Consider the following 115343-nt stretch of genomic DNA (forward strand, 5'->3'; position numbering starts at 1 on the left):
CACACCGTGGGCTTCCTGCGGCTCCATGAGGACGTTCCGTTCTGCCACACCGCCGTATGGCTGCCGCCCGATGTCGCCCGCGTGGTGCAGTCCGTGCCCGAACTCACCGACGAGGGAAGCGTCAGCACCGTGACTGTCATCGGGCTGCTGGACGAGCGGCTGCCCGCGCCCATCACGGACGCCGAACAGAGCATCACGGTGGCGGCCGCGCCGGAACCGGTGGCGGCGGAGCTGCGCTGCGAGCCGCACCATCCCGTACTGCGGATCGACCGGCTGTACGCAACGACCACCGGCGAGCGCGTCGAGCTGGCGGTGAGTCACTTCCTGCCGGAGCAGTACTCCTACAGGGTGCGGCTGCGGCGCGGACGACTCTGACACACGCGCGAACGACGGCCGACGGCCGACGGCCGACTGCCGGGAGCTGGGAGCCGGGGGCTCAGGGCGTGGGCACGCCTGCCGGCCGCGCCGGGCGCGAGAACCGCACGGGCACGCCCGGTGAATACAGCACGCTCAACGGGTCGCCGACGGGCGCCGGCAGACCGGCCGTCGTGACCAAGTCCTCGTCGCACTCGATCAGTTCGGCGCGGTGCAGCGTCCAGCGGGGATGGTCGTTGGGCAGGTACACGGCCCTGTCGAAGAAGGTGTGGTGCATGCCCCAGCGGGCCGTCAGAAAGTGCTCGAGCTCCGTGGGCTCCTCGACCGGCTCACCGGTCCTTATGGTCATCCGGCAGCGCGCGCCCCGCGGCCCGGGCCAGCGGCGCCTGCTGGTGTAGGTGATGTTCCTGCCCCGCTGCCGCACCGACATCCGCGCCCACCGGTAGGGCATGCGGAACGCGGTCAGCGCGACCGTCACGGATATCAGACGCGAGGCGTCGAGGGAGCGGAAGACCACGCCGCGCCGCCCGTGTCCGTCCACCGAGTACAGGCGGACGTTCGTCTCGGGGAAGCTGCCCAGATACGGGATGCCCGGCAGCCGGAACCAGCCCACGCGGTGCATGCGGAAGGCGACGAGGCCGACATAGGTCCTGCCGTGCAGCACGTCGGGGACGGTGCCCGGCGGCAACAGCGGCGCCACGTCCGAGGGGTCCGCCGCCCAGTGCACGAAGGCCAGGTCGAGCCAGGACTGCGTGAGCAGCGGCCGCGACGTGGAGCCTGGCGGCTCGGGCGTGACGGGCTGAGGTTCCCGCGCTGCGTGCGGCACCGGGCCAGCATCGCAGACCACCTGCGGCGCGGCGCCGGTGGACGAAGAAGCGCGAGGGATGCGGCCGGGGAGCGCGACCCGGCCGCATCCCTCGCGTCAGGGCCCCTGCGTCAGGACAGCAGCCTTTTCCAGTCGGACTCTGTGAGCTTCCCGTCGGACGGGAGCTCGATGCGGCGCCTGCTGCTGCGCATGAGCGTGGTGACGGCGTCGTCTGCCTCGCGTCCACCCGCCGAGCGGGACGGCGGGGTGATCAGCGGCCAGATGTCGGAGCCGAGGTAGCCGGTCTCGTCGGTCTCGCAGTGGTATGTGGCCGAGCACGTGTGGCGCTTGACGCCGTTCCGGTCGGCCAGTTCGGCCACGGCACGCTTGGTGTCCTTGCCGAAGACGCCGTCGGCGGGCACCTTGAACCCCTTGCTCCGCAGAAGATGCTGCGCGGCCCGTACGTCACTGCCGGCGGCTCCGGGCTTCAGGAGCGGCCAGGCAAGCACGTCGTCGGAGGAGGGGCGGGAGACGCCGAGCACGCTGCCGACCGCGTCGCGCAGTTCCTGGAGGCGGCCATAGAGGACGTCGCCGGGGCACTCGGTCGAGTTGAAGTCCCGGTGGCCCTGGATGTTCTTCAGGTCCGTGCCGTACTGGGACGCGATCCACGCGACGAGCTGCACCAGGGAGTCCCACAGAGCCGCGGGTACGTCCACGTCCGTGTAAAGACCCTCGTTCTCGATCCCGATGACCTCGCTGTTGTGACCGCCGACGTTGGCGCCCTGCACGTGCTGCGTGCCGCCGCGGACGACGGACAGGCTCTTGTGACGGCCCTCCAGGCGGAATCCCCCGCGGGAGTTGGTGAACTGCTGGCCGGTGTCGGCCCAGCCGTTGCCGTCCATGTGGTGGTTCTGGATGTCCCTGCAGATCTTCTTCGCGTGCTCCAGCGAGTAGTCCTCGCTGTTGCCGGGCTCGGCGGTGTGGTGGACGACGATGAAGGTCGGCTTGTGGTCCTGGACGACGATCTCGCTGGAGGCGGGTCGCGCGCCCCACTCCTCGGTGCTGTAGATGCGCGGTTCGGCTGCGGCCTTGGCGCGGGCCTTCTTCTTGGCGCGTGGCGATGCTGCGGCGTGCGCGGTCCCGGTGGTGGTCAGGCCGATCGCGCCGACGGCCGTGGCCGCCACCCCGCCGCGCAGCAGGGCACGTCGGTCGAAGCCTGGCTGTGCTGCCATCTCGGTCTCCTTCGGGAGTGGGAAGGAAGGGGGGACTCCCGCGCTCGGAGTTCGGTCACCGATGCGTGGAAGCGACCCGTGCGGGAAGGCAGAACGCTCCTCCCCGCACGGGCTGAAATCGGATTCCGCGCTTCGCCAGTAAAGGCATTGCGCCATGAACGCGACAACCCCATGGGGGCAACGCGTTGCGACTTTCTCGGAGTTCTGAAAGAAACGCGGGCCACGAATCACCTGTAGCAGAGCGAACCGGGCCCCGCCTCCTGTGGTTCGCCCACTGAAGACGACTGGTTGCCGGGCCGTCAGCTGACGCCTCGGCAGATCCCTTGCAAGCCAAGCGGTTCGGTCCGCGCTCGCTCCCCACTTCATGGGGCAGCGCCGGGACGGCCGGTCCGTGTCCGGGAGTGGACGGTGCGTCAGCCGAAGCGCGTCCGCCCTCACTGCGCCATCTGTGTCTCCCGCGACCGCTGTTGGCCGCCGCTCGTCCCTCCGGCCACGGCGCCGGGAGGCCTGCCACCGTGCCGGCTGCCGGACCCTCGGTGCGCGGTTTGCGCATCTTGCATGAAACACGCATGCGCTGTACCTTCCGCGGGATGCCGGGCCGGTCAGGCCGGTCCGGAACGTGGTGGACGGAGGGCGGACCGCACATGTCGATACCGATCAAGGCGAGCCTCGAACGAGTTCCCGGCGGCATGATGCTGGTGCCGCTCCTGGTGGGCGCGGTGATCAACACCGCTCATGGGGGGACCGGCGAGTTCTTCGGCTCGTTCACAGGAGCGCTGTTCTCCGGCGCGCTGACGATCCTCGCCGTCTTCTACGTCTGCATGGGCGCGACGATCGAGCTCAGGACGACGCCGTACATCCTGAAGAAGGGCGGCGCCCTGCTCGTCACCAAGGCGGGCGTCGCCGTGATCGTGGGAATGGTGATGGGGCGATTCCTGGACGAGGCGCCAGTCGACGGCGGTGTGTTCGCCGGGCTCTCGACCCTCGCCGTCGTGGCCGCACTGAACGACACCAACGGCGGCCTCTACATGGCGCTGATGAGCCAGTTCGGACGGGGACGCGATGCCGCGGCCTACTCCCTGATGAGCCTCGAGTCCGGGCCGTTCCTCACCATGCTGACGCTGGGCGTCGCGGGTCTGTCGGCCTTTCCCTGGCAGACGATGCTCGGGGCGATCCTGCCGCTCATCATCGGCATGGTCATCGGCAATCTCGACCCGCAGATGCGCACGTTCCTCGGCGCGGCCGTGCCCGTGTGCATCCCGTTCTTCGGCTTCGCGCTCGGTTCGGGCATCGACCTGGCCGCGGTGTGGACCGCGGGACTGCTCGGGATCGGCCTCGGCCTGTTCGTGCTGGTCCTCAGCGGCGTGACCCTGTTCTTCACCGACCGCCTGGTGGGCGGAAGCGGGCTGGCCGGCCTGGCGGCGGCCACCACCGCCGGCAACGCGACGGCCGTCCCCGCAGTCGTGGCCGCCGCGAACCCGGCGTACAAGGAGGCCGCCGACAAGGCGACGATCCTGGTCGCCGCGTCGGTCGTCGTGACCTCGATCCTGGTGCCCGTCATCACCCTCGCCTACCAACGCAGGCTGGAACGCCGCGGAGTGACGGAGGGGCAGGACGCCCCGAAGCGGCAGAGGGACGAGGATGCCGATGCAGTCGCCGGCAGCGAGCCCGGCCCGGACCGGGAGCCGGACACCGGGACAGGGGCCAGTACGGACAAGGGTGCAGGGGCCGGAGCCGCGAGCCCGGGGAGTCCGGAGGAAGCGGCCACGGAGTCCCGATGAGCACCGCGCCCGCCGTCATGATCGTCGCCGATGATCTGTCAGGTGCCGCCGACAGCGCCGCCGCGCTCGCGCCGCATGCCTCCACGGCAGTGGCGCTGCGCGCGGAGGCGGACTGGCCGCACGCGGAGGCCGTCGCCGTCGACACGGACAGCCGCTATCTGCCCCCGTCCGACGCCGCGGCCGCGTGCGCCGCCGTCGCTCGGAGAGCGGCGGCGCACACCCTCGTGTACAAGAAGATCGACTCCACGCTGCGCGGAAACATCGGCCCGGAGACCGCCGCGATCCTGTCCGTTCTCGCCGCACGCGGGGACCGGGGGCCGGGGTCGCAGCCGGGGCGCTTCCTCGCGGTGCTCGCACCCGCCTTCCCCGCCACGGGCCGTACCGTCCTCAACGGTCAGGTCCACATCGACGGCGAGGCGTTGGACAACCGTCATCCCCAACGGCGGCCGGTGACCGCCCAGTTGCGTTCCGCGGGTCTCGATGTGGCCCGACTCTCGCTGCGTGAGCTGCGGGGAGACTGTCCCCGGACCTCGCTGCGGGCGATGGCAGGAAACGTGGACGCCGTCGTCGTCGACGCCCTGACCGACGACGACCTCGCCCGAACTGTGCACGCCTGCGACGGACTTCGCGTGCTGCTGGCCGGTTCCGGCGGACTGGCACACCATCTGCCGCTCCCTGCGACGGCAGCCTCGGTGACGGCGGACGAGGCGGAACCGAACCGGGACCCGGCACCCGCCCTCTTCTGCATCGGCAGCCGCAGCGACACCGCGCACGCCCAGCGCCGGGCGCTGCTCGACGGCACGGCTGCCCTGGCCGTGCCCGTCCTGCCGGACGCACGTGCGGTCGAAACGGCTGCCCGCCACGTGAGCACGGCGCTCCGGGACGGCAGAGACGTGGCCGTCTTCCCCGACCCGGACGCCCCGGTGCAACCGCACCGTGCGGGCGAGATCGCCGCGGCCCTCGCGTCGGTGGCGGGCGCGGGACTCGCAGCGGCGGGCACGCTCGTCGCCACCGGCGGTGAGACCGCGCGTGCTGTGCTGCGCGACGCCGGCGTGGACACCCTGGACGTCCTGGGGGAGCCGGAGCCCGGAGTGCTGCGGATGAGCGGGGCCGGAGGGCCGCGGGTGATCACGAAGGCCGGTTCGTTCGGGGACGACGGGACGCTGCTGCGCATCGCGCGCTCCCTGCGCACGGAGGGCGCCGTCACGTCAGGGGGCCCGCCCTGACCCCGGTCGGTTTCGCGTCAACTCCTCATCTGCGGAAGGCTGTCACCATGACCACCCCACCTGTCATCGCGATCACGATGGGCGACGCCGCGGGCGTCGGTCCCGAGGTCGTCGTCAAGGCACTCGCCGGTGCCTCCGGTGCCTCCGGTGCCGGCGCGCCGGGCGGCGCCGCGGCCACCGCGTTCCGGCCGCTTGTGGTGGGCGACGCCGCACGGCTGCGCCGAGCGGCCCGGCTGACAGGTGCGGAAGTCGAGATCGAGACGGTCTCCTCCCCGGAGGAGGCCTCCTGGGTGCCGGGTGTCGTCGACTGCATCGACCTGGCGAACATCCCGGAGGACCTGCCCTTCGGGGAGCTGTCGCCGGTGGCGGGCGAGGCCGCCTACAGATACATCGAGACGGCCACGCGACTGGCCACCGAGCACCGTGTCGACGCGATCTGCACCGCACCGCTCAACAAGGAGGCGCTGCACGCCGCCGGGCACCGCTACCCGGGCCACACGGAGCTGCTGGCTCACCTCACCGGTACGGACGAGGTGTCGATGCTGCTGTCCGCGCCGTCCCTCCGCGTCATCCACGTCACCACGCACATCGGCCTCGTCGACGCCGTGGCGAAGATCGAACCCGGGCTGGTCGAGCGCACCGTCCGGCGAGGCCATGCCACGCTGCTGGCTTCGGGCGTGGCGGAGCCGCGCATCGCCGTGTGCGGCATCAATCCGCACGCCGGTGAGAACGGGCTCTTCGGGCACGGCGAGGAGGAGGCCAAGGTGGTCCCCGCGGTCGAGGTCCTTCGCCGGGACGGAATCGACGCCCAAGGGCCGCTGCCCGCCGACACCGTCTTCTTCCGCGCGGTACGCGGCGACTTCGACCTGGTGGTGGCCATGTACCACGACCAGGGGCATGGGCCGGTCAAGGTGCTGGGTCTGGACGCCGGGGTCAACGTCACCGTGGGGCTTCCGGTGATCCGCACCAGCGTCGACCACGGCACCGCCTTCGACATCGCGGGCACGGGCACGGCCGACGAGGCGTCGATGCTCGAAGCGCTGCGCCAGGCCGTCGAGCTGGCGCCGCAGCGCGCGGACGCCGCCGCATGAACGGCTCGGACAGACGCGGCGAGATCCGCGACCTGCTGCGCGTGCGACCCATCGCGGTGGCCGAACTCGCCGAGCGCTACGGCGTATCGGAGTCGACCATCAGGCGTGATCTGACGCGGCTGTCGGAGTCGGGCCAGGTCGTACGCACCTACGGCGGCGCCCTCTCCCACGGCCCCGGCGAGGAGCAGACCCTCCACGAGCGCGAGACGCTGGCGGTTTCGCAGAAGGCCGCCATCGCACGTGCGGCCGAGGCCCATGTGGCGGGCTGCGGCATGGTGTTGCTGGACGCCGGTACGACGGTGGGTGCGCTCGCGGAGCGGCTGGCCGCCCGCGGCGGGCTCACCGTGGCGACGCCCGGGCTGACCTCGATCAACATCCTCGCCGGTGTGCCGGGCATCGATCTGGTCGTACTGGGCGGCAACGTACGGCAGTTGAGCCTCGGCATGGTCGGACCGCTGGCCGAGGCCGCCGTCTCCAGGCTCACCGCGGACGCCGTCTTCCTCGGAGCGGACGGAGTCGTCGCCGGGCGCGGCATCTGCGAGGCGTCGCCGGAGCAGAGCGCGCTGAAGCAGCTGATGATCGACCGCTCCCGTGACGTCCATGTCCTGGCCGACGCGGGGAAGTTGGGACGTGCCGATTCGCACTGGTGGTCGGTCTTCGAGCGGCCCTGGACCCTCATCACCGACGCGGGCGCGAGCCAGGAGCAGCTGGCGCAGTTCCGGGAGGACCCGCTGTGCACGGTCCAGGTGGCTCCAGGGACGGGCTGACCCCGGCACCACCTTCCCGGGTTGCGGACGGGCGGCTGCCCCCGGGGCCCCGACAGCCGCCGCCCCGCCGCTCAGGCGGCCCCGCCGTTCCCCGCGAACGCGTCGAGACCGGTCAGTTCGGCCGAGAGCGCCCACAGCCGGGACGCCTCCTTGGGGTCCGTCGCGTATTCCCGGACGCCCGAGGCCGACCCCGGGGCCGTGACCGACGTCTGGTCGGATGGGGCGTACGGGGCGATGTCGCAGTCCTCGCAGTAGACGCCGCCCATCCCCTCCAGCTGGGCGGACGTGGCTGCCCACACCTGCGTTGCCGCGCCCTGCTCGGGGCTCTTGAACGACGTCAGCAGCGGGTTGCCGTCCTCGTCGATCCACCCGTTGGCCACCATCTCCTCGGTGGGCAGGTGCCGTTGGAGCGGCGTGAGGATGCCGCCGGGGTGCAGCGAGAAGGCGCGGACGCCCGAATCTCGGCCCAGCCTGTCGAGTTCGACCGCGAACAGGGCGTTCGCCGTCTTCGCCTGCCCGTACGCCTGCCACTTGTCGTAGCCGTGCTCGAAGTGGACGTCGTCCCAGCGGATCGCGGAGCGGTGGTGCCCCCTGGAGGAGACGGAGACCACCCGCGCGCCACCGTCCCGAGTGAGGGCGGGCCAGAGCCGGTTCACCAGTGCGTAGTGGCCGAGGTGGTTGGTCGCGAACTGTGCCTCCCGGCCCGGGCCCACGCGGGTCTCCGGACAGGCCATCACAGCCGCGCTGTTGATCAGGATGTCGATGCCGCGGCCGGTGGCCAGGAAGCCCTCGGCGAACGACCGCACGCTGTCGAGATCGGCGAGGTCCAGCGTGCCGATCTCGGTGCCGGAGACGCCTTCGAGCGCATCCCGGGCCGCCTCGCGCCGCCGCGCAGGCACGACGACATGGGCGCCCGCCGCGGCGAGAGCGCGCGTCGTCTCCAGGCCGAGACCCGAGTAGCCGCCGGTGACGACGGCGAGCTTCCCGGACAGGTCGATGCCGCGCAGGGCTTCGGACGCGGTGGTACCGGCTCCGAAGCCGGTGCCGATTCGCTGCTGAGGTGTGGGTGTGCTCATGGAGTGCACGCTACGAATTCGAGTGCGCTCCAGCGCAAGGCACCGGGCTGCGGGAACTTCTCCTCCCGCAGCCCGGCTACCACCTCTGTGTGAGCCTCCGGTCTCATCCCTGAGGGGCGCCGCTCAACGCGTCCAGTCATGCGGTGAGGAAGTCGGCCGCTCCGGCCTTGGCTCCCTCGATGAAGGCGGTGATCTCCTCAGGGGTGTAGAGCAGGACGGGCCCCTCGGGATCGGTCGACTGGCGAAGCGCCACCCGGCCGTCCGGGAGCTTCTTCGCCTCCACGCAGGCGCCGCCGTTCTGCCCGCTCCAGGGCTTGTGCCAGCCTTCGGTTCCCAGTTCACGTGCGGGCATCCCGTTGCGGAGGCTGCCGGCGGGGCCGGTTGCAGCAGCAGGGTTCATGGTCCGAACTCCTTACGCAGGTGGATCCGGTACGTGCGCGGTCGGAGCACGTACCTGTGGTGCGGCCGGCAACGAGACACATGTGAGCGCTTCCAGACGAACAGACATACCGGGCCGCCGATCCGGACAGACCGCACTAAGCAGCTGTGTGAGCGTCAGCACAAGCGTTTTCCTTGCGACTTGTTTGAAATTATCAGAACGATGCTTGCGGCTTGAAGCCCACAACGACATAGTGTCAACGTGATGCTGAACACCGGGTGCCCGGAGTTCAGCCCCTCAACCTGCCGGGGCAGGGCCGAGCTTGGGGGGTGCGATGTCGTTCTGCGGGGGAGCGCGATGTCGTCCAAGCGCAATCCGGCCCGCGAAGGGCGCCGCTCCCGGAACTGTTTCGCTGCGGCCTGCGAAGCAGTCCGGGGGCGGCAGCCCGTCGTCCACCCGGGGCATGACCGCACGGCCTTGCCCGTTCCTCGGCCGACAACCCGCGGTGCGCCGACCTCTTCACCGCCGGACCTCAAAGGAGGTCGGGGCGAAGGGCGGGGTCCTCATCGTGTGGCGGGGTCGACGCGGGCGGCCCGACGGGCCGCCCCTCAACCCGGCTTCCGGGGGCCCGGTGACCGGCCCTCGGCTCAACTTGTTCCTCCGGCGCCGCTCCGGCTCCGGTCTCTCACTTCCCGGGTGCGAGCCTCTTTGCCTCCGCACTCGTGAGTGCCTTGGGGAACGCCCGTACGTCCTTGATGGTCCCGTCGAAGCCGCGGATGAACTGGTCGCCCAGCCGGGCCCGGCCGACGGCGAAGTCCCCCTCCGCGCTCCGGTCGCCCTCCCTGTCGACGGAGTCCTGGAGCTTCCCGTCGACGTACAGGCGGATCACGCCTTCAGTCGCGTCATAGACACCGGCGAGAGAGGTCCAACGGCCGGCACGCGGGGCGGCATCGGATTCCGCCTCGTCCGCTCGCGAGGTCTGCGTGTCCTCCCGGTGCATCCGCATCTCGAAGCGGTCCTCCACCGGGTCGAACTGGAGCTGGAAGGAGCTGACTTCGGCTCCGTCCTGGCTGGCGACGGTCTGGTAGCCGTCCAGGCTCCGGAGCTTCACCCGGGCCGATACCGAGAAGCTGCGGTCGGTATCGAACACCGGGCCCTTTGAACTGACGGACTGCTGCCCGGAGAACGCCAACCCGCCGTCCTTGACCGGTTCCGGTGGCAAATCGCCGACGAGCGTCCCGTCGCGGTCATTGTCCGTACCGTCCTTGGTCACGCGGTCTTCGACGTCGTCGAAGAGCCACTCCAAGGCCGCGCCTTTCACCGCTGGGCCAGAGTTGCGCCCTTCGCCGTTGCCGGGAGGCTGCCGGGGGGATCTGTCCGCCGGTCCGGTCGGTGACGGGGAGTCGGTGGCCGATGCCGAAGGACCGGGTGCACCGGACTGAGACTGCCCCGGATCGGTCGGAACCTTCTTGGCCGGTGGCGCACCACTGCTCACGGGCAGCGACGGGCCGAGTCCCGGCACGTAGACGGACGCCGCCACCAGGGAACAAGCGCCCAGGACCCCGATGGCCAGCCCGAGCCGTCCGGCACGGACCCTGAATCCGCCGTTCTTCCGCTCGGCGAGCCCCGTCCTCCCCAGCACATCCCAGGTGGCCCTGCCGAGCGCACCCCGGTGGTCATCGGCAGGCGCGGAAGCCTCCGCTGCGGCAGCCTCCCAGACAGGAGCCATGCCGCCTTCCGCGGCGACGGCGACGGTCGGGGAGGTGCGTTCCGCCTGCCGGGAAGCGGCATAGGCAGCTCCTCCCCAGGGCAGCACCGCTTCCACCAGGAGCCCGCCGAGGTTCGTGTACATGCGCTGAAGGTCGGCGACCGCGCGGGAGCAGTAGTGACACTGCTGAAGGTGTGGGACCACATCCGCCGTGTTGCCGCCCCTGTGGTCGGCATAGGCCATGACCATCCGGTGGAAACGGCGGCAGTCGTCCGTCAGGCCGTCATGGTGAAGTTGCTCATAGGCGTAGTAGAAGTCCCTGTACGCGCGCCTGAGCAGTGACGAAATCTCCTGGGAATCAGGGGAATCCGAGCCGACGAGCCGTCCGATCGAGCTGCCGTCGGCGTACTCCACCAAGTGATGCCACAACACCGTCTGCAGATTGGCCGGGAGAGTGCTGAACGCCCCCGTGATCGTCGATCCACCGTGGAGCGATGTGACGTCACGCACCCAGGAGCCCTGGTCCGGATGGCTCATGGGAATACCCAGCCACGCGGCCAAGTCAACGTCGATTGCGGCGTGTTGAGCTGTGCCTGCGAACTCGGCCGCCGCCCGCAGCACCGACGCCAGCGCGTGGGGGCGCAGTGCACCGGGCCCGCCTGGGCTGTGCTGCCACAGGGTCAGCTGCCAGGCGCGCTCCGCCAGCTGATCGGCTGCCGCTTCGTCTCTCACGCACAACGCGGCAAACGTGCGGACAGCACCGAAATGGCGGCCTGCCAGTTCGATCAGGGCCCCATACGCCGACTCCCCGCCGACACATGCGAGTTCGACCAGCTCGATGTCGGACAGCCGCTCGGGTTCCATCCGTCCAACCCCCCATCGGTCAAGGCGTGGCATCAAGAGCGGACGCCCACGGACAGGCCGACGAATGGTCAGTAGCGGCGGCCACTGCGGTCGGCCCCGCACGACGCCCAGGGGTGCGAGGGCCGCTTTCCGCAATTCAGCTAGTCGTCTCTGATGAGGTGGTACCCCGCCTGGACTGCGGTTGGCATGTCCTCACGCTCTCTCTCACCGTATCCAGAGCCGCGGAGGGTATGACTCCAGGCAGCGAATTTGGCACAGATCGACAAGCCTTCCGTGGCGGTCCTCCCGGTGAACGAGGATCCGAAGGCTGCGGCCCGTGCGGGTTCACTTCCCTCCACGGCAGCGCGGCGGGCCCACCGTTCTTGCGTCGTCGGGCGGCTCGTCACCTGCGGGCCCGCGCGCGTACGCGACGGGACGGCGCGAAGGGCGCCGCCGTTGCCGGGTCCGCGTCCCCCGTGAGCAGGCCGCTGACCAGACGGCCCGTCGCCGGACCGAGCATCAGTCCCAGCATGTTGTGCCCAGTGGCGAGCAACACCCGTGGACGGCCCGGGAGTTGTCCGATGAGAGGCAGCCCGTCGGGCGTCATGGGCCGCGCGCCGACCCACTCCTCCGTACGGTCCTCCCAGTCGGCGTGCCGCAGATACGGGCGCGCGGCGGTCACGATCGCGTCGAGGCGGCGCGGCCGGAAGCGGTCCGTGTCGCGGTCGAACTCCATGGTCCCGGCCACGCGTACCCGCTTGCCCATGGGTGTGAGTACGACCTTCGCCGAGCCCAGATGCACCAGACGTGAGGGCAGCGGGTCCGCGGCGACGGAGAAGCTGTAGCCCTTGCCTGCCACGAGGTCGAAGTCGGCGCCGATTCCCCGGCACAGATCACGCGAGCGGATTCCTGCCGCAACGACCACCGCGTCGGCGGTGTATGCGCCCGCGGACGTGCGGACTTCGCCGCGAGCACCCGTGTCGCGGACGTCCGTGACGCGTGCGCCCTCGACCAGCTCGACCCCGCGGCGGCGCAGCAGATCCACGAGCCGGTCCACGAACAGTGAGGGATCCAGGGACCATTGGCCCGGGACGAGGAAGCCGGAACGCGCCCCGTCCGTCAGCGCCGGCTCCGTCTCGGCCACCTCCTCGGCCGTGAGCACGTCACCGTCCGTCGGCGCCCCCATGGCGCGGAACGCCGCAAGTGCCTTCCGCGCGGGCTCCGGCCCCGGGTAGGCGAAGAGATAGCCGTCCTTGTTGGCCCCGCCGTCGACACCCAGGGCCTCGAGTTCCTCGAAGAGCCCGAAGCTGCCCTCCGCCAGGCGCCTGAGCGCGGCGGCTCCCCTCGCGTGCCTGCGCGACGTGGCACGCACGCCGAACCGGAGCAGGAACGACAGGATCTGGAGGCTGGGCGCCGGATGCACCGCGAGTGGACTGTCCCGCCGGTGCAGTCCGCGGAGCGCGGCGGCGACCACGCCGGGCGAGGCGAGCGGCTCCACGAGATCGGGGCAGACCTCGCCCGCGTTGCCGCGTGAGGCCCCGCTGCCGAGCCGGTCCCGCTCCAGCACGGTCACCCGGACGCCTGCCGCGCTCAGATAGTGGGCGCAGCACAGCCCGATCAGGCCGCCGCCGACGATCGCCACGGACCCGGGACGCAGGGCCCGCGTCATGAAAGCTCCTTCACAGCCGCGCCCGAACTCCCGCTGCCGTTCCCGGAGTCCGGTCCGCGGCGACGGCGGTACCGGGTGCGGTCCCCGTCGGCGGAGCTGGCCTCGGCGAGCGTGAGATGGCTGGTCTCCGGAGCCAGCACGTACGAGGCGAGCCAGCCCAGCAGGCAGATGACTGCGGCGATCAGCATGGCGAGGCGCGTGCTGTAGCCGAGCACGACGGGCGCTCCCCAGGTGCCGATGGCCGCGCCGATGCGGCTGGCGCCGGTGGCGAAGCCGTTGGCGGTCGCCCGTACACCGGTCGGGAACAGCTCCGAGGGATAGACGGCCTGAAGGCACTGGCTGGAGAACGACGCCACTCCGAAGAAGGCGAACAGGACGATGACCGCCGTCGGCGACGGGTCGGCGAACGCGGCGAGTGCCAGCAGCGGCAGGCTCGCGAGGGCGAAGCTCCACAGCAGCAGGGTCCGGCGTCCCTTGTTGACGACGAAGATCCCGGAGAGCGAGCCGAGGACGAAGAACAACTGCACGACCACGGCTCCGAGATACGAACTCTTCCCCTGGGCGAGCCCGAACGAGGCGAGGATGGTCGGCTCGTACGTCGTGATCGCGTAGATCGGCAGCAGCTGACAGGCCCAGAAGAGGCTGACGAAGACGGTGCGCCGCAGATACTCGCCGCGGAAGATGTCGGTGTAGCGGGTGCGCGAGTCGGCCTCGCCCTCCAGGTCGGTCAGATCTGCGTCAGGGCCCACCATCTGCTTCAGAACCGCACGTGCCTCGTCGGTCCTTCCCTTGCTCAGCAGCCACCGCGGGGACTCGGGTGTGCCGATGCGCAGGAGCAGGATGAGCGCCGCCGGGACGGCGCTGCTCGCGAGCATCCAGCGCCAGATCTCGCTGCCCGAGGAGAGCATCAGCCAGCCGACGACGTAGGCCGCGGCGGCGCCGAGCGACCACATGGTGACCATGACGACGAGGAGCGGTCCGCGCGACGTGCGTGGTGCGAACTCGGAGGCGATCGTCCCGGCGATGGCGAAGTCGGCGCCGATGGCTATGCCCATCAGGAAGCGCAGGGTGGTGAGCTGCCACGGCTCCGTGACGAAGAACTGGGCCGCCGAGAGCAGGATGAACGCGGCGATGTCGGCGAGATAGACCTTCTGACGGCCGACCTTGTCGGTGACGTAGCCGAAGATCAGACCGCCCGCGAACATGCCGATCAAGGACGCGGAGCCGATCAGCCCGGCGTCGAAGGAGCTGAGGTCGAAGGAGAGCGTGACGAGCGGTAGTGCGACGCCGATGATGCTGAGGATGTAACCGTCGCAGAACTCGCCTCCGCCGGCGTAGAGCGTGATGAGCCAGTGGGTGCGGTTGGGGCGTGTTTTCTCGAGCGAGGTTGTGGAGCTCATTGGAGTGCTCCCGGGGAGAGGGACGTGGCCGAGCGGCCGTGCTGTCGGTGCCACGGGGCTCGTTGCCTTGGCTGGCTCGAAGCTAGGCATGGGCGCCCGCCCGGTCATCGTTCGGATCGTATGTAAGGGGTCCTCTCGCGGGAAGGTTCTCTGTACGATCCGCCCATGGACGTGCTCGGCGGCTTTCCCGTCCTCACGACGGAACTGGCCCAGGAGATCGCCCGCGACATCGGAAGGATCACCGGCTTCAACGTGCTGATCACCGACCGGGACGCCGTCGTGATCGGGTGCGGTGACAGCGAACGCGTCGGCACTGTCCACGAGGCGTCCTTCGAGGTGCTGCGCAGCCGCAGACCTGCCACGCACGCCGCACGCCAGGCGGGCCGCATGAAGGGCGTGAAGCCGGGGATGAGCCTGCCGATCATCGTCGGCGAGGAGGCCATCGGCACCGTCTGCCTCACCGGGGACCCGGAAGAGGTGCACCGCTTCGGGCTCGTCGTCCAGCGGCAGACGGAGATCCTCCTGGAAGAAGCCGCGCTGCTGCGGTCACGGATGCTCCACGAGCGCGTCGTCGACGACTTCGTACGGGACATCGTGTTCTACGATCCGGAAGCCGTCGACGCACGGGCCGTCGACGCCCGCGCGGCCGGGCTCGGCCTGTCCGCAGCGGTGCCCAGAACGGCGGTCCTGCTCCAGACCCGGCCCCCGGCGGAGAAGCCGGGGAACTCGGCGGCGCAATCCGCACTTCAGGAGGAAGCCGCTGTCCCGGTGCCGAGGTTTCCCGTACTGCGCACGATCCGGGAGGTCTTCCGCGGCAGCCAGGACGTGGCTGGGGAGACCGGCACGGGACGGTTCACCGTGCTCACCGCCGGCCCCGCCGAACGGTCGGCACTGCTGGCACGGTGCGAGAACCTGCTCGACCTGCTGCACGAGAGGCACGGCCTGGAGATGCAACTCGCCCTCGGCGAGCCCGGTTCGGGCACATCGGGCATGCACAACTCCTGCTGTGACGCGGCGACGGCCATGTACACGGGGCCGTCCGTCGCCCCCGGCCGAAGGATCTTCGCGATCACGGACCTGCGTGTACCGCAGCTGGTGGCGTCCGCCGTCGGCGGCTCCCGCAGCCGCTACGCCCGCTCCGTACTCGGCGAGCTGCTCGATCAACCGGACTGGCCCACGCTGCGCGCCACGCTCATCGGTTGGGCCGAAGGCGGCTTCAGCCTGGTGCGAGCGGCAGAACAACTGCCCGTGCACCGCAACACCCTGATATACCGGCTCGAGAAGATCAGCAGGCTGTCCGGTGCCGATGTACGGGACCCGAAGCGGGCGTTGGCGATGTACCTCGCGTGTGTGACCGATCTGGTGGACCTTCCCGAGTGAGGTGTGACCGGCTGCCGCTTCCCGGATGCGGAGGGCGGGCAGCGGGTACCGTTCACCCGGGCGGTACGGTCGGCACGGCCATCAGCGGTGCCGGAGCGTCCCGTGCGTGATGACGACTCGTTGACGGGCCGCGGCAGCCGGCGCACCGACCAGCGAATGAGGGCTTCGAAGATGCGGATCCTGATCATCGGTGGCGGCATCGCCGGGACCGCCGCGGCGCTGGCCCTGGACAAGGCCGGCCTCGAGGTCACCGTCCATGAGGCGCACCCGGACAGCGGTGCGGACATCGGTGCTTTCCTCACGCTCGCGAGCAACGGGATGCTCGCGCTGGCGCAGTTCGGCGCCGCGCGGGCGGTGGCGAGCGCGGGCTTCGAACTGACCACGATGCGCCTGACCGGCGACACCGGGTCCGTGGTCTCCACCGTTCCGCTGGGCGAGACCGACGATCCGCTCACACGCTTCAGGTGCCTGCGCCGCGCCGAACTCTGCGCCGTACTGCGGGAGGAGGCCGTGCGGCGGGGGATCTCCGTCCGGCACGGCGAGCGCTTCGTGACGGCCACCGAGGACGAGGCCGGTGTCACCGCCGAGTTCGCCGACGGCAGCACCGCGCGCGGCGATCTGCTGCTCGGCGCCGACGGAATCCGCTCCGTCGTGAGGCCGTTCACCGATCCCGAGGCCGCCGGGCCCCGCTACGCGGGCCAGCGGGTCTTCTACGGATACACGACCGAGGCGGCACCGCCGAGCGAACCCGGGCGCATCGACATGCTGCGAGGCAGCGGCGCCGCCATGGGCTATACGGTCTCCCCGAGCGGGGAGACCTTCTGGTTCGCACGGGTGTCGGCGAAGGAGCTGAGCGACACCGAGATCGCGGAGACCACGCCCGCACAGTGGCGCGACCACCTCCTGCCGCTGCTGAGTCCCGACGTGACACCCGCCGCCGACATCGTCGCGGCGACCGGCAGCAAGCTCATGGTGACCAACGCCCATGACCTGTCGACCGTCACCCGGTGGCGCACCCCCCGCATGCTCCTCATCGGTGACGCCGCGCATGCGGCCTCACCCGCGACGGGGCAGGGGGCTTCGATGGCGCTGGAGGACGCGGTGGTGCTCGCGAAGTCACTGCGGGACGCCCCTGACACGCGCACCGCGCTGGAGGGTTACGAGAGGCTGCGCAGGCCGCGCGTCGAACGCAACATCGTCAACAGTGCCCGGCTGACGGCCCGCCGCCCCGCCCCGGGACGGCTGCAGAAAAGGCTCAACGATTACCGGGCGAAGTGGAAGAGCCGCACCGGCGACTCCGCCTCCTCGTCCGCCTCGGCCGCGGACGAGGAACTGGCGCGGCACCTGGACTGGGACACGCCCCTGCCTCTCGACTCGCCCGCCGTGCAGAGCAGTTGACGCCGCGAGTCGTAGCCGGGCCCGTCCGGGCTCAGGCGGGGGCCGCTGCCGGGGTCTGCGCCGGTGTGCGCCGCGTGAGGTGCAGCCTGAGCGCGCGCGGCATGAGAGTGAGCCGCTCGTCGACCCGCAGCCGGTAGTCCGGATTCGACCGGAAGTCGTAGCGGCGGATCAGCAGCCCGAGAACCAGCGTCGCCTCGTGCAGCGCGAACTGCCGCCCGATGCAGGCGCGGGCGCCCGTGCCGAACGGCTTGAAGACATGCGCGGGCCGTGCGCGCACCGCCTTCGGCTCGAAGCGGTCCGGGTCGAAGACCTCCGCGTTCTCGCCCCAGGCCGCCGGATCGCGGTGCAGCAGCATGATCAGCACCAGGGCCCACGCGCCATGGCGCAGCGGATGCACGCCGCCGAGCGTCGTGTCGTGGAGCGCCTCGCGGGAGAAGGCGGGGGCTGTCGGCCACAGCCGCAGCGACTCGTCCAGCACGCGGCGCAGGTACCGCAGCCTCGCCACCTGCTCGTATGCCGGTTCCTCGGTCCCGTCCCAGACCTCGTCCACCTCGGCCTGCGCCCGTGCCAGCACGTCCGGGTTGCGGGAGAGGTAGTGGAGGGCGAACGAGAGTGCCCCGGAGGTGGTTTCGTGCCCAGCGACGAGGAAGGTGACGACCTGCCGGCGGATGTTCTCCGGCGACAGCCGCTCGCCCGTCTCGGGGTGTGCGGTCTCCAGCATGCGGTCCAGCAGATCGCCGCGGGCGCCGCTGCCGTCCGAGCCGCGGCGGGCCTCGACGACCTGGTCGACCGTGGAGTTGAGGTATTCGCGGTCGACGACGTTGCGCTTCGCGGCGCCGCGCTGCAGCAGCGGGCCGACGAGCGGAGGGGCGGCGTTGCGGCGCTGCGCGTACGAGAGGGCCCCGACCATGGCGTCCACGAACGGGTGCGGACGGGAGCGTTCGAAGGAGCCGAAGTCGTGTCCGAACCCCGTGCGCGCGATGGTCTCCAGGGTCAGCTTGGTCATGTCGCCCGGCACGTCGACGGCGTCGCCCGCGCCGCTGAGCTCGTCCCAGCGCGCGGTGAGCTGCCGGGCGACGTCGAGCATCAGCGGGTGGTAGCCCTCCATGGCCGCACGGCTGAATCCGGGCGCGAGTATGTCGTGCGCGAGCTGCCAGTTGGGCTCGTGGTTGTAGGCGGTGAAGAGGCCGTCGCCGGCGAGGGGGCGGAGGTTGGCCACGCCGAGGCCGACGTGCTTGGCGAAGCGGGACTCGTCGGCGAGTTCGGCCGCGAGATCCGCACCCCAGACAAAGACGATCTCTCTGTTGAACGCCTTGCGCCGGAAGATCGGGCCGAGTTCGCGCCCGATGCGCATCGAGTCCTGCACGGGAGACTGCACACTGGCGCCGAGCACGTCACCCAGCAGGGGCACACGGCGAGGCGGATGCGGAATGCGGTGCAGTTCGGGCCAGTCGAGCCGGGCACTGCGGAATCCCTTGCGCCTGGCACCGCGCTCCGACGCCTGTGCCTGAGCCATCCGCCTCAACTCCCCGTGCTGTACGCCCGTCCGGCTTGTTGTACATCGGTTCAATAGGGCTTCCAGTCTGAGCACGCCCTCGTGTGGGCGTCAAGTAAAGTGACGGGCCATGGGCGAGAAGCACGGGGAGCGTACGCGCCGCCGGCTGAGCACCGAGGAGCGTCGCGAGGAGCTTCTGGCCGTGGGAGCACGGCTGTTCGCCGCCAGCCCCCACGAGGACGTGTCGATCGAGCTGGTCGCCGAGATCGCGGGTGTCTCGCGCGGGCTCCTCTACCACTACTTCCCGACCAAGAACGAGTTCTTCGCCGCCGTCGTGGAGCGGGAAAGCCGCCGGATGCTGCAGCTGACGGCCGCGGTTCCCGGCGTGCCCGTCCGGGAGCAGCTGACCACCGGTCTGGAGTCCTTTCTCGAATACGTGGAGAACCACGCGCAGGGCTTCCGCGCCTTCCACCGGGCCGAGGCGGCGGGCGACCCTGTCGTGCGCAGGGTCTACAGGGAGGGTCTGGCAGCGCAGGAGCGGCAGATCCTCGACGCGCTCGCCGCCGACCCCGAGGCCGCCAGCATGGCCGCCGACCTGCCCACGCTCCGCATCGCCGTGCGCGGCTGGCTCTCCTTCATGGTGACGGTGTGCCTCGAGTGGCTGGAGGAGGAGCCCCGGATGCCGCGCGACCAGGTACGGGACCTGTGCGCACGCGCGCTGCTCGGCGCGATCACGCCCCCGTGAGGCAATCCGGCCCAGCGGTTGCAGCGGAGGACCACCAGAGACGCCGACGGCCTGAACGGCCAGAGCGGCCGGACATCAGAGACGGAGACTTCCCGTGCCCGAGCTGAAGGCGCTCGTACGTCCGCCCGCCTCGCGACTCACCGAGGGTCTGGTCACCCATGTGGAGAGGGTGCCCGTGGACCGCGACCTCGCCCTGCGCCAATGGGAGGGCTACCTACGGGCGTTGCGGGACAACGGCTGGCGGACCCTGGAGGTGCCGGCCGAAGAGGCGTGCCCCGACAGCGTGTTCGTGGAGGACGCCGTGGTCGTCCTGCGCGGCACCGCGCTGCTCTGCCGCTCCGGAGCGCTCTCGCGGCGCTCCGAGACCGCCGCGGTCGAGGAGTCGGTGCGGGGGCTGGGCTACACGGTCCGCCGCGTCGAGGCCCCGGGGACGATCGACGGCGGCGACGTGCTCAAGAGCGGCGAGACCGTGTACGTGGGCGTCGGGGGACGCACCAACAAGGAAGGCGTGCGCCAACTGCGCGCCGCCTTCCAGCCGTTGGGCGCACGCGTCGTGCCGGTACCCGTCACGAGGGTGCTGCACCTGAAGTCCGCGGTCACCGCACTGCCCGACGGTACGGTCATCGGCCACCCGCCCCTCGTCGACGACCCGTCGCACTTCCCGTCCTTCCGCGCCGTACCGGAGGAGGCCGGCGCCCATGTCGTACTGCTCGGCGGGAACCGGCTGCTCATGGCCGCCAGCGCGCCGCGGAGCGCTGAACTGCTGTCGGGCCTGGGCTACGAGCCCGTCCTCGTGGACATCGGCGAGTTCGAGAAGCTGGAAGGTTGCGTGACCTGCCTGTCCGTACGGCTGCGCGACCTGCCCGAGCCCGCGTAGCCGCAGGGATCGCCCGGATCGCCACGACGGGGCCTGTCTGCAGGCTCTGCAGGCCTTCTTCCGGTGAACGGAAACGCCTCTGGTCCGCCTCCGCCGGCGGGCGCACGGTGGTGCCTCCCATACCTCCCCTACGGCCTGTGACGGGCAGGAGGCACCATGACATCTTTTGTCCGTAACCAATGGTATGTAGCGGCCTACGGCAGTGAGATCGGTCGCACGCTGTTCTCCCGTACGGTCTGCGCCGAGCCGCTGCTGCTCTGGCGCACCGAGGCCGGTGCGGTGACGGCCATGGCGGACCGCTGCGTGCACCGCCGGTTCCCGCTGTCGCAGCAGCCCAGCCGGCTGGACGGCGACCGCGTGGTCTGCGGATACCACGGGTTCACCTACGGCGCGGACGGAGCGTGCGTCTCGGTACCGGGTCAGCAGCGGATCCCGCGCACGGCGCGTCTGGCGACGTACCCGGTCGTCGAGCAGGATTCCTTCGTCTGGGTCTGGATCGGCGAGCCGGAGGGGGCCGATGCCGAGCTGATTCCGCGGGCACCCTGGCTGGACCGTCCGGGCTGGAGCGTCGTGAGCGGGATGGAGCCGCTGGCGGCCCGCCACGGCCTGCTCGTGGACAACCTGCTCGACCTCTCCCACGAGACCTACCTGCACGGCGGTTACATCGGCACTCCCGAGGTCGCGGAGACCCCCATCACCACAGAGGTCGACGAGGCCGCCGGGATCGTGCGGGTCAGCCGGCGCATGGAGGACGCGGCCTGCCCGCCCTTCTACGCCGAGTCGACCGGCATCGAAGGCCGCATCACGCGCTGGCAGGACATCGAATACCACGCCCCCTGCCTGTACTTGCTGCACAGCCGCATCGCTCCCGTGGGCACTCCACCGCCCCGCTCCGACGGCAGCGACCCCGACGCATTCCACGTGGAGGTCGTCTACGCCATCACCCCGGAGACCGAGGGCAGCACCCACGACTTCTGGGCCGTCGCACGGGACTTCGCACTCGAGGACGAGAAGGTCACCGATTTCCTGCGGGAGAACAACCGCACGGTGGTTCTGCAGGACGTCGTCGCCCTCGAGGTCCTGGAGAAGGCAGTGGCTTCGGAGCCACCCGGCCGGCAGGAGCTCAGCATCAACATCGACACGGGCGGTCTCGCCGCCCGGCGCATCCTCGGCCGCCTGCGCGAGGAGGGCGAGCGCCGCCCCGAGCCGGCCGCGCGGTGAACGGGATGGGCCCGCACCCCACGCCCGTGCTCCCCGGCGCGGAAGTCCGGCGCATCCGCTGGCTCCCCGGCTCCGATCTGCTTCTGGCGCGCTGCTTCTGCGGCCGTGAGCGGGAGTTCGACGATCCGGTGCAGATGTGGGACTGGCTTCTCGGCCACCCGGAAGAAGACGGACCTTCCGCGCACGACCCCCTCGTGCCGCGGCGGAGTGAGAGAGAGCACCCGTGAACAGCAACGCTGCGGACACCTCCGTCCCGAGTGTCAGGGCACCGGACGGAGCGACGGCGGCCGGCGAGCAGGTCCTGACCCTCACCGTGACGCGCAGGGAGACCCTCGCCGACGCCGTCGTGCGCCTGACTCTCGCCCTGCCCGACGGGCGGCCGTTGCCCGCCTGGACGCCCGGCGCCCACCTCGACCTGCTCCTCGGGGCCGGGCTGGAGCGGCAGTACTCGCTGTGCGGCGACCCGTGGGAGACCTCCGCGTACCAGGTGGCCGTCCTGCGGACGGACGGCGGCCGCGGCGGGTCGCGGTATGTGCACGACGAACTCGTCGAAGGCACGACGGTCCGCGTCCGCGGCCCCCGCAACAACTTCGAACTGGCCGACGCCCCCGCCTATTTCTTCATCGCCGGCGGAATCGGCATCACCCCGATCGTTCCCATGCTCGCCGAGGCCGACCGCCGCGGCGCCGACTGGAAGCTCGTCTACGGCGGACGCACACTCTCCTCCATGGCGTTCGCCGGCCGACTGGCGGAACGCTGGCCCACGCGCGTCCAGTTGTGCCCGCAGGACCGGCGCGGACTGCTCGACCTCGACAAGCTGCTCGCGTCTCTGAGCCCGCGCGCCGCCGTCTACTGCTGCGGTCCCGCTCCGCTCCTCGACGCCGTCGAGCGGCGGAGCGCCGATTGGCCGCTGGGCGCGCTGCACACCGAACGATTTACCCCGCGCGTGCGGGACGTCGAAGAACCGGACGGCTCCTTCGTGATCGAACTCGCCCGGTCCAGGCGGAAGTTGACCGTACCGGCGGGCCGTACGGTACTCGAGACGGTCGAGGAAGCCGGGATCGAGGTGCTCTCGTCGTGCCGGGAAGGCACCTGCGGCACGTGCGAGACGGGTGTGCTGGACGGTGTGCCCGAGCACAGGGATTCGCTGCTCACACCGGACGAACGCGCCGCCGGAGACGTGATGTTCGTCTGCGTGTCACGGTGTCGCGGCGATCGGCTCGTGCTGGACCTGTGAGCCCTGGATCCGGCCCCCGGCCCCGCATACGGGAGCCGCGGCAGTGACGTTCCGCGGCCCGGGACCTCTCCGAGGCGCGCCCGTCCGCCACCGCCTCAGCGTCGCGCGGAGCCGCGGACCGCACCGAGCGGCAGCGGTGCGGGGGAGCCGGGCGGTGTCGCGCCCAGGGCACGCGAGATGCCGGATGCGGCCACCTGCACCAGGGGCACCAGGCTGTGGCCCTGCACGGAGTCGATGTGCGCCACGACCGACACGGCCGCGACGACCTCGTTCCCGTCCCCGTGCACGGGTGCGGCCACCGACACGCTGTCCATCGTCACCTGCCGCTCGCACACGGCGACTCCCGTGTGCCGCACCTCGGCCAGGGCCTGACGCAGCCGTACGGGATCGCACTCGGTGCGTTCGGTGTAGCGGACGGGACGCTGGGCCAGGGCGACTTCCTGAACGTCCGGTGGTGCGTAGGCCAGCAGGACGCGTCCCACGCTGGTCGGTGTCAGCGCGAACCGGCCACCGACCCGTGTGAGCACCGGCACCGAACGGCGCCCCGCGAGCCGTTCCACGTACACGACCGACATCTCCTCGCGCACGGCCAGCTGCACGTTCTCGCCCGTGACGCGGGCGAGGTCGGACAGGTGGGGGAGGGCGATCTCACGCAGTCCGAGTCCGCGCGGGGCGAGGGCCGCGATCTCCCACAGCCGCAGGCCGATGCGGTAGCCACCGCCCGGGTCCCGCTCCAGCGCACCCCAGTCGGCCAGTTCGTTCACGAGGCGGTGGGCGGTGGTGAGCGGAAGGGCGGTACGCCGGGAGATCTCGGTGAGGGTGAGCACCGGCGCCGAGGGCGAGAACGCCTCGAGCACCCGCAGCGCCCTGCCGGTGACCGACCCGGTGCTCCTCGCCTGATTCCCTGCGCGCATGCTGCTCTCCCTCGGACGGAGAGGACCGGCCGTCCTGGCGAAAGCTAGACAGACTCATCTCGTCCGTCAACGTGTCCGCCCGGAACCGCGGTGTCCGGGAGAGACCGCGGCGGGTCCGGAATGGAGTGTCTTCTTCCGCTTTCCTTCGCCGGGGCCTTGCCGCCCGGAGGCGCCACCGCGCAGGCTGCCCGCATGGCCACCCCGCCCGAGCGCACGCCCGCACACCTCGCGAATCTCGACCTGAATCTCCTGGTCACGCTGCGCGAGCTGTTCCGGGAGCGCAACGTGACGCGGGCCGCCCGGCGGCTCGGGGTCTCCCAGCCCGCCGTCAGCGCCTCGCTCTCCCGGCTGCGCCGGCACTTCGGGGACGAGCTGCTGCTGCGTTCCGGCGGCGTGTACGTCCTCACACCGCTGGCCACGCAGCTGACCGACCAGGTGGAGACGGTGTGCGCGGCCACCGAACGGCTCTTCGCCACCGGCAGCGCCTTCGAGCCCGCCGGCTCCCGGCGCGAGTTCACGCTGCTGATGTCCGACTATCCGGCGACCGTCCTCGGCGACCGGCTCTCGCGGCTGCTGGCGCGCGAGGCGCCGCGTGCGGCCCTGCACATGCGGCTCGTACGGGAGACGATCGGCGGCGACATCGTCGAGACCATCAGGCTCGTCGACGGCATGGTCTCCCCGCGTCTGGGTCACTTCCGTACGCCGGTCAGCTCGCAGCCGCTGTTCAAGGACCGCTGGATGTGCCTGCTCTCCGCGGACCATCCGCTGTGCGAGGCGGACTCCTTCGGGCTGGAGGACCTCACGCCGCTGCCCTGGGTGGTGCCGTACCACCGCGACGCCGGCTATCCCTCCGCCTCCCCAGCGACCCGGCAGCTGACGGCGCTGGGCATACGCCCGCGGATCGCCGTACGCGTGGAGAGCTACCGGGCCGTCCCGGACTTCATCGCCGGCACCCACCGGGTCGCCCTCTACCCGGCCAGACTCGCGGCGCGGCTGCCCGCCGAGCGGGGAGTGCGGGCCCTGGAGTGGCCGGTCCCGATCGACGAGATCGACGAACTGCTGTGGTGGGACACCGTCTACGACAAGGACCCCGCGAACGTCTGGCTCCGCGGCCTGGTGGCCCGGGCGGCTGCCGACGCGGACCTCTGACCGGTGGTGCACCCGTACGTCGTGGTAGTCGGTGCCGGACTCGACATGCTCGGGCAGGTTCGTACGGTCGCTGCCCGAGAAGGACTCGTGGCCGGGCGTGCCGTGGAAACGGATCTCGGTCGCGGGCTCGCGGCCGAAGCGGAGCCGGTCCGCCGTGAGGCTCTGACCTGCTGCTGAGCGGCCCGCATAAACCCCGTTGATGGCAACCAGCCGAAGACCCTATTGAACCGGACGTTCCATTTCCGGATGTCGCTTCCCTAACCTGCCCGCGACGCCGTGTTCCGCCGGATTCACCCCAAGCCCCACTGCCGCAACTCACCAGGGAGGCCGCATGCCCCACGCGCTGACCGAACTCACGCTGCACACCGTCACCAAGGCGCCGGACCCCGTGGCTCACGCCCTGGACGCGGACGTGTGCATCGTGGGGGCCGGCGTCTCCGGGCTGTCCGCCGCGATCGAGTCGGCGCAGTTGGGACGGGACGTCGTCGTGGTCGACAGCCTGCCCGTGCTGGGCGGGCAGATGGTCAACTCCCTCATCGGCCTCTTCTGCGGTGTCTTCGGCAACGCGCCGGACTACCGGCAGCTCACCCACGGCATCTTCGACGACATCTTCGCCGGTCTCGGCGCGAGCGACGACATCCACTTCAACAAGGGACACACCATCACCGTCAGTTATGACGAGGTGGCCCTCGGCCGGTGGGTGGAGCGCAGGATCCGCGAACTGGGCATCCGAGTCGTCCTGGGCGCCTCGATCACGGGCGTCGAGCGTGACGGCCGCCGGATCGGGGCCGTCACCTTCGCGACGCGCTTCGGCGACGTACGGGTCCAGGCCCGCGGCTTCGTCGACGCCAGCGGTGACGCGGCCCTCGCCTGGGAGGCGGGCCTGCCGTGCCGTGTCCCCGAGCGGACCATCTACGGCTCGCAGCAGATCGTGCTGGAGCACCTGGACGAGACCCATCAGCCCGGGCGCGAGGAACTCGCCGAGCACGTCGCCCGCAAGGCCGAGGAGTACGGGCTGCTGCGCCGCGACGGGCTTGCGTTCTTCTTCCCCGGCAGGAACACGGCCGTGATGAACATGACCCACATCGAGGCGCCGCTCGATCCCGTCCGGGCCGCGAGTGCCCAGCTCGAAGGGCGCGAACAGGCCGACCTGGTCGTGGAGTTCCTGCGCGCCGAATACCCCAAGGCGTTCGGACGGGCACGGGTGCGCTCCTACGGACTGCCGGGCCGCCGCCAGACCCGCTGGATCAAGGGAGTTCACGCGCTCAGCCTCGACGAAGTGCGCGAAGGCACCCGCTTCCACGACGCCGTGGCGCGCACGGCGTGGCCGATCGAACTCCACGACCGCGCCGAGGGCTACGTGTGGGAGATGTTCGACGCCGACCACGCGCACTACGTGCCGCTGCGCTCGATGCTCTCGCCGCAGGCGGACAACCTCGTGGCGGCGGGCCGCTGCGCCGACGGAGACGCCGCCGCCCTCTCCAGCGTCCGCGTCATGGGCCCCTGCGCCGCGATGGGCGCGGGCGCCGCACACGCCCTCGACCTTGCGGGAGGTGACGGCAGCGTGCACGACATCGACATCCCCGTACTCCGCGAACGGCTCGCGGCCAACCTCGACGACTGACGCGATGCGGGAGCGCGCAGTCCGGCGGTCCGGACGGCCGACCGCGAGGGACGAGAGAAGCCGACACGAGCGACCGCAGCGGACCGCGATCAGGAAGAGGAGGAGACCATGACGGAACTGCGCAGCAACTACCGGCCCGGCACATCCCCCTGGGCCGTGCGCCGCGCACAGTGGCGCGCCCTCGGCCTCACTGATGAGGACATGGCCAAGCCGAAGATCGCGATCGTCAACTCCTCGTCCTCACTTGCCACTTGTTACAGCCACCTGGACGGCATCGCGCAGGCAGCCAGGGAGGCGGTCGCGGAGGCGGGCGGTCTCGGCTTCGAGATCCGCACCGTCGCACCCAGCGACTTCATCCACAGCGCGGGAGGCCGCGGCGGCTACATCCTCTCCGCCCGCGACCTGATCAGCCACGACATCGAGGCAGCCGTGGAGGGGGCGCAGCTCGACGGGATGGTCTGCCTGGCCTCGTGCGACAAGACCGCCCCCGGCCAGCTGATGGCCGCCGCCCGCATCAACCTGCCCACGGTCATGGTGGGTTGCGGCTACCAGGCGTGCGGCACCTTCCAGGGCAAGCACTGCGACATCGAGGACGTCTTTCTCGGCGCCGGCCACCACGCCCAGGGGCGGCTCTCCCTGGAGGAGCTGACGGGCATGAGCGAGAACGCGGTGGCGGGCCCCGGCGTGTGCGCGGGCATGGGCACCGCCAACTCGATGCACATGGCGTGCGAAGCCCTCGGCATGACCCTGCCCGGATCCACGCCCGTCCTCGCCGACAGTCCGAAGATGTGGGACGACGTGCGGGCCGCCGCACGCCGTGCCGTCTCGCTCGTCCACGAGGACCTGCGCCCCCGAGATCTGCTCACACCGGACGCGTTCGAGAACGCCGTGACGCTGATGCTCACGCTCAGCGCCTCGATCAACTCGGTGAAGCATCTCCAGGCGATAGCCGAGGAGGCCGAGTCCGGAGTCGACGTGTACGGGCTGTACGAGCAACTCGCCGACGAGGTACCGCTGCTGGCGGCCGTACGCCCCAACGGACCCGACTCCATCGAGGAGTTCGACGCAGCGGGCGGGGCCGCCACAGTGATGCGCAGCCTCGGCGGGCTGCTGCACACCGATGCCACAACGGTCACCGGCCGCACCGTCGGCGAGAACCTGGAGGCGGCGGCTCCGGCCGACGGACGGGTCATACGCCCTGCAGACAGGCCGCTCGGGCGGCATCCCACCATCGTCCTCGTGCGCGGCAGCCTCGCCCCGGCGACCGGCATCGTCAAACTCTCCGTCGACGAGCAGCGCCAGACGGCGTTCACCGGTCCCGCCAAGGTCTACGAGGACCCGTACTCGGCCCTCGACGGCCTGCGCGACGGCGAGGTCGTGGCAGGGGACGTGCTCGTACTGCGCGGACTCGGCCCCAAGGGCACGCCCGGCATGGGCATGGCCTCCCGGCCAGTCTTCGCCCTCGACGGCGCGGGACTGACCGGTCAGGTTGCCATGGTCACCGACGGGCAGCTGTCCGGCCTCGTCAACAAGGGAGTCGTCGTCGGCGAGGTCTCGCCGGAGGCCGCCGACGGCGGGCCGCTGGCGCTCGTACAGGACGGCGACACCATCGCGATCGACCTCAGCTCGCGCCGCGCCGACCTCCTCGTACCGGACGCTGAACTCGACCGGCGCAGGCAGGAGTTGGCCGAATCACCGGAACCGGGGGCGTCCGGGACCCCCGACGGTCCCGCGTCGCGGGGCTGGCTCTCGGTGTACCGGCGCACCGTCCGTCCGCTTCAGGAGGGGGCCGTCCTCTCACCCCGCGCGCAAGGAGACCGCCGCTGATGCTGCTCACCGACTCCGACAAGGCGATGCTCGACGGCGCCGAGGGCCCGGCCACAGCGGCGGCCATGGACCTCCTCGTCCGCTACGGCCGCGCGCTCGACGCCGAGAGGCTGTGCGACGTGCGCAACGTCGCCGGGACGATGACCCAGCCCTCGCCCGTCAAGGCGCAGTTGGTGCGCGAGGGGGGCTGGGACAAGGCCTACTCCGTGATCAACCTGGACAGCGACGAGGATCTGGAGATCCCGGCGATGCGCGTCCCGACCTGTCAGCTCCAGCAGTCCTTCGGCCCGGACTCCGAGGGCATCGCCCCGTACCCGAAGGAAATGATCGAGCTGCAGAGCGACGCCGAGTCCTTCTACGGCCGCAAGGGCGTCAACATCCTCGCCACGTGCACGCCTTACCAGGTCGGCAACATTCCTGTCCGCGGAGAACACGTCGCGTGGATGGAGTCCTCCGCCGTGGTGTACGCCAACTCCGTGCTGGGCGCCCGTACGAACTGCGAGGGCACGGCTTCCACGGGAGCGGCGTCGCTGACCGGCCGGATCCCCTGCTGGGGCAACCACCACGAGGCCAACCGCGGCGGCACCCACCTCATCGAGGCACGCACACCGGTTCACGGACCGCTGGAGTGGGGCATGCTCGGCTACTTCGCGGGCGGCCTCGTCCAGGACGAACGCCCCGTCGTCACGGGTGAGTTGAAGCAGCCCGACCTGCTCGACCTGAAGCACTTCGGCGCGGCCGCGGCCTCGTCCGGGGGAGTGGAGATCTACCACCTGCCCGGCATCACGCCCGAAGCACCCACCGTGCAGGCCGCGTTCGGCGCGGACCCGCCCGAGGCGGTGCCGTACGGGGAGCGCGAACGCCGCGGTGTCTATGAGGACCTCAACTCCCAAGGCGACCGCACCGACGTCGACTTCGTCCTGCTCGGCTGCCCGCACGCCTCCTTGGACCAGGTGCGCGAGACGGCGCATCTCCTCGAAGGGCGCCGTCTGCACTCCGGGACGCAGCTGTGGCTGATGGTGCCCCGGGCGCTGCGCACCACCGCGGACCGCAACGGATGGACGCAGACCATCGAACGGGCCGGCGGACGCGTCCTCACCGACTCCTGCCCCGCCATGTCCCGTTCGGCACCGCCGGGCACCAGGGTCTTCGCCACCGACTCGGCCAAGCAGGCGCACTACCTGCCCGCGATCCTCGGCATCGAGGCCTGGTTCGGCACGCTCCAGGACTGCATCTCGGCCGCGGTCACCGGCCGTTGGAAGGGAGAACTGCGATGAACCCCCGTCATGCCTCCGCCCTCTCGGCGTCCCTGGCGGCCTTCAGCCCGGATCCGGATGAGCACGGGACCGGGACCGTCACGGCGAACGCGACGGCGGGCGGCGAGAACGTCCCGCTGGAGCTGCGCGGCAGGACGGTCGTCCCCGGCACGGCGGAGGGAGAGGCGCTGGTCTCGCTGGAGACGATCTCCGGCTGGGGCGGCATCGACCCCGCCCGTGGCGTGATCACCGAACGTCGCCACCCCCTGCACGGGCAGTCCTTCGCGGGCAAGGTGCTCGTCTTCCCAGGTGCCAAGGGCTCCTCCGGCTGGGCCGGGTTCTTCCAGTCCACGCGGCTGCTCGGCACCGCGCCGCTCGCGATGATCTACGTCACCACCACAACCAAGGCCGCCCTCGGGGCGGTTGTCACCCGGGTCCCCACCGTCACCGGGCTGGACCAGGACCCGCTCACCGTGATCCGCACCGGTGACCGCGTCCGGGTCGACGCCGACAACGGCTTGATCTGCGTGTATCCCGCGCCCCCTCAATGACGAGGAGCTTCCCATGTCATCCGCACAGTCGTCCCCGGACGGGACAGCGTCACCGCCCGTCGTCGAACTCGCCCCGCTCATCGAGAAACAGCAGGGCCGAAGGGCCTGGTACCGGGTCTTCGCCGTCTGCTGTCTGATCACCTTCCTCGACGGCTTCGACTTCCAGATCCTCTCCTTCACCGCCACGTACCTGAAGGGCGACTTCGGGCTCACCGACACCCAGCTGGGCACGCTCGGCACGGTCGGTCTCTTCGGAACGCTCGTGGGCGGCCTGTGCATGGGCTACCTGGGCGACCGCTTCGGTCGCAAGCCCTCGATCGTGGTGTGCGTCGCGGGCTTCGGCGTCTTCATGATGGCCTTCGCCCTCGCGGAGACGTACGAGCACCTGTTCCTGCTGCGCTTCGTCTCGGGCTTCTTCCTCGGCGGAGTGCTGCCGCTGTCCTGGGCGCTGACGGCGGAGTACGCGCCGAAGAGGTTCCGCGTCACAGCCATCTCCGTGATCATGGTCGGCTACACGCTGGGTGGCGCGGCCGGCGGGCCCATCTCGAACCTGCTGGTGCCCGACTACGGCTGGACCTCGGTCTTCGTCGCGGGCGGTGTCTGCTCGCTGCTCGCCCTCGCGCCGGTGATGATCTTCCTCCCCGAGTCCGTGAAGTTCCTTGCCCAGCGCGGGCGTCCGGGAGCGGACCGGCGGATCGCATCGATCCTCACCCGGCTGTGGCCCGGCCACGCCCTCGCACCCGGGACGCACTTCGTGGCCGGCGATCCCCAACCGCCCGCCGCCGACAAGAAGTTCACCCCCGTGACGCTCTTCAAGGGCTCGCTCGCCCGCATCACGCCGCTGCTGTGGATCGTGTACATGTGCTCGTCGGCGCTGATCTACTTCATGGTCTTCTGGACGCCGATGATCAACGAGCGGATGGGCTTCAGCGTCAGCTCCGCGGCCCTCATCGCCGCCGCGGCGAGCGTCGCCGGTGCCTGCGCACAGCTCGCGATCAGCCGGTTCGTGGACAAGAAGGGCGTCGGCAGCATCCTGTGGATGCCGCTGATGGCGACCGCCGCGATGCTGATGCTGGGGCTCGGGGCACCGGGTCCTGTGCTGTACATCTGCGTGATCATCTCCGCGAAGATGTTCATCAACGGCGGCCACGGCGGCATCACCAGCATCGCCGGCACCTTCTATCCCACGGCGATCCGCGCCAACGGCGCCGCCTGGGCGTCCTCCGTCGCCAAGGTCGGGGCCATGGTCGGCCCCTGGCTCGGCGGGGTGCTGCTCGACGCGGGCCTGGGCACGTCCGGCGCGTTCACCACGTTCGCGCTGTGCCCCGCCATCATGATCGTCGTGCTCTTCGCCATGGGGCGCGCCCAGAAGTCGCTCTCCCCGGACACCGAGGGAGCGCTGGCATCTGCCCCTGATGACGTCGTGGACGTGGCAGACCCTGCCGCGCACCGCCCTGACACCGAGGTGGCCGCAACCGTTCTGACGGGCGGCCAGGGGCAGGTGGTCCCCGGAGCGCAGAAGCGGGAGCCCCAGCCCTGACAGAGTCCTGACAGTCCCTCATCCGCCGTGTCCGCCCGGAGGCGTGGGCCCGCCCCCTGTCACACGTGGGCCTGCCCGGGCGGGCGCGACGGAGGCTCGAGTCCCGGTGTCTGCGGAGGCAGGGAGCGCCGCTCCACCTCGCGGATCCTCGCGTCGAGGGCGGCGGCCGGATCGTCGGAGAAGCGGTGCAGCGCGACCGCCGCGGTCAGGATGACGTCGCACAGCTCGGTGGCCACGTCCTCGGAGGTGTGCGTCCGTCCCTTGCGCGGGTTCTGGCCCGTCGAGCCGATGTACGCCTGCATCACCTCACCGGACTCCTCGGCGAGCTTCATCAGCCGCATCGCGGTCTCCTGCTCGCCTTCGCCGTTGGCGGAGTCGAGCCACTCCACGAGCCGCCGGATCGTGGCCCACTGATCGGGCGTCATCGGTCCCTCCCTCCCTCCGTGCGCGGCGCGCCCGTGCAGCCCGGACATGTGCGGCGTCCGCCCCGGCAGCGTACGGGTGCGGTGCGGGCGGCCCCTGCCGCACGCCGCACCCGCAGAGCCCGCTCTCACTGTCTGCCCGCGTCCTCCAGCGCCTGCACATCGAGCTTCCTCATCCCGAACATGGCCTTCATGACCCGGGCCGACGTGGCCGGATCGGGGTCTCTCAGCAGCTCGGTCAGTACCCGCGGAACGATCTGCCACGACAGGCCGTACTTGTCCTTCAGCCAGCCGCACGGGCCTTCCTCGCCGCCCTCGCCGAGCTTCTCCCAGTACATGTCGACTTCGGCCTGGTCGGCGCAGTCCACGTAGAGCGACATGGCCTCGTTGAAGGTGAACTCGGGGCCGCCGTTGAGAGCGGTGAAGCGCTGGCCGGCGAGCTCGAAGGCGATCGTCATGACGGTCCCCGGCTCGCCCGGCCCCGCCTCCCCGTACCGCTGTACGTCGATCACCCGGGAGTCGGGGAAGACCGAGGTGTAGTGGTCCACGGCCTCTTCGGCCTTGTCGTCGAACCAGAGGAAAGTGGTGATCTTCTGCATGACTGTTCCGTCCTCCTCGGCCACAGTGGGCCCGATTGCCGTTGCGTGGACCGACCGTCCGCGGAATCCGGAGTCATCGCATCGGGGTCGGTCACGTTTTTTGACGGTGTGTGATGCGGGAAGGGGCGCGGCGGCTGTGCCTCAGGGCAGTGCGGTGCGGCGCGGAGCAGTTCAGCCCCACGTTTCGGGACCGCCTCCGCGCCACTCGATGAGGTTCGGGTCGTCGAGCTGGATCTCGTCCTCGCTCAGGCCCGCGTGACGCAGGAACTCGCTGACGTCCTCCTGGCGGAAGGCGACACCCAGCTGTTCCGCGTGCGCGGTGACCCGGCGGCCCCCTCCGGTGGCGGGCGGATGAACGACGATCGGCGGCGTCATACGGTCTTCTCCAGCCAGTCGAAGACGACTTCGCAGTAGCGCTGCGGAGCCATCGGGGAGCAGTGCAGTTGTGCGCCGTCCGCCCGGGACATCTTGACGTAGTCCTTGGGCGAGCGCAGCAGGTCGTACATCCGGCGCGGCTGCCCCGGGACGAACTGCTCGTCGTCGAAGTCGACGACGAGCGAGGGGGTGGTGATGCGCGGCACGACCTCGGTGACGTCCATCCCGGCGAGCGTTCGGGCCGGGGTCCAGAAGTCGGTGAACGTCTTCCCTATGCGCGCGGCGCGCATCACGGCCGCGTCGTACGGCTCGAGGCGCTTGGAGAGAGCGAAACGTTCGCCTGCGGTCAGGTCCGGGACGATGTCGTCGTTCCAGGTCTTGTTGGTGCCGGCCTTGGTGGCCGTGAGGACCGCGCGCGTCGCGGCGGGCAGCGACAGCCAGGGGGAGAGGACACCCGGGCCGGCGACGAGGGCGGCGAGGCGCCGCTCGAAGGCGGCGGCCCGCGCGGCGAGCACCCCTCCCAGGCCGACCCCGGCGAGTGCGATCCGCCGCGGGTCGACGTCCCTGCGCAGCATCAGACGGTCGACGAGCGGCGCGACCACCCGCTCCCAGCGCGTGGTGAGGGGCACCTGGCTCACGAAGAGCATCTGCCCCTGGCCGGGACCGTCGTAGACCAGAGCGTTCCAGCCGCGCTCGAGCGCGGCCGCCACTCCGTACGTCCACATCGTCGCGTCCTGGGTGTCGCCGCCGTTGGTGAGGATCACGGTGGGGCGACGCCGCTGCGAGGTGTCCGGACGGAAGAACCAGATCGGCATCCGGGCCTTGCCGTACAGCACGCCGCCGAACTCCGCGGCGGGCGTGCACAGTCGGGCGAAGGTGTCCCACTGGCGGCGGCACGCCCGGTAGACGCTCTCCTCGTCCTCCGGCTTGTCGCCACCCAGGACGTGGAACAGGGCCTGCTCGTAGTACGTGGAGGAGCGCAGCGCCCGGAAGCGCCGGGTCTCCTTGCGTCCCGCGCGACCGGCCTCGGCGGCCTGGGCCTCCAGCCGTTCGCCCCAGGACCGGAACGTGGCGCTGTACGTCTGGTAGCCGACCCCCGCGCTGTTGACGGCGTTGACGGCCGTGAGGACCTCACCGGTCTCCGCGGCCGACCGCTGCGCTGCGCCGAGCGCGGAGAGCGCCCGGTAGTTGAACGAAGAATCCGCGAAGAGCTGCATCGCACCTGGTGCCGGGTCGTCGGCCCGCGGCCCGGTGCGGCCGGGGGGCGTGGGCGGGGACGGTGCGGCGACGGCCTTCCCTGAGCATCCCGATGTCGCCGAAGCGGCCAGCACGCCGGCGCCCGCCGCGAGGCCGGTCACCGCCTTGCGTCTGGGAAGCAGGCCGGGCTCCGGCGTTCGCCGGGGATCAGTCATCTGCGGCTCCGATCCGTGGACTGGGCGCGGCCGTTCCGGCCCTCCACGACGAACGGTAGGAACGCGCCGACCCGGCCGGGCCGCGCCACTCGCCCCCTTCGACCGAATGCACCGCAGGTGCGCACCACCGGCCCCGCCCCTGCCCTGTTGACCAGCAGCGCGGGCCCCGACAAGACTGCCCGGCATGATGATCACAGGACGTTCCACCCGGCACGGAATCCGAAGAGCGGTGTCACAGGCGGCCGCGCGAGCCACCCGACCCGACGGGAACGGCCGCGGCGCGCTCGTCGCCTTCGGGGCACTGGCGGCCGCGGACCTGGCCGCCGTCGCCGGTGACCGCACGCGGGGGCTGAGCCGTGCGGCCAAGCCGCTGCTGATGCCCGCCCTGGCCTCGTACGTCCTGCGCCGCCGCCCCGACGCGAGTACGCCCGCCCCCGCCCCCCTGGTCACCGGTCTCGCCTTCGCCACCGCCGGGGACACCGCGCTCCTCTTCGACGAACACGAGCCGGCCTTCCTCCTGGGCATGGCCGCTTTCCTCGGCACCCAGGTCAGCTACACCACGGGCTACGCACGCATGGGCGCCCTGCGTTCGCTGCGGAGCAGGCCCTGGCGGACAGCGGGCTGCCTCGCGGGCTGGGCCGCCGTGAACGCCGTCCTCGCGCCCTCGCTGGAGAAGCATCTGCGGCTGCCTGTCGCGGGCTACAGCCTCGCGCTGACGCTGATGGGCGTCGCCGGGCTCGGAGTCAGTGGCCGGGTGGGCGCCGGTGCCGCGGCGTTCGTCGGATCGGACCTGCTGATCGGGCTGCAGGCGGCAGGCCGGAAGGTCCCTTCGCAGGAGCTGCTGATCATGGCCGGCTACATCCTCGGGCAGTACCTCATCACCACCGGATGGCTCGACCACCTGGACTCGGACGAGGCGCCCGGACGGACCACGCTGCCCGCATGAGTGCCGGTCCGACCGATTCCGTATGTGCTTGCCCTTCAACGGCCGACTGGTCTCCTGATATTTTCAACTCGACGGCATCGAGGTGAAGTTCACAAGGTCAACATGAACGCGCCGTCCAACTGAGGTGTATCCGCACATAGTTCTCACCCAGTCGGGAGGTCCGGCGTGAGCAGCCCGCTGCCAAGCGGTCAGAGTGCGCCGACGGTGCTGCGCATCGTCCTGGGGCGGCGGCTGCGCGAACTGCGCGAGGAACGCGGGCTCGGCCTGTCCGACGCGGCACGTGCGCTGGACGTCAATCAACTGACGGTCCGCCGCCTGGAGAGCGGCCAGGTGGGCTTCAAACTGCCGTACGTCAGAACGCTGCTGGACTTGTACGAGGTCTCGTCCGCCGAGGCGGACGAGTTCGCGGTGATGACCGAGCAGGCCAACCGCCCCGGATGGTGGCACTCCTTCCGGGAGGCCCTGCCTGACTGGTTCCGCGCCTACGTCAGCCTGGAGACCTCCGCGCAGGTGCTGCGTGTGTACGAACCGCACTACGTCACCGGGCTGTTGCAGACCCGCGACTACGCGCGCGCCGTCATACGCGCCGGCTTCCCCGACGCACAGGAGGAGGCCCTCGAACAGCGCGTCGACCTCAGGCTTCGGCGGCAGGCCCTTCTCGATTCCCCGGACGTTCCGGCGTTGTGGGTCGTGATGGAGGAGATGGCGCTGCGCCGGCTGGTCGGCGGCCCCGTGGTGATGAGGGCGCAGATCGGCAGGCTCCTCGAGGCCCTGGACCACCCCCGGATCACCCTGCGGATCCTGCCGCTCGCCGCCGGTGCGCACTCCGGAGCCGGCAGTCACTTCACGTACTTCCGCTTCCAGGAACGCGAGTTGCAGGACATCGTCTACACAGAGGTGGGACTGACCAGCGCGCTCTACTACGACCAGCGGCGGGACGTCGTGCCCCACATGGAGACGCACACCCGCATCTCCCAGCTGGCCGCGAAGTACATCCCCGACCCCCGCACCTACCTGACCGGCCTCCGCGAGGAGTACAGCAGGTGACGTCCTGCGCCAACTCCCGTACATGGAAGGCCCGATGACCTCAGAAGGCAGCATGGAGATCGACACCGGCAAGCCGAACTCGGCCCGGATGTAGGACTGTTACCTGGGCAGCCAGGACTGGTATCCCGTCGACCAGAAGGCGAGACCATCGACCTGGACGAGCCCGTCGCGCTCTCCCTCGACGCGCTGCTGCATCTCGTCCCCGACGCGTTCGAGCCGTACCGGCCGGTGCGCTCGATGGTGGACCGCCTCGCACCCGGCAGCTTCCTGGTGCTGAGCGGGCGTCAGCGGTCGACCAGGGCGGTGACATCGGCCGGTGCCAGGGAGGGGACGGTCACCCGGGCGCTTCCGTGACCGGCTTCAACCGCTCGTAGTAGGCCGTCTCGAGATGGTTCCGCATGGCCTCCTCGGCGGCCTCGGGGTCCCCCGCCAGGACGGCGCCGGTGATCGACCGGTGTTCCTCCAGCGTCCGCTGCCCTATCCCGCGGTCGTAGTAGAGCCGGAAAATGTGCAGATGACAGTGCGTGCGCTCGAACGCCAGCCGCACTTGTGCGCTTCCGGCGAGCTCCGCGACGAGCACGTGGAAGCGGGTGTCGTGTGCCGTCAGCGCCTTGTACGCGTCGTACGTCGCCTCGCTCGGGGCGTCGCACGCGGCCATCTCGGTCCTCAGCCTTTCGCGGCCCCGCTCGTCCGCGTTCTCGGCCGCCTGTGCCGCCGCCCACGGCTCGATGAGCAGCCGGAACCGGTAGAGATCGGCCAGCTGTTCCCGGTCGAGCAGGGGCGTGGTCCGGTAACCGCGCAGCGGTTCCTTGACCACGAGTTCCGCCGTCTCCAGGCGGGCAAGTGCCTCCCGCACCGGAGTCGGAGAGACACCGAGCTGGCGAGCCAGGCCGTCGATGGAGACTCGTGCACCCGGAGAGATGGCGTGATCCATGATCAGGCCCTTGATCGCTTCATGGACGTCGTCCGTGAGCATCTGCCGGCGCGGCAGCGGTGCCGCCGAGGCTGCTCCAGGCGCCGTTCTCGCAGGTGGCCGATCCATCGTGTCCCCCTGGATTTCCTCAGGCGGGTCCTGCCGCGGAGGCGGAAACGAGAGCGGTCCACTCCCTTGACGCCACACTCGCCCGCTCGAATAATCGTCCGGACTTCGAACGTATCCTATAGGATATACGAGCCGATCGTCTGGACTGACATGGCCACAGAAGAAATCGGTCGCAACGCAGACTCAGCACTGCGTCTGCCGGAACCGCCGACGGAGCTGCGACGGGGACGCTTCAGCGTCGCCACGGTCCTCAAGTTCTTCGGCCCGGGCGCGATCATCGCCTCGCTCACCATCGGAACCGGCGAATCCATCCTCGCTTCACGCGAGGGCGCGGTCTTCGGCTACACCGTCCTATGGGCGGTGCTCATCGGGACGGTCGCCAAGGGCGCGCTCGTCTACGCCTCCAACCGGCACATCACGCTCACCGGCGAACACCCCATGATGCGCTTCGCCAAGGTGCTGCCCGGGCCGCGCGGCTGGTTCCCGGTGCTGCTCGCGCTGATCTGTCTGGCGTCGTTCCCGGGCTGGGCGAGTGGTGTCGCGGTCGCGCTGGGCGATTTCCTCGCATCCCAGGGGGCGGGCAACTCCACCGCCTACGCCGTCGGGATCCTGATCTTCGCGGGCGTCCTGTCGTGGGTCGGCGGGTACGCACTTCTGGAGCGGGTGCAGGTCGTCATCGCGGGTCTGATGGTCGTTCTCGTCCTGGTCGCCGTGTTCGTCGCCCAGCCGGAGTGGCTCGGCGTGCTGCGCGGCCTGATACCCGGCAGCTTCGACTACGCGCCCTTCGTGGCCGACAAGTACCCCGACATCACCACCACTTCGGTGTGGGTCGAACTCGTGGTCTTCATGGGCGGCCTCGGCGGCGGCATGTACGACTACATCGGCTACACAGGCATGCTCCGCGAGAAGAAGTGGGGAATGCTCGGCCATGAGGAGGTCGACGCGATCGGCCGGAGGCTGGCCGCCGCGAAGGCGCGTGATCCGATCCCCCTGGCGACCGGTCCCGACGACGTCGCGAAGGCCCGTGCGTGGAGCCGCGCTCCGCTCTTCGACATGATCGCGGCATTCCTTGCGCTGACCGTCATCGCCGTGGCGTTCATGATCAACGGCGCTGCGATACTCGGGGAGAAGCAGCTGGTGCCCGAGGGTAACGACGTGCTGACGTACCAGTCGCAGTTCCTCGCCTCGATCGCCCAGATGTTCGAGTACTTCTACATCGTCGCCATCGTGATGGTGCTCTTCGGCACCGCCTACGCCCTGTGGGAGGCGTACTCGTGGACGACGTACGAGAGCCTGTCGGCCGTCTCCGAGAAGGTGCGCCTGAGGGGTCAGCGGGGCATCAGGCCCTTCGTCTACGCCTGGACCGGTATCGGCGCCCTGCTGATGATCGCCACCGGGGCGAGCTTCCTGGCGCTGATCACCCCCGCGTCGATCGTGGGCGGTGTCTTCGCATGCGGCATCTACGGTGCGGGACTCCTCTACGTCGACAAGATCAACCTGCCGAAGGAGTACCGGATGAGCCCGCTGGTGCGCACGCTGGTCGCCCTCGGCTCGGCGTTCCTCACGGTGTGCGGCGTCGTCGCGATGCTCTCGTACGCGGAGGTGATCTGATGAACCGCTCGCTGAAATGGCGCTACATGGTGATCGGTCTCGGCTTCCTCGGGCTCGCGGGGGTCAGGGCGTCGCAGGACGCCGCGGTATGGGCCGCGGTGTTCGCGGTGGCAGCTGCCGTGAATTTCTGGCTGGGCGTGCACGAAGGGGCGCAGTCCGGCTCCGCGGGCGTCTCTTCCCGCCAGGCGGGTCCGCCGACCGGACGTGACCCCGACCGGGCCGAGGTGGAGCGTTCGCTGGAGGGGTACCGCACTTCTTCGCGACAGTGGCAGACCCTCGGCGCCGTCGGTGTCGTCGTCGGCGGCGGACTGCTGATGGTCGAGCCCGCGCTCGCCCTGTTCGCCGGCGTCGCCGCACTCTTCTCGCTCCATCGGGCCCACCGTGCGGGACGTGCGGCCTCGACGCTGCTGACGGCGGGCCTCGCACAGCGCTGATCCCGCGCGCACAGCGGGGTGGTACTGCGGTTCCCGGGTCTTCGAGGCCCGGGAACCGGAGGCGCTGGCTCTCCAAGCCCGTTCACACATCCGGCCGCGCCCCAGGTGAATGCCGCGGGCTGTCCGCAGGACCCACGGGGTAGTTCAAGGGCGGTACTGCCTCCGGCGGGAAGGGCCACGGATGCGCATCGTGATCGTCGGCGCGGGAATCATCGGCGCAGCCGTCGCTGCCCGTCTGGGTGGGGGAGCCGCGCACATCTCCCTCGTGGACGCCGGTCCGCCCGGTGCCGGAACCTCGAAGTCGTCGATGGCGTGGATCAACGCCCACAACAAGAAGCCGCGCTCCTACTTCGACTTCGCCCGGGCCGGAATGCGCGCGCACGCCGCGTTCGCCGAGCGGGCCGGAGGCTCGTGGTACCGGCCCGCCCGCACCCTCCAGTGGGCGGAGGACGATGCGGGAGGCCGCGATCTTCAGGAGACCGTCGACCGGCTCGCGGAGTGGGGCTGCCCGACGGAGTGGATCAGCGCCTCGGCGGCGGCAGGGGAGCAGCCCTCGCTGAGGCTGCCCGCACACGTCGAGAGCGTGGCCTGCTTCCCGGACGAGGCGCTCGTCGACCCCCAGCCGCTTGTGGGTGCGCTGATCGACCGCGCCGAGGCGTCGGGAGTCCGTGTGCTCACCGGTCCGCATGCCCAGGTCATCGAACTCACCACGACCGGTACGCGGATCAGCGGCGTCGCGCTGGCGGGCGGAGACCACCTGCCCGCGGACGTGGTGATCTGCTGTGCGGGTTGGCGAACGCCACAGGTCGCGGCCACGGCCGGAACCCGCGTCGTGCTGGTCCCGGGCGACGCGCCGGGTTCGGAGGCACCCACTCTGCTCGCCCACGTCCAACAGGGCCCGCACGACGGGCCGTTGGACCGTCTGATCCTGGCACCCGGCCTGCATGCCCGCCCGCTTCCGGGACGGCGGCTCTACCTGGAAGCCCTCGACCTCAACGACCTGGTGGACGCCCACACACCCCGCCACCGGATCGACGAACTCTCCCGCGAACTCCTCCACCGTGCCCGGGAGATCCTTCCCGGGGCGGCCGGCGGTGCCGTTCTCACCGAGGGGCGCGTGTGCATCCGTCCCCTCCCTCCGGACGATCACCCTGTGGTCGGCTGGCAGGACGAAGTCGGCGGTCTCTACACGGCGGTCACGCACAGCGGCATCACCCTCAGCCTCCATCTGGCCGGACTGATCGCAGAAGAGGTGCTGCACGGCCGGCAGGCCGAAGCGCTCGCCGGGTACCGCCCGGGCCGCTTCGCCTGAGCCCTGGGTCCCGGGCTGGGCCTCCAACTCCCGGTCCCGGGGCTACTCCTGGACGCGGACGAGCCCCCGTCGGTGCCGTCCGGGCTCAGTCGTCGGGGTGCAAGAGGCCACGCGCGTACGCCTTGGCGAGCCGCTGCGGCACGAGACGGGTGGAACCGTCGACGGTGACCGGAACGAGCTGCGGCGTGGAGGCCTTCCACTGGGCGCGCCGGTGGCGGGTGTTGCTGCGGGACATCTTCCGCTTGGGGACAGCCATGGGGTCCTCCTCGGGTGGGTGAGCGGGGTTGCACGAAAGTTGAGCTCATCGACGGTGGGGGCACGGGCGGCCCGTCGCCGGTCCGGCCGACATGTGACCGGCCAAGGGACCCGTAGCGGGCCGCCCCACCCAAGTCCGGGATCACCAGGAGGACTTGGTCACTCCCGGCAGGTATCCCTGGTGCGCGAGCTGGCGCATACGCACGCGTGACAGCCCGAACCTCCGCAGATGCCCGCGCGGGCGCCCGTCGACCGCGTCGCGGTTGCGCACCCGCGTGGCACTGGCGTCGCGGGGCTGACGCCGCAACTCACGCAGTGCGGCCACTCTTTCCGCCTCCGTCGAGGACGGCCGGCGAAGGACGTCCTTCAGTTCGGCCCGTCGGGACGCGTACCGCGCCACCACGGCCTTCCGCTCGTCGTTCTTGGCGATCTTGCTCTTCTTCGCCATCAGACAGTCCCTCCTCGGGCCCGGATTCTGGCAACGGCTGCCTCGATGCCGACTGTGTCGACCGTCTTGATCCCCTTCGCGCTGAGGGTGAGCCGCACATGTCGGCCTTCACTCGGCAGCCAGTAGCGCCTGCGCTGGATGTTGGGGTCGAAGCGCCGGCGGGAGCGGCGGTGCGAGTGGGAGACGGTATTGCCGAAGCCGGGCTCGGCACCGGTCAGTTGGCAGCGGGCGGACACGAGTGACCTGCCTCTCGAAGAGCGGGGAACGTTTTGTTAATGGGAACCATTTTCATATAGTACCAGTCATGGCTCGCAACGACCTCCGCCCGATCGTCAAGCTCCGGTCCACGGCCGGCACCGGCTACACCTACGTGACCCGCAAGAACCGCCGGAACGACCCCGACCGCCTGACCCTGCGCAAGTACGACCCCGTCGCCCGCCGCCACGTCGACTTCCGCGAAACCCGCTGACCCCTCAACGCAAAGGACACCGCCATGCAGCCGGGCATGCACCCCGCCTACGGTCCCGTCGTCTTCCGCGACAAGGCCGCGGGATTCGCCTTCCTCACCCGCTCGACCGCGACCAGCGACGCGACGATCGACTGGGAGGACGGCAAGAGCTACCCCGTCATCGATGTCGAGATCTCCTCCAAGAGCCACCCCTTCTACACCGGCACGGCCCGCGTCCTGGACACGGCCGGCCGGGTGGAGCGCTTCGAGCGCCGCTACGGCCGCCGGGAGGCCCGCTGATGCAGAGCCGGCCGAAGCTTCCCGTCGTCATCGTGGGCGGACTGCACTCCGAGGCCCGCACCGACGTCGTCCAGCGACTGTTGGGCGCGGTGCCCGGCAGCGTCGCACTGCACCACGACCACTCGACGGCCTCACAAGGAACGGTGCGGCGGACCATACGCAGCGCCTCCGGTGAACTGCACGCAGGGGAAGCGCCGTTGGTGAACGACTGCGCATGCTGTGCCCTGCGCGAGGACCTGATTCCCGAGCTGGAGAGACTGGCCACGGACGGCCTGACCCGGCTCGCCGTCGTGGAGCTGTGGGACTCGGTGGAGCCCAGGGCGATGGCGGAAGTCGTGGCCGCACATGGCGAATACGTGGTCCTCACCGGTGTGTTGACGGCCGTCGACCCGGCGCTGCTCCTGCCCTGCCTCGGCAACGGCGACGACCTGGCCGACGCGGGACTCGCGGCGGCTCCGGGTGACCAAAGGACCGTCGCCGACACCTTCTCCCGGCAGTTGGAGTACGCCTCCGTACTCGCCCTCGTCGACAGTCAGCATGCGGACGAGGAGGACGCCGCGTTGCTGAACCAACTGCACCCCACGGCACGCCATGTGCACGCGGCATCCGGCGAGCTGGCAGCCGCCGCCTTCGCCGGATTCGACGTACGGGCTGCCGCCGCGGCCCAGGATCCCGGCTGCGCGTTGCTGCCGCAGGAGGCGGACGAAAACGGAGTTGGCACCTACGTCTGGCACCGCGACCGCCCCTTCCACCCGGAACGGCTCTACCAGGCGCTGGAGGACCTGACGTGCGCCGCTGCCCGCAGCCGGGGGCGCTTCTGGCTCGCCGACCGCCCCGACACCCTGCTGGCGTGGGACGCCGCCGGCGGCGCCCTCAGCGTCGAGAGCGCGGGTCCCTGGCTGGACGCACTCCCGGATGCCGCCTGGGAGATGGTGATGCCGGAGCGCAGAGCCGCCGCCGCGGTCGACTGGCACCCCGAACACGGCGACCGCTGCCAGCACTTGGTCTTCACCTCACCGGCCCTCGACCGGGAGGGCCTCGCGGAAGTCCTGGAGTCCTGCCTGCTGACAGACGCCGAGTACGCCGAAGGTCCCGATGCATGGCGGCAGTTGTCCTCCGCCTTCGCTCCGCTTCTCGATCACGTGAGCTGACACCCCCGCAACCGCCCGCCACCCGCACCGCACCCCATGGAGTTTCCGTGCCCCGTCACATCGCTTCCCGCAAGCCCCTCAAGCCCCGCCGCAACCCCCTGGATCAGGCCGGCATCACCTACGTCGACTACAAAGACACCGACCTTCTGCGGAAGTTCATCTCCGACAGGGGCAAGATCCGCAGCCGCCGCGTCACGCGGGTGTCCGCCCAGCAACAGCGGCAACTGGCACGGGCGATCAAGAGCGCGCGCGAGATGGCCCTGCTGCCCTACAGCACGCGTTGAACGCACCTCCGCCATGCTGGCCGAGGACGTCGCGCCCGACTTGATCGTCGTCGATGGCTCGGAAGGGGGCACGTGGGCCGCACCGCTGGAGTTCGCGGACCACCTCGGCCACCCGCTGACCGAGGGCCTGCTGACGGTGCACAACGCGCTGGTCGGCACTGGGCTGCGGGAGCGGATCCGGCTCGGCGCGAGCCGCAAGGTCGCCACCGGCGCCGACATCGTCAAACGCATGATCCAGGGCGCCGACCACACCAACTCCGCCCGGGCCATGATGTTCGCCGTCGGGTGCATACAGGCGCAGCGCTGCCACACCAACACCTGCACCGGCCGCCGACCCCGATCACTTCACCCCCTGAGGCTCGGCGAACGGCGGGCGAACCACGCCTGCGCCATGCCCCTGCGCACGGGAGACCAGGGGCGGACTCACGGTGGTGAACGCGCAACAACACCCTGTGCCCGGCCCACGAAAACGGGCCCCGGGGCCAGTGATCACGTCACTGGCCCCGGGGCCCGTTCCGCCGATGTCTCACAGCGGATTCTGTGTCGGGAGGGGGACTTGAACCCCCACGCCCTGTAAAGGGCACTAGCACCTCAAGCTAGCGCGTCTGCCATTCCGCCACCCCGACAAGGTGCGCCGCCCGCCATCGGCGTGCGGCCAGAGCCAACTTTAACACTGGATCCGGAGGCTCCGATCACCACGCCTCCCGCTCCCCGCCCTTGGGGAGGCGCACCGTAAGCGGGAGTATGGGGACGGACCCCGCGGCGATACGAGGAGGCAGCGTGAACCAGTCGACCCCTGCACCGGCCGGTGGCGGAGCGAGCGCCGAGAGTGAGGTCGTCGACCTCTGCCGTGACCTCATCAGGATCGACACCAGCAATTACGGCGGCAACGAGGGCCCGGGGGAGCGGGCGGCCGCCGAGTACGTCGCGGAGAAGCTCGCGGAGGTGGGTCTGGAACCGGAGATCTTCGAGTCCCGGCCCGGACGCGCCTCCACGGTCGCCCGTATCGCCGGTGAGGACTCCTCCCGGCCCGCTCTGCTCATCCACGGACACACCGATGTCGTGCCCGCCAATGCGGAGGACTGGACGCACGACCCCTTCTCCGGTGAGATCGCCGACGGCTGCGTGTGGGGGCGCGGCGCCGTCGACATGAAGGACATGGACGCCATGACCCTCGCCGTCGTGCGGGAGCGGCTGCGCAGCGGGCGCAGGCCACCGCGCGACGTGGTGCTGGCCTTCCTCGCGGACGAGGAGGCCGGCGGCATCTACGGGGCGCGGCACCTCGTCGACAACCACCGCGACCTGTTCGACGGCGTGACCGAGGCGATCGGCGAGGTCGGCGGCTTCTCCTTCACCGTGAACGAGAACCTGCGCCTGTATCTGGTGGAGACGGCCCAGAAGGGCATGCACTGGATGCGCCTCACGGTCGACGGCACCGCCGGGCACGGCTCGATGACGAACAACGACAACGCCATCACCGAACTGTGCGAAGCCGTGGGCCGGTTGGGACGGCACAAGTTCCCCGTGCGCGTGACCAAGACCGTGCGTTCCTTCCTGGACGAACTCTCCGACGCCCTCGGCACCGAACTCGACCCCGAGGACATGGAGGAGACGCTCGCCAAGCTCGGCGGCATCGCGAAGATCATCGGTGCCACCCTCCAGAACACGGCGGCACCCACCCAGCTCGGCGCGGGCTACAAGGTCAACGTCATCCCGGGACAGGCCACCGCACATGTGGACGGCCGCTTCCTGCCCGGACACGAGGAGGAGTTCCTCGCCGACCTGGACGCGGTCCTCGGGCCGCGCGTGCAGCGCGAGGACGTCCACTCCGACAAGGCACTTGAGACCAGCTTCGACGGCGCGCTGGTGGACGCGATGCAGGCTTCCCTCAAGGCCGAGGACCCGGCTGCGAGGGCTGTGCCGTACATGCTCTCCGGTGGCACGGACGCCAAGTCCTTCGACGACCTGGGAATCCGCTGCTTCGGCTTCGCACCGCTGAAGCTTCCGCCGGAGCTCGACTTCGCGGGGATGTTCCACGGCGTCGACGAGCGGGTGCCGGTGGAGGGACTGAAGTTCGGAGTGCGCGTGCTCGACCGCTTCCTCGACCAGTGCTGACCCGACCGGTGCTGGTCCATTGCTGAGCTGAACCGTCGTTGCGGGCGGGGGAACACGCAGCCCTCGGGAGCTGCGTGCTCTCTCCCGCCCGCCCCTGCCGCACATTTGAATTCGGCCTCTTGTGCGGGCGCGCCCGGAAAGGGTGAATGCCCGCGTCGGCTCGTACCTCGATTCCCCCATCTTCGTTACAGGTGGTGCGGTTCGTGGTTTGAACTGCATGCCAACGAGGAGGAATTCATGATCAAGAAGGTTGCCGCCGTCGCGGCTGCCGCAGGCGGTCTCGTGCTCGCGGGTGCGGGCATCGCCGCTGCTGACCAGGACTTGCAGGGGGCCGCCGGGAATTCACCCGGTCTGGTCTCCGGGAACAACATCCAGCTCCCGGTCGATGTCTCCGCGAACGCCTGCGGCAACACGGTATCCGTGATCGGGTTCATGAACCCGGCCGGCGGCACCACCTGCACCGACTGAGGTCATCCCTCAACAGCATGAGGAAGTGAAGTCCGGACGGGGAGGCGCGTCGTATACGAAGCCTGCGTCCCGTTCGGCCTTTCCGGGGGGCGGATGCGCGAGATCAACGAATCCACTCCCCCTTTGTGTGCCCTTGAACACCACTGGCAGATAGCAAGGCAGGGGAATCAGAACCATGCGACAGGTCACAAGAAAAGGCCTGATCACCGTGGCCGCGGCGGGCGGCGTGCTCGCCACGTTCTCGGGAGGTACGGCGTTCGCGGACTCGGCGGTTCAAGGAAACGCCGGGAACTCGCCCGGAGCGGTTTCGGGCAACAACATCCAGGCGCCCATCAGCGTGCCGGTCAACGTCTGCGGCAACACCGTGAACGTCGTCGGGGCGCTCAACCCGGCGTCCGGCACCAGCTGCGGCGACAGCGGGACGACACGGGTCAGCGGCAGCAGCGGGCGTTCGGCGGGCATCGGCTCCGGGAACAACATCCAGGCCCCGGTCGACGTCCCGGTCAACGTGTGCGGCAACGGCATCAGCGCGATCAGCGCGCTCAGCTACGCATCGGCTGACTGCGGTGGTGCGTCCGACACGACGCCGCCCGGCACCGACGAGCCGGACAACCCGGGTGACGACGGGCCGGACAACCCGGGTGACGACGGCCCTGGCAACCCGGGTGACGACGGTCCCGGAAACCCCGGTGACGACGGGGGCTCTGACGACGTCGATCAGACCTCCGACGTGCGGACCCAGTCCGAGCCGGGCGAGCTGGCGCACACCGGCGCCGGCGAGATGGTCGGCATCGGCCTGCCGCTCAGTGCGGGTCTGCTGGTCGGCGGTTTCGTCCTCTACCGTCGTGCCGCGCGGCTTGCGCAGCGCTGAGTAGAGACAGCCTGAAAGGCGGCGGAGCGGGCACCACACGGGTGGGGCCCGCTCCGCCGCCCAGTCCCGTCGCCTCCTCCGGCCAGGAGGCTCACCAGGTCGCGTGCAGCTGGCGGATGATCCGGCGGCGCAGCCGCACTCTGCGGCTGCCGTCGGGATAGAGCCGTGTACGGGCCAACTCCCAGTGCCCGTACTCGGCATGGTCGGTCAGAAGTCGGGTCGCGGCCTTGCGGGACACCCCGCGAGGTACGTACACATCGCGAAATTCGTATTCCGGCATCTCATCTATTGTGCGGGCAGAGGACCGATCCGGATAGCGTCTGCACTATGTCTGATGCTGAGCAGCCCACCGCTGCCGACGTACGCGCCGCCGCCGAAGCAGTGAAAGACGCGCTGGACCGGCACCTCGAAGCGGTCGAGCGAAGGGCGGAGGGCGCCGGGAAGGACGCCGGGAACGGCGCCGCCGACAGCGCCGTCTACGCCGCGTTCGACGAACTGGCCGCGGCGGGCGAGGCCTACGACGAGCTGCTCTACGAAACCTACGACGAGGTCACTCCATTCGAGATCCCCGGGGGCGACTCGATGCCCGCCTACACGGGTCCCGAGATCCCCAGCGCGCTGACCGTGCTGATCCGGCGCGACTACACCGTCCTGGAACCGCAGCGGCTGCTCGCTCAGGCCCAGCGCGTCACCGACCTCGACCCGGACTCGGCGGACGAGGTCAGTCCTGCGGCAGCATCGGCGGGCAGCAGCGTTCCCGCGGCGCTCGGCGTCCTCTTCGGGGAGTACGAGGCCGATGAGATCGCCACCCGGCACAAGGAGTTCGGTCTCGAGGAGGGCGACTCGACGCTGTGGGTGGCGGCGGCCGACGAGCCGGCTGAGCCGGGGGAGTGGCTGACCGCGCCGTTCGAGCAGGCCGACCCCGAACGGGTGATCTGCCGCTTCGACGTCAGCTCCGTCTTCGACGAGGCCGACATCGAGCTGGACGACGAAGAGTGACCGTACGGGCGGCGCCGCGGTGAACGGCCCCCGCGAGAGTTGCCGCTACCGCTGCGTCCGCTCGTGCTGTGGCGGCCAGTTCTAGGCCGGGCCGTCCTGCGCCTGATCCTCCTGGCCGCCGGCCACGGCCGGCTCCGCCGCGGCGGCCCGAGCGGCTTCCGCCGCGCGGGCGGACTGCGTCAGCAGAGCCCGCAGCCGCGTGGTCCGTGCCGGAGCCGTCACCGAGGCGACGGCCTTCGGGAGCGCGTCCTCCACGCCGTGGACGACGGACAGATGCCGCTCGCCCCGCCCGAAGGCGGTGTAGACCCACTCCCGGGTGAGGTCCGAGGCCGCGTCGCCCGGCAGTACTGCCACTACGGCGGGCCAGCTCATGCCCACCGCCTGATGGGCCGTGACCGCCCAGCCGTGCCGGACCTCCTCCGTGACGCGCTCACGCGCGACGACGACGCTCTCTCCCGTGGCGATGTGCTCCAGCCGCAGCCCGTCCTCCTCACCGGAGACGACCACTGCGGGCGTCGCCCGGCCGCGTGAGGGGGTGTGGACGACGCGGTCGCCGGGGTCGAAGCCGTCGAAGCGCCCGGGGCCGGGATGGAGCCGCTCCTTGAGGGCGGCGTTCAGCGCCCGGGTGCCCGCGGAGCCGCCGTGCCCGGTGGTGATCACCTGGGTGTCGCCGGAGGGGACGCCGATCGCCCTGGGCACCGAGTCGGCGACCAGCTGGACGGTGCGGTGCACGGCCTCACCCGCGTCCCGCACCGGAACGATGACGACTTCCTTGCCGGGGGCGTCGACCTGGTTCAGCTCACCGATGCCGATGCCGGAGACGAGTTCGCCGACGGGGCCCGGGTCGGGCGTGCGCGAGGCGATGCGTGGACAGGCACCGGAGGAGAGGACGTCGGCGAAGATCTGGCCAGGCCCCGCGGAGCCAAGAACGTTCGGATCCCCGCTCAGCACCAGCCGTGCCCTGTCCGGCAGGGACTCCACCAGAGCGGCGGCCGTCTCCGCGTCGAGTTGCGGGGCGTCACAGACGATCAGGAGATCGAGCGCCCAGGCTCCCTCCTCGTCCCGGCCGGGCCCTTCGCGGCCGTCGAGCAGCCCGGGGACGGTGACGACGGGCGGGCGTGCCTGTTCGCTCCCGCTCCCGTCCGTGTCGCCGGACCCCGGCAGCAGGCGCTCGAGCCGGTCCCGCCCGCTCGTGCTGTGCGCCGCGGCGCAGGCGCGGAGCCCCAACTGCCCTGCGGCGGCGAGCAGAGCGGCCGGTTCGGCGCGGGCGGCCTCGCCGCCGGTGTGTGCGACCAGGCCGTGTCCGGCCACCGCGCGGATCAGCTCCGCGGCGGACGGCGAGGGGGCAGCGGCCGCGACGGCCTCCCACTCCTCGGGGCCCGCAGGGGACTCCTCGTCCGGGGCGCTCTGGGCGGCGGCACTGATCACCCGCCCCAGTCCGTCCGCGAGGCTCTCCTCCGCCAGCGCATAGCGGTCCAGGCCCAGCAGAAGCCGCACGGGCCGTTCCTCCGGCTCGTCCTGGCCGGCGGCCGGAACCCCGCCCTGGGGCATGGCATCCAGCGCGTCCTCGAAGACGAGGACGGCGCCCGCGTCGACAGCCGATCGCACCGCCTCGTCGGGCTCCGGAACCGCGTACCCGGAGAGGCCCTTGGAGAGGGCAGCGGGCTCCAGGGCCGTGTGCCCCGCAAGCGCCGCGCGCTCCAGCAGCCACAACACCAGTGCCTGGGTGCGCCGTTCGTCCCCGGGGCCGCCCGCCTCGCCCAGCAGGGTGCGGGCGAATCCGTCAGCCTGTTCGGGCCGCACGCCCGGAACGGCCAGCAACTGCCACGGGTCGGAGCGCAGCAGTTCGGCGGCCTGTTCGCCGAGAACCTCGGCGACGCGGCGGGCCAGCGCATCCGGTGCGCCGCCCTCTGCCAGCACCTCGGGCAGCGTGTCGGGGACGGTGACAGGGCCGCGCCGGGCGGCGGCGCCCGGTGGAGCCGGCCGGGGAGCGGTGGGTGCTGCGGGGCGGGGTGCGGCCTGCGGCTGAGCGGACTCGGTGAAGAAGGACGCGGCGGAGCGCTCGCCGCTCTCCACCGCCCTTACCGCCGCGAGGAGTTCGGCTGCCTTGTCGTCCGTCACAGCTCGCTCCAGTCCTGGTCGGGGTAGCGGTGCACCGGCGCCGAGACATCGTCCAGCGCGCGGCAGATCTCATCAGGAAGAGTAAGGGCCTCCACTGACAGTGCCTGGGTGAGCTGTGCGGCCGTGCGCGCACCGATGATCGGCGCCGTGACTCCCGGCCGGTCCCGTACCCAGGCCAGCGCGACGTGCAGCGGTGAGACGGCCAGGCCGTCGGCCGCGGTGGAGACGGCGTCGACGATCAGTCCGGCGGTCTCGTCGAGGTACGGGGCGACGAACGGCGACAGGTGCTCGGAGGCTCCGCGCGAGTCCTCCGGGGGTTCGGTGCGGCGGTACTTGCCGGTGAGAACGCCCCGTCCCAGCGGTGAGGAGGGCAGTAGCCCGAGGCCCAAGTCGAGGGCGGCGGGCAGCAGTTCACGCTCCACGCCGCGCTGGAGCAGCGAGTATTCCATCTGGGTGCTCGCCAGCCGGGCGCGCACACCGGGGGCGGCGAGCTGCCAGGTCGCGGCCTTGGCGAGCTGCCAGCCGCTGAAGTTGGAGACACCGACGTAGCGGGCACGGCCGGTGCTGACCGCGATGTCCAGGGCCTGGAGCGTCTCGTCCAGCGGTGTCGCCGGGTCGAAGGCGTGCACCTGCCACAGGTCGACGTAGTCGGTGCGCAGCCTCTCCAGGGAGGCGTCGAGCGCGGCGAGGAGGTGCCCGCGCGAGCCGTCGAAGCGGCGGTCGGGGTCGGGAACGCTTCCCGCCTTGGTGGCGATCACCATGTCCCGCCTCGGCACGAGCCCTTCCAGCAGCCTGCCCAGGAGGTATTCGGCGCCGCCGTCCCCGTACACGTCGGCCGTGTCGACCAGCGTGCCGCCGGCTTCCCAGAACGTCTTGAGCTGATCTGCCGCGTCCCTCTCGCCGGTGTCCCGGGCCCATGTGAGGGTGCCGAGACCGATTCGGGATACGCGCAGGCCGGTACGGCCGAGGTGCCTTGCCTCCATGGGCGTTGAGGTTACTTGCGGGCGCGCGCTAGAGTCCCCGGGACAGCGACGTTACTGATCAGTAAGGGGGCCCGTATGCGGCTCGGTATCAACCTCGGCTACTGGGGTGCGGGGATGGACGCGGACAACCTCGCCGTCGCCCAGGAAGCGGACCGTCTCGGCTACTCGGTCTGCTGGGCGGCCGAGGCCTACGGCTCCGACGCCCCCACCGTCCTGTCCTGGGTCGCCGCGCAGACCGAGCGCATCGACGTCGGGTCCGGCATCTTCCAGATCCCCGCCCGTACTCCAGCGATGACCGCCATGACGGCGGCGACCCTCGACTCGCTCTCCGGCGGGCGCTTCCGGCTGGGCCTCGGCGTCTCCGGTCCGCAGGTCTCGGAGGGCTGGTACGGCGTGAAGTTCGACAAGCCGCTCTCCCGCACCCGCGAGTACGCCGAGATCATCCGCAAGGCCATGTCCCGCGAGCGCCTCAGTCACCAGGGCGAGCACTGGACCCTGCCGCTGCCCGACGGTCCGGGCAAGCCCATCAAGCTCACCGTGCACCCGGTGCGCGAGGAGATCCCGCTCTACATAGCCGCGATCGGCCCCAAGAACCTCGAGCAGACGGGCGAGATCGCCGACGGCGCGCTGCTGATCTTCTTCTCGCCCGAGCACGCCGAGGACACCACGCTGCGGCATCTGCGTGCCGGACGTGAGAAGGCCGGCAAGGGCACCGCCGAGGGCGGAGGGCTCGCGGGCTTCGATGTCTGCCCGACGGTCCCGATGGCGGTGGGGGAGGACATCCACGCGCTGGCCGACACGTTCCGCCCGTACACGGCGCTGTACGTCGGCGGTATGGGCAGCCGCAAGCAGAACTTCTACAACCGGCTGGCGCAGCGGATGGGTTACGAGCAGGAGGCTGCCGAGATCCAGGACAAGTACCTGGCGGGCGAGAAGGACGCGGCGGCTGCGGCGGTGCCGCACGAACTCATCGACTCCACCACGCTCCTCGGCCCCGTCGGCCGCATCGCCGACCGGATGCGCGCCTACGCCGAGGCCGGCGTGACCACCCTCTCCCTCGCCCCCGCGGGCTTCTCTCTCGACGAGCGCATCGCGGGTCTGCGGGCGGGAGTCGAAGCACTGGAGAAGGCCGGAGTGGCCTCGTAGCAAAGGCCCTCGCGGGCATGCCGACGGCCGTGGAGGGGGCTCGGGGGTCTTCCCCGCCACGGCCGCTACGCATTCAACGCGCCACGTGCGCAAGGGTTACGCACCAGTGCGCCGGCCGTCGCGGACGCGCCGTCACAGCCAGCCGCGGCGCTTGAAGACGCGGAAGAGCAGCAGACAGGCCGTCACGATGACGGCCAGCACGGCCGGATAGGCCCACACCCAGTGCAGCTCCGGCATGTGCTCGAAGTTCATCCCGTAGATCCCGGCGATGGCCGTCGGGATCGCGAACATGGCCGCCCACGCCGAGATCTTCCGCATGTTGTCGTTCTGCCGGACGCTCATCTGCGCCAGGTTCGCGTTGAGGATGTCCGACAGCAGCCGGTCGAGCCCGTCCACCTGCTCGTTGGCGCGGGTCAGGTGGTCGCTCACGTCGCGGAAGAAGGGCCGCGCCTCGTCGTGGACGAAGGGGAGCCCCGGGCGCATCAGCCGCTCCAGCGGTTCGGTGAGCGGGCCCGTCGCCCTGCGGAAGCCCAGGACCTGCCGCTTGAAGTTGTAGATACGGCCGGCGGTGTCCCGTGCGGCCTGGGCCTCGGGTGAGAAGACGTCTTCCTCCAGCCCGTCGAGGCTGACGTGGAGATCGGCGGCCACTTCCATGTACTGGTCCACGATGGCGTCGCTGATCGCGTACATGACGGCAGTGGGACCGTGCTTCAGGACCTCCGGTTCGAGCTCCAGCCGCTCGCGCACCGCACCGAGCGGATTGGCCTCGCCGTGGCGCACCGTTACGACGAAGGAGTCACCGACGAACAGCATCAGCTCACCGGCGGAGAGGGTGGCGTTGTCCTGGTCGTAGGAGACGGGCTTCAGAACAAGGAACAGCGAGTCCGCGTAGACCTCGAGCTTGGGGCGCTGGTGCGCGTGGAGAGCGTCCTCGACGGCGAGCGGGTGCAGCCCGAACTCGCTGGTCACAAGATTGAATTCGGCCTCGGTCGGCTCGTGCAGGCCGATCCAGAGAAAGGCGTCCCCCGTCGCCCTGGCCTCGTCGAGGGCGTCGGAGTAGTCGGACGGCCGCTCCGTGCGGCGTCCGTCCCGGTAGATGGCGCAGTCCACGATCACGACTGGTCATTGTGCCCCGATGCCGCACTCGCAACCACCGGCCGGGGCCGGGGGAACCCTCGCCTACGCTGGCAGACATGCCCACGCTCATCCTCGTACGGCACGGCCGTTCCACCGCCAACACCTCGGGACTGCTCGCGGGCCGCACGCCGGGAGTGGCTCTGGACGAGCACGGCCGCACCCAGGCCGGAGCCCTGCCCGGGCGGCTGGATGCCCTGCCGCTGGCGGCCGTCGTCAGCAGTCCCCTGCTCAGGTGCCAGGAGACCGTCGAACCCCTTGCCGAGGCCCGACCCGGCCTCACCTTGCACACCGAGGAGCGCATCTCCGAGTGCGACTACGGCGACTGGAGCGGCCGCAAACTGGCCGAGCTCTCGGAGGAGCCGCTGATGACGACCGTGCAGCAGCATCCCTCGGCGGCGGCCTTTCCCGGCGGGGAGTCGATGCGGGGCATGCAGGCGCGGGCCGTTGAGGCCGTGCGCGACTGGAACGTGCGCATCGAGGCCGAGCACGGGGTGGACGCGCTGTACGCGATGTGCTCGCACGGGGACATCATCAAGTCGGTCGTCGCGGACGCCCTCGGCATGCATCTCGACCTCTTCCAGCGCATCGCCGTCGGTCCGTGTTCGCTCACGGTCATCCGCTACACGCCGCTGCGGCCGTTTCTGCTGCGGCTGGGCGAGACCGGCGAACTCGGCTCTCTCGTACCGCCGGAGCCGTCGGCGGGCGAGGCCGGTGACGAGGATTCACGGGACGGTGGTGCAGGTACGCAGGACACGGGGCCGGGCCACAGCAGCGACGCCACCGTCGGGGGTGGAGCCTGAGCAGGAAGATCGGCGCGGGCAGTAGGGTGCCTTAGACCGAACAGACGTCGACGACAACGGAGCAGGACGTGTCCCGTCAGGTGTTCCTCTACGACCCGCCGGACCGATTCATCGCCGGTACCGTCGGGCTGCCAGGACGGCGCACCTTCTACCTCCAGGCTTCGGCCTCGGGTCGCACCACCAGTGTCGCTCTGGAGAAGGCACAGGTGGAGGCGCTGGCCGAACGGATCGACGAACTGCTGGACGAGGTGGTGCGGCGCTCCGGCGGCAACGCACCCGTCCCTGCCGTCGCGCCTGCCGAACTCGACGACACGGAGCCCCTGGAGACGCCCGTCGAGGAGGAGTTCCGCGTCGGCACCATGGCGCTCGCGTGGGACGGCGACGGTGAACGGATGGTCGTCGAGGCACAGGCCGTCGTCGAACTGGAGGCCGACTCCGACGAGGATCTCGCCGACGCCGAGGAACGGCTGCTCCAGGACGACGAGAACGGGCCGCCGATGCTGCGCGTACGGCTGGAGGGCACCATGGCCCGGTCGTTCGCCAAGCGCGCGCTCGAGGTCGTCAACGCCGGCCGCCCGCCGTGCCCGCTGTGCAGCCTCCCGCTCGACCCGGAAGGCCATGTGTGCCCGCGTCAGAACGGATACCGGCGCGGCGAATGAACCAGGCAGCCGATCCCGGTCATCAGCCGCCTCCGGAGGTACCGGCCGTCGCGCCGGCGGCCGAAGAGACACACACTCTCCTCGAACTCGGCACGCTGTCCGTACTCGGACAGATCCGGCAGGCGTCCAACGCCGTCCTCTTCGGTGAGGTCGAACACGAGGGCCACCGAGTGCCGTGCGTCTACAAGCCGGTGGCCGGTGAACGCCCCCTGTGGGACTTCCCCGACGGCACACTCGCGCAGCGCGAGGTCGCCGCGTACGAGATCTCCCGCGCCACAGGCTGGGACCTGATCCCGGCGACGGTGCTGCGGGACGGACCGTACGGCGAGGGCATGTGCCAGGCGTGGGTCGGGCCGCTGCCGGGGACGGAACCCGCCGACGAGGACGAGGACGACGGGGAGAACGGTGAGGACGCCGGAGCCGGCGCGGGCGCCGCGGAAGCCAGTGGCACGGGGGAGCCGTACGGGAGCGGCCCGGCCGACGACCCCGACGACCCCGACGAGTCCGGCGACCACGGCGGCGAGGAACTGCTCGCCATCGTGGAGGGCGACGAGCCGGGCGAGGGCTGGAAGCCCGTCGGCCACGTGGACACGGGAAGCGCGCGGCCCGCGCTCCTGGTGCACGCCGACGACGACCGGCTGCGGCGACTGGCCGTCATCGACGCGGTCATCAACAACGGCGACCGCAAGGGCGGTCATCTGCTGACCCTCCCCGACGGTGCGCTGTACGCCATCGACCACGGGGTCTCCTTCCACGTCGACGACAAGCTGCGCACTCTGCTGTGGGGCTGGGCCGGCGAGGAGCTGACGGCGGAGGCGGCGGTCACGCTGCGCGGCCTCGCCACGGCGCTGGCGGAGGGCGCACCTCTCGCCGTCCGCCTGGCGGAACTGATCACCGCGTCGGAACTCGAGGCTCTGCGCAAGCGGGTCGACGGACTGATCAGCTCCGGCCGCCACCCGCTGCCCAGCGGCGACTGGCCGGCGATCCCGTGGCCTCCCGTGTGACAGGAAAGCGTGCGGCCGTGGCCGGTCAACAGGGCGTATCCGGCCGTTTCCGCAGGCCGGGGACGGCGGGTGCCCGTCCCGTCCGAATGACGGATTCCCGTCCGGGTTAGGCTCAAGGAATGCATGCCTGGCCCGCTTCCGAGGTCCCCGCCCTGCCTGGTCAGGGTCGCGACCTCGAGATCCACGACACCGCGACGGGCGGCCGCACCAAGCTGGCCCCCGGTCCCGTCGCCCGCATATACGTCTGCGGGATCACCCCGTACGACGCCACCCATCTTGGGCACGCGGCCACCTACAACGCCTTCGACCTGGTACAGCGTGTGTGGCTCGACACCAAGCGGCAGGTTCACTACATCCAGAACGTCACCGACATCGACGACCCGCTTCTGGAGCGGGCCGAGGCCACCGGCGAGGAGTGGGCGGCGCTGGCGGAGCGTGAGACCGCGCTCTTCCGCGAGGACATGACGGCTCTGCGGATTCTGCCCCCGCGTCAGTTCATCGGTGCCGTCGAATCGATTCCGCGCGTCGTCCCGCTGGTCGAGCGGCTGCGGGAGCAGGGTGCCGCGTACGAACTGGAGGGGGACATCTACTTCTCCGTCGACGCTGACACCCACTTCGGCGAGGTCTCCCGCCTCGACGCGCAGACCATGCGGATCCTCTCCGCCGAACGCGGCGGGGACCCGGAGCGCCCCGGCAAGAAAAGCCCACTCGACCCGATGCTGTGGCGCGCAGCCCGCGACGGTGAGCCGCAGTGGGACGGCGCGTCGCTCGGCCCTGGCCGCCCCGGCTGGCACATCGAGTGTGTGGCCATCGCTCTCGAGTACCTGGGCATGGGCTTCGACGTGCAGGGCGGCGGCTCCGATCTCGCCTTCCCCCACCACGAGATGGGCGCCTCGCACGCGCAGGCGCTGACCGGCGAATACCCCTTCGCGCAGACGTACGCGCACGCGGGGATGGTCGGCCTGGACGGCGAGAAGATGTCGAAGTCCAAGGGGAATCTCGTCTTCGTCTCACAGCTGCGCCGTGAGGAAGTGGACCCGGCCGCGATCCGGCTGACGCTGCTCGCCCACCACTACCGGTCGGACTGGGAGTACACGACGGCCACGCTGGACGAGGCCCGTGCGAGGCTCACGCGCTGGCGTGCCGCCGTCTCACGCCCGGACGGTCCGCCCGCCGACACCGTCCTCGAGGAGATCCGCGCCGCGCTCGCGGACGATCTCGACTCACCGGCCGCGCTCGCCGCAGTCGACCGCTGGGCCTCGGCGCAGGAAGCCGGAGGCGGCACGGACGAGGGCGCGCCCGGCATGGTCTCGCGTGCGGTGGACGCCCTGCTGGGGGTCGCGCTGTAGGACGCGGTGAGCGCCGGGCGCGGCGAATGAGCGCTCGTCGGGCGAGGCCGTCGCATCTGCCTCGCCCTTCACGCGGAAGGGCCGCCCTGCCGGATGTGCGGGGAGGCCCTTCCGGTACGTCCGGCTCTCACTCCTCGTCGGCGTCCTTGCTGTTGCGCTTGCCGTCGCTCTTGCCGTCCTTGCTGTCCTTGCTTCCGTCGCCGCTCTCGTCCTGGTCCTTGTCGGAGGACGGCTTCGCCTCCCCGTTCTTCGCGTTCCCGCCCTGATCCTCGCCCTTGCCGTCGTCCTCGGCCGGTTTGCGGGTGCGGCTGCCCCGGCCGGTGCTCCGGGTGCCCTTTGTGCCGCTGCTGCTGCCGCCGCTCCTGCGGGTTCCGCCGGTGCTGCCGGTGCGGGCGCCTGTGCTACGGGTGCGCCTGGCGGGCTTGGCCGGCTTGTCGGACTCGGCGGCGGCGCCGTCCTCTGCGTCCTTGCCGGTTTCCGCGTCCTTGCCGGTTTCCGCGGCGCGGTCTTCACCCTGCTTTTCAGGCCCCGGCTCGTCCTGCTTGCCGTGCGTGCCCTGCTCGCCGCCCGAGCCGACCTCCTCGGCCTCGGCCTCGGCCTCGGCGTGGTCCTTCCGGCCGTCAGTGGCACCGTCCTTGGCCGACGGCTTCGAGGGACGGGAGCGTCCGCCGCCCGGCCCGCGCTTCGGGGTGTCGCCTCCGAATGCGGGGGAGGAACTCGTCCCGGATTCGCGGGCGTTGCCGCCCAACCCGGTTCCCGGGCCGCCGTCGCGCCGCCGTAGATACCGCTCGAACTCCTTGGCGATGGCCTCTCCCGAAGCCTCCGGCAGCTCGGCCGTGTCCCGGGCCTCCTCCAGCGACTGCACGTACTCGGCCACCTCGCTGTCCTCGGAGGCCAGCTGGTCCACGCCCAGCTGCCAGGCACGCGCGTCCTCCTGGAGTTCGCCCAGGGGCACGTTCAGTCCGAGCAGGTCCTCGAGCCGGTTGATCAAGGCCAGCGTGGCCTTCGGGTTCGGCGGCTGGGAGACGTAGTGCGGCACCGACGCCCACAGGCTCACCGCCGGGACGCCCGCGTGGGTGCACGCCTCCTGGAGGATGCCGACGATGCCCGTCGGCCCCTCGTACCGCGACTCCTCGAGATTCATGGTGCGGGCCAGGTCAGGATCGGACGTCACACCCGTCACCGGGACCGGCCTGGTGTGCGGGGTGTCGCCGAGCAGCGCTCCCAGCACCACCACCATCTCGACGCCCAACTCGTGTGCGAAGCCCAGGATCTCGTTGCAGAAGGAGCGCCAGCGCATGCTCGGCTCGATGCCGCGCACCAGCACCAGGTCGCGTGGCCTTCCCTTGCCGCCCGCGTTGTCGAGGCGTACGACGGAAAGCCGGGTCGTGGGCCATGTGATCTTGCGTGAGCCGCCGTCCAGCCATACCTGCGGCCGGTTGACCTGGAAGTCGTAGTAGTCCTCCGCGTCCAGCGCCGCGAAGACCTCGCCCTTCCACTCCCGCTCCATGTGCCCGACCGCGGTGGAGGCGGCGTCGCCGGCGTCGTTCCAGCCTTCGAACGCGGCCACCATGACCGGGTCGACCAGCTCGGGAACTCCCTCGAGCTCGATCACCCAGCGCCTCCTTCCGGCCGGGTGGTGTGCGATGACGCGCACCCGGCTGCCGTTCGGTTCCGTGCGGCAACCAGCCTACGGCGTGAGCCCGCGCACGCCGCAGCCATGGCCGCACCCGTACGCGCGGGTCAGCAACGCCCGCCGCAATGCCGGCCGTCTCCTTGACCTGCACGGTATTCCTCATGAGGCTCGGATGCGGCAGCCTGTTCGGGCGGACGGCGGCGGTGTACGTACAGTGCCCGTCGGCATCGCCCGTGTCCGTACGGACGAGCGGGCCGCCGACTGCGCCACTTCGTGAGAGGACACCGTGACAGCCCGCATGCCCCAGCAGCCCATGGAAACAACCGAAGACTGGTGGCGTGAGGCCGTCGTCTACCAGGTCTACGTGCCCAGCTTCGCCGACTCCGACGGTGACGGCATGGGCGACCTGTCCGGTGTCTCCGACCGTCTCGGACACCTCGCGGCGCTCGGCGTCGACGCGATCTGGCTGACGCCCTTCTATCCCTCGCCGTGGGCGGACGGAGGCTACGACGTCTCCGACTACCGCGGTGTCGACCCGCGCCACGGAACCCTCGACGACTTCCGCGACCTGCTCTCACGCGCCCACGGCCACGGCCTGAAGATCATCATCGACATCGTCCCGAACCACTGCTCCGACCAGCACCCCTGGTTCATCGAGGCGCTCGCGTCCCCGGCCGGTTCGCCGGCCCGTGACCGATTCCACTTCCTCGACGGCGACGAGCCACCCGCGGACTGGCAGTCCAAGTTCGGCGGTGCCGCCTGGACCAGGACCCCTGACGGGCAGTGGTACATGCACATATTCGCCGCCGAGCAGCCGGACCTGAACTGGGAGAACCCCGAGGTCGCCGCGGAGTTCGAGCGCACCCTGCGCTTCTGGCTGGACCTTGGCGTCGACGGCTTCCGCGTCGACGTGGCGCACGGTCTGCGCAAGGACCTCGTACCGCCCCTGCGCAACACTCGCGGGAACGACGCCGCGCCGCTCAACTCACCGCCACAGGGCGACGATCACCCCTTCTGGGACCGCGACGAGGTCCACGAGGTCTACCGCTCCTGGCGGAAGATCCTCGACTCCTACGAGCCGCCGCGCATCGCCGTCGCTGAGGCGGGTGTGAGCGCCGCCCGGCTGCCGCTCTACACCCGGCCCGACGAACTCCACCAGGCCTTCAACTTCTTTCATCTGCGGTGCCCCTGGGACGCGGAGTCCTTCCGCGGCGTCATCGACGAGTCCCTCCGGGGCGCACGGTCCGTCGGCACCCTGCCGACCTGGGTCCTCTCCAACCACGACGTGGTGCGGCACGCGACGCGCTACGGCCTCCCCGAGGGCACGGACCTTGCCGAGTGGCTGGTCCGTGACGGTCGCGAGCCCGCTCCCGACCACGAACTCGGCCGGCGCCGCGCCCGCGCGGCCGCGCTGCTCACTCTGGCGCTGCCCGGCACCGCATACCTCTACCAGGGCGAGGAGCTGGGACTGCCCGAGGTCGCCGACCTGCCCGCCGACGCGCTGCGCGACCCGATGTGGGAACGCACCGGCCACACGCAGAAGGGCCGGGACGGCTGCCGCGTGCCGCTGCCGTGGCGGCACAAGGGGCCCTCGTTCGGCTTCGGCCCCGGCGGAAGCTGGCTCCCGCAGCCCGAGGATTGGGGCGCCCACTCCGCGGAGGCGCAGAGCGGCGTGGAGGACTCCTTCCTCGAGCTGTACCGCACCGCGCTGGAACTGCGCCGCGGCTTCCGCGGCAGGCCGGGCGGCGACAGTCTGGAGTGGCTGGACGCGGTGGAGGGCGAACTCGCCTTCCGCAGGGGCGGATTCCTCGAGTGCAGGGTCAACCTCTCCGGCCGGCCCGTGCCGCTGCCGGACGGCGCCGTCCCGCTGCTCGCCAGCGACGGCTCCACGGTCGCCCCCGGCGGTACGCACTCGGGCGTACTCGGACCCGACACCGCGGTGTGGCTCGAACCGGGCGGCGGCAAGGGCTGATCTCCCGCGTTCACGGCGGAGCAGCGGCGGCAGCTGGCAAGGCGCAGCGCGGAATTCGGCCCGGAGGCCCTCAAGGCGGTCAAGGAGGAATGGCGGGGCCCGGTGGAGGAGCTGCTGGAGTCCCTCGCCCGGCAGAGCCTCGCCGACGGTCCGCCGGTACGCGAACTGACGGACCGCTGGGACGTGTTGGCGTGCCGCTTCTCCGCGGACGGCCCGGCGGGGGAGCGGACCAAGGTGCGGCGCAGAGGGCACGGGACGAGCGCAGCGGGGAGACCGGCCGGACCCTGCCGCGGCCGGCCCCACGGCGGCCGGCGGGAAGACGGCGGGCGGGCCCGCCCTCGGCTCGGCCCGCCCGCCCGCGTACCCCGTGCGGTCCCGTCACGGCCGCACGAGGACGCGTTCCCCGCCCCCCTGTCCCCGGCGGTTCAGCTGCTGCGCTCCGCGAGCACCTTCGCCACGCGCTCACGCACCTCTTCGGTGTCCAGACCGCGGATGGTGAGCGTGGTGCGCCGCCGCAGCACGTCGTCGACGGTCTCCGCCCATTCGCGGTCCCGCGCGTGGACGACCTGGGCCCAGATCTCCGGCCCGTCCGGATGGATGCGCTCGCCCAGCGACGGGTCCTCGTTGACCCGCCGTGCGATGTCGAAGGAGAGCGAGCCGTAGTGGGTCGCCAGATGGCGCGCCGTCAACGCGTCCATGCGCGGGCCCGGTTCGCGCTCGCGGTCGACGAGCAGCCGGTGGGCGACCGCGTTCGGGTTGGAGATGCCGGGAAGGGGCGTGCGGCGCACCAGTTCCCCCACCGGCTCCATGTCCTGCCCGATCGAACCGCCGGGCAGCTTCGCCAGTTTGTCCATGACGGCACGGCCGATGTGACGGTACGTCGTCCACTTGCCGCCCGCGACCGAGAGCATCCCTCCGATGCCCTCGCTGACCACCGTCTCCCGCTTCGCGGCCGTCACGCCGCCGGGGCCGCCCGGCAGCACGCGCAGACCGGCGAAGGCGTAGCTGATCAGGTCGCGTGAGAGATGCTCGTCGCGTACGGAGAAGGCCGCCTCGTCGAGGATCTGCTGGATATCGGCCTCGGTCGCGCGGACGTCCCCCGGGTCGCCCTCGTACGCCTCGTCGGTGGTGCCCAGCAGCAGCTGGTCCTCCCACGGGAGGGCGAAGGTGATGCGGTACTTGTCGATCGGCGTCGCCATCGCCGCCCGCCAGGGCGACTTGCGGCGCAGCACCAGGTGCGCGCCCTTGGAGAGCCGGACGCTGGGAGCGGCGCCCTTGTCCTCGAGCCTGCGCAGGTGGTCCACCCACGGCCCGGTCGCGTTGAGGACGAGCCGGGCGTCGACGCCGAACTCGCTGCCGTCGACGCGGTCACGCAGCTCGGCGCCGGTCACACGGCCGCAGGTGCGGCGCAGACCCGTCACCTCCGCGTGGTTGAGCACCACGGCACCCGAGTCGACGGCTGCCCGCACGGTCATGACGGCCATACGCGAGTCGTTCATCTGGTGGTCGCCGTAGACCGCGACCGCCCTCAGATTGTCCGTGCGCAGACCGGGGTTGTCGGCCGCCGCACGTGACGGCGAGACCAGCCGCCCGACGCCGTCGCCGAACGCGGAGAGCGCGCTGTAGGCGAAGACGCCGGCGCCCAGCTTCGCCGCGCCGTGCGGGCCGCCCTTGTACACGGGCAGATAGAACTTGAGCGGGTTGACCAGGTGCGGCGCCACGTCCTTGGCGAGCACCCGCCGCTCGTGGTGGTTCTCCGCAACCAGCTTCACCGCGCCGGTCTGCAGATAGCGCAGCCCGCCGTGCACCAGCTTGGAGGAGGCGGAGGAGGTGGCGCCGGCGAAGTCGCCGGCGTCCACCATCGCCACCCGCAGTCCCGACTGCGCGGCGTGCCAGGCCACCGAGGTTCCGAGGATGCCGCCGCCGATCACGAGCAGGTCGTACGTCGCTCCCGCGAGCAGCTCCCTGGTCTCGGCACGGCTCGGATTGCCGCCGGCAGCCGGATGCGTCCCGAGAGTCGGAACGCTCTGCAGGGTGTTCATCTCGTTCAGTTCTCCTCTTCGATCCAGCCCATGGTCCGCTGGACGGCCTTGAGCCAGTTCTTGTACCCGCGGTCGCGATCGGCCGCGTCCATGTCGGGCGTCCACTCCGCCGCCCGCTTCCAGTTGGCGCGCAGCTCGTCTACGTCGGACCAGAACCCGACGGCGAGCCCTGCCGCGTAAGCCGCGCCGAGGCAGGTGGTCTCCGCGACCATCGGCCGTACGACCGGTGCGTCGAGGAAGTCCGACATCGTCTGCATCAGCAGGTTGTTGGAGGTCATGCCGCCGTCGACCTTCAGCGCCGTCAGCTCGACGCCGGAGTCCTTCTGCATGGCGTCGACGATCTCGCGGGTCTGCCAGGCCGTCGCCTCCAGGACCGCACGCGCCAGGTGCGCCTTGGTCACGTACCGGGTGAGGCCGGCTATGACGCCACGCGCGTCGTCGCGCCAGTACGGTGCGAACAGGCCCGAGAAAGCAGGTACGAAGTAGGCGCCGCCGTTGTCCTCGACGGAGCTGGCGAGGGTCTCGATCTCGGCCGCGGTGCTGATGAGACCCATCTGGTCGCGCATCCACTGCACCAGCGAACCGGTGACGGCGATGGCGCCTTCCAGGGCGTAGACGGGACGCTCGTCACCGATGCGGTAACCGACCGTCGTCAGCAGGCCGTTGTACGAATTGACCGCCTCGTGGCCGGTGTTGAGCAGGAGGAACGTTCCGGTGCCGTAGGTGGACTTCGCCTCGCCCTCGGAGAAGCAGGTCTGGCCGAACAGCGCCGCCTGCTGGTCGCCCAGGGCCGAGGCCACCGGCACACCGGCGAGCGCGCCCGTCGCCTCCCCGTACACCTCGGCGGAGGAACGGATTTCGGGCAGCAACGACATGGGGACACCCATGGACTGGCAGATCTTCTCGTCCCAGCTCATCGAGTGCAGGTTCATGAGCATGGTGCGGGAGGCGTTGGTCACGTCGGTGACGTGGCGTCCGCCGTCGGGACCGCCGGTGAGGTTCCAGATGACCCAGGAATCCATGGTGCCGAAGAGGAGTTCGCCGCGTTCGGCGCGCTCACGCAGGCCGTCGACGTTGTCGAGCAGCCAGCGGATCTTCGGACCTGAGAAGTAGGAGGCGAGCGGCAGGCCGGTCTCGCGGCGGAAGCGGTCCTGGCCGACGTTGCGGCCCAGTTCGCGGCAGAGCGTGTCGGTGCGGGTGTCCTGCCAGACCAGCGCGTTGTGCACGGGCTCGCCGGTGGCCTTGTCCCACAGCAGCGTCGTCTCACGCTGGTTGGTGATGCCGAGGGCCTTCACATCGGCCTTGGTGATGCCGGCCTGGTCGAGGGCCCCCGCCACCACCTGCTGGACGTTGGTCCAGATCTCGGCGGCGTCGTGCTCGACCCAGCCCGGCTTCGGGAAGATCTGCTCGTGTTCCTTCTGGTCGACGGCGACGATGCGGCCGTCCTTGTCGAAGACGATGCAGCGGCTGGAGGTCGTGCCCTGGTCGATGGCGGCGATGAAGGGGCCCTCGCCGTGCGTGGAAGCGCCCGCGGACTGGTTCTCGGTCTCGCTCATGTCCTGCTCCAAGGGGTTCTGGGTGGGATAGGGCTCTCGGCCGCCGGGGGTGGCCCGGGCGCGTCCCGGGCGGTGCCCGCAGGCTGCCGGGCCTGGCGGCCCGGCAGCAACGGGCTCAGGCGAATGCGACCTGGTGCAGTCCGGCGGCCAGCGCTGCGCCGAGCAGCGGGGCCACGACCGGGATCCATGAGTAGGCCCAGCCGGAGCCGCCCTTGTTGGGCAGCGGCAGCAGGGCGTGCACGATACGGGGACCGAGGTCACGTGCGGGGTTGATGGCGTATCCCGTCGGGCCACCGAGCGAGAGGCCGATGCCCACGACGACCAGCGCGACGATCAGTACGCCGGTGCCGCTGACCCCGACACCCTTGGTCAGCCCGAGGTTCAGGATCGCGATGACGAGGGCGAACGTGGCGATGGTCTCGGTGACGACGTTCTGCCAGGTGTTGCGGATCTCGGGGGAGGTGAAGAAGACGCCGTGCACCGGGCCGGGGTTCTCGCCCCTGCGCTCGGCCATCTCCGGGTCCTTGAGGTCCGCGTGGAACTGGCCGTAGTACACGAGCCACACGAGCACCGCGCCGATCATCGCGCCGAGCATTTCGCTGACCCAGTAGATCGGTACGTCGCCCCACGGGGTCGTGCCCTCGATCGCGAGGGCCAGCGTGACCGCCGGGTTGAGGTGCGCGCCGGATATCTGGGCCACGTAGCCGCCGGTCAGGACGCCGAAGCCCCAGCCGAAGGCGATGGCGACCCAGCCGGCGTTGAACGCCTTGGAGCGCTTGAAGGTCACGGCGGCGCAGACGCCGCCGCCGAGCAGGATCAGCAGAGCGGTACCTATCACTTCGCTGAAGAAGATGTCGGAGCTGGACACCCGCGACTCCTTTGTCTTGTCCAGATGGGGAGGGCGGGTCGGTTCCGTCCATCGTTCGACAATGCCGACCGCCGACTGGGCAGTTTTGTCCCTGGTCGTCGTCCCGTCAAGGGGTGTGACTCAGGACTCCCGCAGTCCGTGTACGCAGGGGAGATCATCTCCGGGCAGAGGGCATCGACGGTGCCGCACAGGGGCTTCCCGTGACACCGGACAGGGCCGTGCGCCGTTGCACGGGAACGACCGTTCTCAGAAGCGGCGGGCGCCCAGATCCCTCGAGACGGCGCGAGCGCAGTCCCGTACGGCGGCGACGAGCATCGGCCTCAGCTCCGGCTCGCCGGCGGTCCCGTCGGCTCCGTTGGCGCCGACCGGCGCAGCGGTCGCGCCCACGCCGACCGTCCCGGCCGTGACCTCCTCGCAGACCCGCTCCACCGCGCCCGTGACTCCGACCGCGCCCACCGGCATGCGGCGGCGGTCGAGGATCGGCGCCGCGATCGAGGCCAGCCCCTCCCACGTCTCCTCGACGTCGGCGGCCCAGCCGCGTGCCCGCGTCACCTCCAGCACGTCCTCGAACTCCTCGTAGGAGGTGACAGTGCGCTCCGTGAAGCGCCGGCGCTCGCCGTCGATCGCCTCGCTGTGTGCCACGGGGTCGAAGGCGGAGAGCACCTTGCCCAGCGCCGTGCTGTGCAGAGGTTGCATCGCGCCGACCTCCAGCACCTGGCGGCTGTTGTCCGGCCGGAAGACGTGATGCACGATCAGCACGCCCTGCAGATGCAGAACGCCGAGGTAGACGCTCTCCCCGCTGGACCGCGCCAGGTCGTCCGCCCAGACCAGGGCGCGTGAACGCAGTTCGTGCACATCCAGGTAGCTGGTGCCGAGCCGCAGGAGCTCGGCGCCCAGCTGGTACTTGCCCGTTGCCTCGTCCTGCTCGACGAAGCCCTCCTGCTGGAGGGTGCGCAGCAGACCGTGCGCGGTGCCCTTGGGAAGATCCATGGACGAGGCTATGTCGGACAGGCCGAGCCTGCGTTCACCGCCCGCCAGGAGGCGCAGCACGGCTGCAGCGCGCTCGAGGGACTGGATGGACCGGGCCACCGGGCACCTCCCTGACCTGCTTGCAACGGGCAGCTCTGAATCGAGTTCGACAATGCCGAACGGTATCGCTTGATGTCGACGGACGGTAGCCCGGTCCCACGCCCGGGTGAGCGCACCGGCCCGTCCTCACGCCCCTGCGAGGCAGCTCAGGGCCAGGTGACAGGGGAGCAATCCCGCACCTCCGCACACCTCCGTCGTGTCCGCTGCGTGGGATGCCCGGCTGCGCTCTTGTGCTCGCCCGATACCCTGATCAGGTGCGCCGTCCTCAGCGGAGTGATGGGACCGCGCATAGCCGACAGCCGTCGCACTTTAGGGAGAACCCTTCATGGCCTCGCCGAGCAGTACGCCCGATTCCGCCTTCCCGCGGGGAGCAGCTCTCCGCAAGGCGCTCACGGAACGCGTGATCGTCGCAGACGGCGCGATGGGCACGATGATTCAGGCGCAGGACCCGTCCCTCGACGACTTCGAGCAGCTCGAAGGCTGCAACGAGATCCTCAACGTGACCCGTCCCGACATCGTGCGGTCGGTCCACACCGAGTACTTCGAAGCCGGCGTGGACTGTGTCGAGACCAACACCTTCGGCGCCAACCACGCCGCCCTGGGCGAGTACGACATCACAGACCGCGTCTTCGAGCTCTCCGAGAAGGGCACCCGCATCGCCCGCGACGTGGCGGACGAGTTCGAGGCCGACGGACGTCCGCGCTGGGTGCTGGGCTCCATGGGCCCGGGCACCAAGCTGCCGACACTGGGGCACGCCCCGTACACCACGCTGCGCGACGCCTACCAGCAGAACGCCGAAGGCATGATCGCCGGCGGTGCCGACGCACTGCTCGTGGAGACCACGCAGGACCTGCTGCAGACCAAGGCGGCCGTCATCGGCGCCCGCCGCGCCATGGACGCCACCGGCGCGCACGCCCTGCCGCTGATCTGCTCCGTGACCGTCGAGACGACCGGCACGATGCTGCTGGGCTCCGAGATCGGTGCGGCCCTCACGGCCCTGGAGCCGCTGGGCATCGACATGATCGGCCTCAACTGCGCCACCGGCCCCGCCGAGATGAGCGAGCACCTGCGCTACCTCGCCCAGCACTCGCAGGTGCCGATCTCCTGCATGCCCAACGCGGGTCTGCCCGTGCTGGGCAAGGACGGCGCCCACTACCCGCTCACGCCCGAGGAGTTGTGCGACGCCCACGAGAACTTCGTCCGCGACTACGGGCTCTCCCTCGTCGGAGGCTGCTGCGGTACGACGCCGGAGCACCTGCGTCAGCTGGTCGAGCGCGTGCGCGGCCAGGAACCGGCCGCGCGCACGCCCCAGCCCGAGGCAGGCGCGGCGTCGCTGTACCAGATGATCCCCTTCCGCCAGGACACCTCGTACCTGGCGATCGGCGAGCGTACGAACGCCAACGGTTCGAAGAAGTTCCGCGAGGCGATGCTCGACGGCCGCTGGGACGACTGCGTGGAGATGGCCAGGGACCAGATCCGCGAGGGCGCGCACATGCTCGACCTGTGCGTCGACTACGTGGGCCGCGACGGCGTCGCCGACATGCAGGAACTCGCCGGGCGCTTCGCTACCTCCTCCACCTTGCCGCTCGTGCTCGACTCCACCGAAGTCCCGGTGATCCAGGCCGGGTTGGAGAAGCTCGGCGGCCGCGCCGTCATCAACTCCGTCAATTACGAGGACGGGGACGGCCCCGAGTCCCGCTTCGCCCGCGTCGCCACCCTCGCCCGTGAGCACGGCGCCGCCCTGATGGCGCTGACCATCGACGAGGAGGGCCAAGCCCGGACCGCCGAGAACAAGGTCGCCATCGCCGAGCGCATCATCGACGACCTGACCACCAACTACGGCATCGCCGAGTCGAGCATCCTCATCGACTGCCTGACGTTCACCATCTGCACCGGCCAGGAAGAGTCCCGCAAGGACGGCATCAACACCATCGAGGCGATCCGGCAGCTGAAGGAGCGCCGCCCGGACGTGCAGACCACTCTCGGCCTCTCCAACATCTCCTTCGGGCTCAACCCGGCCGCGCGCATCGTCCTCAACTCCGTCTTCCTCGACGAGTGCGTCAAGGCGGGCCTGGATTCGGCGATCGTGCACGCCAGCAAGATCCTCCCGATCGCCCGCCTGGAGGAGGAGCAGGTCACCACCGCCCTCGACCTGATCTACGACAGGCGCAGGGAGGGCTACGACCCGCTGCAGCACCTGCTGGAGCTCTTCGAGGGTGTCGACACCAAGGCGATGAAGGCCGGCAAGGCCGAGGAGCTGGCCGCGCTTCCGCTGGAGGAGCGCCTCCAGCGGCGCATCATCGACGGCGAACGCAACGGTCTGGAAGCCGACTTGGAGGCCGCGCTCGAGGAGCGCCCCGCGCTCGACATCGTCAACGAGACGCTGCTCGCGGGAATGAAGGTCGTCGGTGAACTCTTCGGCTCGGGGCAGATGCAGCTGCCGTTCGTGCTCCAGTCGGCAGAGGTGATGAAGACCGCGGTGGCCTATCTGGAACCGCACATGGAGAAGTCCGACAACGAGGGCAAGGGCACCATCGTCCTGGCCACGGTCCGCGGCGACGTGCACGACATCGGCAAGAACCTCGTCGACATCATCCTGTCCAACAACGGCTACAACGTGGTCAATCTGGGCATCAAGCAGCCCGTCGGCGCCATCCTGGACGCGGCCGAGGAGAACAAGGCCGACGTCATCGGCATGTCCGGCCTGCTGGTGAAGTCCACGGTGATCATGAAGGAGAACCTGGAGGAGCTCAACCAGCGTCAGATGGCCGCGGACTTCCCGGTCATCCTCGGCGGCGCCGCGCTCACGCGCGCATACGTCGAGCAGGACCTCCACGAGATCTACGAGGGCGAGGTCCGCTACGCCCGCGACGCCTTCGAGGGCCTGCGCCTCATGGACGCGCTCATCGGCGTCAAGCGCGGCGTCCCCGGCGTGGAGCTGCCGCCGCTCAAGCAGCGCCGCGTGCCCAAGCGCCCCTCATCCGCCGCCGGCGAGGTGCCGGAGGAGGAGATCAACGACGGGTCGGTGCGCTCCGACGTCGCCATCGACAACCCCGTGCCGACGCCGCCCTTCTGGGGCAGCCGCGTGGTCAAGGGCATCGGCCTGAAGGACTACGCGTCATGGATCGACGAGGGCGCGCTTTTCAAGGGCCAGTGGGGCCTGAAGGAGGCCCGCACGGGCGAGGGCCCCGGCTACGACGAACTGGTGGAGACCGACGGACGTCCCCGGCTGCGCGGCCTGCTGGACCGGTTGCACACGGACAACATGCTGGAAGCGGCCGTCGTCTACGGCTACTACCCGTGCGTGTCCAAGGGCGACGACCTGATCCTGCTCAACGAGGACGGCAGCGAGCGCACGCGCTTCACCTTCCCGCGGCAGCGCCGGGGTCGGCGGCTGTGCCTCGCGGACTTCTTCCGCCCGGAGGATTCCGGCGAGCAGGACGTCGTCGGGCTGCAGGTCGTCACCGTCGGTTCGAAGATCGGTGAGGCCACGGCCGAGCTCTTCGCGAAGGACGCCTACCGGGACTACCTGGAGCTGCACGGCCTGTCCGTCCAGCTCGCGGAGGCCCTTGCCGAGTACTGGCACGCCCGGGTCCGTGCCGAACTGGACATCTCCGCGGAGGACCCCGCCGCGATGGCGGACATGTTCGCCCTGAAGTACCGCGGAGCCCGCTTCAGCCTCGGCTACGGCGCCTGCCCCAACCTGGAGGACCGGGCGAAGATCGCGGATCTGCTGCAGCCGGAGCGCATCGGAGTGGAGCTTTCGGAGGAGTTCCAGCTGCACCCCGAGCAGTCCACGGACGCCATCGTGATCCACCATCCGGAGGCCAAGTACTTCAACGCCCGATAACGGGTCCGACCGGACCGTCGTAGAATGGTCGATCCGGTACAGGCCGGTCGTTCGCTCCTGTGGAGCGGGTGGCCGGCCTTGTTGTCCCTCACGGAGGTGTACGCGGATGACCAGCTCCATCCCCGCGCTCGGCACTCTGACGGCCGAAGGCTCGTCGCTGCAGGCGGTGCTCCTCGACATGGACGGCACCCTGGTCGACACGGAAGGCTTCTGGTGGGACGCCGAGAGTGAGGCATTCGCGGAGCTCGGTCACGTACTGAAGGACGAATGGCGCGAGGTCGTCGTGGGCGGCCCGATGACCCGCAGCGCAGGCTTCCTGATCGAGGCGACGCAGGCGGACGTCACGGTCGAGGAGCTGACCGTCCTGCTGAACAAGAAGTTCATCGAGCGGCTGCGGCGAGGCGTGCAGATGGTCCCGGGCGCCCGGCGGCTGCTGGCCGAGCTGTCACTGCACGGTGTGCCCACCGCGCTGGTCTCCGCGTCGCACCGCGAGGTGGTGGACGAGATGCTCGTCTCCCTCGGCCGGGAGCACTTCGACCTGACCGTCGCCGGGGACGAGCTGACCCGGACCAAGCCGCACCCCGACCCCTATCTGACGGCTGCGGCCCGCCTGGGCGCGAACCCGGCGCGCTGCGCCGTCATCGAGGACACGGTGACCGGAGTGGCCTCGGCGGAGGCGGCCGGCTGCCGGGTGGTGGCGGTGCCCTCCGTCGCCCCGATCGAGGCCGCCGCGGGGCGCACCGTTGTGGAATCGCTCGAAGAAGTGAATCTCGCCTTCCTGCGTTCCATGGTCCTCATGGCCCACCAGAGCGTCTCCTGACGCTTCGCCGCCGCTTCCCGGCCCCGAGGGACACCAGACTCCTCCGCGGCGCTCAGCGGGGCTTCTGCCGCCGCGGCAAGGGATGTTGCGGCGGGGTCAGTTGGTGAATACGTGGCTCCGGCCTCTTGACGCGGCGTTACCGGCGCTGTGACATTCACGACGCACTTCGCGTCGGTGCCGGTCCATCGGCCTCTGCGTTACGCGGCGGGGCTCCGCCGGTGTGGCGTGGCTGCCGCTGTCTCCGCGTCCCTTGGCTATCCGGGCCCGGGTACTCGGCGCCGCGCGGTCCGTACGGCGAAACACCGGAGGTGATCCTCATCGGGCTCCGAGTCCGTTGTGAGGAGGGCACGTTCAGGAACGGCCGGCTGCGTCCGTTAACGGTCCGTCAGGCCCTCCGTAGCGTGACGGATCCGGGTGGACGAGAGGACCGTGCCCGATGAAGTGCAAACCCCAGGCGATGACTGCTGTTGCCGGGCTGCTGGCGTCCATGCTCACCGCGTGCGGACAAGTGACGGGGGACGACGCCCCGGCCGTCGTCGTCGGCACCACGGACACCTTCGCCGTCTCGAAGGCCTCGCCCGCACCGTTCGACCCTGCCGCCGCGTACGACGTCAGCTCCTGGAACGTCATGCGCAACGCTTTCCAGACGCTGCTTCGGATGCCCCGCTCGGGCACTCGCCCCGTCAGGGACGCGGCGGAGAGCTGCGGCTTCACCGACGCGCAGAACGAGCAGTACCGCTGCACCCTGCGCAAGGGCCTGACCTTCTCCAACGGCCACAAGCTCGACGCGCGGGACGTGGAGTACTCCATATCCCGGATCCTGGGTATCCGCTTCGCCAACGGGCCCGCGTCGCTGCTCAGCGGGATATCCAAGGTCAAGGCCACCAGCGACCGCGAGATCGTCTTCCAGCTGCGCAAGCCGGACGCCACCTTCCCGTACAAGATCGCCACTCCGGCCGCCTCGATCGTCGACCAGGAGAGCTATCCCAAGGACGGCTTCCTGAAGGGCTTCAAGACGGTGGGCTCCGGCCCGTACACGCTCGAAGTCGACGCCGACGCCGGCAAGACCGTCTTCACCCGCAACGCCGACTACAAGGGCGGACTCAGGATCCGCAGCGAGAAGGTCGAACTGCGCTCCTTCCGCGACTCCGCCGCGATGGAGAAGGCGCTGCGCGCCGGAGACATCGACCTGATGAACCGCACGATCTCCCCGAAGCAGATCGAGAGGCTGGAGTCCGCACCCGAGGACAACATCGACCTCGTTCAGCAGCCGGGCCAGGAGATCCGCTACCTCGTCTTCAACACCGACGACGCGACGGCTGGCCGCCTTGCTGTGCGGCAGGCCATGGCCAAGGTCATCGACCGCGAGTCCCTCGTACGCGACGTCTACGAACGCACCGCCGATCCGCTGTACTCGCTGGTGCCCTCGGGCGTGCCCGGGCACCGCAACTCCTTCTTCAACAAGTACGGCGAGTCCGGCACCGAGTCCGCCCGGCGCACCCTGCGCACCGCGGGCCTGATCCCCCCGGTGGAGGTCGAACTCGCCTATACGACCGACCACTACGGCAGCGTCACCTCCAAGGAATTCAAGCAGCTGAAGAAGCAGCTGGAGGACAGCGGCCTGTTCGCCGTCGAGATGAAGGGCCTGCCGTGGGACACCTACCGGACCGACGCCCTCAAGGGGAAGTACCAGGTCTACGGCTACGGCTGGTTCCCCGACTTCCCGGACGCGGACAACTACATCGCGCCCTTCTTCGAGAAGAACAACTTCCTCAACACCCCGTACATCAGCTCGGAGATACGGAATCAGGTGATCCCGCAGACCCGGCAGAAAACCGACCGGATCCGCACCGAGTCCGGCTTCGCCCGCGCGCAGGACATCGTGGCCGACGAGGTGCCGGTTCTGCCGCTGTGGCAGGGCAAGCAGTTCATCGCGGCGCGTGACGACATCACGGGCGCGGAGTGGGCGCTGAACTCCTCGTCGGTGCTGCAACTGTGGGAGCTTGGCCGCAGCACCGAGAGCTGAGGACCGAGGGGACCGCGGGCAGATGAGGGCCGAGCGGAAGGCGGGCGTGGCGCGCTCGTGAGGTGCCTTGCCGGGGCCTCACGTGCCGGGCCGCACCAGTCCGCTCTCGTACGCGTAGACCGCGGCCTGCACGCGGTCGCGCAGCCCCAGCTTGGTCAGCACGTGCCCGACGTGCGTCTTGACCGTCGTCTCACTGACGAAGAGGTCCGCGGCGATCTCCGAGTTCGACAGGCCGCGCGCCACCAGCTTCAGAACCTCCACCTCACGCTCCGTCAGCTGGTGAAGGGTGTCCGGTACGGGCTCCTCGCCCGAGGGGAGCTTCCCGGCGTACTTGTCGAGCAGGCGGCGCGTGATGCTCGGAGCCAGCATGGCCTCGCCGGCGGCGACCACGCGGATCGCCTGCACGAGCTCCGCTGCCGGCGCGTCCTTGAGCAGGAAGCCGCTGGCGCCCGCGCGCAGCGCCTCCACCACGTACTCGTCGAGGTCGAACGTGGTCAGCACGAGCACCTTCGCGGGCCCGTCCTTGGTCGGCCCGGTGATGCGGCGCGTGGCCTCCACCCCGTCCATCCGCGGCATGCGGATGTCCATCAGCACCACATCGGGCTGCAATGCCCGCACCTGGTCCAGCGCCTGGAGCCCGTCACCCGCCTCGCCGACGACGGCCAGGTCCTGCTCCGCCTCCAGAATCATGCGGAAGCCGGTGCGCAGCAGCGGCTGGTCATCGACCAACAGGACGCGGATAGCCACGGGATCTCCTCGGGCGGGCGGGCGGGACGGGGCACCATTCTTGCCTAAGCGTCGACCGGTGATTCCTGTGCCCCGTCGTCGCGCGGCCCGGGCAGCCGCGGCTGCACCGTCAGCGGATACGGCGGGGGAGAGCCGCCGAACTCCGGGCAGTGCGCCTGGTGGTCGCACCAGTCGCAGAGCCTGCCGGGGCTCGGCCGCCAGTCACCCGTCTCCGTCGCCCGTTTGATGGCCTCCCACAGCGCCAGCAGCTTGCGCTCGACGCGGCGCAGATCCTCCTCGTCCGGGTCGTACGTCAGCACATCTCCGCTGCCCAGGAAGACGAGTTGGAGACGGCGGGGCACGACCCCGCGCAGCTGCCACACGACCAGCGCGTAAAACTTCATCTGGAAGAGCGGACCGTCGGAGAACTGCGGAGGCGGGGCCTTGCCCGTCTTGTAGTCGACGATCCGCACCTCGCCGGTCGGGGCGACGTCGACGCGGTCGATGATGCCGCGCAGCCGCAGCCCGGAATCCAGCTTGGCCTCGACCAGCAACTCCCGCTCCGCGGGCTCCAGCCGGGTCGGGTCCTCCAGCGAGAACCACCGCTCGACGAGGGACTCCGCCTCCGCGAGCCACGACGCGAGGCGGCCGGCGTCCACCGCCTCCTGCCCGTCCTCCCCGAACAGCTCCTTGAGCTCCGGCCTCTTGGCGAGCAGACGCTCCCACTCACGGGTGACGAGAGATCGGGCACGCGGCAGACTGCGTTGCTCCGCGGGGGAGTCGAAGAGCCTCTCAAGGACGGCGTGCACGACCGTTCCACGTGTGGCAGCCGCCGAAGGTTTCTCCGGCAGTTTGTCGATCACCCGGAAGCGGTAGAGCAGCGGGCACTGCATGAAGTCGCTGGCGCGGGACGGCGAGAGGGAGTTCGGCGGCGAGGCGACGCGGGTGGTCATGACGTACGACCCTAGGGCCCCGCACTGACAACGGACGCATACCATCGAGGACGGCGCACCCGCCCTGCACACCCGAAGGGGAAACGGCAGCACAGCGGAGTGCGAGGAAGCGGCAGAGGGGAACCCGTGGCGGAGACGGAAAACGGCGGCAGGCCGCGTTCGGGCGGCTCCGGCGGCTCCGGTGATTCCGGAACGGCGGGGGAGGGCACTGCGTCACTCCCGGACCGTCCGGACGCCACGCTCTACCCGGACGGTCCGCCGGCAGCCGCCGCGGCACCGGAGGAAACGGAAGAAAAGACGGGGAACAGGGCAGAGGGCAGGACGGACATCGCACCGGAACGGGAGCCCGCCACACCGGCCGCGCCGGACCCCCGGCCCGCAACCGGTCCTGACGCGGCACCCGCTGACCCTTCGGGACCTGGCGCCGGGAACGACGCGAAGGCGGAGCCGGAGCCGAGTCCCGCACCTGCCTCCGGCACGGCCTCCGGCGGCGGCCCGGCCTCCGACGCGGACACCGGTCAGGGCCGCACGCGCCCCGGCACCACTGGCCCCGGGCCGCGTGCGCTGGGCCCCGACAAGCCCCGGCGCGCCCGTCCCTTCGGGGGCGGCATCCTGATGGGCCGCCCCTTCGGCGTGCCCGTCTACGTGGCACCCAGCTGGTTCCTCGTCGCCGCCCTCATCACCTGGGTCTTCGGCGGTCAGCTCGACCGCGTCCTGCCTCATCTCGGCGCCGTGCGCTACCTGATCGCGCTCTTCTTCGCCGTGGCCTTCTACGCCTCGGTCCTCGTGCACGAACTCGCCCACACGGTCGCCGCGCTGCGCTTCAAGCTGCCGGTGCGCCGCATCCAGCTCCAGTTCTTCGGCGGCGTCTCCGAGATCGAGAAGGAAGCCGAGACCCCCGGCCGCGAGTTCATCCTCGCCTTCGTCGGACCGCTGCTCTCCCTCGTGCTCGCCGGCGTCTTCTACGCTGGGATGCAGGCCGTGCGGCCCGACACCGTTCCGGGCGTGCTGCTGGCCGGCCTGATGGTCTCCAACCTGATCGTGGCCGCGTTCAACCTTCTCCCGGGACTGCCCCTGGACGGCGGCCGGATGCTGCGTGCCCTCGTGTGGAAGCTGAGCGGCCGTCCGATGACCGGCACGGTCTTCGCGGCCTGGATCGGCCGGTTCCTGGCGCTCGCTGTGCTGATCGGGCTACCGCTCGCCACGCACGCGGGCGGGTTCACGCAGAAGACCATCGGCGGCGTCGACTCGATCATGGACGCGCTCCTTGCCGCCATCCTGGCCGCCATCATCTGGACCGGCGCCGGGAACAGCCTCCGCATGGCCCGGCTGCGCGAACATCTCCCGGAACTGCGGGCGCGCAACCTCACCAGGCGTGCCGTCCCCGTACCCACCGACACCCCGCTCTCCGAAGCGCTCCGCCGTGCCAACGACGCCGGAGCCCGCGCCCTGGTCGTGGTCGACGGCGCCGGCGGCCCCGTCTCGCTCGTGCGCGAGGCGGCCATCGCCGGAGTCCCCTCGCACCGCCGCCCCTGGGTCGCGGTCTCCAGCCTCGCCCAGGAGCTGAAGGACGGCATGCGCGTCCCGGCGGAGCTGGCCGGCGAGGAGCTGCTGGAGCATCTGCGTGCGACCCCGGCGACCGAGTACCTGGTGGTCGAGGAGACGGGCGAGATCTACGGAGTGCTGTCCACGGGCGACGTCGAGCGCGCCTTCGTCGCGGCCATGGCCAAGCCCTCGGCGTGAGGCCCTGACCAGACCCGTTAGTCTGTGCGCATGTCCGAACCGACCGGTGCCGCCCGCCGTCGCGGGCCCTTCAAGGTCGGGGACCAGGTCCAGCTCACCGATCCCAAGGGACGCCACTACACGTTCACGCTCGAAGAGGGAAAGAGCTTCCACACCCACAAGGGAGCCTTCCCCCACGACGAGCTGATCGGTGCTCCCGAGGGCAGTGTCGTCCGTACCACGGGAAACGTCGCCTACCTCGCGCTGCGCCCCCTGCTCCCCGACTACGTCCTGTCCATGCCGCGCGGCGCGGCCGTCGTCTATCCAAAGGACGCGGGCCAAGTCCTCGCCATGGCCGACATCTTCCCGGGTGCGCGCATCGTGGAGGCCGGCGTCGGATCCGGCTCGCTGAGCACGTTCCTGCTGCGCGCCATCGGCGACATGGGCATGCTGCACAGCTACGAGCGGCGCGCGGACTTCGCGGACATCGCCCGGCAGAACGTCGAGCGCTACTTCGGCGAACCGCACCCCGCCTGGACGCTCACTGTCGGAGACCTCCAGGACCAGCTCTCGGACAGCGACATCGACCGGGTCATCCTCGACATGCTCGCCCCCTGGGAGTGTCTCGAGGCCGTTTCCAAGGCGCTCGTGCCCGGCGGCATCCTGTGCAGCTACGTGGCCACCACGACGCAACTGGCCCGCATGGTCGAGTCGATCCGCGAGCACGGCACGTTCAACGAGCCGCAGGCATGGGAGACCATGGTGCGCAACTGGCATGTGGAGGGCCTGGCTGTACGCCCCGACCACCGCATGATCGGGCACACGGGCTTCCTGCTCACCGCGCGCCGTCTCGCCGACGGTGTCGAACCGCCGCTGCGCCGGCGCCGTCCCGCCAAGGGCGCCTACGGGGAGGACTACACGGGCCCCGGCAGCACCTCGGGCCGTTCCTGAACTGCCCGTTGGGACGGGGTCCGTCGGGACGCGGGCCGGTGCGCGGTCTCCCGCCCATAGACCGCGCATCGCGGCGCCGCCCCGTCACACCGCCCCAACTCGATGACGTAACACGCCTGTTGAGGCGCCTGCGCTGACGGTGCGTCAGCAGCCGTACGCAGAACCGTGGTCCCGCCCGTTCCGGTGCGGTGTGACCTGTGGCACGATGCTGTGCACCCCCAAGCACACCTCTCACAGGAGTCACCCGGCGTGACGGAACCGGAACTCGAACTGGAACTGCCGCACACCCGTACCCGCATGGTGCACTGGCTGAGCACCGCTGTGGCCCTCGCCGCAGTCGTCGGGGCCACAGCCTTCATCCAGCCCGCGGACGCCAGCGCGCAGCCCACGCTCACCACCGCTTCCTCGGGCCCCGCACCGGACCCGAAGAAGGCCGACTTTCCCGTCGATTGCGGAAGCCCGTCCGTCCCGATAGACGTCGTCGACAAGGGCTCCGCGGACTTCGACGGCGACGGACGCAAGGAAACCGTCGCGTCCGTGCGCTGCCACTCCGGTACGGGATCGCCGCCCAACGCGCTCTTCGTTCTGGCCGCCGCGGCCCGCCCAGGCCAGCCGCCCCGCGTGGTCGCGACCATGCTGCGTACCAAGGAGCGGATGACCGTCCAGGATCTCCGCGTCAGCGGCCGTACGGTCTCGGCCAAGCTGCTGGGCTATTCCTCACCTTCGGTGCCGAGCTGCTGCCCGGACAAGCAGCGGAAGGTGAAGTGGGAGTGGAAGGACGGGAAGTTCGCGCTCGAGGCCGCCCCGACCGCGGGCAGCCCGAAGAGCATCTGAGCCGTAACAGGCCGTGTCACGCCCGGCTTTTCGGGCACTCACCGTGAGCGTCCGTCACTCCACGCGCTAATCGGCGTCGGGGCCGTAGACTTCAACACTGTCCGAAACACGGCGGACATGGATGCAGTCGCCTGGGCATTCCTTGGCGGAGTCCACGACGTCGTCGAGTAGTGGAAGCGGTACGGGGGTCGTCGCGCCCTTGTCCTGGAGGAGCTCGTCATCGCCGCTCTTCACATAGGCCAAGCCGTCGATGTCCAGCTCGAACACCTCGGGTGCGTACTGCGCGCAGATGCCGTCGCCGGTGCACAGATCCTGGTCGATCCAGACCTCGAGTGCCTCGTCCCCGGTGCTCATCCTGTCGCCTGCCGTTCCTGCGTTCGTGATGGAAAGCTGCTGTCCATGTGGGGTGTTGACGGTTCCGACCCTACAACCGGCCGCTTCCGGATGGTCGTGGGTGGGTATTCCCCTGGCGTGAGGGAGCGCGCAAGGGTGAAGATCAGACACTCCGTGTCCGTCTTTGTGATCTAGGGTTTCAACCTGTACCCGCCCAGGTAGGGTCAGGAAGCGTCCAGCTCCCCCTGGAGGAGGTGAGGACCGTGGCAGCCCACGACGACGACATCAACCGCGGCATCCGGCCCGGTCGGGGTTCCGAAGACCCGTCCGGTCAGGTGGCGTATCTGGAGCAGGAGATCGCCGTCCTGCGCCGCAAGCTCGCCGACTCTCCGCGGCACACTCGGATTCTTGAGGAGCGGATCGTCGAGCTTCAGACGAATCTGGCCGGGGTCTCAGCACAGAACGAAAGGCTCTCCAATACTCTCCGTGAGGCGCGCGATCAGATCGTGGCCCTCAAGGAAGAGGTCGACCGCCTCGCGCAGCCGCCTGCCGGCTTCGGAGTCTTCCTGAAGTCGAACGAAGACGGCACAGCCGACATCTTCACCGGCGGACGCAAGCTCCGTGTGAACGTCAGCCCCAGCGTCGAACTCGAGGAGCTCCGGCGCGGCCAGGAGCTGATGCTCAACGAAGCGCTCAACGTGGTCGAGGCCATGGCGTACGAGACCGCCGGCGACATCGTCACGCTCAAGGAGGTCCTCGAGGACGGTGAGCGCGCCCTGGTCGTCGGTCACACCGACGAGGAGCGGGTCGTGCGCCTCGCGGAACCCTTGCTGGAGGGCACGCTCCGTGCGGGCGACGCCCTGCTGCTGGAGCCGCGCTCCGGTTACGTCTTCGAAGTCGTGCCCAAGAGCGAGGTCGAGGAGCTCGTCCTCGAAGAGGTGCCCGACATCGACTACCAGAAGATCGGTGGCCTGCGCGGTCAGATCGAGCAGATCCGCGACGCGGTGGAACTGCCGTACCTGCACCCGGACCTCTTCAAGGAGCACGAACTGCGGCCGCCGAAGGGCGTGCTGCTCTACGGGCCCCCCGGCTGTGGCAAGACCCTGATCGCCAAGGCCGTGGCCAACTCGTTGGCCAAGAAGGTGGCGGAAGTCACGGGCAAGCCCCAGGGCAAGAGCTATTTCCTCAACATCAAGGGCCCGGAGCTTCTCAACAAGTACGTGGGCGAGACCGAGCGGCACATCCGCCTCGTCTTCCAGCGGGCCAGAGAGAAGGCGAGCGAGGGTACGCCCGTCATCGTCTTCTTCGACGAGATGGACTCCCTCTTCCGCACCCGCGGCTCGGGTGTCAGCTCGGACGTGGAGAACACCATCGTTCCGCAGCTGCTCTCCGAGATCGACGGTGTGGAGGGCCTGGAGAACGTCATCGTCATCGGTGCCTCCAACCGCGAGGACATGATCGACCCGGCGATCCTCCGCCCCGGCCGTCTCGACGTGAAGATCAAGATCGAGCGTCCGGACGCCGAGGCCGCCAAGGACATCTTCTCGAAGTACCTCACCGCGAACCTCCCGCTGCACACGGACGACGTCTCCGAGCACGGCGGCAACAGCAACGCCGCGGTCGACGCCATGATCCAGTCCGTGGTGGAACAGATGTACGCGGAGTCGGAGGAGAACCGCTTCCTGGAGGTCACCTACGCCAACGGTGACAAGGAAGTGCTCTACTTCAAGGACTTCAACTCCGGCGCCATGATCGAGAACATCGTGGGCCGGGCGAAGAAGATGGCGATCAAGGCCTACCTGGACCAGAACCAGAAGGGTCTGCGCGTCTCCCACCTGCTCGCCGCCTGCGTGGACGAGTTCAAGGAGAACGAGGACCTGCCGAACACGACCAATCCCGACGACTGGGCCCGCATCTCCGGCAAGAAGGGCGAGCGGATCGTCTACATCCGCACGCTGGTCACCGGAAAGCAGGGTGCGGACACGGGCCGTTCCATCGACACCGTGGCCAACACCGGTCAGTACCTGTAAGCAGACAGCGATCCGGCTGCGGACGCCCCTGGTGGACCCCCGCCGAAGGCAGGGGAGGGGGCGTTCCGTGGCCGGATCCTTTTTGAGTAGTCCTAGGAAGTCCGCTGAGTGATCTCCCGACTTCAGGCCGTGCGTTCTAGGCTCGTCCGTAGTGCCGCTACGCGCAGTGCTGAGGGAAGGACCGCAGACGGGGCGGATGCGCAGCGGGACTTGAGTGGCGGCCCACAGCCGGGGCGCCACCGGGCAAGGAGGGCCGCATGACCGTACGGCGAGTGATGGGCATCGAGACGGAGTACGGGATCTCCGTACCCGGTCACCCCAACGCCAATGCGATGCTCACCTCATCCCAGATCGTCAACGCCTACGCCGCGGCGATGCACAGGGCACGCCGTGCCCGCTGGGACTTCGAGGAGGAGAACCCGCTGCGGGACGCCCGCGGCTTCGACCTGGCACGGGAGTCGGCCGACGCGAGCCAGCTCACCGACGAGGACATCGGCCTGGCCAACGTCATCCTCACCAACGGCGCCCGTCTCTACGTCGACCACGCCCACCCCGAGTACAGCGCGCCCGAGGTGACCAACCCCATGGACGCCGTCCTGTGGGACAAGGCGGGTGAGCGGATCATGGCGGAGGCCGCCGAGCGCGCCGCCGAGGTCCCGGGTACGCAGGCGATCCACCTCTACAAGAACAACACCGACAACAAGGGCGCCTCCTACGGCACGCACGAGAACTACCTGATGAAGCGGGAGACGCCGTTCTCGGACATCGTGCGGCACCTGACGCCCTTCTTCGTCTCCCGTCAGGTCGTCTGCGGCGCCGGCCGCGTCGGACTGGGCCAGGACGGCAGCGAGCACGGATTCCAGCTCTCCCAGAGAGCCGACTACTTCGAGGTCGAGGTCGGCCTCGAGACGACGCTGAAGCGGCCGATCATCAACACCCGGGACGAGCCGCACGCCGACGCCGAGAAGTACCGCCGTCTGCACGTGATCATCGGCGACGCGAACCTCTCGGAGATCTCCACCTACCTCAAGCTCGGCACCACGGCTCTCGTGCTGTCGATGATCGAGGACAACTTCATCGCGGTGGACCTCGCCGTGGACCAGCCCGTCCGTACGCTGCACCAGGTCTCGCACGACCCGACGCTGGGCCGGCTGATCACGCTGCGCAGCGGCCGCACGCTCACGGGTGTGCAGCTCCAGATGGAGTACTGCGAGCTCGCGCGCAAGTACGTCGAGGAGCGCTGGGGTGCCGACGCGGACAAGCAGACCCAGGACGTGCTCACCCGATGGGAGGACGTACTGACGAGGCTGGAGCAGGACCCGATGAACCTCTCCGGGGAGCTGGACTGGGTCGCCAAGCGCGAGCTCATGGAGGGCTACCGCCGCCGTGACAAGCTCGGCTGGGACGCGGCACGACTGCACCTGGTGGACCTCCAGTACGCGGACGTACGTCCCGACAAGGGCCTCTACAACCGCCTGGCCAACCGGGGCAACATCCAGCGGCTGCTCGAGGAGGAGGACATCCAGCGGGCCGTCGGCAAGCCGCCGGAGGACACCCGCGCCTACTTCCGCGGCCGCTGCCTGGAGCAGTACGCGGACGACGTGGCCGCCGCGTCCTGGGACTCCGTCATCTTCGACCTGCCCGGACGTGACTCTCTGCAACGAGTGCCCACGCTGGAGCCACTGCGCGGCACACGGGACCACGTCAAGGAACTTCTGGACCGCTGCCGCACCGCGGAGGACCTGGTGAGGGTGCTTTCGGGAGGCTGAATACGGCTATTCCGTGCCGCATGCGGGAATCACCGGGGTGGTACTCCGACGTTGGAGAAGTGAAGGGCCGATGTCAGTCCCTGCTTGTAGGGTCTGATCTTGTACGTCACGCGTACACCGAACCGAGCGGGGTGAGGATATGGCGACCAAGGACACCGGCGGCGGGCAGCAGAAGGCCACGCGCCAGACCGAGGAAACCGAGGAACAGACTGACGAGACGCAGGTCTCCGAGGACCTCAAGGAGCGCCAGGAAGCACTCTCGGACGATGTGGACTCCGTCCTGGACGAGATCGATGACGTCCTTGAGGAGAACGCCGAGGACTTCGTGCGGTCCTTCGTTCAGAAGGGCGGAGAGTAATCGCGTGATCACCGTCCTGCGTCCCCGGCAGCGGGGGCGCAGGACGGGTGACTTCCGGGCCTGCGGGTATGGTCCGTGCAGCAATTCCAAGATCTCTTCTGAACCGACTTCCGATCTGTGGAAGGAAACGTGTGGAAGCCAACACTCGTGACACAGGGCGTCTGCCGGCTGCCTTCCTGACGCCCGGCTCGTCCTCGTTCATGGACTTCCTGTCCGAGCACGCTCCTGCGGTGCTGCCCGGTAGCCGGCCCCTGCCTGCTGTCGAGGGCGCCGTGCAGGCTCCGCACGGGACGACCATCGTCGCGGCGACGTACACGGGCGGCGTGGTGCTCGCGGGCGACCGCCGCGCCACGATGGGCAATGTCATCGCCCAGCGGGACATCGAGAAGGTCTTCCCGGCCGACGAGTACTCGGCCGTCGGCATCGCTGGCACGGCAGGGCTCGCGGTGGAGATGGTGAAGCTGTTCCAGTTGGAGCTGGAGCACTTCGAGAAGGTCGAGGGCTCGACGCTGTCGCTGGAGGGCAAGGCCAACCGCCTGTCCACCATGATCCGCAGCAACCTCGGCATGGCCTTGCAGGGCCTCGCCGTCGTCCCGGTCTTCGCGGGCTACGACGTGCAGCGCGAAAAGGGGCGCATCTTCTCCTACGACGTGACGGGCGGCCGCTCCGAGGAGGTCGGCTTCACCGCCGTGGGTTCCGGATCGGTCTTCGCGCGGGGCTCCTTGAAGAAGCTGCACCGGAGCGACCTGACGGAGGAGCAGGTCTGCACGGTGTCGCTGCAGGCGCTCTACGACGCGGCCGACGACGACTCGGCGACGGGCGGCCCCGACATGACACGCAAGATCTACCCCACGCTCACGGTCATCTCCGACGAGGGCTGCCGGAAGCTGTCCGAGGAGGAAGTCTCCGCGCTCGTACGCACCATGCACGAGGGCCGGCTCCAGAATCCCAACGGGCCGCAGGCCCCGCTCACCTGACGAAGGCCACGGGGCCTTCAGCGCCCTCTGACAGGAGAAGGAAGGGACGGATAGCCGGTGTCGACGCCGTTCTACGTCTCACCACAGCAGGCCATGGCGGACCGCGCCGAGTACGCCCGCAAGGGCATCGCTCGGGGCCGCAGCGTGGTCGTGCTGCAGTACACCGATGGCATCGTGTTCGTCGCGGAGAACCCCTCGCGGTCGCTCCACAAGATCAGCGAGATCTATGACCGCATCGCCTTCGCGGCAGTGGGCAAGTACAACGAGTTCGAGAATCTGCGCATCGGCGGCGTCCGTTACGCGGATCTTCGTGGATTCACCTACGACCGCGCCGATGTGACGGGCCGTGGCCTCGCGAACGTCTACGCCCAGACGCTGGGGACGATCTTCTCCAGCGCCGCCGAGAAGCCGTACGAGGTGGAGCTGATCGTCGCCGAGGTCGGCGCTGCCCCTGAGGACGACCAGATCTACCGGCTGCCGCACGACGGTTCCATCGTGGACGAGCACGGCTCGCTCGCGGTCGGCGGCAACTCGGACCAGATCAACAGCTATCTCGAAGAGCGCCACCGTGACGACATGACGCTGGCGGAGGCGGTCAAGCTCGGCAAGGAGTCCCTGGCGCGCGACAACAACGGCGGCGAGCGCGAAGTGACCGCTGATCAGCTGGAGGTCGCGCTCCTCGACCGCACCCGGGTCCAGCAGCGAAAGTTCCAGCGAGTACTGGGCACCCAGCTGCAGCGCCTGCTGGGAGAGGACGAGAGCTCCGGCGGCTCGAGCTCCTCGTCCTCGTCGGGCGGCGACGCGGAGGAGTCCTCCGAGGGCGGCTCGGAAGAGTAGCGCCTCACCGTCGGTTCATTCGCGTGCCCCGCAGGGCCAACACCCTGCGGGGCACGCGGTGTTGAGCGCCAGTAGAGACCTTCGGCCGGGTGCCGGCTCCCGCTGAACGGTCCACACCGTCGCGTCAGGAGTCCGAGGAGGGCTCCGCCGTGGAACCGCGGCGGACCAGCTGGACGGGAAGCACGGGTGCATCGGCCTCCCGGCCCGCCAGAACGTCCAGCAGCGCCAGCATGCCGGCCGCACCGACCTCCTCCGCGGGGAGCCGCACAGTCGTCAACTCCGGCTCCAGCGCGGTCGCCAGGCTCAGATCGTCGAAGCCCGTCACGGACACGTCCTCCGGCACACGCAACCCCAGCCGCCGCGCCGCCTTGCACGCTCCGGCCGCCAGCAGATCGTCGTCACAGATCACGGCCGTGGGCCGCGGGTCGGCCGTCAGGGCACGGGTGGCGCCGCGCAGCGCATCCTCGACGCTGAGGTCGCTGGGCTCCGTGCGAAGCTCCGCTCCCGGCGCCTGGGCCACTGCCTGCGCCAGCGAGCGAGCCCGTACGCCGAAGGTCCAGGTGTCCACTGCCGCCGCGAGATGCGCCAGGCGCCGGTGACCGAGGACGAGCACATGGTCGGCCACCTGCCGCATGCCGTCGGCGATGTCGAGATTGACGGTTGCCACTGCTCGGTCGGCCTCGGGGTCGGTGTCCAGCATCACCAGTGGCAGTCCGCCCTCGCGCAGTGCCGCCAGAGCGTCCGGAGCCATCGAGGAGGCGATCACGCCGTCCAGCGCGGCGCGAGCGGAACCGAACGGGTCGACGGCCGGTCCGGTGCCCTCGGGAGAGGGATAGAGGACCACGCCGAAGTCGTGCTCGGCCGCGATCCGTGAGGCACCGGCGTGGACCCGCGCGAAGTAGTCGTGGGTAAGGGCGGGCACGACGAGGAGCGCCGTGCGGGTGCGTCCCAGTCGAAGGCTCCGGGCGGACAGGTTGGGGCGGTAGCCGAGCGCCTGTGCGGCGGCCCTCACGGTTTCCGCCGTGCGGGGAGAGACCCGTCCCTCCCACTTGCCGCCCAGCACAAGGGAGACCGTCGCCTGCGAGACGCTCGCCCGCCGGGCGACGTCACGGCTGGTGGGACGTCCGCTGGACGCCCCCGTGCGCGGCTGCTCCGCAGTGCCGGGCCGCCGGTTGCTCGCCATCCGTTCCGCTCCTTCGCCGCCCGCGGCCAGTTCCTGGGGTGGACCGTGGGGTCAGCGACATGGTACGTATGACGACGTTAGTTATACGTACAACGTGCTTGCCTGGAACGCTGGGCGCCGGAAGGAGAGTGGGAGCCGTGGCGATGGGCTACGCCGAACTGCTGCGTGCCAGGCACGCGATGCGGCTGCTCGCGGGCACGCTGACAGGCAGGCTTCCCAACGCCACAGGGCCATTGGCCATCGTGCTCTTCACCCGTGCCGAGGGAGGGAGTTACACGCTCGCCGGTGTTCTCTCGGCCGTGTACGGGCTCGCGACCGCCGTCGGCCAGCCGATGCTGGGACGTCTCGTCGACCTTCACGGACAGCCACGCGTGATGTTCCCCGCAGCCGTGCTCTCGGCGCTGGGCATGCTGCTGCTGACAGCGGTCGGCACCGACCCGGTGTGGGCCGCCACCATAGGGGTGTTCATTGCCGGGGTGTGCACCCCGCCGCTCGAGGGCGGCCTGCGCGCTCTGTGGCCCAGTGTGCTCAAGGGTCCGGGGAAGGTACACCGGGCGTACGCGCTGGACGCCGTCGCCCAAGAGGTGATGTTCGCCGTCGGACCGCTGCTGGTGACGGTGTTCGTGGCCCTCTGGAACGAGGCCGCGGCACTGCTGGTCATCAACACGATGGGTGTCCTCGGCGCGCTGTCGGTCGTCGTCTCGCCGCCTTCGCGAGCGTGGCGTTCCGAGCCGCGGGAGCCGCACTGGCTGGGCGCGCTCCGCTCCGCGGGGCTGCTGGCCCTGCTCGCCACCTTCTTCTTCGTCGGGCTCGCGCTGGGTGCCGTCGCCGTCGCCTCCGTGAGCTACGCCGACGAGCACGGCGAGGCCCTGATCTCCAGTTATCTCCTCTCGGCGCTGGGCTTCGGTGCGCTCGCGGGCGGAGTCGTCTACGGGGCGCGGCACTGGGCGGGCGTCCCGGAACGCAGGCTGGTGTGGCTTGTTCTCGCCCTTGCCGTGGGCTACATGCCGCTGGTCCTCGTCCCCGGAGTGATCGCGATGACGGCCCTGGCCGGCTTGTCAGGCGTCTTCCTGGCCCCGGCGCTCGCCTGCGCGTTCGTGGTCGTGGACCGTCACGCACCCTCGGGGACGGTGACCGAGGCCTTCTCCTGGCTGGTCACGACGTTCGGCGTCGGAGCGGCAGCCGGCACGGGGGTCGTGGGCCCCGTCATCGAGTGGGGCGGCGCCGCGGCGGGCTTCGCCGTCGTGGGCGGGGGAGGACTGGCGGCGTTCCTCGTGCTGCTGCTGACGGGCCGGGCCTTTTCGGTCGCCTCCGTGACTTCCCGCAGCACTTCTGTCGCGGGCCCGGCATCGGGCCAGGGACATGCGTCGCCCCCGGTCACGGAGGCGGAAAATGATCGCAATGGTGCCCCCGAACCCGGTTTCAGAACAGGCCGTCAGGCGTAATGTTCAGTCATGGACCGCCGAATCTTCGGGCTTGAGAACGAGTACGGCGTCACGTGTACGTTCCGGGGTCAGCGCCGTCTGTCCCCCGACGAAGTGGCGCGGTATCTCTTCCGCCGTGTCGTGTCATGGGGCCGCAGCAGCAACGTCTTTCTGCGCAACGGCGCCCGCCTCTATCTGGACGTTGGCTCCCACCCCGAATACGCGACTCCCGAGTGCGACAACGTGACCGAGCTGGTCACCCACGACAAGTCCGGCGAGCGCATCCTCGAGGGTCTCCTCGTCGATGCCGAACGGCGCCTGCACGAGGAAGGAATCGCAGGCGACGTCTTTCTCTTCAAGAACAACACCGACTCGGCGGGCAACTCCTACGGCTGCCACGAGAATTATCTCGTCGCGCGGCACGGGGAGTTCTCGCGTCTTGCCGACGTGCTCATCCCGTTCCTCGTCACGCGTCAGCTCGTGTGCGGCGCCGGCAAGGTGCTGCAGACGCCCCGTGGGGCCGTCTACTGCGTCAGCCAGCGTGCCGAGCACATCTGGGAGGGCGTCAGCTCCGCGACCACCCGGTCCCGGCCGATCATCAACACCCGTGACGAGCCGCATGCGGACGCGGAGCGCTACCGTCGTCTCCACGTCATCGTGGGCGACTCCAACATGTCCGAGACGACCATGCTGCTCAAGGTCGGGGCCACCGACCTCGTGCTGCGCATGATCGAGGCGGGCACGGTGATGCGCGACCTGACCCTGGAGAACCCGATCCGGGCCATCCGGGAGGTCAGCCACGACATCACAGGGCAGCGCAAGGTGCGCCTGGCCAGCGGCCGTGAGGCCTCGGCGCTGGAGGTGCAGCAGGAGTACTTCGAGAAGGCGCTGGACTTCTGCGACCGGCGCGGCATCCGCACGGGCCGCGTGGAGCGCGTACTGGAGCTTTGGGGCCGGGCCCTCGAGGCCATCCGCGCCCAGGAGCTGGACAAGATCAACACTGAGATCGACTGGGTCATGAAGTACCAGCTGATCGAGCGGTACCGGGCCAAGAACAACATCACGATGTCGCACCCGCGCGTCGCGCAGATAGACCTCGCGTACCACGACATCCACCGTCGCCGTGGCCTCTACTACCTGCTGGAGCGCAACAACCAGGCCGCCCGTATCTGCAACGATCTGAAGATCTTCGAGGGCAAGTCGGTGCCGCCGCAGACGACCCGTGCGCGGCTCCGCGGCGACTTCATCAGGCGGGCCCAGGAGCAGCGGCGGGACTTCACCGTCGACTGGGTCCACCTCAAGCTCAACGACCAGGCGCAGCGAACCGTCCTGTGCAAGGACCCCTTCCGGTCGGTCGACGAGCGTGTGGAGAAGCTCATCGCCGGAATGTGAGAAGTGTCGACCGGGGACGGGATGTCCGGGCGGGGCCGTAGGGTTGGCCCGACCGTCCGGACATCCCTATACCGCGAGTTGGACACAATGCTGCAGACCCCTCGGGGAACGACCCCCCACCCCAGGAAGACCTCCCTGCGCCGCTTTGTCGCGGCTCTCGCCGTGCCGGCGCTGATCGTCTCCGTTGCCGCCTGTGGCAGCGAGGAGGACCAGAACGGGCAGCCTCCGCAGGTCACCGGTGCCGCGGACAAGAAGCCGAAGGTGGCCAAGGGGAAGGGCAAGCCCCCGAAGGACCTGAAGGTCAAGGTCCTCAAGGAGGGCAAGGGGCAGAAGGTCAAGAAGGGCGACTCGCTCAACGCGGACTACCACGGTCAGCTGTGGAACGGTAAGGAGTTCGACAGCAGCTGGAAGCGGGGCCAGCCGGCCACCTTCCAGATCGGCACCGGCAAGGTCATCAAGGGCTGGGACGAGGCCCTGGTGGGCAAGAAGCTCGGCAGCCGCGTCGAGATGGTGGTGCCCCCGTCGAAGGGCTACGGCAAGCAGGGCCAGCCCCCCACGATCCCCAAGAACTCCACGCTGGTCTTCGTCGTGGACCTCAAGAAGATCATGCCGAACAAGATCGACGGCGAGGTGGCGAAGCTCGACCACAACCCCGAGCTGCCCGAGGTGAGCACCAAGGTCGAGAAGGACAAGGCACCCAAGATCACCATGCCCAAGGGCAAGGACAAGGCTCCGGACAAGCTGCTCGACGAGACGATCATCAAGGGCGACGGGAAGACGGTCACCGAGAAGAGCACCGTCCTGAGCCAGTTCACGGCCAAGCTGTGGAAGGACGGCAAGCAGCTCGACGACACCTGGGCCCAGGGCGGGCCGCAGGAGATCCCCGTCGCCAAGATCCCCGGCTGGGCCGAGGCGCTCAAGGGCAAGAAGGCCGGCAGCCGCGTCGTGATGTCCGTGCCGAAGAGCGAGTTCCCCAAGCAGCAGCAGAAGCAGTTCTCCTCGGGCGTGGTCTTCTCGGTGGACGTGCTGGACGTCAACTGAGTCCGTGTGCCGTGAAAGACTGGCGCGGTTGTCCGAATGATTTGTTGCTAGGAGCCATTTCGTGAGCACCGACAAGCCCGAGGTCGACTTCCCCGAGGGCGCGCCGCCTGCCGACCTGGAGATCGTGGATCTCTGGGAGGGCGACGGGCCCGAGGCCAAGGCCGGCGACAACGTCTCCGTCCACTACGTGGGCGTCTCCTTCTCCAGCGGCGAGGAGTTCGACGCCAGCTGGAACCGCGGCAAGCCGCTGCAGTTCCAGCTCGGCGCCGGCCAGGTCATCCCCGGCTGGGACCGCGGTGTGCAGGGCATGAAGGTCGGCGGGCGCCGTCGGCTGACCATTCCCGCGCACCTCGCCTACGGGGAGCAGGGTGCGGGCGGTGGCCGCATCAAGCCGAACGAGACCCTGATCTTCGTCTGCGACCTCGTCTCCGTCTGAGCCGGGCCGCGACGCGGCTTCTTCCGGGGGTCCCGCCTGCGGGCGGGGCCCCCGGGTCTTTGCTTTTGCGGGGAACCCCGCTAGCGGTACGGTCAATTGCCGAGAAGAGCACAGAGCAGTACGAGAAGTACGGGAGCACGAGGGAGCCCATGGCGATTGCCAAGGCCGAGCGGCTGATGAATCTGGCGCTGTGCCTGCTCGGGACCCGGCGCCCGCTGACGAAACGCGAGCTGCGTACCTCGATCGAGGCATACCTGGAGGCCGGCAGCGACGAGGCATTCAACAGGATGTTCGAGCGGGACAAGGACGATCTGCGCGAGCTCGGCCTGGTCATCGACACCGTGGAGAGTCTGGACGGTGACATCGGCTACCGGGCACAGCGCGACAGCAACCGGCTTCCGCCCATCGCCCTCGACGCCGAGGAGGCCACCGCCCTCGGCCTGGCTGCCCGCGTCTGGCAGCAGGCGCGTCTCGCGGGAGCCGCGAGCGGCGCGCTCCAGAAGCTGCGAGCGGCCGGCGGCATGCCGCAGCACGAGGACGGGGGCGCGGCCGAACCGGCCGTCGCGCACAGCACGCTGGAGCCCTACATCCCCGTCCGCGAGGCCGCTTTCGAGCCGCTGATGCTCGCCTGCCGGGACCGCCGTCCCGTCGTCTTCGACTATCGCAAGTCCAATGCGGCCCGCCCCGAGCGCCGTCAGGTCGAGCCCTGGACGCTGGAGTGCTGGCGGGGCCACTGGTATCTCGCAGGCTTCGACCGTGAGCGGCAGGCCGAGCGAGTCTTCCGCCTCTCCCGGATCACCGGGCCCGTGCGGTCGCGGGCCACCGCGTTCACCGCCGTCGTGCCCGATCAGGTGACCGTACGGGAGACGGTCGAGCGCTGGGCAGGCGAGAGCGCGTCGCGCACCGCGCGCATCCGGCTGCGCGCGGGGGCCGGCTACCCGCTACGGGCCCGCGCCACGGAGGTGCGGGAACTGCCCGACGGCTGGGAGGAGTTGGAGATCCCGTACGGACACGGGCTGGACGCCTGGCTGGTGGAGTTCGGGCCCGACGTGATCGTGCTGGAGCCGGCCGAACTGCGGGCCGAAGTGGTCGACCGGCTGCGCGCCGTGGCCAAGGGCTGAGGGGGAGCACAGACCGTGGCACCGAACGCCATCGACCAGACCCGCCGGATGCTGTCCCTGGTCACCTATCTCAGGGACCGACCGGGCGCCCGTATCGACGACGTCGCCCGGGCCTTCGGCATCACCGCCGACGAGTTGATCTCGGATCTCGACGTGCTGCCGATGTGCGGCACCAGCTTCCGCGGTGGCGACCTTCTGGAGATCGACACCGACGGCGAGCGCATCTGGTGGCGCAATGCGGACGCTCTCGGCAGCGACACCGCGCAGCCGCTGCGTCTGGCCTCCGACGAGGCGACGGCGCTGCTCGTCGCGGCCCGCGCCGTGGCCACGCTGCCGGGGTTGCGCGAGAGCGACCGGGACGCGCTGCGGCGTGCCACCGCCAAGCTGGAGGAGGCGGCGGGGGAGAACGCGGGCGCCAGTTCGCGGCTGTCGGTCACCTTCGAGTCGGAGGGCGGGGTCTTCGCCGATGTGGACCGCGCCATCGCCGAGCGGCGCAGGCTGTGGCTGCGCTACTACTCGCCGGCGCGCGACGAACTCACCGAGCGCGAGGTCGACCCCATCCGGCTCTTCGCCGTCGGGCACACCTACCTCGAGGCCTGGTGCCGCCTCTCGGAGGCCCGGCGTACGTTCCGGCTGGACAGGGTGGCCGAGATCCGCCTGCTGGAGGAGCCGGCGGACCCGCCGCCGGTGGAGCTGCGGGACCTGAGCGAGGGACTCGTCCAGCCCTCCGCGGAGGACCCCGAGGTGGTCGTCGATGTCGGCCCCGGCGGCCGCTGGGTCGCCGAGTACTACCCGTACGACAGCGCCGAGGAGCTTCCCGACGGCGGGCTGCGGGTCACCCTGCGCACGCCCGACCCGGCCTCGCTGAAGAGGCTGGCGCTGCGACTCGGACGCGACGGCAGGATCGTGGCACCGCGCGAACTCGCCGACAGCGCACGCGAGGCGGCGCGTACGGCGCTCGCGGCGTACGGGGAGTGAGAGTGCGCGCGGAGCAGCCCCGCTGTTCCCACTAGGCTCGGCCCATGCTCTGGCCCATGTTCTTTCTCGCACTCGCCTTCTGCGGAATCGCCGTGCTCGGTGTGCTGGCCGTCCGCGTCGGGCTGGAGGTCCGCCGGTTCTCCCGTGCCGTGGGCGACAGCTCGGAGCGCATCGCCCGGGCCGCCGAGGACCTGGAGCGTGCCGCCGTACCGCTGGCCGGGCGTGCGGGTGCCGCGCGTGACGCACACGCAGACCTGCGAGCCGAGGCCCGGGGCGACGGCAGCGGTGACTCAGGGGGCGACGGGCAGGGGGACGCAGCGCGGCCGGGCCGTGGGCGGCCGTGATGGCGCCGGCGCCAAACGCGCCCTGCCTGGCCCGTACCTTTGAGCGGTAGGCTGCACAGAGCCGCGTCATGGCGGTCGAAGAGCGCAACCTCGTGTAAGTACGGGCATTGCCCGTCGTTCACGGCTCAGGGTTACGATCGCTGAGAGCACTCGCTTGACGCAGCCCGTCCGATTCATACGGCAGGCAAGGACATACGCCGGCCCCGGCGAGAAGGTAGTGGCACATGATCGGCAACCTTAGGCCCATGGAGATCGTTCTGATCGTCCTGGTCATCCTGCTGCTGTTCGGCGCCAAGAAGCTTCCGGACATGGCCCGTTCGCTCGGCAAATCTGCCCGCATCCTCAAGAGCGAGGCCAAGCAGATGAAGAAGGACGGCGGCGACGAAAGCGACGCCGGCACCCCCGACACCCAGCAGGCGCCGAAGACCATCCAAGCCGCCCCCGGGGATGTCGCCAGCTCCCGGCCCGTCACCGAGCCGACCAAGAACCAGCAGCAGAGCCAGTCCTGACCACTGAGTGACTCCGCCGTGCACCGCCAGCACGGTAATCCCGGCATTTCCGACACTTCAGACAACGAGGACCTGGGTTGCTCAAGTCAGCCCGTAGACAGGGCAAAAGCGAGAAGGACCCCGAGGGGCGGATGCCCCTCGCGGAGCATTTGCGGGAGCTGCGCAACCGGCTGATGAAGTCGGTGCTGGCGATCCTCGTCGTCACCGTCGTGGCGATGATCTACTACAAGCCGGTCGCCGACTTCCTCACCGATCCGGTGCGCGACTCCGTCGGCTGCACGCAGGGCTTCGGGCGCGCCGCCGAGGACGGCGAGACGTGCGCCGAGATCACCATCAACGGCCTGATCGCTCCTTTCACGATCATGCTCAAGGTCGCCCTGATGGTCGGCGTGGTCGCCGCCTCCCCGATCTGGCTCCACCAGCTGTGGGCCTTCCTCGCCCCCGGTCTGCACAAGCACGAGAAGAAGTACGCGCGCGCCTTCGTCGGCGCCGGCGTCCCGCTCTTCGTCGGCGGTGCCTACCTCGCGTATCTGATCCTGCCCCAGGCTGCCGCGGCACTCCTCGACTTCACTCCGGACGGCACCGGCAACCTGATCCCGCTGGACGACTTCATCGACATCGTCACGCGGCTGGTGATCGTCTTCGGGCTTGCCTTCGAACTTCCGCTGCTGCTGGTGATGCTCAACCTCACCGGCATCCTCAGCGGGCGCAAGCTGCTGGGCTGGTGGCGGGCGATGGTGCTCTGCATCACGATCTTCTCCGCCGTCGCCACACCCACGGGCGATCCGCTGACGATGGCGGCCCTGGCGGCACCCATCGTGCTGCTCTACTTCGGAGCCGTGGGCATCTGCCTCCTGAACGACCGCCGCCGCAGGCGGAGCGATCCGTACGCGGAGCTCGACGACGACGAGGCCGCGCAGATCGACACCCCTGACGCCCTCGAGGAGGGTGAGAGCGTCCCCGCGCCCCGTGCTCTCCCGGAGGCGGAGTCCGGCGGCGGCCCGGGCACGAACGGAAGCGGTCGGCAGGGACGGGACGGTTACGGCGACGCGACCTGAGCAGGTATGGTCCGCGCGTGACCAGCGAGATCACTCTTTTCGTCAATCCCACTGCGGGCCGTGGCCGTGGCGCCGGCGCCGCACAGCCCGCCGCTGACTCCCTGCGGCAGGCCGGATTCGCCGTACGCACCGTCGTCGGCAACGACGCCGACGACGCGCTGGTGAGAGCCCGCGAGGCGGTGCAGGCGGGCACCGGAGCACTGGTGGCCGTCGGCGGTGACGGCATGTCTTCCCTGGGGCTCCAGGCGGTCGCCGGTACGGACACCCCGCTCGGCGTCGTCGCCGTGGGCACCGGCAACGACTTCGCCCGCGCCGCGGGCCTGCCCGTGCGGGAGCCCGCCGAGGCCGGACGCCTCGTCGCGGAGGCCCTCAAGGCCGGGCACGAGCGCCGCATCGATCTGGGCAGAGCGGGGGAGCGCTGGTTCGGGTCGGTGCTCGCCTCGGGTTTCGACTCGCGCGTGAACGACCGCGGCAACCGGATGCGCTGGCCCGCAGGCAAGATCAAGTACGACCTCGCGATCCTCGCCGAACTGGCCGCCTTCAAGACCATTCCGTACCGGATCACGCTCGACGACGGCGAGCCGATGGAGACCGAGGCCACTCTCGTGGCGGTCGGCAACGGCCCCTCGTACGGGGGTGGCATGCGCATCTGCCACGGCGCCGAGATGGACGACGGGCTCTTCGACGTGACGGTCGTCGGGGAGTGCAGCCGTGCGACGCTGCTGCGCGTCTTTCCCCGCGTCTACAAGGGCACCCATCTGTCCCATCCCGTCGTCACGACGTACCGCGCGCGCAGCGTGCGCCTGGAGGCGCCGGACGTGACGGGATACGCGGACGGTGAGCCGCTCGGACCGCTGCCGCTGACGGCGCGGGTGGTTCCGAGGGCCGTCCGGCTGCTCGTGGGGGAGTAATGATCGTGAGCGGTGTCGGAGGTGGCCGGTAGGCTCGTAGTCACGATGACCGAGGATCTGTCTCCCGCAGAGCGATATGCACTGGCGCGGCTGCGCGCCGCCGAGCAGGCCACCGCTCTCGCCCCGTTCCGTGACCTGTACGACTTCGATCTCGACGAGTTCCAGATCGAGGCGTGCCGAGCCCTCGAAGCCGGCAAGGGAGTACTGGTCGCGGCGCCGACCGGCTCCGGCAAGACGATCGTCGGCGAGTTCGCCGTGCACCTCGCCCTCACGCAGGGCCGCAAGTGCTTCTACACCACGCCGATCAAGGCCCTGTCGAACCAGAAGTACAACGACCTGGCCAAACGCCACGGCGCGGACCGGGTGGGCCTGCTGACCGGGGACAACAGTGTCAACGCCGATGCCCCCGTGATCGTGATGACGACCGAGGTCCTGCGGAACATGCTCTACGCGGGCTCGCAGGCGCTCGTCGGGCTCGGATACGTGGTCATGGACGAGGTGCACTACCTCTCCGACCGGTTCCGGGGTGCGGTCTGGGAAGAGGTGATCATCCACCTGCCCGAGTCGGTGACACTGGTCTCCCTCTCTGCGACGGTGTCCAACGCCGAGGAGTTCGGGGACTGGCTGGACACCGTCCGCGGCGACACCGAGGTGATCGTCTCCGAGCACCGCCCCGTGCCCCTGTGGCAGCACGTACTCGGGGGCCGCCGCATGTACGACCTGTTCGAGGAGAAGGGCGACAAGCGCGAGGTCAATCCCGACCTGGTGCGCATGGCCCGCATGGAGAACAGCCGCGTGTCCGGCCCGCGGGACCGCCGCCGGGGGAACCCGCGCAGGGAGGCGGACAGGGAACGCGAGCGGCGCCAGCGGTCGCGCGTGTGGACGCCGAGCCGCCCGGAGGTCATCGACAGGCTGGACTCGGAAGGCCTGCTGCCCGCCATCACCTTCATCTTCAGCCGCGCGGGCTGTGAGGCCGCCGTGCAGCAGTGCCTCTACGCGGGGCTGCGGCTGAACGACAGCCCCGCGCGGGCGCGGGTCCGCGAGATCGTCGAGCAGCGCACGGCCGACATCCCCGACACGGATCTCCACGTCCTGGGCTATTTCGAGTGGCTGGAGGGCCTGGAGAGGGGCATCGCCGCGCACCATGCGGGCATGTTGCCCACCTTCAAGGAGGTTGTCGAGGAACTGTTCGTACGGGGCCTGGTCAAGGCCGTCTTCGCGACGGAGACCCTCGCCCTCGGGATCAACATGCCGGCTCGGTCCGTGGTGCTGGAGAAGCTCGTCAAGTGGAACGGCGAGCAGCACGCGGACATCACGCCCGGCGAGTTCACGCAGCTGACGGGCCGGGCGGGGCGCCGCGGCATCGACATCGAGGGCCACGCGGTCGTGCTGTGGCAGCGAGGCATGGATCCGGCAGCCCTCGCCGGTCTGGCCGGTACGCGCACGTATCCGCTGCGCTCTTCCTTCAAGCCCTCGTACAACATGGCGGTCAACCTCGTCGGGCAGTTCGGGCGGCACACCTCGCGTGAGCTCCTGGAGACGTCCTTCGCCCAGTTCCAGGCCGACCGTTCCGTGGTGGGCATCTCCCGTCAGGTCCAGCGCAACGAGGAGGGCCTGGAGGGCTACCGGGAGTCGATGACGTGCCACCTCGGCGACTTCGAGGAGTATTCGCGGCTGCGTCGGCGCCTGAAGGACCGTGAGACGGAACTGGCCAAGCAGGGCGCGATGCAGCGCAGGGCACAGGCAGCCGCGGCGCTGGAGAAGCTGAAGCCCGGGGACGTCATCCATGTGCCTACGGGCAAGTTCGCGGGGCTGGCGCTCGTCCTCGACCCGGGGACGGGCGCGGGTGGCCGGGGTCCCGTCGAGCGCCGGGGCTGGCATCAGCAGGACGGGCCGCGTCCACTGGTCCTGACCGCACAGCGGCAGGTGAAGCGGCTGGGTTCCATCGACTTCCCCGTGCCCGTCGAGCCGCTGGAGCGGATGCGCATCCCGAGGTCGTTCAACGCCCGCAGCCCACAGTCCCGTCGGGACCTTGCGTCCGCGCTGCGCACGAAGGCCGGTCACCACGCGCCTCCGCGGCACCGCAAGCAGCGGGCGGACGCAGCCGACGACGACGAGATCGCACAGCTGCGCGCCGACATCCGCCGCCACCCCTGCCACGGCTGCGACGAGCGCGAGAACCACGCCCGTTGGGCGGAGCGGTACCACCGGCTCAAGCGGGACACGCGTCAGCTGGAGCGCAAGATCGAGGGCCGCACGAACACCATCGCCCGCACCTTCGACCGTGTCTCCGCGCTGCTGACGGAGCTGGGCTACCTCCGCGGCGACGAGGTGACGGAGGACGGGCGGCGGCTGGCGAGGCTCTACGGCGAGCTGGACCTCCTGGCGAGCGAATGCCTGCGTGAAGGCGTGTGGGAGGGCCTGCCTCCTTCCGAACTGGCCGCCTGCGTCTCGGCGTTGGTGTACGAGTCGCGCGCCGCCGACGACGCCCTGCCCCCGAAGCTGCCGAGCGGCGGAGCGCGGGGCGCCCTGCAGGAGATGGTGCGCATCTGGGGCCGCCTGGACGCCCTGGAGGAGGAGCACCGCATCAGCCAGACCGAGGGGGTCGGCCAGCGCGAGCCGGACCTCGGCTTCGCCTGGGCCGCCTACCGGTGGGCCGAGGGCCACGGCTTGGACGCGGTGCTGCGTGACGCCGACATGCCCGCCGGCGACTTCGTGCGCTGGTGCAAGCAGTGCATCGACGTGCTGGGGCAGATCGCGGTCGCGGCGCCGGAAGGCGGAGATGTGGCGAAGAACGCGCACAAGGCGCTGGAGTCGATGCGGCGCGGAGTCGTGGCGTACACGAGCGTGGGCTGACACCCCCGCGGCCGGGGAGTGCACGGCCCGGCCGCATCGGCGCCTCGGTCAACGGCCGTGCTTCGCACGGGTGTTGGCTCCGTGCGCCGCGTGGGCATGTACATCGCGCCCGAAGTTCTCGTGCCCGCGGGAGGTCGATGTGCGCACCACGTCCGGATCCGCTTCCAGACCCCGTCCCGGCCCCACGTTCCCGTCCGGATCCAGGGGCCGGCGATGGGCCGCGTCCGTCGCAGCCCTGGCCGCGGCCGTCGCGCTCTCGTCGGCGGCGCCCGCCCCGCAGTCCGCGAAGGAGCGCTCCACGGCGGACGGACTGCGTGTCACGCAGCTCCAGGCGATGGCGACCCACAACAGCTACCACCGTGAAGCGCCGTTCGCCGAGCAGCAGTTGATGGCACAGCACGACCCCAACTTCCCTACGCTGCTCTACAGTCACGCGTCGCTGCCCGTGCAGTTCTCCCGTCAGCAGGCCCGCGGCATCGAACTGGACGTCTTTCCCGACCCGGACGGTGGTCTCTACGCCGACCCGCTGATCCGCAAGGGCGCCGGCCTGCCGCCGCAGGACGATCCGGATCTGAGCGAGCCAGGCTTCAAGGTGATGCACTGGGCCGACTTCGATTACCACAGCAGCTGCGTCACGCTCAGGCGCTGCCTGACGCAGGTGAAGAAGTGGTCCGAACGGCGCCCCGGTCATGTGCCCGTGCCCGTGCTCCTCGAACTCAAGGAGACGGACCCGGAGATGGAGGCCCGCGGCGGAGCGAAGAGCCCGCCCTGGGACACCGGGATGCTGGACGCGCTGGACGCGGAGATCCGTACCGTCTTCCCCGACGAGGCCACCCTCACCGCCGACGACATCCGACGCCCCGGCGAAACGCTGGAGGAATCGGTGCGCAAGCACGGCTGGCCGCGGCTGTCCGCCGCCCGCGGCAAGGTGATGTTCCTGATGGACAACGACGACCAGAAACTTCAGGACGCCTACCGGGCTGGGGGGAGGGAGAGCCTGCAGGGCAGGGTTCTGTTCACCGATTCCGAACCGGGCCGCGCGGACGCCGCGTTCATGAAGGTCAACGACCCGACAGGGCCCAACAAGGCCGTCATCCAGGACCTTGTGAAGCAGGGGTACTTCGTCCGCACACGCTCCGACGTGCCCCTTGACCAGGCCTCCACCGGTGATACGGGCATGCTCCGCGACGCTCTGGCCTCGGGAGCCCAGATGGTCTCGACGGACTTCCCCGTACCGGGCCTCGCCGCCCGCTACGGCTCGGACTACGTGGCCGAACTCCCGCGTGGCAGCGGTCCGGTGAGATGCAATCCGGTCACGGCGCCGGGGCGGGAATGCCCCGGCGGCCGGATGGAACGCTGACGTCCCACCGGACGCGCGGAGCAACGAGCGGAACGGGCGGGGGACCGGTCACGGCTACTGGCCGGTGCCCGCCTCCTGCTCGGCCTCGACCTGCGCCTTCCAGTCCTTCTTCGACGCCTGCCAGCCGTCCTCGTCGTGGCCGAGCCGCCAGTAGCCGGAGATGGACAACTGGTCGCGCTCCAGGCCGCGTTCGAGACGCAGATGACGGCGGAGTTCCTTGACGAAGCCGGCCTCGCCGTGCACGAACGCCTGCGGCGTTCCCGGCGGGAACTCCAGTGCCCGCACGGCCTCGGTCAGCTTCGCTCCCACCCGGACCGTTCCACGGTGCAGCCACGTCACGCCGGCTGTGTCCGGCACGCTCAGCTTCTGCTCCTCCTGCGGGCCCTCGACCTCGATCAGCGCCCGCACAGTGGCGTCCGCGGGCATGCTCTCGAGCGCGGCCGCGATGGCGGGAAGGGCGCTCTCGTCCCCGGCGAGCAGATGCCAGTCGGCCTCCGGAGCGGGGGCGTAGGCGCCGCCGGGGCCGAGGAAGCGGACCTCGTCGCCCGGCCGGGCGTTTCGTGCCCACGGCCCGGCCAGCCCCTCGTCCCCGTGCACGACGAAGTCGAGCGTCAGCTCGCGCGCCGAGGGCGCCCAGGAGCGCACCGTGTACGTACGGGTGACGGGCCACTGGTCGCGGGGGAGGTCCGCGCGGATGGCGGCGATGTCGAACGGCTCCGGATACTCCACGCCCGGGACCGGGAAGAGCAGCTTGACGTAGTGGTCCGTGTACTCGCCGGCCTCGAATTCCGCCAGACCGGGGCCGCCCAGCACGACGCGCACCATGTGAGGGGTCAGCTGCTCGGTGCGGACCACGTGCGCGTGGTGGACCTGGTTCTTGCTGCGGGCCGGGCGGTCTGCCACGTGGGACTCCAGGATTGCGCGGAAGCAGAGGGGACGGAGTAGTTAGGGTTACCTAAGTTCTCAACGTACCACTTCAGCCCGCGCAAGGCGCCGCCCGCCCCGCTCGCAGCCCTTCCCCGGGGCCCGCAGGGTTTCCCGGGCCCCGCCCTTCGGCAGTGCCTCCGCAGTCAGCGCTCCCGCTCCGCCAGCACGTTCAGCAGCCGCTCCAGGGAGCCACCGAGGCCCCACCGCTCCGCGAGGGCGTCGAGGGCCTGCGGGTCGCGCGGGCGGGACGGCAGAGCGGCGTCGAATTCCGGCAGGGCCACGTCGCTCGCGACGTGCACCACCTTCGGTGCCACGGCCAGATACGGGCGGGCCTCGGCCAGACGCTTGCGCTGTGCCGGTGTGATCGCCGACGCGGGATCCTCGGCGGCGGCGATGATTCCCGCCAGGTCGCCGTAGCGCTCCAGCAGCTTCGCGGCGGTCTTCTCGCCGATGCCCTGCACGCCCGGGAGCCCGTCGCTCGGGTCGCCGCGCAACAGGGCCAGATCGGCGTAACCCCCGCCGTCCACGCCGTACTTGGCGCGCAGAGCGGCACCGTCGTAGACGTCGAGCGTGCCGACGCCCTTGACCGGATACAGCACACGCACGCCCCGGTCGTCGTCGATCAGCTGGAACAGGTCGCGGTCGCCGGTGACGATGTCGACGGGCGAGCCGGCGCGGGCCGTGAGGGTGCCGATGATGTCGTCCGCCTCGAAGCCGGCCGCGCCGACGCGGGCGATGCCGACCGCGTCGAGCACGTCGTCGATGACCGGCACCTGCGGGCTCAGCGTGTCCGGGATCTCCTCGGCGTCGGGACCCGAGGCCACCTCCTCGGCGACGCGGTGCGCCTTGTAGGAGGGGATGAGTTCGACGCGCCACTGGGGACGCCAGTCGAAGTCCATGCAGGCCACGAGCGAGTCCGGGTGACGGTTGCTCACCAGGCGCGCGATGAAGTCGAGCAGCCCGCGCACCGCGTTGACCGGGGTGCCGTCGGGCGCCTTCACCGAGTCCGGCACGCCGAAGTACGCACGGAAGTAGAGGGACGAGGTGTCCAGGAGCATCAGGCGTCGTGCCGTCGTCGTAGTCACGCCCCGATGATGCCGTACGCCCCCGACAGCGGACACGGAAGAGGCACCGGGCGGACCGGGACGGCACGGCTCCGCTACGGCGGCCGGGCCGTTGCGCGATCCGCAATCCATGTGCGCGGGTGGCGCAAATTGGCCTGCCTCATCGGCCGAGTCCGGTCTACTCTCTTCTCCGTACGAGGAACGCGCCTCCGGCCCGTCGGCGACCCCCGGCGGACGACCACCGGGTGGCGTGGCCGCAGTACGGGGCTGCGGCACCTTGAGCCGCACGGGGGGCGTACGGTGCCGGTATGGCGCACAGACGTACCGGCACCGTGCGACGCGTCGTCTCCCTCGTCCCCTCCCTGACCGAGGCTCTGGCGGCGACGGCACCCGAACTCCTCATCGGCGCCACCGACTGGTGCAGCCACCCGCCCGGGCTGGATGTGGCCCGCATCCGAGGCACGAAGAACCCGGACGTCGAGCGGATCGTCTCCCTCGCGCCCGACCTCGTCGTCGCCAACGAGGAGGAGAACCGCGAGGCCGATCTCGCCGCGCTGCGCTCCGCCGGTCTGGACGTCCTCGTCACCGAAGTGCGCACGCTGCCGCAGGCGTTCGCCGAGCTGGACCGGGTACTCACCGCGGGCTGCGGGCTCGCCCGTCCGGGCTGGCTCGACGAGGCGGAGGATGCCTGGCGGGAGGTGCGCGCGGAGTTCGACGCGCGGGCCGTCGTGCCGGTGTGGCGCAAACCGTGGATGGTTCTCGGCCGCGACACCTTCGCGGGCGCGCTGCTGGCTCATCTCGGCGTGCACAACGTGTACGCGCACCACGGCGAGCGCTATCCACGGGTGCCGATCGAGGAGCTGAACGGGCACGGCGGCACCGATCTGATCGTGCTGCCGGACGAGCCGTATCTCTTCACCGGGGAGGACGGCCCGGAGGCGTTTCCCGGCCTGCCCGCCGCGCTCGTCAGCGGGCGTTACCTGACCTGGTACGGGCCCTCGCTCACCGAGGCCCCGGCGGCACTGGCGGGGGCGCTGCGCACCGCGCTCGGCTGACGGGACGTCCGCAAGGCGCCCGGATCCGGAGAGTGTCCCGGGACGCCCGCCTCAGCCTGCTGCGGGAGCCGTCCGTTCCGCCGGCGCCGCCTGTGCCGCCGCCACCAGGGCGCGCATCACACGCACGTCCTGGCCCTCCTCGGGGTGCCACTGGACGGACAGGACGAACGGGTGCTCGGCGCCCGGCAGTTCGAGCGCCTCGACCGTGCCGTCTTCGGCGTGAGCACCGGGAACGAGACCCTCACCCAGCCGCGCCACCGCCTGGTGGTGGTACGTCGGCACGGACACCGGCTCTGGCAGTACCTCGGCGAGCCGCGTACCGGCGACGGGCCGGACCGTGTGCTCGGCGAAGACGCCCGGTCGCCCGCGGTGGCCCTCCATGTGCTGGACGAGGGTGCCGCCCAGCAGGACGTTGAGGATCTGCATCCCCCTGCAGATCCCCAGCAGAGGCACGCGCTGCTCCAGGGCGGCGCGGGCCAGGGCGAGTTCCCAGGCGTCGCGCTCGGGGTCGGACGAGCCGCAGTCGGGCCCTCGCTCCGCCCCGTACCTGGAGGGTTCGACGTCCGGGCCGCCGGAGACGACCAGGCCGTCGAGCCTGCTCACGATCCGGTCGGCGTGCTCGTCGACGTCCGGCGGCAGCAGCAGTGCACATCCGCCCGCCCGTTGCACGAGGCGGTGGTACCCGGCGGGCAGCACCGCGGCCTGGTGCTGCCACACGCCCCAGCGGACGTCGGTCTCCATGTATGTGCTGACGCCGATCAGCGGGCTTTGCATGGCGTAAGGCCTCCGGCTGCGGATCTCGTCGTCTCCGGGCGTTCCGTCGGTCGCGGTGCCCGCACCTCAGGATCTGGGACCCGGTCCCGTCCGGTGCTCCAGCGTACGGACGTGGCGTGCCCCGGGCCGCGCGTACGCCCGCGTGCCCGCCCGTCGCGCGAGGGAACGGCCGGGCGGGCACTGCCGGACGAGAACGGGCCCGACGGTCGATGAGGACGGGCGGGACGGTGTCTAGGAGCGTGCGTGCGGGGCGGGAGCGGGGTCGTCGCCGTCGGAGTCCCGCTCCAGCTCCGCCTCGGCGGCCGCGAGCGCCGCGAACTCCTCCTCGGGGGCGGCGGCCACAAGGTGGTGCCGGCTGTAGAGGGCGAAGTAGGCGACGGCCACGACGTAGAGGACCAGGGCGATCCCCGCCGCGGTCGGGTCGACCAGGAACGTGGCCACGACGGCCGAACAGGCGAGCACGAAGGCCACCGACGAAGTGAGCAGCCCGCCGGGTGTGCGGTACGGACGGGGCAGCTCCGGCTCGCGGCGGCGCAGCACGATGTGCGAGAGGGACATCAGCACGTAGCTGATGGCGGCGCCGAAGACGGCGATGTTCAGCATCCGCGCACCGTCGCCCGTGTACGCCGCCAGCCCGAAGCCGATCACGCCGGGCACCAGCAGGCCGAGGTAGGGGGCCTTGCGCCGGCTCGTCAGGGAGAGGAACCGGGGCAGGTATCCGGCGCGGGACAGGGCGAACAGCTGCCGGGACCCGGCGTAGATGAGGGAGAAGAACGAGGCCACCAGGCCTGCCAGGCCCGCGTAGTTGACGATCCTGCTCAGCAGCGTGGGCTCGCCGCCGGTCGCCGCCTGCAGAGCCGCGACGAGCGGGTTGTCGGCGTCCTTGATGGCGTCCGAACCGGCCGCTCCGGCAGCGGGGATCAGCGTGATGAGCGCCAGGAGGACCAGGATGCCGATCGACCACGCGAGCGCCTTCGGCATGGCCCGGACCGGGTCACGGGCCTCCTCGGCGGCGAGCGGCACGCCCTCGACGCCGAGGAAGAACCACATGCCGAAGGGGAACGCCGCCCAGATGCCCAGCAGCCCGAGCGGCAGCCACGAGTTGGAACCGAGGGCGGCGCCGTCGACCGCGACGTCGTTGAGCGAGCCGCCGCCGAAGTGCGTGAACGCGCCGACGCAGAAGACCAGCAGGGCCGCGACCGCGATGCCGGTGACGATGAAGCTGAAGCGCAGCGCCTCACCGACGCCCCACAGGTGGATACCGATGAAGAGCGCGAAGCACACCAGATAGACGGGCCAGCCCGCCTCGATTCCGAAGAGGCCGAGAGACTCGACGTAGCCGCCGATGAAGACCGCGATGGCCGCCGGGGCGAGGATGTACTCGATGAGGATGGCCGTACCGGTCAGGAAGCCGCCCCAAGTCCCCAGCGCCCGGCGGGCGAAGCCGTAGCCGCCGCCGGCGGTCGGCAGGATCGAGGAGAGTTCCGCGAGGGAGAAGACCAGGCAGGCGTACATCGTGCCCATGAGCACGGTGGCTATCGCCAGTCCTCCGAAGCCGCCTTCGGCGAGGCCGAAGTTCCAGCCCGCGTAGTCGCCCGAGACGACGTATGCCACTCCCAGACCGGTCAGCAGCAGCCACCCCGCGCTGCCCCGCCGCAGCGACCGTGCCTGGAGATACGCTTCCGCGCTTTCCGGGCCGGTATCGGGGGACGAGTGCGAGGACTTGGTTCCATCGGCCATGACCGCTCCTACCCTCGGCATTGGTGTGGCTACATACCTTTGCGCCGAGGTGGGGCGCAGCGCAACCCCTGGTGCGTCACGCAGGGATTACGTGTGTGTGCCGCCGTCACGCCGGACGGTCATGCGAGGAACCCCCGCAACAGCGCGGCCGTACCCGCGCAGTGCTCGCGGCTCACGGTGCGCGCCCGCTCCGGGTCGCCGGCCAGGACGGCCTCGACCAGTTCCGCGTGCTGGCGCTGTGCGTGCTCCAGATTACGCACCAGCAGCGGGATGCGGCCCAGCAGGTCGTTGACCTTGGCCCGCACGGCCGCGTACTGGGCCGTGAGCGTGGGGGAGCCGGCCAGTTCGACGAGGGTGAGGTGGAAGAGGGTGTCGCTGCGGCGGTAGTCGGCGAGGGCCGCGTTCCGGGTGGCGTCCAGGGCCGCGCGCAACTGTGCGGCCTCGGACTTCTCCAGCCCGCGGGAGGCGCACAGTTCGGCCGCGCCCGTCTCGAGCACCTCGCGGAAGCGGAGTGTGTCCCGCACGTCCACGTCCTCGGGGGGCTCGACGACGCCGGGCGGATTCTCCGATGTCTCCGCGTCGGGTGCGGGAGGCTGCGGGTGCTGTACGAAGGTGCCGCCGTAGCGGCCGCGCCGACTGACCACCAGGCCCTGTTCGGCGAGTACCTTGAGCACTTCGCGGAGCATCACGCGGCTGATGCCGAGGCGTTCGGCGAGTTCGCGTTCGGCGGGGAGCCGTTCGCCGTCGGGGACCAGGCCCAGCCGGACGATCTGGAGTATCTGCTCCAGAGCCTCCTCGAAGCCGTTGCCGGCCCGCACCGGGCGCAGCACGGCGGCGAGCCGGTCGTTCCCGGTCCGGCCGCCGGTGCTCCCCGGCGCGGCTCTGTGATCGGCTCTCACTGCCCCTCCCTCATCGAACCCCTTCCGAACCAATGGTCTCCGGGACTACCTTATGACTTCCGGTGGACCGACAGGAGGCCAGACGTGGCAGAACGCACACCATTGCTCTCCGTCGACGAGCTGCGGGTGCTCGTCGAACGGGAGGAGATCGACACCGTCGCCCTGGCCTTCACCGATATGCAAGGGCGGCTGCAGGGCAAGAGGTTCGCGGCCCGCCACTTCCTGGACGAGGTCCTGGAGAACGGCACCGAGGGCTGCAACTACCTGCTCGCCGTGGACGTCGACCTGAACACCGTCGACGGCTACAGCATGTCCTCCTGGGAGCGCGGTTACGGCGACTTCGCCATGCACGGCGACACCAGCACCATGCGCCTCGTCCCCTGGAACCCGGGCACGGCGATGGTGACCGCCGATCTGGCGTGGCACGACGGCTCTCCCGTCGTCGCCTCCCCGCGGCAGATCCTCCGCCGCCAGCTCGACCGTCTCGCCGAGCGTGGCTGGAGCGCGTACACCGGCACCGAGCTGGAGTTCATGGTCTTTCAGAACACCTACGAGCAGGCCTGGGACAGCGCGTACCGGGACCTGACCCCGGCGAACCAGTACAACGTCGACTACTCGATGCTCGGCACCGGCCGCGTCGAGCCGCTGCTGCGCCGCATCCGCAACGAGATGGGCGCGGCGGGGATGAAGGTGGAGTCCGCGAAGGGCGAGTGCAACCTGGGCCAGCACGAGATCGCCTTCCGCTACGACGAGGCGCTCACGACCTGCGACCAGCACGTCGTGTACAAGACGGGCGCCAAGGAGATCGCCGCACAGTCGGGCCAGGCGCTCACCTTCATGGCCAAGTTCAACGAGCGCGAGGGCAATTCCTGCCACATCCATCTCTCGCTGCGCGACGAGAACGGTGCCCCTGTCCTCGCCGACGACGACGGCCCGTACGGGATGTCCGCCACGATGCGGCACTTCCTGGCCGGACAGCTCGCGGCCATGCGGGAGTTCACGCTGCTCTACGCCCCGAACATCAACTCCTACAAGCGTTTCCAGCCGGGTTCCTTCGCACCCACGGCCGTGGCCTGGGGGCCGGACAACCGCACGTGCGCGCTGCGCATCGTCGGGCACGGACACAGCCACCGCCTGGAGAACCGGGTGCCCGGCGGCGACGTGAACCCGTACCTGGCCACCGCCGGGATGATCGCGGCGGGCCTCCACGGCGTGGAGCAGAAGCTGGAGCTCGAGGAGGCCTGTACCGGCAACGCCTATTCGGGGGACGCCCCGCACGTGCCCTCCACGCTGCGCGAGGCTGCCGAGCTGTGGGAGCAGAGCGCCATCGCGCGCGAGGCGTTCGGCGAGGAAGTCGTGACGCACTACTTGAACATGGCGCACGTCGAGCAGAAGGCGTACGACACGGCCGTCACGGACTGGGAGCGCTTCCGCTCCTTCGAGCGCATGTGAGGAACGAACTTTGCAGGACGAGCACCACGTGAACGAGCTCCCGGTCATCAACCCCTCGACCGAGGAACTGATCACTACCGTGACCGCCGCCGGCCCGGCGGAAGTCGATGCGGCCGTGCGGCGGGCGGTGAGCGCGCAGAGCGCTTGGGCAGCGCTCGCTCCGGGCGAACGGGCCCGGCTGCTGCGCCGGTTCGCGGTCGTCGTCGACGAACACCTCGAGGAACTGGCCGGGTTGGAGGTACAGGAGGCCGGACACCCTGTCGGCAACGCGCGGTTCGAGGCGGGCAACGTCCGCGACCTGCTCGACTACGCAGCCGGGGGAGTGGAGCGGCTCAGCGGCCGTCAGATCCCGGTCGAGGGAGGCATCGACGTCACCTTCGCCGAACCGCTCGGCGTCGTCGCCGTCATCGCGCCCTGGAACTTCCCCATGCCGGTGGCCGCTTGGGGCACGGCGCCCGCGCTGGCCGCGGGCAACGCGGTCGTACTCAAGCCCGCGGAGACCACGCCGCTGACGGCGCTGCGCCTGAGTGAACTCGCCCTGGAGGCGGGACTTCCCGAGCACCTCTTCCAAGTGCTGCCCGGCGAGGGCCCGGTGGCGGGTACAGCGCTGGTGGAGCACCCGCGGGTGGCCAAGGTCGTCTTCACCGGTTCGACCGCCGTCGGCAGGGACATCATGGCCCGGTGCGCGGCGAGCGTGAAGCCGGTGACGCTCGAACTCGGCGGCAAGAGCCCCAACATCGTCTTCGCCGACGCCGATCTCGAACTGGCCGCCACCGCCGCCCCCGGCTCGTTCCTGGACAACACCGGCCAGGACTGCTGCGCGCGCAGCCGCATCCTGGTGCAGCGCGAGGTCTACGACCGCTTCCTGGAGTTGCTGGAGCCGGCGGTGAAGACCTTCACGGCCGGCGACCCGGCCGACCCGGCGACGCAGATGGGCCCGCTCATCTCGGAGCGCCAGCGCGAGCGCGTGCGCGGCTACGTCCCCGAGGACGAACCCGCCCTGATCCGGGGGGACGTCCCCCGCGGAAAGGGCTTCTGGTACCCGGCCACCGTCCTGGAGGGGCGGCCCGGCGACCGGCGCAGCGCAGAGGAGATCTTCGGACCGGTGGCCGTGGCCATCCCCTTCGAGGACGAGGCGGAGGCCGTCCGCATCGCCAACGACTCCGACTACGGCCTGTCGGGCTCGATCTGGACCCGTGACGTGGGCCGTGCGCTGCGCGTCTCGTGCGGCGTCCAGGCAGGCAACCTGTCGGTCAACTCCCACAGTGCCGTGCGCTACACGACTCCCTTCGGCGGCTACAAGCAGTCGGGGCTGGGCCGTGAACTCGGCCCCGACGCGCTGGCCGCCTTCACCGAGACCAAGAACGTCTTCATCAGTACGGAGGAACAGCCGTGACCGAATCGCTCACCGGCCCCGAGGGGGCAACGCCCCAGTGCCGGCGCCTGACCGGCCGCACCGCCGTGGTGACGGGTGCGGGCAGCGGCATCGGCCTCGCGTCCGCGCGCCGCCTCGCCTCGGAGGGCGCCAAGGTGGTCTGTGCCGACGTCGACGGCGAGCGCGGCAAGAAGGCGGCCGAGGAGACCGGCGGACTGTACGTGGAGACGGACGTCACCGACGCCGCCCAGGTCGAGGCACTCTTCCGCACCGCTCACGAGACGTACGGCTCGGTCGACATCGCCTTCAACAACGCGGGCATCTCGCCTCCGGACGACGACTCGATCCTCACCACCGGCATCGACGCGTGGCAGCGCGTGCAGCAGGTCAACCTCACCTCGGTCTACCTGTGCTGCAAGCACGCCATCCCGTACATGCAGCGGCAGGGACGCGGCTCGATCATCAACACCGCCTCCTTCGTCGCCATTCTGGGCGCGGCCACCTCCCAGATCAGCTACACGGCGTCCAAGGGCGGTGTGCTCGCGATGTCGCGGGAGCTGGGCGTGCAGTTCGCACGGGAGGGCATCAGGGTCAACGCGATCTGCCCCGGGCCCGTCAACACCCCGCTGCTGAGGGAGCTGTTCGCGAAGGACCCGGAGCGTGCGCAGCGCCGCCTCGTGCACGTGCCGCCGGGCCGCTTCGCCGAGCCGGAGGAGATCGCTGCCGCCGTGGCCTTCCTGGCCAGCGACGACGCCTCGTTCGTCAACGCGACGGACTTCATGGTGGACGGCGGCATCTCCGGGGCGTACGTGACGCCCGTCTGACCCTGTCCCTGCGGGGACGCCTCCGGCCGGGCGGTGACTGTGTGATTCGTACACACGTTGCCCTACAGTGCGATGCGTGAGCATGACGACGCCGCCCGGCTGGTACCCCGATCCCGACCCTGCGCAGAGAGCCAACTCGCCCTCTGCGGAACGCTGGTGGGACGGGACGTCCTGGACCGGGCAGACCCGCACCAAGGCGGCCGTGCGCGGCCCTCTCGTGGCGGGCATCGTCGGTGCGGTGGTCCTTGTCGCCGCCCTCGTCGTCAGCGTCGTCCTGGCCTTCGGCACCGGCCCCGGCTCCGGTCTCACGCGCGACGAGGCCGGAGCGGGCGAGCCCGACACCCCCGACGAGGACGAGGACGGGGGAGCACCCGAGGAGGACCCGGAAGCCCCCGGCGGGCCCGAGGGCGACGTCCCCGCGGCGGGAGTCGATCTACCGGTCCTGAAGGGCTGGGACCACGACCCGTTCGGGCCGATGGTCACCACCGGGGAGTACAAGTGCCCCGGAAGCAAGGAGGAGAGCTGCCTGCGCGGCTCCTCCGTCATCGTCGTGGCTCCCGCGGGCAAGAGCAGCGCAGAGGACACCGCGAAGAAGGACATCGGGCGGTTCGCCAAGCTCGCCTACAGCAAGGGCACTTACGGCGGTATCACCTCGCGCGAGGCGGTCGCCTCCGAGAAGACCTCGGTGGCCGGCCAGGACGCGTACCGGGTGCGCTGGAAGATCGTCAACCGCACCAAGCCGGACGCCTACGTCGAGTCCGTGGCCTTCACACACCCCGACGGGTCGGGGGAGATGCTGCTGCTGCGCACCGGCTTCGACATCGCGAAGTCCGCGCCGCCGCTGAGCGACATGGACAAGCTGGCCGAAGGAGTCACCGAGCGCGAAGCCGAACAGGACAGCCCGAGCGAAGACGTATGAGAACGGACGGGGGTGATCCGCTCGGGGGCGTGCGCACTCCCCGCCGCGCCGGTTATGCGAGCCCTTCGCGAACGGTGAGGCGGGCCCTGTCCGGGGGCCGCCGCACGATTCTCAGAGGAACGTGTGACCCTCGCCCCGGTACGTCGGGAACGTGCCGGTGACCCGGCCGCCCTCGATCGCGTGCAGCGTGTCGAACCGCTCGCACAGCTCACCGGCCTTGGCGTGCCGGAACCAGACCCGGTCTCCCACGAGGAGATCGTCGGCGGGCGGCCCGAGCAGCGGCGTCTGCACCTCGCCCGCCGCCTCCTGCTTGTCGTAGCGCAGCCCTTCGGGAAGGTAGGGCTGCGGCAGACGGTCCGGGCCGGGCGCTCCGGAGGCCGGATAGCCGCCGCCCAGGACCGTCACCACGCCCACGCCCGGTCTGCGTACGACCGGCAGGGCGAACAGCGCGGCCGGACGCCCGGTGAACGACGTGTAGTGGTCGAACAGGCGCGGCACGAACAGGCCGGAGCCCGCCGCGATCTCCGTGACCGCCTCCTCGGCCGCCGTGTGCTGCACGCTCCCCGTGCCGCCCCCGTTGACGAGCTCCAGGCCTGGGGCGACGCTGCGCACCGCCCGCACGGCCGCCGCCCTGCGCGCGGCCAGCTCCCGCTTGGCCGCCGCCTGCATGAGCCGTACGCCGCGCGAGCGTGCCCAGTTGCCCGGTGCCGCGTCGCCGACTCCGGCGATGTGCCCCTCGTATGCCATCAATCCCGTCAGGCGGAAGCCCTCGCGGCGGGTGACCGAGCGGGCGAGCTCCGCGAGCCGCGTGGGGGAGTGGACCGGTGATCGGCGCGCGCCGATGCGGACACGACCGCCCAACAGCCGCAGGGACGTGTCGAGTTCGAGACAGACCCGGATCTCCTGCGTGCCGCCTTCCCTCGCGGCGTCGATGAGGTCCAGCTGGTCGGTGTCGTCGACCATCACGGTCACGCTCCGGGCGAGCTTCGGGTCCGAGGCGAGTTCGGTGTACCCGGAACGGTCCGCGGAGGGATAGGCCAGCAGCACGTCGTCGATCCCGGAGCGCGCCAGCCACAGCGACTCGGCGAGCGTGAAGGAGAGCACCCCGGCGAAGCCGTCACGGGAGAGCACCCGCTCCAACAGCGCCCTGCAGCGCACCGACTTGCTGGCCACGCGGATGGGCTTTCCGCCCGCGCGGCGCACCAGGTCGGAGGCGTTGGCGTCGAACGCGTCCAGGTCGACGACGGCCAGCGGCGGGTCCAGATGTGCCGTCGCACGGTCGTAGCGGGTGCGGTCGGCTGCGAGGTCTGAAGAGGCGTCGGGCACGCGGGCAGCTTGCCAGAGCGAAGGCGTGCAGGACAGCCCTCCCATCTTGCTCGACCGGGTTGCCGGGACCACCAGTTCGCACCGTAGAGTGACGGCCGCACGCTGCCGCGAGTCTGGACCAGCGGCGTGCTGTCCGATGAGAACCGGCATGCCCCGAAAGGGGTCGTGTGGGGTGGCGCTGCGCGCGGGAGGGGTGCAGATGAGCACTGATGCCGACCGCACACACTCCCAGGACCCTTCCCCGGGCTCATATCCCGGGCGTCCCCAGGTCCCGCCACGCCCCGCCTTTCCCCCGCGCCCGTCCGCGCCTCCGCGCCAGGGCGGGCCCGTGGAGCATGCACAGAGAGACGAGCCCACCGCACACATGCCGCACGACACGGAATCGGACGCATCCAGGCCCGAACCGGAGTCCTCGTCCGCCCCGTCAGACTCTTCTGCCGATCGCGACCGGCCCGGCGCGTCGTCCCCGTCCGGCGGGCCGCAGCTTCCCCAGGTCGCAGCGATTCCCCAGCCCCCGCCGCCCACAGGCGAGCCGCTGACGTCCTGGCCGCCGCGCCGCAGCCTGCCCCACTCCGACGACGCCGGGCGGACCCGTGATGACGGCCCGGCGGGGGACAGATACATCCGGGGCACCGGCTCCGCCGCACCGCTTCCGCCTGCGAGCACCGTCCCGCCCCAGCGTCCGGTGGTGGGACCTCCGGCACCGGCCGGGAATCCCCTTCCGCCGTGGCCGTCCGACCATCCCGACTCCGGACCTCCCACGTGGCAGCTGAGGCCCATCAGCGACAAGCCCGCGCACCACCGGCCCGCGCCCCGCACCGTCGCCGCCGCCGTCTGTCTCGTCCTTGGCGTGGGTCTGCTGGGCGGGGCGGCGGCCGGTACGTTCCTCACCGACGATCCGGGCCAACAGGCCGCCACCGAGGGGTCGTTCGACGACATGCGGGCCGCGTGGCACAACAGCTCCGTCGACGCCCTCTTCCCGCGCGTCCTCGAAGGGAAGGGCGCCGGCCCCGGCGGGGCCGACCGCCGCTGGCTCCGCGTCGCGGTCGCGCCCGACAGCAACTGCCGTGAGGGGTTCGACCCGTTGCTCGCCAAGGCACTCCTGCCCGTCGGCTGCAGCCGCCTCGTACGCGCCACGTACGCCGACGAGACGACCAGTTCCGTGACGACCGTCGGTCTGCTCTTCACCCGCTCCGAGGGTGCGGGCATGCGCGCGCTCCGCAAGCGGTTCGCGGTCGAGAACCTCAGCGAGCGCACCGATCTGATGCCCCGTCCCTACGGGTCACGCGGCACGGTCTCGGCCGACTTCGGCGACGCGCAGCGTGCCAGCTGGACGATCCGGGTGCTCTCCGACGCACCCGTCGTCGTCTACGCCGTGAGCGGCTTCGCGGACGGACGGATCGTCAGCGACCCGCAGGCCGCAGCGGAGGCGACCGAGAAGGGCGAGACCTCGGCGGCCGCACAGGCCGGTCTCGGCCACGACGCACAGGGCATCGCGGACCGCATCGAGCGCCGGCTGCGCAATGCGGCAGGGGAAGAAGAGGGCGACCAGTGAGGCAGACACGTCCCATGGGAGGTCCGGCCCGGCACAGCGGACCGCGACGGCTGGCCGTCGTGGCGCTCGCGGCGGCGCTCGGGCTGCTCCCGGCAGCCGGGATCGCTCAGGCGGCCGAGGGCGAGGGCGTCCAGCGCCAGCAGTGGGGCCTGAAGGCCCTCCAGGCGGAGGACGCCTGGAAGACCACCAAGGGCAAGGGCATCACCGTCGCCGTGCTGGACACCGGGGTCGACCCCGGCCATCCGGACCTGAAGGGCAGCGTCCACGGGGGACGTGACTTCATCCGCATGGGAGCCAAGAAGGGCGACCGCGCGTGGGCACGGCACGGCACCGCCATGGCGGGGATCATCGCCGGCCACGGTCACGGCAAGGGCGACAAGCTCGGCGTCATGGGCGTCGCGCCCGAGGCGAAGATCCTTCCCGTGAGGGTCCTCCTCGAGGACAGCGACCCCAAGCGCAAGGAGGCCCGCAACGCGCGCGCCACCGCCCTCGCCGACGGGATCCGCTGGGCCGCCGACAAGGGCGCGGATGTCATCAACCTCTCCCTCGGCGACGACAGCAGCTCCGCTCATCCCGAGCCCGGCGAGGACGCCGCCGTCCGCTACGCCCAGCGCCGGGGCTCCGTGGTCGTGGCCTCCGCCGGCAACGGCGGCGAGGAGGGCGACCACGTCTCCTACCCGGCCGCCTATCCCGGCGTCATGGCGGTCACGGCCGTCGACCGCCGCGGTGCACGGGCCTCCTTCTCCACCCGGCGCTGGTACGCGACCGTCGCCGCCCCCGGCAAGGGCGTGCTGATCGCAGACCCCGACCGCCACTACTACGAGGGCTGGGGCACCAGCGCCGCCTCGGCGTTCGCCTCCGGTGCGGTCGTGCTCGTACGGGCCGCCCACCCCGACCTCAGCCCCGCTCAGGTCAAGGAGCTGATCTCCGACACGGCACGCCACACCCCGGAGGGCGGACGCAGCGACGCCCTGGGCACGGGCGTCGTCGACCCGGCGGCAGCCATCGAGATGGGCTCGAACATCAAGCCCCGCAAGCAGGAGCCCAGTCATCCGCCGTACCGGAGCGAATTCTTCGGAACCGGCCCGGACGACGGACCCAGCGCGGGCTGGCTGGCGACCATCGCCGCCGTGCTCGGGCTGCTGCTCGTCGGCGGTGCGGTGGCCGTGCACAAGGGCGTGACTCTGGAGACGCTGCGCGGCCTGCGTACGGGGTCGCCGGAGCGCTGAAGAACGGAGCCCTGCGGCTCCCGCAGTGAGAGAGACGCGACGGGCCGGACGGGGTTCGGCGGGTGCAGGAGGTTCGGCTGCGCCCCGGCGTCGGAACCCGCCGCGGCTCGGAACTAAGCTGCCGTCCGTGGTGCCGCTCAAGAACATCCCCGATCCCGGCTTCGCAGCCGACACCGGCTCGGCCGACCCCGCCCTCGCCGAGGCGCTCGCCGCCTGGCAGGCCGCCCCCGGGGGACCGGGCGCCGAACAGCGCGTGCTCGAAGCCCTCGCCGGGGGGCGGTTGCTGGTCCCCGTCGTCGCGGTCCTGGGCGAGGCCGAAACCGACGAGTCGGGGCTGCGCCGCGACAAGACGAGCGACATGGCCGTGCCGACGCTCACCTCTCCAGGAGGGCGCCGGGCACTGCCCGCGTTCACGAGCACCGAGACCCTCGCCCGCTGGAACGCGGAGGCGCGGCCCGTGGCCGTCCCCCTGGGCCAGGCGCTGCGGGCGCTCGTCCAGGAGCGAGCCGACACCCTCGTCCTGGACCTCGCCGGGCCCGTGACGTATCAGCTCACCGGCGCCGCGCTCCGTGCGCTCGCCGAGGGCCGCACCAGCACCGACCCGGCCGCCGACCCCCAGGTCACGGCCGCGCTGCGCGCCGTGCTGGAGGCCGAGCCCGATGTGGCGGGCGCATTTCTGGCGCCCGGCGGTCCCGTGGCCGACGCCACCCTCGCCCTGACGCTCACCCCGGACGCCGCCGCCGACTCCGCGACGGCCACAGCGACCGTGCGGCGGCTGGCCGGTGCGCTCGCGTCCGACGAGACGCTGCGCTCTCGTCTCGTCCGGGGCCTCGAGCTTGCGCTGCTCCCGCCCGGCAGCACCCTGCCCGAGGACGCTCTCCACCGGCGCTGACTGTCTTCCCCTCGGCCCTGCGGCCCGGGGATGCCCTCACCTGCAA

At 70.5% G+C, this 115343-nt stretch carries 103 protein-coding genes, 1 tRNA gene and 3 pseudogenes (1 of these 107 only partly in view); 70 read left to right on the forward strand and 37 right to left on the reverse strand.

The window, feature by feature from the left end:
• A protein-coding gene (locus tag I004_RS0116885; protein ID WP_199779408.1) for a GntR family transcriptional regulator crosses the window boundary here: on the forward strand, positions 1–375 show its final stretch. Its footprint begins 441 nt before the window's first position; the window shows 375 of its 816 coding nt (coding positions 442–816); its start codon lies off the left edge, out of view; it ends in the stop codon at positions 373–375.
• A gap of 61 nt (positions 376–436) precedes the next feature.
• Here I004_RS0116885 and I004_RS0116890 read toward each other — a convergent pair whose 3' ends face one another.
• Positions 437–1201, reverse strand: coding sequence for a YqjF family protein (locus tag I004_RS0116890; protein ID WP_028436464.1), 765 nt, complete (start codon positions 1199–1201; stop codon positions 437–439).
• A 110-nt stretch (positions 1202–1311) separates the two neighbouring features.
• Positions 1312–2412: a peptidoglycan recognition protein family protein gene (locus tag I004_RS0116895; protein ID WP_028436465.1), complete on the reverse strand. Its 1101-nt coding sequence runs from the start codon at positions 2410–2412 to the stop codon at positions 1312–1314.
• 644 nt (positions 2413–3056) lie between these two features.
• Here I004_RS0116895 and I004_RS34430 point away from each other — a divergent pair.
• From I004_RS34430 to I004_RS0116915, 4 genes are read left to right on the forward strand one after another with little or no spacing between them, the layout of a single operon-like run.
• Positions 3057–4193: a 2-keto-3-deoxygluconate permease gene (locus tag I004_RS34430; protein WP_078511323.1), complete on the forward strand. Its 1137-nt coding sequence runs from the start codon at positions 3057–3059 to the stop codon at positions 4191–4193.
• A complete protein-coding gene (locus I004_RS0116905) occupies positions 4190–5419 on the forward strand; it encodes a four-carbon acid sugar kinase family protein (RefSeq protein WP_028436466.1) in 1230 nt (409 codons plus the stop codon). The genes I004_RS34430 and I004_RS0116905 overlap by 4 nt, the downstream gene beginning before the upstream one ends.
• Positions 5420–5466: 47 nt before the next feature.
• Positions 5467–6510, forward strand: coding sequence for a 4-hydroxythreonine-4-phosphate dehydrogenase PdxA (gene pdxA, locus I004_RS0116910; RefSeq protein ID WP_028436467.1), 1044 nt, complete (start codon positions 5467–5469; stop codon positions 6508–6510).
• Entirely contained in the window at positions 6507–7277 is a 771-nt protein-coding gene (locus I004_RS0116915) for a DeoR/GlpR family DNA-binding transcription regulator (protein WP_028436468.1), read from the forward strand. The genes pdxA and I004_RS0116915 overlap by 4 nt, the downstream gene beginning before the upstream one ends.
• Before the next feature lie 71 nt (positions 7278–7348).
• On the opposite strand, the gene I004_RS0116920 is transcribed toward I004_RS0116915, so the two are convergent.
• The 5 genes from I004_RS0116920 to I004_RS0116940 form a co-directional block, all read right to left on the reverse strand.
• Positions 7349–8353: an SDR family NAD(P)-dependent oxidoreductase gene (locus tag I004_RS0116920; protein ID WP_028436469.1), complete on the reverse strand. Its 1005-nt coding sequence runs from the start codon at positions 8351–8353 to the stop codon at positions 7349–7351.
• A gap of 136 nt (positions 8354–8489) precedes the next feature.
• Positions 8490–8753: a DUF397 domain-containing protein gene (locus I004_RS0116925; RefSeq protein ID WP_028436470.1), complete on the reverse strand. Its 264-nt coding sequence runs from the start codon at positions 8751–8753 to the stop codon at positions 8490–8492.
• 664 nt (positions 8754–9417) lie between these two features.
• Positions 9418–11304, reverse strand: a complete 1887-nt coding sequence (locus tag I004_RS0116930) for a LamG-like jellyroll fold domain-containing protein (protein ID WP_028436471.1) — start codon at positions 11302–11304, stop codon at positions 9418–9420.
• Positions 11305–11686: 382 nt separating this feature from the next.
• Positions 11687–12952, reverse strand: coding sequence for an FAD-dependent oxidoreductase (locus tag I004_RS0116935; RefSeq protein ID WP_028436472.1), 1266 nt, complete (start codon positions 12950–12952; stop codon positions 11687–11689).
• A complete protein-coding gene (locus I004_RS0116940; RefSeq protein WP_028436473.1) occupies positions 12949–14352 on the reverse strand; it encodes an MFS transporter in 1404 nt (467 codons plus the stop codon). The genes I004_RS0116935 and I004_RS0116940 overlap by 4 nt, the downstream gene beginning before the upstream one ends.
• 165 nt (positions 14353–14517) lie before the next feature.
• Between I004_RS0116940 and I004_RS0116945 the strand changes: the two genes are divergently transcribed.
• Positions 14518–15732, forward strand: coding sequence for a sugar diacid recognition domain-containing protein (locus tag I004_RS0116945; RefSeq protein ID WP_028436474.1), 1215 nt, complete (start codon positions 14518–14520; stop codon positions 15730–15732).
• Positions 15733–15903: 171 nt separating this feature from the next.
• Complete coding sequence (locus I004_RS0116950; RefSeq protein ID WP_028436475.1) at positions 15904–17130, forward strand: FAD-dependent oxidoreductase; 1227 nt, start codon at positions 15904–15906, stop codon at positions 17128–17130.
• A 31-nt stretch (positions 17131–17161) separates the two neighbouring features.
• Here the strand turns inward: I004_RS0116950 and I004_RS34435 are convergent, their stop codons facing one another.
• Entirely contained in the window at positions 17162–18646 is a 1485-nt protein-coding gene (locus tag I004_RS34435) for a cytochrome P450 (protein WP_037976550.1), read from the reverse strand.
• A gap of 109 nt (positions 18647–18755) precedes the next feature.
• On the opposite strand from I004_RS34435, the gene I004_RS0116960 reads away from it, so the two are divergent.
• From I004_RS0116960 to I004_RS0116980, 5 genes are all read left to right on the forward strand, one after another.
• Positions 18756–19370, forward strand: a complete 615-nt coding sequence (locus tag I004_RS0116960; protein ID WP_028436476.1) for a TetR/AcrR family transcriptional regulator — start codon at positions 18756–18758, stop codon at positions 19368–19370.
• A 94-nt stretch (positions 19371–19464) separates the two neighbouring features.
• Positions 19465–20247 (forward strand): dimethylargininase, encoded by a 783-nt coding sequence (gene ddaH / locus I004_RS0116965; RefSeq protein ID WP_028436477.1) that lies wholly within the window; start codon positions 19465–19467, stop codon positions 20245–20247.
• 156 nt (positions 20248–20403) lie between these two features.
• A complete protein-coding gene (locus I004_RS0116970) occupies positions 20404–21468 on the forward strand; it encodes a Rieske 2Fe-2S domain-containing protein (RefSeq protein ID WP_028436478.1) in 1065 nt (354 codons plus the stop codon).
• Positions 21469–21473: 5 nt separating this feature from the next.
• Positions 21474–21695 carry a hypothetical protein gene (locus tag I004_RS0116975; RefSeq protein WP_037976665.1) on the forward strand — a complete coding sequence of 74 codons (222 nt, stop codon included), beginning with the start codon at positions 21474–21476 and terminating at the stop codon, positions 21693–21695.
• A 74-nt stretch (positions 21696–21769) separates the two neighbouring features.
• On the forward strand, positions 21770–22705 hold the full coding sequence (locus I004_RS0116980) for a PDR/VanB family oxidoreductase (RefSeq protein WP_028436480.1): 936 nt from the start codon (positions 21770–21772) through the stop codon (positions 22703–22705).
• 95 nt (positions 22706–22800) lie between these two features.
• Here I004_RS0116980 and I004_RS34440 read toward each other — a convergent pair whose 3' ends face one another.
• Entirely contained in the window at positions 22801–23619 is an 819-nt protein-coding gene (locus I004_RS34440) for an IclR family transcriptional regulator (protein ID WP_078511324.1), read from the reverse strand.
• 192 nt (positions 23620–23811) lie between these two features.
• Between I004_RS34440 and I004_RS0116990 the strand changes: the two genes are divergently transcribed.
• The 6 genes from I004_RS0116990 (at position 23812) to I004_RS34445 (ending at position 31566) form a co-directional block, all read left to right on the forward strand.
• Entirely contained in the window at positions 23812–24768 is a 957-nt protein-coding gene (locus I004_RS0116990) for a LysR family transcriptional regulator (RefSeq protein ID WP_028436481.1), read from the forward strand.
• A 331-nt stretch (positions 24769–25099) separates the two neighbouring features.
• Positions 25100–26392, forward strand: coding sequence for an FAD-dependent oxidoreductase (locus I004_RS0117000; protein ID WP_028436482.1), 1293 nt, complete (start codon positions 25100–25102; stop codon positions 26390–26392).
• Positions 26393–26500: 108 nt separating this feature from the next.
• Positions 26501–28219: a dihydroxy-acid dehydratase gene (gene ilvD, locus I004_RS0117005; protein WP_028436483.1), complete on the forward strand. Its 1719-nt coding sequence runs from the start codon at positions 26501–26503 to the stop codon at positions 28217–28219.
• Positions 28219–29496, forward strand: a complete 1278-nt coding sequence (locus tag I004_RS0117010; RefSeq protein WP_028436484.1) for an aconitase X catalytic domain-containing protein — start codon at positions 28219–28221, stop codon at positions 29494–29496. The genes ilvD and I004_RS0117010 overlap by 1 nt, the downstream gene beginning before the upstream one ends.
• Positions 29493–30026, forward strand: a complete 534-nt coding sequence (locus I004_RS0117015) for an aconitase X swivel domain-containing protein (protein WP_078511326.1) — start codon at positions 29493–29495, stop codon at positions 30024–30026. The genes I004_RS0117010 and I004_RS0117015 overlap by 4 nt, the downstream gene beginning before the upstream one ends.
• A gap of 13 nt (positions 30027–30039) precedes the next feature.
• A complete protein-coding gene (locus I004_RS34445) occupies positions 30040–31566 on the forward strand; it encodes an MFS transporter (protein WP_051345108.1) in 1527 nt (508 codons plus the stop codon).
• Between the two features lie 59 nt (positions 31567–31625).
• Here the strand turns inward: I004_RS34445 and I004_RS0117025 are convergent, their stop codons facing one another.
• From I004_RS0117025 to I004_RS0117040, 4 genes are all read right to left on the reverse strand, one after another.
• Complete coding sequence (locus I004_RS0117025) at positions 31626–31991, reverse strand: MazG-like family protein (protein WP_028436486.1); 366 nt, start codon at positions 31989–31991, stop codon at positions 31626–31628.
• 125 nt (positions 31992–32116) lie between these two features.
• A complete protein-coding gene (locus tag I004_RS0117030) occupies positions 32117–32587 on the reverse strand; it encodes a VOC family protein (protein ID WP_028436487.1) in 471 nt (156 codons plus the stop codon).
• A gap of 171 nt (positions 32588–32758) precedes the next feature.
• Positions 32759–32962 (reverse strand): hypothetical protein, encoded by a 204-nt coding sequence (locus tag I004_RS0117035; protein ID WP_037976553.1) that lies wholly within the window; start codon positions 32960–32962, stop codon positions 32759–32761.
• Positions 32959–34374: an alpha/beta fold hydrolase gene (locus I004_RS0117040; RefSeq protein ID WP_028436488.1), complete on the reverse strand. Its 1416-nt coding sequence runs from the start codon at positions 34372–34374 to the stop codon at positions 32959–32961. Before I004_RS0117040 ends, I004_RS0117035 begins: the two co-directional genes overlap by 4 nt.
• Before the next feature lie 184 nt (positions 34375–34558).
• Here I004_RS0117040 and I004_RS34450 point away from each other — a divergent pair, with 184 nt between their 5' ends.
• The 3 genes from I004_RS34450 (at position 34559) to I004_RS40365 (ending at position 36721) form a co-directional block, all read left to right on the forward strand.
• The gene (locus I004_RS34450) at positions 34559–35320 is read left to right on the forward strand and encodes a lysoplasmalogenase (RefSeq protein WP_486580059.1); all 762 of its coding nucleotides are present in this window, start codon (positions 34559–34561) and stop codon (positions 35318–35320) included.
• Positions 35321–35485: 165 nt separating this feature from the next.
• On the forward strand, positions 35486–36367 hold the full coding sequence (locus I004_RS0117050; protein WP_028436489.1) for a Scr1 family TA system antitoxin-like transcriptional regulator: 882 nt from the start codon (positions 35486–35488) through the stop codon (positions 36365–36367).
• Between the two features lie 189 nt (positions 36368–36556).
• Entirely contained in the window at positions 36557–36721 is a 165-nt protein-coding gene (locus I004_RS40365; protein WP_486580081.1) for a hypothetical protein, read from the forward strand.
• Here the strand turns inward: I004_RS40365 and I004_RS0117060 are convergent.
• Positions 36702–37409 carry a GntR family transcriptional regulator gene (locus tag I004_RS0117060; RefSeq protein WP_078511330.1) on the reverse strand — a complete coding sequence of 236 codons (708 nt, stop codon included), beginning with the start codon at positions 37407–37409 and terminating at the stop codon, positions 36702–36704. The genes I004_RS40365 and I004_RS0117060 overlap by 20 nt on opposite strands.
• Positions 37410–37559: 150 nt before the next feature.
• Between I004_RS0117060 and I004_RS0117065 the strand changes: the two genes are divergently transcribed.
• The 3 genes from I004_RS0117065 (at position 37560) to I004_RS0117075 (ending at position 40766) form a co-directional block, all read left to right on the forward strand.
• Positions 37560–39020, forward strand: a complete 1461-nt coding sequence (locus I004_RS0117065; RefSeq protein WP_028436491.1) for an Nramp family divalent metal transporter — start codon at positions 37560–37562, stop codon at positions 39018–39020.
• Positions 39020–39454, forward strand: coding sequence for a hypothetical protein (locus I004_RS0117070; protein WP_028436492.1), 435 nt, complete (start codon positions 39020–39022; stop codon positions 39452–39454). The genes I004_RS0117065 and I004_RS0117070 overlap by 1 nt, the downstream gene beginning before the upstream one ends.
• A gap of 181 nt (positions 39455–39635) precedes the next feature.
• Positions 39636–40766 (forward strand): FAD-dependent oxidoreductase, encoded by a 1131-nt coding sequence (locus tag I004_RS0117075; RefSeq protein ID WP_037976560.1) that lies wholly within the window; start codon positions 39636–39638, stop codon positions 40764–40766.
• Between the two features lie 85 nt (positions 40767–40851).
• Here the strand turns inward: I004_RS0117075 and rpmF are convergent, their stop codons facing one another.
• The 3 genes from rpmF to rpmB all read right to left on the reverse strand — a co-directional run bounded on the left by rpmF (position 40852) and on the right by rpmB (position 41705).
• A complete protein-coding gene (gene rpmF / locus I004_RS0117080; RefSeq protein WP_028436494.1) occupies positions 40852–41022 on the reverse strand; it encodes a 50S ribosomal protein L32 in 171 nt (56 codons plus the stop codon).
• Between the two features lie 141 nt (positions 41023–41163).
• On the reverse strand, positions 41164–41469 hold the full coding sequence (gene rpsN, locus I004_RS0117085) for a 30S ribosomal protein S14 (protein ID WP_028436495.1): 306 nt from the start codon (positions 41467–41469) through the stop codon (positions 41164–41166).
• A complete protein-coding gene (gene rpmB, locus I004_RS0117090; protein WP_028436496.1) occupies positions 41469–41705 on the reverse strand; it encodes a 50S ribosomal protein L28 in 237 nt (78 codons plus the stop codon). The genes rpsN and rpmB overlap by 1 nt, the downstream gene beginning before the upstream one ends.
• Positions 41706–41773: 68 nt before the next feature.
• On the opposite strand from rpmB, the gene rpmG reads away from it, so the two are divergent.
• The 5 genes and pseudogenes from rpmG to I004_RS39880 all read left to right on the forward strand — a co-directional run.
• A complete protein-coding gene (rpmG, locus tag I004_RS0117095) occupies positions 41774–41938 on the forward strand; it encodes a 50S ribosomal protein L33 (RefSeq protein ID WP_028436497.1) in 165 nt (54 codons plus the stop codon).
• Positions 41939–41962: 24 nt separating this feature from the next.
• The gene (locus I004_RS0117100) at positions 41963–42217 is read left to right on the forward strand and encodes a type B 50S ribosomal protein L31 (RefSeq protein ID WP_028436498.1); all 255 of its coding nucleotides are present in this window, start codon (positions 41963–41965) and stop codon (positions 42215–42217) included.
• Positions 42217–43368: a GTP-binding protein gene (locus I004_RS0117105; RefSeq protein ID WP_028436499.1), complete on the forward strand. Its 1152-nt coding sequence runs from the start codon at positions 42217–42219 to the stop codon at positions 43366–43368. The genes I004_RS0117100 and I004_RS0117105 overlap by 1 nt, the downstream gene beginning before the upstream one ends.
• 47 nt (positions 43369–43415) lie before the next feature.
• Positions 43416–43652, forward strand: a complete 237-nt coding sequence (gene rpsR / locus I004_RS0117110) for a 30S ribosomal protein S18 (RefSeq protein ID WP_028436500.1) — start codon at positions 43416–43418, stop codon at positions 43650–43652.
• A gap of 10 nt (positions 43653–43662) precedes the next feature.
• Positions 43663–43998, forward strand: a pseudogene (locus I004_RS39880) (glutamate synthase-related protein); the annotation flags it as partial.
• 195 nt (positions 43999–44193) lie between these two features.
• On the opposite strand, the gene I004_RS0117115 reads toward I004_RS39880, so the two are convergent.
• Positions 44194–44278 (reverse strand) — tRNA-Leu (locus tag I004_RS0117115).
• Positions 44279–44432: 154 nt separating this feature from the next.
• Here I004_RS0117115 and I004_RS0117120 point away from each other — a divergent pair.
• The 3 genes from I004_RS0117120 (at position 44433) to I004_RS0117130 (ending at position 47106) form a co-directional block, all read left to right on the forward strand.
• On the forward strand, positions 44433–45767 hold the full coding sequence (locus I004_RS0117120) for a M20/M25/M40 family metallo-hydrolase (protein ID WP_028436501.1): 1335 nt from the start codon (positions 44433–44435) through the stop codon (positions 45765–45767).
• A gap of 237 nt (positions 45768–46004) precedes the next feature.
• Positions 46005–46235 (forward strand): chaplin, encoded by a 231-nt coding sequence (locus I004_RS0117125; protein WP_028436502.1) that lies wholly within the window; start codon positions 46005–46007, stop codon positions 46233–46235.
• Positions 46236–46410: 175 nt separating this feature from the next.
• On the forward strand, positions 46411–47106 hold the full coding sequence (locus I004_RS0117130) for a chaplin (protein ID WP_028436503.1): 696 nt from the start codon (positions 46411–46413) through the stop codon (positions 47104–47106).
• Between the two features lie 91 nt (positions 47107–47197).
• Here the strand turns inward: I004_RS0117130 and I004_RS34455 are convergent, their stop codons facing one another.
• Entirely contained in the window at positions 47198–47386 is a 189-nt protein-coding gene (locus tag I004_RS34455) for a DUF5703 family protein (RefSeq protein ID WP_037976561.1), read from the reverse strand.
• 47 nt (positions 47387–47433) lie between these two features.
• Here I004_RS34455 and I004_RS0117140 point away from each other — a divergent pair, with 47 nt between their 5' ends.
• The gene (locus tag I004_RS0117140; RefSeq protein WP_028436504.1) at positions 47434–48105 is read left to right on the forward strand and encodes a hypothetical protein; all 672 of its coding nucleotides are present in this window, start codon (positions 47434–47436) and stop codon (positions 48103–48105) included.
• Between the two features lie 81 nt (positions 48106–48186).
• Here the strand turns inward: I004_RS0117140 and I004_RS34460 are convergent, their stop codons facing one another.
• Positions 48187–50226 carry a helix-hairpin-helix domain-containing protein gene (locus I004_RS34460; protein WP_051345110.1) on the reverse strand — a complete coding sequence of 680 codons (2040 nt, stop codon included), beginning with the start codon at positions 50224–50226 and terminating at the stop codon, positions 48187–48189.
• Positions 50223–51209, reverse strand: coding sequence for an aldo/keto reductase (locus I004_RS0117150; RefSeq protein ID WP_028436505.1), 987 nt, complete (start codon positions 51207–51209; stop codon positions 50223–50225). Before I004_RS0117150 ends, I004_RS34460 begins: the two co-directional genes overlap by 4 nt.
• Positions 51210–51284: 75 nt before the next feature.
• Between I004_RS0117150 and I004_RS0117155 the strand changes: the two genes are divergently transcribed.
• Positions 51285–52355, forward strand: a complete 1071-nt coding sequence (locus tag I004_RS0117155) for an LLM class F420-dependent oxidoreductase (protein ID WP_028436506.1) — start codon at positions 51285–51287, stop codon at positions 52353–52355.
• A gap of 132 nt (positions 52356–52487) precedes the next feature.
• Here I004_RS0117155 and corA read toward each other — a convergent pair whose 3' ends face one another.
• Positions 52488–53471 (reverse strand): magnesium/cobalt transporter CorA, encoded by a 984-nt coding sequence (gene corA / locus I004_RS0117160; RefSeq protein WP_028436507.1) that lies wholly within the window; start codon positions 53469–53471, stop codon positions 52488–52490.
• 77 nt (positions 53472–53548) lie between these two features.
• Between corA and I004_RS0117165 the strand changes: the two genes are divergently transcribed.
• The 4 genes from I004_RS0117165 to mshC all read left to right on the forward strand — a co-directional run bounded on the left by I004_RS0117165 (position 53549) and on the right by mshC (position 57304).
• A complete protein-coding gene (locus tag I004_RS0117165) occupies positions 53549–54292 on the forward strand; it encodes a histidine phosphatase family protein (RefSeq protein ID WP_028436508.1) in 744 nt (247 codons plus the stop codon).
• A gap of 68 nt (positions 54293–54360) precedes the next feature.
• Positions 54361–54951, forward strand: coding sequence for a DUF3090 domain-containing protein (locus I004_RS0117170; protein WP_028436509.1), 591 nt, complete (start codon positions 54361–54363; stop codon positions 54949–54951).
• Complete coding sequence (locus tag I004_RS0117175; protein WP_037976563.1) at positions 54948–55955, forward strand: SCO1664 family protein; 1008 nt, start codon at positions 54948–54950, stop codon at positions 55953–55955. Before I004_RS0117170 ends, I004_RS0117175 begins: the two co-directional genes overlap by 4 nt.
• Before the next feature lie 119 nt (positions 55956–56074).
• Entirely contained in the window at positions 56075–57304 is a 1230-nt protein-coding gene (mshC, locus tag I004_RS0117180; protein WP_028436511.1) for a cysteine--1-D-myo-inosityl 2-amino-2-deoxy-alpha-D-glucopyranoside ligase, read from the forward strand.
• Positions 57305–57946: 642 nt separating this feature from the next.
• Here mshC and I004_RS34465 read toward each other — a convergent pair.
• Positions 57947–58919: pseudogene (locus I004_RS34465) on the reverse strand (PAC2 family protein); the annotation flags it as partial.
• A 334-nt stretch (positions 58920–59253) separates the two neighbouring features.
• On the opposite strand from I004_RS34465, the gene I004_RS0117190 reads away from it, so the two are divergent.
• Positions 59254–60912 carry a glycoside hydrolase family 13 protein gene (locus I004_RS0117190; RefSeq protein WP_486580064.1) on the forward strand — a complete coding sequence of 553 codons (1659 nt, stop codon included), beginning with the start codon at positions 59254–59256 and terminating at the stop codon, positions 60910–60912.
• Between the two features lie 425 nt (positions 60913–61337).
• On the opposite strand, the gene I004_RS0117195 is transcribed toward I004_RS0117190, so the two are convergent.
• The 4 genes from I004_RS0117195 to I004_RS0117210 form a co-directional block, all read right to left on the reverse strand.
• Positions 61338–62954: a glycerol-3-phosphate dehydrogenase/oxidase gene (locus tag I004_RS0117195; protein WP_028436513.1), complete on the reverse strand. Its 1617-nt coding sequence runs from the start codon at positions 62952–62954 to the stop codon at positions 61338–61340.
• Positions 62955–62959: 5 nt separating this feature from the next.
• On the reverse strand, positions 62960–64510 hold the full coding sequence (gene glpK, locus I004_RS0117200) for a glycerol kinase GlpK (protein ID WP_028436514.1): 1551 nt from the start codon (positions 64508–64510) through the stop codon (positions 62960–62962).
• Between the two features lie 115 nt (positions 64511–64625).
• Positions 64626–65378 (reverse strand): MIP/aquaporin family protein, encoded by a 753-nt coding sequence (locus I004_RS0117205; protein ID WP_028436515.1) that lies wholly within the window; start codon positions 65376–65378, stop codon positions 64626–64628.
• Positions 65379–65624: 246 nt separating this feature from the next.
• A complete protein-coding gene (locus tag I004_RS0117210; protein ID WP_028436516.1) occupies positions 65625–66467 on the reverse strand; it encodes an IclR family transcriptional regulator in 843 nt (280 codons plus the stop codon).
• A 325-nt stretch (positions 66468–66792) separates the two neighbouring features.
• Between I004_RS0117210 and metH the strand changes: the two genes are divergently transcribed.
• The 3 genes from metH (at position 66793) to I004_RS0117225 (ending at position 73163) form a co-directional block, all read left to right on the forward strand.
• Positions 66793–70317, forward strand: a complete 3525-nt coding sequence (gene metH, locus I004_RS0117215) for a methionine synthase (RefSeq protein ID WP_028436517.1) — start codon at positions 66793–66795, stop codon at positions 70315–70317.
• 106 nt (positions 70318–70423) lie between these two features.
• Positions 70424–71137, forward strand: a complete 714-nt coding sequence (locus I004_RS0117220) for an HAD family hydrolase (RefSeq protein ID WP_028436518.1) — start codon at positions 70424–70426, stop codon at positions 71135–71137.
• A 457-nt stretch (positions 71138–71594) separates the two neighbouring features.
• Complete coding sequence (locus I004_RS0117225) at positions 71595–73163, forward strand: ABC transporter substrate-binding protein (protein WP_106965381.1); 1569 nt, start codon at positions 71595–71597, stop codon at positions 73161–73163.
• A 78-nt stretch (positions 73164–73241) separates the two neighbouring features.
• Here the strand turns inward: I004_RS0117225 and I004_RS0117230 are convergent, their stop codons facing one another.
• Both I004_RS0117230 and I004_RS34470 read right to left on the reverse strand, forming a co-directional pair.
• The gene (locus I004_RS0117230; RefSeq protein ID WP_028436520.1) at positions 73242–73910 is read right to left on the reverse strand and encodes a response regulator; all 669 of its coding nucleotides are present in this window, start codon (positions 73908–73910) and stop codon (positions 73242–73244) included.
• A gap of 44 nt (positions 73911–73954) precedes the next feature.
• On the reverse strand, positions 73955–74842 hold the full coding sequence (locus I004_RS34470) for a RecB family exonuclease (protein WP_037976565.1): 888 nt from the start codon (positions 74840–74842) through the stop codon (positions 73955–73957).
• 126 nt (positions 74843–74968) lie between these two features.
• Between I004_RS34470 and I004_RS0117240 the strand changes: the two genes are divergently transcribed.
• The 3 genes from I004_RS0117240 to I004_RS0117250 all read left to right on the forward strand — a co-directional run bounded on the left by I004_RS0117240 (position 74969) and on the right by I004_RS0117250 (position 78349).
• Complete coding sequence (locus I004_RS0117240) at positions 74969–76585, forward strand: site-2 protease family protein (protein ID WP_028436521.1); 1617 nt, start codon at positions 74969–74971, stop codon at positions 76583–76585.
• Positions 76586–76615: 30 nt separating this feature from the next.
• Positions 76616–77515 (forward strand): tRNA (adenine-N1)-methyltransferase, encoded by a 900-nt coding sequence (locus I004_RS0117245; RefSeq protein WP_028436522.1) that lies wholly within the window; start codon positions 76616–76618, stop codon positions 77513–77515.
• Positions 77516–77764: 249 nt separating this feature from the next.
• Positions 77765–78349 carry a hypothetical protein gene (locus tag I004_RS0117250; RefSeq protein WP_028436523.1) on the forward strand — a complete coding sequence of 195 codons (585 nt, stop codon included), beginning with the start codon at positions 77765–77767 and terminating at the stop codon, positions 78347–78349.
• Between the two features lie 66 nt (positions 78350–78415).
• Here I004_RS0117250 and I004_RS0117255 read toward each other — a convergent pair whose 3' ends face one another.
• A complete protein-coding gene (locus I004_RS0117255; protein ID WP_028436524.1) occupies positions 78416–78703 on the reverse strand; it encodes a ferredoxin in 288 nt (95 codons plus the stop codon).
• Between the two features lie 242 nt (positions 78704–78945).
• Between I004_RS0117255 and arc the strand changes: the two genes are divergently transcribed.
• From arc to prcA, 5 genes are all read left to right on the forward strand, one after another.
• Positions 78946–80712, forward strand: coding sequence for a proteasome ATPase (gene arc, locus I004_RS0117260; RefSeq protein ID WP_028436525.1), 1767 nt, complete (start codon positions 78946–78948; stop codon positions 80710–80712).
• A gap of 257 nt (positions 80713–80969) precedes the next feature.
• Positions 80970–82481 (forward strand): depupylase/deamidase Dop, encoded by a 1512-nt coding sequence (gene dop / locus I004_RS0117265; RefSeq protein WP_028436526.1) that lies wholly within the window; start codon positions 80970–80972, stop codon positions 82479–82481.
• Between the two features lie 139 nt (positions 82482–82620).
• The gene (locus I004_RS0117270; RefSeq protein ID WP_028436527.1) at positions 82621–82839 is read left to right on the forward strand and encodes a ubiquitin-like protein Pup; all 219 of its coding nucleotides are present in this window, start codon (positions 82621–82623) and stop codon (positions 82837–82839) included.
• A 131-nt stretch (positions 82840–82970) separates the two neighbouring features.
• Positions 82971–83816 (forward strand): proteasome subunit beta, encoded by an 846-nt coding sequence (prcB, locus tag I004_RS0117275; protein ID WP_028436528.1) that lies wholly within the window; start codon positions 82971–82973, stop codon positions 83814–83816.
• Between the two features lie 57 nt (positions 83817–83873).
• Complete coding sequence (gene prcA / locus I004_RS0117280; RefSeq protein ID WP_028436529.1) at positions 83874–84653, forward strand: proteasome subunit alpha; 780 nt, start codon at positions 83874–83876, stop codon at positions 84651–84653.
• 124 nt (positions 84654–84777) lie between these two features.
• On the opposite strand, the gene I004_RS0117285 is transcribed toward prcA, so the two are convergent.
• Positions 84778–85836 (reverse strand): LacI family DNA-binding transcriptional regulator, encoded by a 1059-nt coding sequence (locus I004_RS0117285; RefSeq protein ID WP_028436530.1) that lies wholly within the window; start codon positions 85834–85836, stop codon positions 84778–84780.
• A 137-nt stretch (positions 85837–85973) separates the two neighbouring features.
• Here I004_RS0117285 and I004_RS0117290 point away from each other — a divergent pair, with 137 nt between their 5' ends.
• The 12 genes and pseudogenes from I004_RS0117290 (at position 85974) to I004_RS0117345 (ending at position 99266) form a co-directional block, all read left to right on the forward strand.
• Positions 85974–87281 carry an MFS transporter gene (locus I004_RS0117290; protein ID WP_028436531.1) on the forward strand — a complete coding sequence of 436 codons (1308 nt, stop codon included), beginning with the start codon at positions 85974–85976 and terminating at the stop codon, positions 87279–87281.
• A 9-nt stretch (positions 87282–87290) separates the two neighbouring features.
• Positions 87291–88652, forward strand: coding sequence for a Pup--protein ligase (gene pafA / locus I004_RS0117295; RefSeq protein WP_028436532.1), 1362 nt, complete (start codon positions 87291–87293; stop codon positions 88650–88652).
• Positions 88653–88739: 87 nt separating this feature from the next.
• Positions 88740–89693, forward strand: coding sequence for an FKBP-type peptidyl-prolyl cis-trans isomerase (locus I004_RS0117300; RefSeq protein WP_028436533.1), 954 nt, complete (start codon positions 88740–88742; stop codon positions 89691–89693).
• Between the two features lie 61 nt (positions 89694–89754).
• Positions 89755–90129 (forward strand): FKBP-type peptidyl-prolyl cis-trans isomerase, encoded by a 375-nt coding sequence (locus I004_RS0117305; protein ID WP_028436534.1) that lies wholly within the window; start codon positions 89755–89757, stop codon positions 90127–90129.
• Between the two features lie 149 nt (positions 90130–90278).
• A complete protein-coding gene (locus I004_RS0117310) occupies positions 90279–91250 on the forward strand; it encodes a WYL domain-containing protein (RefSeq protein ID WP_028436535.1) in 972 nt (323 codons plus the stop codon).
• 15 nt (positions 91251–91265) lie between these two features.
• A complete protein-coding gene (locus I004_RS0117315; protein WP_028436536.1) occupies positions 91266–92228 on the forward strand; it encodes a WYL domain-containing protein in 963 nt (320 codons plus the stop codon).
• 44 nt (positions 92229–92272) lie between these two features.
• Positions 92273–92467 (forward strand): annotated as a pseudogene (locus I004_RS34475) (hypothetical protein); the annotation flags it as partial.
• Positions 92468–92796: 329 nt separating this feature from the next.
• The gene (tatA, locus tag I004_RS0117325; RefSeq protein ID WP_028436537.1) at positions 92797–93081 is read left to right on the forward strand and encodes a Sec-independent protein translocase subunit TatA; all 285 of its coding nucleotides are present in this window, start codon (positions 92797–92799) and stop codon (positions 93079–93081) included.
• Positions 93082–93158: 77 nt separating this feature from the next.
• The gene (gene tatC, locus I004_RS0117330; protein WP_028436538.1) at positions 93159–94139 is read left to right on the forward strand and encodes a twin-arginine translocase subunit TatC; all 981 of its coding nucleotides are present in this window, start codon (positions 93159–93161) and stop codon (positions 94137–94139) included.
• A gap of 17 nt (positions 94140–94156) precedes the next feature.
• Entirely contained in the window at positions 94157–95050 is an 894-nt protein-coding gene (locus I004_RS0117335) for a diacylglycerol kinase (RefSeq protein ID WP_028436539.1), read from the forward strand.
• Positions 95051–95095: 45 nt separating this feature from the next.
• A complete protein-coding gene (locus tag I004_RS0117340; protein WP_028436540.1) occupies positions 95096–97906 on the forward strand; it encodes a DEAD/DEAH box helicase in 2811 nt (936 codons plus the stop codon).
• Between the two features lie 139 nt (positions 97907–98045).
• Positions 98046–99266: a phosphatidylinositol-specific phospholipase C1-like protein gene (locus I004_RS0117345; RefSeq protein ID WP_486580067.1), complete on the forward strand. Its 1221-nt coding sequence runs from the start codon at positions 98046–98048 to the stop codon at positions 99264–99266.
• Between the two features lie 54 nt (positions 99267–99320).
• Here the strand turns inward: I004_RS0117345 and I004_RS0117350 are convergent, their stop codons facing one another.
• Positions 99321–100169 (reverse strand): siderophore-interacting protein, encoded by an 849-nt coding sequence (locus I004_RS0117350; RefSeq protein WP_028436542.1) that lies wholly within the window; start codon positions 100167–100169, stop codon positions 99321–99323.
• A 167-nt stretch (positions 100170–100336) separates the two neighbouring features.
• Positions 100337–101251 carry a 5'-3' exonuclease gene (locus I004_RS0117355; protein WP_028436543.1) on the reverse strand — a complete coding sequence of 305 codons (915 nt, stop codon included), beginning with the start codon at positions 101249–101251 and terminating at the stop codon, positions 100337–100339.
• Positions 101252–101565: 314 nt separating this feature from the next.
• Here I004_RS0117355 and I004_RS0117360 point away from each other — a divergent pair, with 314 nt between their 5' ends.
• Positions 101566–102312 (forward strand): helical backbone metal receptor, encoded by a 747-nt coding sequence (locus tag I004_RS0117360; RefSeq protein WP_028436544.1) that lies wholly within the window; start codon positions 101566–101568, stop codon positions 102310–102312.
• A gap of 51 nt (positions 102313–102363) precedes the next feature.
• On the opposite strand, the gene I004_RS0117365 is transcribed toward I004_RS0117360, so the two are convergent.
• The 3 genes from I004_RS0117365 to I004_RS0117375 all read right to left on the reverse strand — a co-directional run bounded on the left by I004_RS0117365 (position 102364) and on the right by I004_RS0117375 (position 105725).
• Positions 102364–103086 (reverse strand): gamma-glutamyl-gamma-aminobutyrate hydrolase family protein, encoded by a 723-nt coding sequence (locus tag I004_RS0117365; RefSeq protein WP_028436545.1) that lies wholly within the window; start codon positions 103084–103086, stop codon positions 102364–102366.
• A gap of 231 nt (positions 103087–103317) precedes the next feature.
• Positions 103318–104826 carry an ethanolamine permease gene (gene eat, locus I004_RS34480; protein ID WP_051345112.1) on the reverse strand — a complete coding sequence of 503 codons (1509 nt, stop codon included), beginning with the start codon at positions 104824–104826 and terminating at the stop codon, positions 103318–103320.
• 119 nt (positions 104827–104945) lie between these two features.
• Positions 104946–105725 (reverse strand): FCD domain-containing protein, encoded by a 780-nt coding sequence (locus I004_RS0117375; protein ID WP_028436546.1) that lies wholly within the window; start codon positions 105723–105725, stop codon positions 104946–104948.
• A gap of 84 nt (positions 105726–105809) precedes the next feature.
• Between I004_RS0117375 and I004_RS0117380 the strand changes: the two genes are divergently transcribed.
• The 4 genes from I004_RS0117380 (at position 105810) to I004_RS34485 (ending at position 110295) form a co-directional block, all read left to right on the forward strand.
• Complete coding sequence (locus tag I004_RS0117380; protein WP_028436547.1) at positions 105810–107177, forward strand: glutamine synthetase family protein; 1368 nt, start codon at positions 105810–105812, stop codon at positions 107175–107177.
• 28 nt (positions 107178–107205) lie between these two features.
• Positions 107206–108573 carry an aldehyde dehydrogenase family protein gene (locus I004_RS0117385; RefSeq protein ID WP_051345135.1) on the forward strand — a complete coding sequence of 456 codons (1368 nt, stop codon included), beginning with the start codon at positions 107206–107208 and terminating at the stop codon, positions 108571–108573.
• Positions 108570–109376, forward strand: coding sequence for a 3-oxoacyl-ACP reductase (locus I004_RS0117390; protein ID WP_028436549.1), 807 nt, complete (start codon positions 108570–108572; stop codon positions 109374–109376). The genes I004_RS0117385 and I004_RS0117390 overlap by 4 nt, the downstream gene beginning before the upstream one ends.
• Before the next feature lie 82 nt (positions 109377–109458).
• Complete coding sequence (locus tag I004_RS34485; RefSeq protein WP_051345113.1) at positions 109459–110295, forward strand: DUF2510 domain-containing protein; 837 nt, start codon at positions 109459–109461, stop codon at positions 110293–110295.
• A 111-nt stretch (positions 110296–110406) separates the two neighbouring features.
• Here the strand turns inward: I004_RS34485 and I004_RS0117400 are convergent, their stop codons facing one another.
• Entirely contained in the window at positions 110407–111621 is a 1215-nt protein-coding gene (locus tag I004_RS0117400) for an amino acid deaminase/aldolase (protein ID WP_028436550.1), read from the reverse strand.
• A 688-nt stretch (positions 111622–112309) separates the two neighbouring features.
• Here I004_RS0117400 and I004_RS0117405 point away from each other — a divergent pair.
• The 3 genes from I004_RS0117405 to I004_RS0117415 all read left to right on the forward strand — a co-directional run bounded on the left by I004_RS0117405 (position 112310) and on the right by I004_RS0117415 (position 115297).
• Complete coding sequence (locus I004_RS0117405) at positions 112310–113176, forward strand: hypothetical protein (protein WP_037976692.1); 867 nt, start codon at positions 112310–112312, stop codon at positions 113174–113176.
• A gap of 14 nt (positions 113177–113190) precedes the next feature.
• A complete protein-coding gene (mycP, locus tag I004_RS34490) occupies positions 113191–114405 on the forward strand; it encodes a type VII secretion-associated serine protease mycosin (RefSeq protein WP_051345114.1) in 1215 nt (404 codons plus the stop codon).
• Positions 114406–114535: 130 nt separating this feature from the next.
• Complete coding sequence (locus tag I004_RS0117415) at positions 114536–115297, forward strand: SseB family protein (protein WP_028436552.1); 762 nt, start codon at positions 114536–114538, stop codon at positions 115295–115297.
• Positions 115298–115343: the final 46 nt, after the last annotated feature.

The sequence above is a fragment of the Streptomyces sp. TAA486 genome (genome assembly GCF_000426165.1).

Excerpts from the sequence above, each read along its gene's own strand:
- I004_RS34440 (WP_078511324.1), bottom strand. The coding sequence starts at position 23,619 with ATGCGCGCAGGGAATCAGGCGAGGAGCACCGGGTCGGTCACCGGCAGG.
- I004_RS0117300 (WP_028436533.1), top strand. The coding sequence starts at position 88,740 with ATGCTGCAGACCCCTCGGGGAACGACCCCCCACCCCAGGAAGACCTCC.
- I004_RS0117225 (WP_106965381.1), top strand. The coding sequence starts at position 71,595 with ATGACTGCTGTTGCCGGGCTGCTGGCGTCCATGCTCACCGCGTGCGGA.
- eat (WP_051345112.1), bottom strand. The coding sequence starts at position 104,826 with ATGGCCGATGGAACCAAGTCCTCGCACTCGTCCCCCGATACCGGCCCG.
- I004_RS34445 (WP_051345108.1), top strand. The coding sequence starts at position 30,040 with ATGTCATCCGCACAGTCGTCCCCGGACGGGACAGCGTCACCGCCCGTC.
- I004_RS34450 (WP_486580059.1), top strand. The coding sequence starts at position 34,559 with ATGATGATCACAGGACGTTCCACCCGGCACGGAATCCGAAGAGCGGTG.
- I004_RS34455 (WP_037976561.1), bottom strand. The coding sequence starts at position 47,386 with ATGCCGGAATACGAATTTCGCGATGTGTACGTACCTCGCGGGGTGTCC.
- I004_RS0117365 (WP_028436545.1), bottom strand. The coding sequence starts at position 103,086 with ATGCAAAGCCCGCTGATCGGCGTCAGCACATACATGGAGACCGACGTC.
- pdxA (WP_028436467.1), top strand. The coding sequence starts at position 5,467 with ATGACCACCCCACCTGTCATCGCGATCACGATGGGCGACGCCGCGGGC.
- I004_RS0116915 (WP_028436468.1), top strand. The coding sequence starts at position 6,507 with ATGAACGGCTCGGACAGACGCGGCGAGATCCGCGACCTGCTGCGCGTG.
- I004_RS0117010 (WP_028436484.1), top strand. The coding sequence starts at position 28,219 with ATGCTGCTCACCGACTCCGACAAGGCGATGCTCGACGGCGCCGAGGGC.
- I004_RS0117000 (WP_028436482.1), top strand. The coding sequence starts at position 25,100 with ATGCCCCACGCGCTGACCGAACTCACGCTGCACACCGTCACCAAGGCG.
- I004_RS0116905 (WP_028436466.1), top strand. The coding sequence starts at position 4,190 with ATGAGCACCGCGCCCGCCGTCATGATCGTCGCCGATGATCTGTCAGGT.
- I004_RS0117025 (WP_028436486.1), bottom strand. The coding sequence starts at position 31,991 with ATGACGCCCGATCAGTGGGCCACGATCCGGCGGCTCGTGGAGTGGCTC.
- I004_RS0117070 (WP_028436492.1), top strand. The coding sequence starts at position 39,020 with ATGAACCGCTCGCTGAAATGGCGCTACATGGTGATCGGTCTCGGCTTC.
- I004_RS0117340 (WP_028436540.1), top strand. The coding sequence starts at position 95,096 with ATGACCGAGGATCTGTCTCCCGCAGAGCGATATGCACTGGCGCGGCTG.
- I004_RS0117360 (WP_028436544.1), top strand. The coding sequence starts at position 101,566 with ATGGCGCACAGACGTACCGGCACCGTGCGACGCGTCGTCTCCCTCGTC.
- I004_RS34435 (WP_037976550.1), bottom strand. The coding sequence starts at position 18,646 with ATGGCTCAGGCACAGGCGTCGGAGCGCGGTGCCAGGCGCAAGGGATTC.
- I004_RS0117150 (WP_028436505.1), bottom strand. The coding sequence starts at position 51,209 with ATGGAGGCAAGGCACCTCGGCCGTACCGGCCTGCGCGTATCCCGAATC.
- I004_RS0117060 (WP_078511330.1), bottom strand. The coding sequence starts at position 37,409 with ATGGATCGGCCACCTGCGAGAACGGCGCCTGGAGCAGCCTCGGCGGCA.
- I004_RS0117255 (WP_028436524.1), bottom strand. The coding sequence starts at position 78,703 with ATGAGCACCGGGGACGAGGCACTCGAGGTCTGGATCGACCAGGATCTG.
- I004_RS0117310 (WP_028436535.1), top strand. The coding sequence starts at position 90,279 with ATGGCGATTGCCAAGGCCGAGCGGCTGATGAATCTGGCGCTGTGCCTG.
- I004_RS0117040 (WP_028436488.1), bottom strand. The coding sequence starts at position 34,374 with ATGACTGATCCCCGGCGAACGCCGGAGCCCGGCCTGCTTCCCAGACGC.
- I004_RS0117015 (WP_078511326.1), top strand. The coding sequence starts at position 29,493 with ATGAACCCCCGTCATGCCTCCGCCCTCTCGGCGTCCCTGGCGGCCTTC.
- I004_RS0117195 (WP_028436513.1), bottom strand. The coding sequence starts at position 62,954 with ATGAACACCCTGCAGAGCGTTCCGACTCTCGGGACGCATCCGGCTGCC.
- I004_RS0116945 (WP_028436474.1), top strand. The coding sequence starts at position 14,518 with ATGGACGTGCTCGGCGGCTTTCCCGTCCTCACGACGGAACTGGCCCAG.
- I004_RS0117175 (WP_037976563.1), top strand. The coding sequence starts at position 54,948 with ATGAACCAGGCAGCCGATCCCGGTCATCAGCCGCCTCCGGAGGTACCG.
- I004_RS0117140 (WP_028436504.1), top strand. The coding sequence starts at position 47,434 with ATGTCTGATGCTGAGCAGCCCACCGCTGCCGACGTACGCGCCGCCGCC.
- I004_RS0117105 (WP_028436499.1), top strand. The coding sequence starts at position 42,217 with ATGCAGAGCCGGCCGAAGCTTCCCGTCGTCATCGTGGGCGGACTGCAC.
- I004_RS0117190 (WP_486580064.1), top strand. The coding sequence starts at position 59,254 with ATGGAAACAACCGAAGACTGGTGGCGTGAGGCCGTCGTCTACCAGGTC.
- I004_RS34470 (WP_037976565.1), bottom strand. The coding sequence starts at position 74,842 with ATGACCACCCGCGTCGCCTCGCCGCCGAACTCCCTCTCGCCGTCCCGC.
- I004_RS0117100 (WP_028436498.1), top strand. The coding sequence starts at position 41,963 with ATGCAGCCGGGCATGCACCCCGCCTACGGTCCCGTCGTCTTCCGCGAC.
- I004_RS0117130 (WP_028436503.1), top strand. The coding sequence starts at position 46,411 with ATGCGACAGGTCACAAGAAAAGGCCTGATCACCGTGGCCGCGGCGGGC.
- tatA (WP_028436537.1), top strand. The coding sequence starts at position 92,797 with ATGATCGGCAACCTTAGGCCCATGGAGATCGTTCTGATCGTCCTGGTC.
- I004_RS0116970 (WP_028436478.1), top strand. The coding sequence starts at position 20,404 with ATGACATCTTTTGTCCGTAACCAATGGTATGTAGCGGCCTACGGCAGT.
- I004_RS0116940 (WP_028436473.1), bottom strand. The coding sequence starts at position 14,352 with ATGAGCTCCACAACCTCGCTCGAGAAAACACGCCCCAACCGCACCCAC.
- I004_RS0117245 (WP_028436522.1), top strand. The coding sequence starts at position 76,616 with ATGTCCGAACCGACCGGTGCCGCCCGCCGTCGCGGGCCCTTCAAGGTC.
- rpmF (WP_028436494.1), bottom strand. The coding sequence starts at position 41,022 with ATGGCTGTCCCCAAGCGGAAGATGTCCCGCAGCAACACCCGCCACCGG.
- ilvD (WP_028436483.1), top strand. The coding sequence starts at position 26,501 with ATGACGGAACTGCGCAGCAACTACCGGCCCGGCACATCCCCCTGGGCC.
- I004_RS0117125 (WP_028436502.1), top strand. The coding sequence starts at position 46,005 with ATGATCAAGAAGGTTGCCGCCGTCGCGGCTGCCGCAGGCGGTCTCGTG.
- mshC (WP_028436511.1), top strand. The coding sequence starts at position 56,075 with ATGCATGCCTGGCCCGCTTCCGAGGTCCCCGCCCTGCCTGGTCAGGGT.
- I004_RS34430 (WP_078511323.1), top strand. The coding sequence starts at position 3,057 with ATGTCGATACCGATCAAGGCGAGCCTCGAACGAGTTCCCGGCGGCATG.
- I004_RS0116895 (WP_028436465.1), bottom strand. The coding sequence starts at position 2,412 with ATGGCAGCACAGCCAGGCTTCGACCGACGTGCCCTGCTGCGCGGCGGG.
- mycP (WP_051345114.1), top strand. The coding sequence starts at position 113,191 with ATGGGAGGTCCGGCCCGGCACAGCGGACCGCGACGGCTGGCCGTCGTG.
- rpmG (WP_028436497.1), top strand. The coding sequence starts at position 41,774 with ATGGCTCGCAACGACCTCCGCCCGATCGTCAAGCTCCGGTCCACGGCC.
- I004_RS0117030 (WP_028436487.1), bottom strand. The coding sequence starts at position 32,587 with ATGCAGAAGATCACCACTTTCCTCTGGTTCGACGACAAGGCCGAAGAG.
- metH (WP_028436517.1), top strand. The coding sequence starts at position 66,793 with ATGGCCTCGCCGAGCAGTACGCCCGATTCCGCCTTCCCGCGGGGAGCA.
- I004_RS0117075 (WP_037976560.1), top strand. The coding sequence starts at position 39,636 with ATGCGCATCGTGATCGTCGGCGCGGGAATCATCGGCGCAGCCGTCGCT.
- I004_RS0116925 (WP_028436470.1), bottom strand. The coding sequence starts at position 8,753 with ATGAACCCTGCTGCTGCAACCGGCCCCGCCGGCAGCCTCCGCAACGGG.
- glpK (WP_028436514.1), bottom strand. The coding sequence starts at position 64,510 with ATGAGCGAGACCGAGAACCAGTCCGCGGGCGCTTCCACGCACGGCGAG.
- I004_RS0116990 (WP_028436481.1), top strand. The coding sequence starts at position 23,812 with ATGGCCACCCCGCCCGAGCGCACGCCCGCACACCTCGCGAATCTCGAC.
- dop (WP_028436526.1), top strand. The coding sequence starts at position 80,970 with ATGACCGTACGGCGAGTGATGGGCATCGAGACGGAGTACGGGATCTCC.
- I004_RS0117165 (WP_028436508.1), top strand. The coding sequence starts at position 53,549 with ATGCCCACGCTCATCCTCGTACGGCACGGCCGTTCCACCGCCAACACC.
- I004_RS0117285 (WP_028436530.1), bottom strand. The coding sequence starts at position 85,836 with ATGGCGAGCAACCGGCGGCCCGGCACTGCGGAGCAGCCGCGCACGGGG.
- I004_RS34485 (WP_051345113.1), top strand. The coding sequence starts at position 109,459 with ATGACGACGCCGCCCGGCTGGTACCCCGATCCCGACCCTGCGCAGAGA.
- I004_RS0116960 (WP_028436476.1), top strand. The coding sequence starts at position 18,756 with ATGGGCGAGAAGCACGGGGAGCGTACGCGCCGCCGGCTGAGCACCGAG.
- I004_RS0117355 (WP_028436543.1), bottom strand. The coding sequence starts at position 101,251 with ATGCTCCTGGACACCTCGTCCCTCTACTTCCGTGCGTACTTCGGCGTG.
- I004_RS0116975 (WP_037976665.1), top strand. The coding sequence starts at position 21,474 with ATGGGCCCGCACCCCACGCCCGTGCTCCCCGGCGCGGAAGTCCGGCGC.
- I004_RS0117035 (WP_037976553.1), bottom strand. The coding sequence starts at position 32,962 with ATGACGCCGCCGATCGTCGTTCATCCGCCCGCCACCGGAGGGGGCCGC.
- I004_RS0116920 (WP_028436469.1), bottom strand. The coding sequence starts at position 8,353 with ATGAGCACACCCACACCTCAGCAGCGAATCGGCACCGGCTTCGGAGCC.
- I004_RS0117155 (WP_028436506.1), top strand. The coding sequence starts at position 51,285 with ATGCGGCTCGGTATCAACCTCGGCTACTGGGGTGCGGGGATGGACGCG.
- I004_RS0117220 (WP_028436518.1), top strand. The coding sequence starts at position 70,424 with ATGACCAGCTCCATCCCCGCGCTCGGCACTCTGACGGCCGAAGGCTCG.
- I004_RS0117270 (WP_028436527.1), top strand. The coding sequence starts at position 82,621 with ATGGCGACCAAGGACACCGGCGGCGGGCAGCAGAAGGCCACGCGCCAG.
- I004_RS0117065 (WP_028436491.1), top strand. The coding sequence starts at position 37,560 with ATGGCCACAGAAGAAATCGGTCGCAACGCAGACTCAGCACTGCGTCTG.
- I004_RS0116950 (WP_028436475.1), top strand. The coding sequence starts at position 15,904 with ATGCGGATCCTGATCATCGGTGGCGGCATCGCCGGGACCGCCGCGGCG.
- I004_RS0116935 (WP_028436472.1), bottom strand. The coding sequence starts at position 12,952 with ATGACGCGGGCCCTGCGTCCCGGGTCCGTGGCGATCGTCGGCGGCGGC.
- rpsN (WP_028436495.1), bottom strand. The coding sequence starts at position 41,469 with ATGGCGAAGAAGAGCAAGATCGCCAAGAACGACGAGCGGAAGGCCGTG.
- pafA (WP_028436532.1), top strand. The coding sequence starts at position 87,291 with ATGGACCGCCGAATCTTCGGGCTTGAGAACGAGTACGGCGTCACGTGT.
- I004_RS0116930 (WP_028436471.1), bottom strand. The coding sequence starts at position 11,304 with ATGGAACCCGAGCGGCTGTCCGACATCGAGCTGGTCGAACTCGCATGT.